Source organism: Halobacillus sp. ABR2_026 (assembly GCF_056158545.1).
Map to the genome: position 1 here is coordinate 1,238,066 of NZ_JBSWTM010000001.1, position 112,264 is coordinate 1,350,329.

127 protein-coding genes, 3 pseudogenes and 1 other annotated feature (2 of these 131 cut by a window edge) are annotated in these 112,264 nt (G+C 44.8%); of the genes and pseudogenes, 91 read left to right on the plus strand and 39 right to left on the minus strand.

The annotated features are described in order from the left end of the window. On the plus strand, positions 1-372 hold the 3' portion of the coding sequence (leuD, locus tag ACXADE_RS06310; RefSeq protein ID WP_474979632.1) for a 3-isopropylmalate dehydratase small subunit. The gene continues 234 nt to the left of window position 1, outside the view; the window shows 372 of its 606 coding nt (coding positions 235-606); its start codon lies off the left edge, out of view; the stop codon is at positions 370-372. A 14-nt stretch (positions 373-386) separates the two neighbouring features. Next, a complete protein-coding gene (gene ilvA / locus ACXADE_RS06315; RefSeq protein ID WP_474979633.1) occupies positions 387-1,346 on the plus strand; it encodes a threonine ammonia-lyase in 960 nt (319 codons plus the stop codon). Positions 1,347-1,536: 190 nt separating this feature from the next. On the opposite strand, the gene ACXADE_RS06320 is transcribed toward ilvA, so the two are convergent. Next, positions 1,537-2,346 (minus strand): alpha/beta fold hydrolase, encoded by an 810-nt coding sequence (locus ACXADE_RS06320; RefSeq protein WP_474979634.1) that lies wholly within the window; start codon positions 2,344-2,346, stop codon positions 1,537-1,539. A gap of 231 nt (positions 2,347-2,577) precedes the next feature. Here ACXADE_RS06320 and ACXADE_RS06325 point away from each other — a divergent pair, with 231 nt between their 5' ends. The 6 genes from ACXADE_RS06325 (at position 2,578) to ACXADE_RS06350 (ending at position 6,989) form a co-directional block, all read left to right on the plus strand. Further along, positions 2,578-3,744 carry an iron-containing alcohol dehydrogenase gene (locus ACXADE_RS06325; protein ID WP_474979635.1) on the plus strand — a complete coding sequence of 389 codons (1,167 nt, stop codon included), beginning with the start codon at positions 2,578-2,580 and terminating at the stop codon, positions 3,742-3,744. A 532-nt stretch (positions 3,745-4,276) separates the two neighbouring features. Then, a complete protein-coding gene (locus ACXADE_RS06330) occupies positions 4,277-5,275 on the plus strand; it encodes a D-alanyl-D-alanine carboxypeptidase family protein (protein ID WP_474979636.1) in 999 nt (332 codons plus the stop codon). Between the two features lie 129 nt (positions 5,276-5,404). Next, the gene (locus ACXADE_RS06335; protein WP_474979637.1) at positions 5,405-5,539 is read left to right on the plus strand and encodes a hypothetical protein; all 135 of its coding nucleotides are present in this window, start codon (positions 5,405-5,407) and stop codon (positions 5,537-5,539) included. Between the two features lie 148 nt (positions 5,540-5,687). Continuing rightward, positions 5,688-6,113, plus strand: coding sequence for a DUF1801 domain-containing protein (locus ACXADE_RS06340; RefSeq protein ID WP_474979638.1), 426 nt, complete (start codon positions 5,688-5,690; stop codon positions 6,111-6,113). Between the two features lie 4 nt (positions 6,114-6,117). Further along, on the plus strand, positions 6,118-6,561 hold the full coding sequence (locus ACXADE_RS06345) for a GNAT family N-acetyltransferase (RefSeq protein WP_474979639.1): 444 nt from the start codon (positions 6,118-6,120) through the stop codon (positions 6,559-6,561). Positions 6,562-6,602: 41 nt separating this feature from the next. After that, the gene (locus ACXADE_RS06350; protein WP_474979640.1) at positions 6,603-6,989 is read left to right on the plus strand and encodes a VOC family protein; all 387 of its coding nucleotides are present in this window, start codon (positions 6,603-6,605) and stop codon (positions 6,987-6,989) included. A 241-nt stretch (positions 6,990-7,230) separates the two neighbouring features. Here the strand turns inward: ACXADE_RS06350 and ACXADE_RS06355 are convergent, their stop codons facing one another. Next, positions 7,231-7,533: a hypothetical protein gene (locus ACXADE_RS06355; RefSeq protein ID WP_474979641.1), complete on the minus strand. Its 303-nt coding sequence runs from the start codon at positions 7,531-7,533 to the stop codon at positions 7,231-7,233. 702 nt (positions 7,534-8,235) lie between these two features. On the opposite strand from ACXADE_RS06355, the gene ACXADE_RS06360 reads away from it, so the two are divergent. The 4 genes from ACXADE_RS06360 to ACXADE_RS06375 all read left to right on the plus strand — a co-directional run bounded on the left by ACXADE_RS06360 (position 8,236) and on the right by ACXADE_RS06375 (position 11,085). Further along, positions 8,236-8,514 carry a YhdT family protein gene (locus ACXADE_RS06360; protein ID WP_474979642.1) on the plus strand — a complete coding sequence of 93 codons (279 nt, stop codon included), beginning with the start codon at positions 8,236-8,238 and terminating at the stop codon, positions 8,512-8,514. Continuing rightward, positions 8,511-9,980, plus strand: a complete 1,470-nt coding sequence (panF, locus tag ACXADE_RS06365; RefSeq protein ID WP_474979643.1) for a sodium/pantothenate symporter — start codon at positions 8,511-8,513, stop codon at positions 9,978-9,980. Before ACXADE_RS06360 ends, panF begins: the two co-directional genes overlap by 4 nt. 136 nt (positions 9,981-10,116) lie before the next feature. Then, a complete protein-coding gene (locus ACXADE_RS06370; protein WP_474979644.1) occupies positions 10,117-10,506 on the plus strand; it encodes a hypothetical protein in 390 nt (129 codons plus the stop codon). 12 nt (positions 10,507-10,518) lie between these two features. Further along, positions 10,519-11,085, plus strand: a complete 567-nt coding sequence (locus ACXADE_RS06375) for a histidine phosphatase family protein (protein ID WP_474979645.1) — start codon at positions 10,519-10,521, stop codon at positions 11,083-11,085. A gap of 242 nt (positions 11,086-11,327) precedes the next feature. On the opposite strand, the gene ACXADE_RS06380 is transcribed toward ACXADE_RS06375, so the two are convergent. The 4 genes and pseudogenes from ACXADE_RS06380 to ACXADE_RS06395 all read right to left on the minus strand — a co-directional run bounded on the left by ACXADE_RS06380 (position 11,328) and on the right by ACXADE_RS06395 (position 15,876). Then, complete coding sequence (locus tag ACXADE_RS06380; protein ID WP_474979646.1) at positions 11,328-12,797, minus strand: sodium:solute symporter family protein; 1,470 nt, start codon at positions 12,795-12,797, stop codon at positions 11,328-11,330. Next, entirely contained in the window at positions 12,798-13,019 is a 222-nt protein-coding gene (locus ACXADE_RS06385; RefSeq protein WP_474979647.1) for a DUF3311 domain-containing protein, read from the minus strand. Next, positions 13,016-14,625, minus strand: a pseudogene (locus ACXADE_RS06390) (amidohydrolase). Before ACXADE_RS06390 ends, ACXADE_RS06385 begins: the two are co-directional and overlap by 4 nt. A gap of 15 nt (positions 14,626-14,640) precedes the next feature. Then, a complete protein-coding gene (locus tag ACXADE_RS06395) occupies positions 14,641-15,876 on the minus strand; it encodes a M20 family metallo-hydrolase (protein WP_474979648.1) in 1,236 nt (411 codons plus the stop codon). Positions 15,877-16,105: 229 nt separating this feature from the next. On the opposite strand from ACXADE_RS06395, the gene ACXADE_RS06400 reads away from it, so the two are divergent. Next, the gene (locus ACXADE_RS06400; protein ID WP_474979649.1) at positions 16,106-17,080 is read left to right on the plus strand and encodes an aminoglycoside phosphotransferase family protein; all 975 of its coding nucleotides are present in this window, start codon (positions 16,106-16,108) and stop codon (positions 17,078-17,080) included. A 90-nt stretch (positions 17,081-17,170) separates the two neighbouring features. After that, positions 17,171-17,395, plus strand: a complete 225-nt coding sequence (locus tag ACXADE_RS06405) for a hypothetical protein (RefSeq protein WP_474979650.1) — start codon at positions 17,171-17,173, stop codon at positions 17,393-17,395. A 60-nt stretch (positions 17,396-17,455) separates the two neighbouring features. Here ACXADE_RS06405 and ACXADE_RS06410 read toward each other — a convergent pair whose 3' ends face one another. Then, positions 17,456-17,641, minus strand: coding sequence for a YjzC family protein (locus tag ACXADE_RS06410; RefSeq protein ID WP_146813902.1), 186 nt, complete (start codon positions 17,639-17,641; stop codon positions 17,456-17,458). Positions 17,642-17,932: 291 nt separating this feature from the next. On the opposite strand from ACXADE_RS06410, the gene ACXADE_RS06415 reads away from it, so the two are divergent. The 7 genes from ACXADE_RS06415 (at position 17,933) to ACXADE_RS06445 (ending at position 26,692) form a co-directional block, all read left to right on the plus strand. Further along, positions 17,933-18,559: an FMN-dependent NADH-azoreductase gene (locus tag ACXADE_RS06415; RefSeq protein WP_474979651.1), complete on the plus strand. Its 627-nt coding sequence runs from the start codon at positions 17,933-17,935 to the stop codon at positions 18,557-18,559. A gap of 172 nt (positions 18,560-18,731) precedes the next feature. Beyond that, positions 18,732-19,706 carry a cation diffusion facilitator family transporter gene (locus tag ACXADE_RS06420; protein ID WP_474979652.1) on the plus strand — a complete coding sequence of 325 codons (975 nt, stop codon included), beginning with the start codon at positions 18,732-18,734 and terminating at the stop codon, positions 19,704-19,706. 59 nt (positions 19,707-19,765) lie between these two features. Then, positions 19,766-21,076: a Glu/Leu/Phe/Val family dehydrogenase gene (locus ACXADE_RS06425; RefSeq protein WP_474979653.1), complete on the plus strand. Its 1,311-nt coding sequence runs from the start codon at positions 19,766-19,768 to the stop codon at positions 21,074-21,076. A gap of 223 nt (positions 21,077-21,299) precedes the next feature. Continuing rightward, positions 21,300-22,769 carry a PTS mannitol transporter subunit IIBC gene (locus tag ACXADE_RS06430; protein ID WP_474979654.1) on the plus strand — a complete coding sequence of 490 codons (1,470 nt, stop codon included), beginning with the start codon at positions 21,300-21,302 and terminating at the stop codon, positions 22,767-22,769. Positions 22,770-22,999: 230 nt separating this feature from the next. Further along, on the plus strand, positions 23,000-25,093 hold the full coding sequence (locus ACXADE_RS06435) for a BglG family transcription antiterminator (protein WP_474979655.1): 2,094 nt from the start codon (positions 23,000-23,002) through the stop codon (positions 25,091-25,093). Positions 25,094-25,107: 14 nt separating this feature from the next. Then, positions 25,108-25,545 carry a PTS mannitol transporter subunit IIA gene (locus tag ACXADE_RS06440; RefSeq protein WP_474979656.1) on the plus strand — a complete coding sequence of 146 codons (438 nt, stop codon included), beginning with the start codon at positions 25,108-25,110 and terminating at the stop codon, positions 25,543-25,545. A gap of 1 nt (position 25,546) precedes the next feature. Beyond that, entirely contained in the window at positions 25,547-26,692 is a 1,146-nt protein-coding gene (locus ACXADE_RS06445) for a mannitol-1-phosphate 5-dehydrogenase (protein WP_474979657.1), read from the plus strand. Positions 26,693-26,819: 127 nt separating this feature from the next. On the opposite strand, the gene ACXADE_RS06450 is transcribed toward ACXADE_RS06445, so the two are convergent. Beyond that, a complete protein-coding gene (locus ACXADE_RS06450) occupies positions 26,820-27,563 on the minus strand; it encodes an IucA/IucC family C-terminal-domain containing protein (RefSeq protein ID WP_474979658.1) in 744 nt (247 codons plus the stop codon). A 67-nt stretch (positions 27,564-27,630) separates the two neighbouring features. Beyond that, a complete protein-coding gene (locus tag ACXADE_RS06455; RefSeq protein ID WP_474979659.1) occupies positions 27,631-27,753 on the minus strand; it encodes a hypothetical protein in 123 nt (40 codons plus the stop codon). Between the two features lie 29 nt (positions 27,754-27,782). Here ACXADE_RS06455 and ACXADE_RS06460 point away from each other — a divergent pair, with 29 nt between their 5' ends. From ACXADE_RS06460 to ACXADE_RS06480, 5 genes are all read left to right on the plus strand, one after another. After that, positions 27,783-29,612 (plus strand): IucA/IucC family protein, encoded by a 1,830-nt coding sequence (locus ACXADE_RS06460; protein WP_474979660.1) that lies wholly within the window; start codon positions 27,783-27,785, stop codon positions 29,610-29,612. Then, the gene (locus ACXADE_RS06465; RefSeq protein WP_474979661.1) at positions 29,593-30,813 is read left to right on the plus strand and encodes an IucA/IucC family protein; all 1,221 of its coding nucleotides are present in this window, start codon (positions 29,593-29,595) and stop codon (positions 30,811-30,813) included. Before ACXADE_RS06460 ends, ACXADE_RS06465 begins: the two co-directional genes overlap by 20 nt. A gap of 2 nt (positions 30,814-30,815) precedes the next feature. Continuing rightward, complete coding sequence (locus tag ACXADE_RS06470) at positions 30,816-31,511, plus strand: IucA/IucC family C-terminal-domain containing protein (protein ID WP_474979662.1); 696 nt, start codon at positions 30,816-30,818, stop codon at positions 31,509-31,511. A 21-nt stretch (positions 31,512-31,532) separates the two neighbouring features. After that, positions 31,533-32,702, plus strand: coding sequence for a type III PLP-dependent enzyme (locus tag ACXADE_RS06475; RefSeq protein WP_474979663.1), 1,170 nt, complete (start codon positions 31,533-31,535; stop codon positions 32,700-32,702). A gap of 168 nt (positions 32,703-32,870) precedes the next feature. After that, on the plus strand, positions 32,871-33,515 hold the full coding sequence (locus tag ACXADE_RS06480) for a lysozyme family protein (protein ID WP_474979664.1): 645 nt from the start codon (positions 32,871-32,873) through the stop codon (positions 33,513-33,515). A 110-nt stretch (positions 33,516-33,625) separates the two neighbouring features. On the opposite strand, the gene ACXADE_RS06485 is transcribed toward ACXADE_RS06480, so the two are convergent. Next, positions 33,626-34,039 carry a DUF3021 domain-containing protein gene (locus tag ACXADE_RS06485; RefSeq protein WP_474979665.1) on the minus strand — a complete coding sequence of 138 codons (414 nt, stop codon included), beginning with the start codon at positions 34,037-34,039 and terminating at the stop codon, positions 33,626-33,628. Next, entirely contained in the window at positions 34,036-34,494 is a 459-nt protein-coding gene (locus ACXADE_RS06490; protein WP_474979666.1) for a LytTR family DNA-binding domain-containing protein, read from the minus strand. Before ACXADE_RS06490 ends, ACXADE_RS06485 begins: the two co-directional genes overlap by 4 nt. Before the next feature lie 324 nt (positions 34,495-34,818). On the opposite strand from ACXADE_RS06490, the gene ACXADE_RS06495 reads away from it, so the two are divergent. The 17 genes from ACXADE_RS06495 (at position 34,819) to ACXADE_RS06575 (ending at position 48,561) form a co-directional block, all read left to right on the plus strand. Further along, positions 34,819-38,226 carry a hypothetical protein gene (locus ACXADE_RS06495; protein ID WP_474979667.1) on the plus strand — a complete coding sequence of 1,136 codons (3,408 nt, stop codon included), beginning with the start codon at positions 34,819-34,821 and terminating at the stop codon, positions 38,224-38,226. A gap of 15 nt (positions 38,227-38,241) precedes the next feature. Next, positions 38,242-38,397, plus strand: coding sequence for a hypothetical protein (locus tag ACXADE_RS06500; RefSeq protein ID WP_474979668.1), 156 nt, complete (start codon positions 38,242-38,244; stop codon positions 38,395-38,397). A 75-nt stretch (positions 38,398-38,472) separates the two neighbouring features. Next, entirely contained in the window at positions 38,473-38,802 is a 330-nt protein-coding gene (locus ACXADE_RS06505) for an LSm family protein (RefSeq protein WP_474979669.1), read from the plus strand. A 105-nt stretch (positions 38,803-38,907) separates the two neighbouring features. Continuing rightward, positions 38,908-39,123: a hypothetical protein gene (locus ACXADE_RS06510; RefSeq protein WP_474979670.1), complete on the plus strand. Its 216-nt coding sequence runs from the start codon at positions 38,908-38,910 to the stop codon at positions 39,121-39,123. Then, on the plus strand, positions 39,116-39,460 hold the full coding sequence (locus ACXADE_RS06515; RefSeq protein ID WP_474979671.1) for a VOC family protein: 345 nt from the start codon (positions 39,116-39,118) through the stop codon (positions 39,458-39,460). Before ACXADE_RS06510 ends, ACXADE_RS06515 begins: the two co-directional genes overlap by 8 nt. Before the next feature lie 132 nt (positions 39,461-39,592). Next, on the plus strand, positions 39,593-39,781 hold the full coding sequence (locus tag ACXADE_RS06520) for a hypothetical protein (protein WP_474979672.1): 189 nt from the start codon (positions 39,593-39,595) through the stop codon (positions 39,779-39,781). Between the two features lie 141 nt (positions 39,782-39,922). Then, positions 39,923-40,276, plus strand: a complete 354-nt coding sequence (locus tag ACXADE_RS06525) for a hypothetical protein (protein WP_474979673.1) — start codon at positions 39,923-39,925, stop codon at positions 40,274-40,276. A 227-nt stretch (positions 40,277-40,503) separates the two neighbouring features. After that, positions 40,504-41,025, plus strand: a complete 522-nt coding sequence (locus ACXADE_RS06530; protein WP_474979674.1) for a GNAT family N-acetyltransferase — start codon at positions 40,504-40,506, stop codon at positions 41,023-41,025. A 122-nt stretch (positions 41,026-41,147) separates the two neighbouring features. Beyond that, positions 41,148-41,858, plus strand: a complete 711-nt coding sequence (locus ACXADE_RS06535) for a helix-turn-helix transcriptional regulator (protein ID WP_474979675.1) — start codon at positions 41,148-41,150, stop codon at positions 41,856-41,858. Between the two features lie 157 nt (positions 41,859-42,015). After that, positions 42,016-42,534 carry an NADPH-dependent FMN reductase gene (locus ACXADE_RS06540; protein ID WP_474979676.1) on the plus strand — a complete coding sequence of 173 codons (519 nt, stop codon included), beginning with the start codon at positions 42,016-42,018 and terminating at the stop codon, positions 42,532-42,534. 45 nt (positions 42,535-42,579) lie between these two features. After that, on the plus strand, positions 42,580-44,115 hold the full coding sequence (locus ACXADE_RS06545; protein ID WP_474979677.1) for a GAF domain-containing sensor histidine kinase: 1,536 nt from the start codon (positions 42,580-42,582) through the stop codon (positions 44,113-44,115). Beyond that, positions 44,090-44,752: a response regulator gene (locus ACXADE_RS06550; RefSeq protein ID WP_474979678.1), complete on the plus strand. Its 663-nt coding sequence runs from the start codon at positions 44,090-44,092 to the stop codon at positions 44,750-44,752. Before ACXADE_RS06545 ends, ACXADE_RS06550 begins: the two co-directional genes overlap by 26 nt. Before the next feature lie 606 nt (positions 44,753-45,358). Further along, a complete protein-coding gene (locus tag ACXADE_RS06555; RefSeq protein ID WP_474979679.1) occupies positions 45,359-45,649 on the plus strand; it encodes a hypothetical protein in 291 nt (96 codons plus the stop codon). A 15-nt stretch (positions 45,650-45,664) separates the two neighbouring features. Next, complete coding sequence (locus ACXADE_RS06560) at positions 45,665-45,862, plus strand: PspC domain-containing protein (protein ID WP_474979680.1); 198 nt, start codon at positions 45,665-45,667, stop codon at positions 45,860-45,862. Between the two features lie 34 nt (positions 45,863-45,896). Continuing rightward, a complete protein-coding gene (locus ACXADE_RS06565; protein ID WP_474979681.1) occupies positions 45,897-46,652 on the plus strand; it encodes an AAA family ATPase in 756 nt (251 codons plus the stop codon). Positions 46,653-46,960: 308 nt separating this feature from the next. Beyond that, positions 46,961-47,824 carry an ABC transporter ATP-binding protein gene (locus ACXADE_RS06570; RefSeq protein ID WP_474982205.1) on the plus strand — a complete coding sequence of 288 codons (864 nt, stop codon included), beginning with the start codon at positions 46,961-46,963 and terminating at the stop codon, positions 47,822-47,824. Then, positions 47,821-48,561: an ABC transporter permease gene (locus tag ACXADE_RS06575; protein WP_474979682.1), complete on the plus strand. Its 741-nt coding sequence runs from the start codon at positions 47,821-47,823 to the stop codon at positions 48,559-48,561. Before ACXADE_RS06570 ends, ACXADE_RS06575 begins: the two co-directional genes overlap by 4 nt. 129 nt (positions 48,562-48,690) lie before the next feature. Here the strand turns inward: ACXADE_RS06575 and ACXADE_RS06580 are convergent, their stop codons facing one another. Together ACXADE_RS06580 and ACXADE_RS06585 are read right to left on the minus strand one after the other, a co-directional pair. Continuing rightward, the gene (locus ACXADE_RS06580; protein WP_474979683.1) at positions 48,691-49,356 is read right to left on the minus strand and encodes a potassium channel family protein; all 666 of its coding nucleotides are present in this window, start codon (positions 49,354-49,356) and stop codon (positions 48,691-48,693) included. 16 nt (positions 49,357-49,372) lie between these two features. Next, positions 49,373-50,740 carry a TrkH family potassium uptake protein gene (locus ACXADE_RS06585; RefSeq protein ID WP_474979684.1) on the minus strand — a complete coding sequence of 456 codons (1,368 nt, stop codon included), beginning with the start codon at positions 50,738-50,740 and terminating at the stop codon, positions 49,373-49,375. 165 nt (positions 50,741-50,905) lie between these two features. Here ACXADE_RS06585 and ACXADE_RS06590 point away from each other — a divergent pair, with 165 nt between their 5' ends. The 5 genes from ACXADE_RS06590 to ACXADE_RS06610 are packed head-to-tail and all read left to right on the plus strand — an operon-like array spanning position 50,906 to position 53,230. After that, positions 50,906-51,478: a hypothetical protein gene (locus ACXADE_RS06590; protein ID WP_474979685.1), complete on the plus strand. Its 573-nt coding sequence runs from the start codon at positions 50,906-50,908 to the stop codon at positions 51,476-51,478. A gap of 3 nt (positions 51,479-51,481) precedes the next feature. Then, positions 51,482-52,072, plus strand: a complete 591-nt coding sequence (locus tag ACXADE_RS06595; RefSeq protein WP_474979686.1) for a hypothetical protein — start codon at positions 51,482-51,484, stop codon at positions 52,070-52,072. Between the two features lie 44 nt (positions 52,073-52,116). Beyond that, positions 52,117-52,542 (plus strand): VOC family protein, encoded by a 426-nt coding sequence (locus ACXADE_RS06600; RefSeq protein WP_474979687.1) that lies wholly within the window; start codon positions 52,117-52,119, stop codon positions 52,540-52,542. A gap of 50 nt (positions 52,543-52,592) precedes the next feature. After that, positions 52,593-52,757, plus strand: coding sequence for a hypothetical protein (locus ACXADE_RS06605; protein WP_474979688.1), 165 nt, complete (start codon positions 52,593-52,595; stop codon positions 52,755-52,757). Next, on the plus strand, positions 52,757-53,230 hold the full coding sequence (locus ACXADE_RS06610) for a hypothetical protein (RefSeq protein WP_474979689.1): 474 nt from the start codon (positions 52,757-52,759) through the stop codon (positions 53,228-53,230). The genes ACXADE_RS06605 and ACXADE_RS06610 overlap by 1 nt, the downstream gene beginning before the upstream one ends. Before the next feature lie 182 nt (positions 53,231-53,412). Here the strand turns inward: ACXADE_RS06610 and ACXADE_RS06615 are convergent, their stop codons facing one another. Beyond that, positions 53,413-54,825 carry a glycoside hydrolase family 18 protein gene (locus tag ACXADE_RS06615; protein ID WP_474979690.1) on the minus strand — a complete coding sequence of 471 codons (1,413 nt, stop codon included), beginning with the start codon at positions 54,823-54,825 and terminating at the stop codon, positions 53,413-53,415. A 102-nt stretch (positions 54,826-54,927) separates the two neighbouring features. Here ACXADE_RS06615 and ACXADE_RS06620 point away from each other — a divergent pair, with 102 nt between their 5' ends. Then, the gene (locus ACXADE_RS06620; RefSeq protein WP_474979691.1) at positions 54,928-55,431 is read left to right on the plus strand and encodes a GNAT family N-acetyltransferase; all 504 of its coding nucleotides are present in this window, start codon (positions 54,928-54,930) and stop codon (positions 55,429-55,431) included. Positions 55,432-55,477: 46 nt separating this feature from the next. Here the strand turns inward: ACXADE_RS06620 and ACXADE_RS06625 are convergent, their stop codons facing one another. Both ACXADE_RS06625 and ACXADE_RS06630 read right to left on the minus strand, forming a co-directional pair. Further along, complete coding sequence (locus tag ACXADE_RS06625; protein WP_474979692.1) at positions 55,478-56,302, minus strand: alpha/beta fold hydrolase; 825 nt, start codon at positions 56,300-56,302, stop codon at positions 55,478-55,480. A 99-nt stretch (positions 56,303-56,401) separates the two neighbouring features. Then, entirely contained in the window at positions 56,402-57,280 is an 879-nt protein-coding gene (locus ACXADE_RS06630; RefSeq protein WP_474979693.1) for an alpha/beta hydrolase, read from the minus strand. A gap of 176 nt (positions 57,281-57,456) precedes the next feature. Between ACXADE_RS06630 and ACXADE_RS06635 the strand changes: the two genes are divergently transcribed. The 4 genes from ACXADE_RS06635 to ACXADE_RS06650 all read left to right on the plus strand — a co-directional run bounded on the left by ACXADE_RS06635 (position 57,457) and on the right by ACXADE_RS06650 (position 61,003). Then, positions 57,457-58,530 (plus strand): glycosyltransferase family 2 protein, encoded by a 1,074-nt coding sequence (locus ACXADE_RS06635; RefSeq protein ID WP_474979694.1) that lies wholly within the window; start codon positions 57,457-57,459, stop codon positions 58,528-58,530. Continuing rightward, on the plus strand, positions 58,530-58,964 hold the full coding sequence (locus ACXADE_RS06640) for a glycosyl-4,4'-diaponeurosporenoate acyltransferase CrtO family protein (protein ID WP_474979695.1): 435 nt from the start codon (positions 58,530-58,532) through the stop codon (positions 58,962-58,964). Before ACXADE_RS06635 ends, ACXADE_RS06640 begins: the two co-directional genes overlap by 1 nt. A gap of 140 nt (positions 58,965-59,104) precedes the next feature. Beyond that, positions 59,105-59,971, plus strand: coding sequence for a DUF4097 family beta strand repeat-containing protein (locus tag ACXADE_RS06645; RefSeq protein WP_474979696.1), 867 nt, complete (start codon positions 59,105-59,107; stop codon positions 59,969-59,971). An 87-nt stretch (positions 59,972-60,058) separates the two neighbouring features. After that, positions 60,059-61,003: a DUF2268 domain-containing putative Zn-dependent protease gene (locus tag ACXADE_RS06650; protein ID WP_474979697.1), complete on the plus strand. Its 945-nt coding sequence runs from the start codon at positions 60,059-60,061 to the stop codon at positions 61,001-61,003. 15 nt (positions 61,004-61,018) lie between these two features. On the opposite strand, the gene ACXADE_RS06655 is transcribed toward ACXADE_RS06650, so the two are convergent. After that, a complete protein-coding gene (locus ACXADE_RS06655) occupies positions 61,019-61,450 on the minus strand; it encodes a PH domain-containing protein (RefSeq protein ID WP_474979698.1) in 432 nt (143 codons plus the stop codon). Positions 61,451-61,600: 150 nt separating this feature from the next. On the opposite strand from ACXADE_RS06655, the gene ACXADE_RS06660 reads away from it, so the two are divergent. The 4 genes from ACXADE_RS06660 (at position 61,601) to ACXADE_RS06675 (ending at position 65,644) form a co-directional block, all read left to right on the plus strand. Continuing rightward, positions 61,601-62,311, plus strand: a complete 711-nt coding sequence (locus ACXADE_RS06660) for a VOC family protein (protein ID WP_474979699.1) — start codon at positions 61,601-61,603, stop codon at positions 62,309-62,311. Continuing rightward, positions 62,304-62,564, plus strand: coding sequence for a hypothetical protein (locus ACXADE_RS06665; protein WP_474979700.1), 261 nt, complete (start codon positions 62,304-62,306; stop codon positions 62,562-62,564). Before ACXADE_RS06660 ends, ACXADE_RS06665 begins: the two co-directional genes overlap by 8 nt. A 1,002-nt stretch (positions 62,565-63,566) precedes the next feature. Then, a complete protein-coding gene (gene dnaN, locus ACXADE_RS06670) occupies positions 63,567-64,697 on the plus strand; it encodes a DNA polymerase III subunit beta (protein ID WP_474982206.1) in 1,131 nt (376 codons plus the stop codon). 80 nt (positions 64,698-64,777) lie between these two features. After that, positions 64,778-65,644, plus strand: coding sequence for an aminoglycoside 6-adenylyltransferase (locus tag ACXADE_RS06675; RefSeq protein ID WP_474979701.1), 867 nt, complete (start codon positions 64,778-64,780; stop codon positions 65,642-65,644). 63 nt (positions 65,645-65,707) lie between these two features. On the opposite strand, the gene ACXADE_RS06680 is transcribed toward ACXADE_RS06675, so the two are convergent. Then, complete coding sequence (locus ACXADE_RS06680; RefSeq protein ID WP_474979702.1) at positions 65,708-66,634, minus strand: oxidoreductase; 927 nt, start codon at positions 66,632-66,634, stop codon at positions 65,708-65,710. Positions 66,635-66,907: 273 nt separating this feature from the next. Between ACXADE_RS06680 and ACXADE_RS06685 the strand changes: the two genes are divergently transcribed. After that, positions 66,908-67,105, plus strand: coding sequence for a hypothetical protein (locus tag ACXADE_RS06685; protein WP_474979703.1), 198 nt, complete (start codon positions 66,908-66,910; stop codon positions 67,103-67,105). A 54-nt stretch (positions 67,106-67,159) separates the two neighbouring features. On the opposite strand, the gene ACXADE_RS06690 is transcribed toward ACXADE_RS06685, so the two are convergent. Next, positions 67,160-67,582 (minus strand): RDD family protein, encoded by a 423-nt coding sequence (locus ACXADE_RS06690; protein WP_474979704.1) that lies wholly within the window; start codon positions 67,580-67,582, stop codon positions 67,160-67,162. 129 nt (positions 67,583-67,711) lie between these two features. Between ACXADE_RS06690 and ACXADE_RS06695 the strand changes: the two genes are divergently transcribed. From ACXADE_RS06695 to ACXADE_RS06715, 5 genes and pseudogenes are all read left to right on the plus strand, one after another. Next, complete coding sequence (locus ACXADE_RS06695) at positions 67,712-67,939, plus strand: hypothetical protein (protein ID WP_474979705.1); 228 nt, start codon at positions 67,712-67,714, stop codon at positions 67,937-67,939. A gap of 105 nt (positions 67,940-68,044) precedes the next feature. Further along, positions 68,045-68,863 (plus strand): annotated as a pseudogene (locus tag ACXADE_RS06700) (alpha/beta fold hydrolase). A 205-nt stretch (positions 68,864-69,068) separates the two neighbouring features. Next, on the plus strand, positions 69,069-69,254 hold the full coding sequence (locus tag ACXADE_RS06705; protein WP_474979706.1) for a hypothetical protein: 186 nt from the start codon (positions 69,069-69,071) through the stop codon (positions 69,252-69,254). A 72-nt stretch (positions 69,255-69,326) separates the two neighbouring features. After that, positions 69,327-69,551, plus strand: a binding site (T-box leader). A gap of 44 nt (positions 69,552-69,595) precedes the next feature. Further along, positions 69,596-70,834, plus strand: a complete 1,239-nt coding sequence (gene tyrS / locus ACXADE_RS06710) for a tyrosine--tRNA ligase (RefSeq protein WP_474979707.1) — start codon at positions 69,596-69,598, stop codon at positions 70,832-70,834. After that, positions 70,835-71,482, plus strand: a complete 648-nt coding sequence (locus ACXADE_RS06715; protein WP_474979708.1) for a nucleotidyltransferase domain-containing protein — start codon at positions 70,835-70,837, stop codon at positions 71,480-71,482. Positions 71,483-71,526: 44 nt separating this feature from the next. Here ACXADE_RS06715 and ACXADE_RS06720 read toward each other — a convergent pair whose 3' ends face one another. From ACXADE_RS06720 to ACXADE_RS06730, 3 genes are all read right to left on the minus strand, one after another. Beyond that, positions 71,527-72,327 carry a cytochrome c oxidase assembly protein gene (locus ACXADE_RS06720; protein ID WP_474979709.1) on the minus strand — a complete coding sequence of 267 codons (801 nt, stop codon included), beginning with the start codon at positions 72,325-72,327 and terminating at the stop codon, positions 71,527-71,529. Beyond that, positions 72,320-72,790: a DUF2243 domain-containing protein gene (locus ACXADE_RS06725; RefSeq protein WP_474979710.1), complete on the minus strand. Its 471-nt coding sequence runs from the start codon at positions 72,788-72,790 to the stop codon at positions 72,320-72,322. Before ACXADE_RS06725 ends, ACXADE_RS06720 begins: the two co-directional genes overlap by 8 nt. Positions 72,791-72,881: 91 nt before the next feature. Next, the gene (locus ACXADE_RS06730) at positions 72,882-73,256 is read right to left on the minus strand and encodes a nuclear transport factor 2 family protein (RefSeq protein ID WP_474979711.1); all 375 of its coding nucleotides are present in this window, start codon (positions 73,254-73,256) and stop codon (positions 72,882-72,884) included. A gap of 73 nt (positions 73,257-73,329) precedes the next feature. Between ACXADE_RS06730 and ACXADE_RS06735 the strand changes: the two genes are divergently transcribed. Genes ACXADE_RS06735 through ACXADE_RS06750 form a run of 4 tightly spaced genes read left to right on the plus strand, consistent with a single transcriptional unit; the run spans position 73,330 to position 75,729 of the window. Then, entirely contained in the window at positions 73,330-74,121 is a 792-nt protein-coding gene (locus ACXADE_RS06735) for a class I SAM-dependent methyltransferase (RefSeq protein WP_474979712.1), read from the plus strand. Continuing rightward, positions 74,121-74,648, plus strand: coding sequence for a nucleoside/nucleotide kinase family protein (locus ACXADE_RS06740; RefSeq protein WP_474979713.1), 528 nt, complete (start codon positions 74,121-74,123; stop codon positions 74,646-74,648). The genes ACXADE_RS06735 and ACXADE_RS06740 overlap by 1 nt, the downstream gene beginning before the upstream one ends. A gap of 27 nt (positions 74,649-74,675) precedes the next feature. Then, a complete protein-coding gene (locus ACXADE_RS06745; protein ID WP_474979714.1) occupies positions 74,676-75,551 on the plus strand; it encodes an aminoglycoside 6-adenylyltransferase in 876 nt (291 codons plus the stop codon). Positions 75,552-75,591: 40 nt separating this feature from the next. Then, complete coding sequence (locus tag ACXADE_RS06750) at positions 75,592-75,729, plus strand: hypothetical protein (RefSeq protein WP_474979715.1); 138 nt, start codon at positions 75,592-75,594, stop codon at positions 75,727-75,729. Positions 75,730-75,770: 41 nt separating this feature from the next. Here the strand turns inward: ACXADE_RS06750 and ACXADE_RS06755 are convergent, their stop codons facing one another. Further along, positions 75,771-76,070, minus strand: a complete 300-nt coding sequence (locus ACXADE_RS06755) for a DMT family transporter (RefSeq protein WP_474979716.1) — start codon at positions 76,068-76,070, stop codon at positions 75,771-75,773. Between the two features lie 2 nt (positions 76,071-76,072). Then, positions 76,073-76,405 carry a DMT family transporter gene (locus tag ACXADE_RS06760; RefSeq protein ID WP_474979717.1) on the minus strand — a complete coding sequence of 111 codons (333 nt, stop codon included), beginning with the start codon at positions 76,403-76,405 and terminating at the stop codon, positions 76,073-76,075. A 129-nt stretch (positions 76,406-76,534) separates the two neighbouring features. Here ACXADE_RS06760 and ACXADE_RS06765 point away from each other — a divergent pair, with 129 nt between their 5' ends. The 3 genes from ACXADE_RS06765 (at position 76,535) to ACXADE_RS06775 (ending at position 79,024) form a co-directional block, all read left to right on the plus strand. After that, positions 76,535-77,377 (plus strand): LysR family transcriptional regulator, encoded by an 843-nt coding sequence (locus tag ACXADE_RS06765; RefSeq protein WP_474979718.1) that lies wholly within the window; start codon positions 76,535-76,537, stop codon positions 77,375-77,377. A 28-nt stretch (positions 77,378-77,405) separates the two neighbouring features. Further along, complete coding sequence (rbsK, locus tag ACXADE_RS06770; protein ID WP_474979719.1) at positions 77,406-78,296, plus strand: ribokinase; 891 nt, start codon at positions 77,406-77,408, stop codon at positions 78,294-78,296. A gap of 458 nt (positions 78,297-78,754) precedes the next feature. After that, positions 78,755-79,024: a DUF3243 family protein gene (locus ACXADE_RS06775; protein ID WP_474982207.1), complete on the plus strand. Its 270-nt coding sequence runs from the start codon at positions 78,755-78,757 to the stop codon at positions 79,022-79,024. Positions 79,025-79,068: 44 nt separating this feature from the next. Here the strand turns inward: ACXADE_RS06775 and ACXADE_RS06780 are convergent, their stop codons facing one another. Both ACXADE_RS06780 and ACXADE_RS06785 read right to left on the minus strand, forming a co-directional pair. Beyond that, positions 79,069-80,334, minus strand: a complete 1,266-nt coding sequence (locus ACXADE_RS06780) for a hypothetical protein (RefSeq protein ID WP_474979720.1) — start codon at positions 80,332-80,334, stop codon at positions 79,069-79,071. Positions 80,335-80,700: 366 nt separating this feature from the next. Beyond that, positions 80,701-80,934, minus strand: coding sequence for a hypothetical protein (locus ACXADE_RS06785; protein WP_474979721.1), 234 nt, complete (start codon positions 80,932-80,934; stop codon positions 80,701-80,703). Between the two features lie 151 nt (positions 80,935-81,085). Between ACXADE_RS06785 and ACXADE_RS06790 the strand changes: the two genes are divergently transcribed. Together ACXADE_RS06790 and ACXADE_RS06795 are read left to right on the plus strand one after the other, a co-directional pair. After that, on the plus strand, positions 81,086-81,982 hold the full coding sequence (locus tag ACXADE_RS06790) for a DUF4097 family beta strand repeat-containing protein (protein ID WP_474979722.1): 897 nt from the start codon (positions 81,086-81,088) through the stop codon (positions 81,980-81,982). 155 nt (positions 81,983-82,137) lie between these two features. Next, positions 82,138-83,259, plus strand: a complete 1,122-nt coding sequence (locus ACXADE_RS06795; protein ID WP_474979723.1) for a M14 family metallopeptidase — start codon at positions 82,138-82,140, stop codon at positions 83,257-83,259. Between the two features lie 285 nt (positions 83,260-83,544). On the opposite strand, the gene ACXADE_RS06800 is transcribed toward ACXADE_RS06795, so the two are convergent. Beyond that, positions 83,545-84,270: a PAS domain-containing protein gene (locus tag ACXADE_RS06800; protein WP_474979724.1), complete on the minus strand. Its 726-nt coding sequence runs from the start codon at positions 84,268-84,270 to the stop codon at positions 83,545-83,547. A 293-nt stretch (positions 84,271-84,563) separates the two neighbouring features. Between ACXADE_RS06800 and ACXADE_RS06805 the strand changes: the two genes are divergently transcribed. Both ACXADE_RS06805 and ACXADE_RS06810 read left to right on the plus strand, forming a co-directional pair. Then, positions 84,564-84,764, plus strand: a complete 201-nt coding sequence (locus ACXADE_RS06805) for a helix-turn-helix transcriptional regulator (protein ID WP_474979725.1) — start codon at positions 84,564-84,566, stop codon at positions 84,762-84,764. 4 nt (positions 84,765-84,768) lie between these two features. After that, positions 84,769-85,194 carry a hypothetical protein gene (locus ACXADE_RS06810; RefSeq protein ID WP_474979726.1) on the plus strand — a complete coding sequence of 142 codons (426 nt, stop codon included), beginning with the start codon at positions 84,769-84,771 and terminating at the stop codon, positions 85,192-85,194. Positions 85,195-85,370: 176 nt separating this feature from the next. Here the strand turns inward: ACXADE_RS06810 and ACXADE_RS06815 are convergent, their stop codons facing one another. Next, the gene (locus ACXADE_RS06815) at positions 85,371-85,526 is read right to left on the minus strand and encodes an aspartyl-phosphate phosphatase Spo0E family protein (RefSeq protein ID WP_474979727.1); all 156 of its coding nucleotides are present in this window, start codon (positions 85,524-85,526) and stop codon (positions 85,371-85,373) included. Between the two features lie 161 nt (positions 85,527-85,687). Further along, the gene (locus ACXADE_RS06820; protein ID WP_474979728.1) at positions 85,688-86,530 is read right to left on the minus strand and encodes an aldo/keto reductase; all 843 of its coding nucleotides are present in this window, start codon (positions 86,528-86,530) and stop codon (positions 85,688-85,690) included. A gap of 1,131 nt (positions 86,531-87,661) precedes the next feature. On the opposite strand from ACXADE_RS06820, the gene ACXADE_RS06825 reads away from it, so the two are divergent. The 10 genes and pseudogenes from ACXADE_RS06825 to ACXADE_RS06870 all read left to right on the plus strand — a co-directional run bounded on the left by ACXADE_RS06825 (position 87,662) and on the right by ACXADE_RS06870 (position 92,461). Then, positions 87,662-88,144, plus strand: coding sequence for a DUF2975 domain-containing protein (locus ACXADE_RS06825; protein WP_474979729.1), 483 nt, complete (start codon positions 87,662-87,664; stop codon positions 88,142-88,144). 10 nt (positions 88,145-88,154) lie between these two features. Next, positions 88,155-88,379, plus strand: a complete 225-nt coding sequence (locus ACXADE_RS06830; protein WP_474979730.1) for a helix-turn-helix domain-containing protein — start codon at positions 88,155-88,157, stop codon at positions 88,377-88,379. Positions 88,380-88,384: 5 nt separating this feature from the next. Further along, entirely contained in the window at positions 88,385-89,206 is an 822-nt protein-coding gene (locus ACXADE_RS06835) for a DUF817 domain-containing protein (protein ID WP_474979731.1), read from the plus strand. After that, positions 89,169-89,325 (plus strand): annotated as a pseudogene (locus ACXADE_RS06840) (IS1595 family transposase); the annotation flags it as partial. The gene ACXADE_RS06835 and the pseudogene ACXADE_RS06840, both read left to right, overlap by 38 nt. Before the next feature lie 13 nt (positions 89,326-89,338). Next, positions 89,339-89,542 carry a hypothetical protein gene (locus ACXADE_RS06845; RefSeq protein WP_474979732.1) on the plus strand — a complete coding sequence of 68 codons (204 nt, stop codon included), beginning with the start codon at positions 89,339-89,341 and terminating at the stop codon, positions 89,540-89,542. Between the two features lie 312 nt (positions 89,543-89,854). Continuing rightward, positions 89,855-90,889 carry an NAD(P)/FAD-dependent oxidoreductase gene (locus ACXADE_RS06850; protein WP_474979733.1) on the plus strand — a complete coding sequence of 345 codons (1,035 nt, stop codon included), beginning with the start codon at positions 89,855-89,857 and terminating at the stop codon, positions 90,887-90,889. A gap of 94 nt (positions 90,890-90,983) precedes the next feature. After that, positions 90,984-91,421 carry a cell wall hydrolase gene (locus ACXADE_RS06855; RefSeq protein ID WP_474979734.1) on the plus strand — a complete coding sequence of 146 codons (438 nt, stop codon included), beginning with the start codon at positions 90,984-90,986 and terminating at the stop codon, positions 91,419-91,421. Positions 91,422-91,542: 121 nt separating this feature from the next. After that, the gene (locus tag ACXADE_RS06860) at positions 91,543-91,719 is read left to right on the plus strand and encodes a hypothetical protein (protein ID WP_474979735.1); all 177 of its coding nucleotides are present in this window, start codon (positions 91,543-91,545) and stop codon (positions 91,717-91,719) included. A 22-nt stretch (positions 91,720-91,741) separates the two neighbouring features. After that, positions 91,742-91,921, plus strand: a complete 180-nt coding sequence (locus ACXADE_RS06865) for a hypothetical protein (RefSeq protein WP_474979736.1) — start codon at positions 91,742-91,744, stop codon at positions 91,919-91,921. Between the two features lie 87 nt (positions 91,922-92,008). Next, entirely contained in the window at positions 92,009-92,461 is a 453-nt protein-coding gene (locus tag ACXADE_RS06870; protein WP_474979737.1) for a GNAT family N-acetyltransferase, read from the plus strand. 1,051 nt (positions 92,462-93,512) lie between these two features. Here the strand turns inward: ACXADE_RS06870 and ACXADE_RS06875 are convergent. Together ACXADE_RS06875 and ACXADE_RS06880 are read right to left on the minus strand one after the other, a co-directional pair. Next, positions 93,513-95,297 carry a sulfatase family protein gene (locus tag ACXADE_RS06875; RefSeq protein WP_474979738.1) on the minus strand — a complete coding sequence of 595 codons (1,785 nt, stop codon included), beginning with the start codon at positions 95,295-95,297 and terminating at the stop codon, positions 93,513-93,515. A gap of 277 nt (positions 95,298-95,574) precedes the next feature. Further along, on the minus strand, positions 95,575-96,678 hold the full coding sequence (locus tag ACXADE_RS06880) for a diguanylate cyclase (RefSeq protein ID WP_474979739.1): 1,104 nt from the start codon (positions 96,676-96,678) through the stop codon (positions 95,575-95,577). A gap of 229 nt (positions 96,679-96,907) precedes the next feature. On the opposite strand from ACXADE_RS06880, the gene ACXADE_RS06885 reads away from it, so the two are divergent. Both ACXADE_RS06885 and ACXADE_RS06890 read left to right on the plus strand, forming a co-directional pair. Next, positions 96,908-97,105, plus strand: coding sequence for a transcription initiation factor TFIIIB (locus ACXADE_RS06885; RefSeq protein ID WP_474979740.1), 198 nt, complete (start codon positions 96,908-96,910; stop codon positions 97,103-97,105). 94 nt (positions 97,106-97,199) lie between these two features. Then, the gene (locus tag ACXADE_RS06890) at positions 97,200-98,294 is read left to right on the plus strand and encodes a mechanosensitive ion channel family protein (RefSeq protein WP_474979741.1); all 1,095 of its coding nucleotides are present in this window, start codon (positions 97,200-97,202) and stop codon (positions 98,292-98,294) included. Between the two features lie 235 nt (positions 98,295-98,529). Here the strand turns inward: ACXADE_RS06890 and ACXADE_RS06895 are convergent, their stop codons facing one another. After that, positions 98,530-99,132: a TetR/AcrR family transcriptional regulator gene (locus ACXADE_RS06895; RefSeq protein ID WP_474979742.1), complete on the minus strand. Its 603-nt coding sequence runs from the start codon at positions 99,130-99,132 to the stop codon at positions 98,530-98,532. Positions 99,133-99,299: 167 nt separating this feature from the next. On the opposite strand from ACXADE_RS06895, the gene ACXADE_RS06900 reads away from it, so the two are divergent. The 5 genes from ACXADE_RS06900 to fbp all read left to right on the plus strand — a co-directional run bounded on the left by ACXADE_RS06900 (position 99,300) and on the right by fbp (position 105,648). Then, a complete protein-coding gene (locus ACXADE_RS06900; RefSeq protein ID WP_474979743.1) occupies positions 99,300-100,298 on the plus strand; it encodes an NADPH:quinone oxidoreductase family protein in 999 nt (332 codons plus the stop codon). Between the two features lie 148 nt (positions 100,299-100,446). Continuing rightward, a complete protein-coding gene (locus tag ACXADE_RS06905) occupies positions 100,447-100,845 on the plus strand; it encodes a nuclear transport factor 2 family protein (RefSeq protein ID WP_474979744.1) in 399 nt (132 codons plus the stop codon). A gap of 15 nt (positions 100,846-100,860) precedes the next feature. Further along, a complete protein-coding gene (locus ACXADE_RS06910; protein ID WP_474979745.1) occupies positions 100,861-102,024 on the plus strand; it encodes a winged helix-turn-helix domain-containing protein in 1,164 nt (387 codons plus the stop codon). Positions 102,025-102,083: 59 nt separating this feature from the next. Next, positions 102,084-103,361, plus strand: coding sequence for an MFS transporter (locus ACXADE_RS06915; protein ID WP_474979746.1), 1,278 nt, complete (start codon positions 102,084-102,086; stop codon positions 103,359-103,361). 355 nt (positions 103,362-103,716) lie between these two features. Continuing rightward, positions 103,717-105,648: a fructose-1,6-bisphosphatase gene (fbp, locus tag ACXADE_RS06920; protein WP_474979747.1), complete on the plus strand. Its 1,932-nt coding sequence runs from the start codon at positions 103,717-103,719 to the stop codon at positions 105,646-105,648. 83 nt (positions 105,649-105,731) lie between these two features. On the opposite strand, the gene ACXADE_RS06925 is transcribed toward fbp, so the two are convergent. The 7 genes from ACXADE_RS06925 to brnQ all read right to left on the minus strand — a co-directional run. Then, complete coding sequence (locus tag ACXADE_RS06925) at positions 105,732-105,914, minus strand: YjcZ family sporulation protein (protein WP_474979748.1); 183 nt, start codon at positions 105,912-105,914, stop codon at positions 105,732-105,734. Positions 105,915-106,030: 116 nt separating this feature from the next. Beyond that, complete coding sequence (locus tag ACXADE_RS06930) at positions 106,031-106,867, minus strand: protein-glutamine gamma-glutamyltransferase (protein ID WP_474979749.1); 837 nt, start codon at positions 106,865-106,867, stop codon at positions 106,031-106,033. Positions 106,868-106,970: 103 nt separating this feature from the next. Then, positions 106,971-107,570, minus strand: coding sequence for a cupin domain-containing protein (locus tag ACXADE_RS06935; RefSeq protein WP_474979750.1), 600 nt, complete (start codon positions 107,568-107,570; stop codon positions 106,971-106,973). Between the two features lie 125 nt (positions 107,571-107,695). After that, positions 107,696-109,501, minus strand: a complete 1,806-nt coding sequence (locus ACXADE_RS06940) for an LTA synthase family protein (RefSeq protein WP_474979751.1) — start codon at positions 109,499-109,501, stop codon at positions 107,696-107,698. After that, a complete protein-coding gene (locus ACXADE_RS06945; protein ID WP_474979752.1) occupies positions 109,498-111,087 on the minus strand; it encodes an aminotransferase class V-fold PLP-dependent enzyme in 1,590 nt (529 codons plus the stop codon). Before ACXADE_RS06945 ends, ACXADE_RS06940 begins: the two co-directional genes overlap by 4 nt. Then, the gene (locus tag ACXADE_RS06950; protein ID WP_474979753.1) at positions 111,084-111,653 is read right to left on the minus strand and encodes a glycerol-3-phosphate acyltransferase; all 570 of its coding nucleotides are present in this window, start codon (positions 111,651-111,653) and stop codon (positions 111,084-111,086) included. The genes ACXADE_RS06945 and ACXADE_RS06950 overlap by 4 nt, the downstream gene beginning before the upstream one ends. Positions 111,654-111,936: 283 nt before the next feature. Further along, positions 111,937-112,264 carry the 3' end of a branched-chain amino acid transport system II carrier protein gene (gene brnQ, locus ACXADE_RS06955; protein WP_474979754.1) on the minus strand. The gene runs 1,055 nt beyond the window's last position, so only the last 328 of its 1,383 coding nucleotides appear in the window; the start codon falls outside the window, past its right edge — the gene reads right to left on this strand; its stop codon occupies positions 111,937-111,939.

Below are 112,264 nucleotides of genomic sequence, written 5' to 3' on the forward strand. Positions count from 1 at the left end.
TGCGGTTCCTCCAGGGAACACGCACCATGGGCGATCCAGGACTATGGATTCAAGGTGGTCATCGCCCCGAGTTTCGCCGACATTTTTTACAACAACTGCTTCAAAAATGGAATACTTCCAGTTCAGTTGCCGAAGCCTGTTGTTGACCAGCTTATGGAAAAGGCTGCGAATCAAACGTATGAATTGAAGGTCGATTTAGAAAAACAGACCATTGATGACGGAGATCTGGAAGTTGCTTTTGACATCCAGTCCTATCACAAGGAAATGCTGCTAAATGGCTGGGATGAAATTGCCGTCACTTTGACGTTTGAAGACAAAATCGACCAGTACGAAAAACAAAACAAAGGAGTGAAGACGTTGGGGATTTCTTAACGCTGGCTAAAGTAATGGATGCACAGGAACAATTGCAGGAGGTGGTGCACCGCACCCCCCTTCAAACATCAACGACCTTCAATGATCAGACCGGTCAGCACGTTTACTTGAAGATGGAGAATCAGCAGAAAACAGGTGCTTTCAAAGTTCGGGGAGCTTCTTACAAAGTTTCCTGCCTAACGGAAGAAGAAGCTTTTCGGGGCGTGCTTGCCGCTTCGGCAGGGAATCACGCTCAAGGAGTAGCACTCGCTGCAGCGAAGCGTGGCATCCAGGCACAAATCTTCATGCCGGAAGGGACACCGCGAGCAAAAGTGGAAGCAACGCAAGGGTATGGAGCGAAAGTTGTTCTTACCGGCGAGTCTTTCCAGGAAGCCTATCAAGCGGCTTTGCAAGAGCAGGAAAGGACGGGGGCCACTTTTCTTCACCCGTTCGATGATTATGATGTTATGGCAGGACAAGCGACGGTTGCAGTAGAAATGCTGCAGCAGCAACCTGATCTGAACCGATTGTTCGTGCCAATCGGAGGAGGCGGGCTGATTGCTGGAATCGCCTTTGCAGCGAAGCAGTTGAAACCAGACATCAAAGTCATCGGTGTCCAGTCGGCGAAAGCCCCTTCCACGTACAACGCTTTGTATAAAAAAGGACCTGAAAAACTGACCTCCGTATCAACGATTGCTGACGGAATTGCCGTGAAGGAAAGAGGCCGACTCACCTACACGTGCATCCAGAAATATGTGGATCAAGTGATAACGGTGGAGGAACATGAAATCGCTAAAGCCATGATGATGCTGCTCGAACGTGAAAAAACACTCGTTGAAGGCGCTGGGGGTACCGCCCTCGCTGGACTTCTCCGTACATGTGACACGTTTGAACAAGAACAGTGCGGCGTCGTCTTAAGTGGAGGCAACATGGATTTATCCCGCCTGCCACTGATTCAAAAGCTGGCCAACCCGAAGAAAGTAGTTATCGCATAAGATAAAAGTCAGGAAGAGTGTGATCTCGCTCTTTCTGGCTTTTTTATTATGGAACCCCATTGTTGACTGATTCGCAGGAATTGGGAATTTATGGGTGGTTTTCGTAGTTTTTATTCGCCAATTCAGCCTTTATATGAACATCATCCATCAAAAAAGGAGAACCAACCTGTAGCGGCGGTTCTCCTTTTCTTTATTTCAATAAGTCAAGAAGTGTTTGGTTGAACTTTTCTCTTTCATCATACACTAATCCGTGTCCACTGTTTTCAAAAGGTACGAGGGTGCTGTTAGGAATAGCATCATTTAAGGCCTCAGAAAAAGCATATTCACAAATTTCATCATGTTTACCATGCAGCAACAGCGTGGGAACCTCAATTTGTTTTACTTCTTCCCGCAGATCTTCATTCCTCAAAGATTCCGCACATGCAATGGTCGCGTGGGCAGACGCTTCCAGCCCGAGGGAGTGAAACCATTCTTTAAGAGGTGTAGAAACTTCAGTATGGTAAAAGCCTTCACCGAACTCTTTCAATGTTGCTGGGCGGTCATTTTGTAATCCTTCAATCAGCTCATCGACTTCACCTGGCTTCATGCCGTGCGCAAAGGTGTCTTTCTGAGTGAAGCTTGGAGCAGCAGGACCAGCCAATATCAATTGAGCCAATTCCTTATTGGCGAACTTTGAAGCATAGCGGAGTGCAATGGGACCTCCCATTGAAAAGCCTGCAAGATAGAAGTTTTCGAGTTGCAGGTACTCCACTACTGTCTTTACATCATGCGCAAGCGTATCATAATCATAACCGAATACCGGCTTGTCTGATTTTCCGAACCCGCGCAAGTCAATCCCGATGAAGCGATACCCGTTTTGGGGGAGTTCGTTCATTTGATATTCGAACATTTTGTGATTCAGCGGCCAGCCGTGTACAAAAACAATCGGCTGCCCATCCCCGATGTCCTGTACAAATAATTCTATGTGACGGTCGTGATCGACTTCAATAAAATGTGACATTTTCACAAAAACCCCTTTTCTTCAGATATGAGGAATATTCCCGCTCTCAATGATTTAAAACTGAACGAATTATGGTGGCAGCTGAGGTTTCTACAAGCAGATAGACAGACCCATGGGAAGGTGTAGCAGGCGGTATCAAAAATATTGATAGAGGCGATCATTCATTTCCGGCGCTGGTCCGTTAATTAGAATGATACAATGGAAAAGTTAAAAATAAGGTGAGGTGGAATGATGAATAACTTCTTACAACATAACCCTACGAAGCTTTACTTCGGGAAGGGACAAGTTGAGCAGATTGCCAATGAAATCACCATTGGATCGAAGGTGCTCGTCGTTTATGGCGGGGGAAGCATCAAACGTAATGGAGTTTACGATGATGTGATGCAGCAACTGGAACAATTGAAAGCCGCAGTTTATGAACTGTCTGGTGTAGATCCAAATCCAAGGCTTGTCACTGTCCGGAAGGGTGTGGAAATTTGTAAGCGAGAAGGGATCGAATTTCTTCTTGCGGTTGGAGGAGGAAGTGTCATTGATTGCACGAAGGCAATTGCAGCTGGAGCGGTAAGTGAAGCTGATGTATGGGATTTGATCACTCAGAAAACCCCGATTGAAGCAGCTCTTCCTCTGGGTACGGTATTGACGCTCGCAGCAACTGGGTCTGAGATGAATGCTGTATCTGTTATCACAAACTGGGAAACGAAGGACAAGTTAGGGTGGGGGTCTCCGCATGTTTATCCGGATTTTTCCATTCTCGATCCATCGTATACGTTCTCTGTTCCAAGGGATCAGACCGTTTATGGAATTGTCGATAGTATGTCTCATGCGTTGGAACATTACTTTCACCGTACTTCAAATACCCCGATGATTGATGGATTCATCGAATCTCTCTTGCGGACTGCAGTTAAGACCGGACCGAAGTTGGTGGCGGAACCGCAATCCTATGAACATAGGGAAACGATGATGTATTTAAGCACAACCGCTTTCAATGGGACGTTGATGAACGGCACAGATGGGGGAGATTGGGCCACTCATCGTATCGAACATGCCGTCTCAGCTGTTTATGACATTCCGCATGGGGGAGGTCTGGCTATTCTATTCCCGAATTGGCTGGAGCATGTGCTGGAGGATGACCCAATCCGGGTGAAGCAGCTTGCCGTCAACGTTTTCGGTATCGATCCTGAAGGCAAGGCGGATGTTGAAACCGCACGCGAAGGGGCCCAGGCGCTGCGCTGGTTCTGGGATTCAATTGGTGCGCCCAGCCGTTTACAGGATTATGATATCGGATCAGACTCATTTGATGATATCGTTGAAAAAACTTTCGTTAAACCAGGTGTCGGAACCTATAAAGAAATGAACCGGGAAACGGTCCTGGATATTCTTAACCGTTCCTTATCCTGATTGTAAAAAGGCCTCTACATGAGGCCTTTTTTTCGTGGGAATAAAGTTTGTTTTTTGGGATGGTCGTTTCAACACTCCGTTAACAGGGTGATAATGGATATGAAAAAACAGCCTGATGAGGGAAAATAAATCCTTTTATAAGCCGTAAAAATTGACCGACCAGGAAAATGTAATTCAGGAAGTGTTGTCTATTATCATTCTTGTAGTGGGAACAAACATCTGTTGGAAACTCTTCAGAATATATCCAAGTTGTTTACAGGGAGTTTACAATTCATTTAAAAAAACGTTGATTTTCAACAAATTGCGACAATTATGTATATACTGTTAGATGGCTCAACGGAGCGTATGAATAAAAACTATCATTGTATACAGGGAGTCGTCAAATTGAGAAAAACAATTTTAATTTTCACCGTAGTTTGGGCGGTGATTCAAATATTTCCTACGATAACACTGGCAGTTTCAAAACCGGATATGCCTTCAGTTCATAGCGAATCGGCCGTTGTTTATGAAGCGAAAACAGGTAAAGTTCTCTATGAGAAGAGATGCGGAGACAAGGATGTACCCCGCTAGTTTAACCAAAATTGCGACGGCCATCTATGCGATAGAAAATGGAAATCTGGAGGATATGGTGACGGTAAGTGAAAAAGCATATCAAACAGGCGGTTCCAGTGTTTTTCTTGAAGAAGGAGATCAAGCCACATTAAAACAGCTTATCCAAGGCCTTCTTTTGAATTCAGGCAATGACGCCGGCGTAGCGATTGCTGAGCACTTAAGTGGTTCGGTCGAACAATTTGCTATAGATTTGAATGAATATCTTGAAGCAGAAGTAGGTGTCCAACAAACAACATTCAAAAATCCTCATGGCTTGTTTGATTCTGAACACAAGACAACAGCGAAAGATTTAGCAGTCATTACGGGATATGCGCAGCAAAATGAGGCGTTCAATGAGATTTATGGGTTGGAAGTTCTGGATTGGGATGGAGAGAAGTGGGACGCGATTCTTTATACTCATCACCGGCTTATCAGAGAGGATCCTTATGAAGGTGTAACCGGTGGCAAGACAGGGTTCGTGCCCCAATCTGGATTTACGCTGGCTACAAGTGCCACACGGGACGGGATGGATTTGGTTGTGATCACTATGAAAAGTTCCACAAAAGACAGCTCTTATGAAGATACGAAAAAGCTGTTGGATTATGGCTTTGAAAATTATGAAACGTCGATGCTGGCACCTTTGGAGGAATTCCCGGAGTTGGAAGGAAACTACCAGGTGCCGGAGAGTATTCCTTATACCCACCTGAAAGACCACCAGGTAGAGACCGAAGTGAACGCTTCCGGAGAAATTTCCATCGGTTATCCTGATGGCGAAACTATTCATACGACCACATTGGAAAAAGTGAAAAAACAAGCAGCTCAACCACCATCCACTGAGAAAGATTCATCCAAAGATTGGCAGAATTACTGGCCGCTTCTCGTCTTTCCCCGCCATTTTTGGGTGACAGAAATTTATGAAGAAATCAGCAGCTCAAAATAAACCTCCACATCCGGAGGTTTATTTTTTTGGTATGGGATATAAAGTAGTTCAGGAAAGGTTTGATTTCAAAATATATAATAATACTTTCTATATGTTTTGGGCGATTTATTAAATTTAGAGGATGGTCTGTTGGAAACGTTCAATGAATTTTCTCGGTCTTTCAATAATTTGTTGAAGTTTACGAAAGATGGCCGGGCACAGGATCAAAATTTGCTCCAATTTGATGTCCAACGAATTATCGAAGACATGACAGCTGGAGAATAAGTGGCAGACCTGTTTTACGTGTCGTCAATTAATGAGAGGAGGGTTCCTGAAAGGTTCCCTTTTTTCTTTGGCATTTTTACAGGAATTGGCGGCCAGATAGTGGAACTAGTAAAGAAGAGTAGGGTTTGAAGAAGAAAGGGTGGAAGATATGGCATATGAACAGAAAACAACACCGAATGATCGCAGTGTGGTGGCATTTATTGAGGAGGTGGATCACCCGAAAAAACGAGAAGATGCGTACCGATTGCTGGATATTTTCAAAGAAACGACGGGATATGAAGCAAAAATGTGGGGGGCGTCCATCATCGGATTCGGCTCTTATCATTACAAGTACAAAACAGGTCATGAAGGGGATGCCCCGCTAGTAGGTTTTTCTCCTCGTAAAGCTAAAATCAGTTTATACTTCGCTACTGGAGATCCTGAACGGGAAGAGCTGTTAGAAAGGCTCGGGAAGCACAAAAGTGGGAAAGCGTGTGTCTATATAAATAAAGTGGATGATGTGAATGAAGATGTATTGAAAGAACTCATTGAGCAATCGGTCTCCTTTTTGCAAGAGACCTATCCAGAGAAGTGAGCGCATGTATCAATATTTTCATGGTCTGACGATTCGAGAAGGGACCTGTGGAGTACCTGCTGAACAAGTGAAAAGGCTGTTTCAGGAAGTGGGGTGGCATCGAGGTGGACCAGAATGGCAGGATGAGAAATTCTCCCTCATTATCGAGAATTCGACATGGGCCTTTACAGTATGGAAAGAAGAGAAGATGGTCGCGATGGTGCGTGTAGTTTCTGATCAAATTATGATGGCGACGATTATGGATTTAATCGTTTCAGAGCCCTACCGTAATAAGGGGATTGCTCATAAGCTGATTACTTTATGTATGGAAAAATTGCCTCATGGAGACTGGTTTGCTCACACGTCTCAAGATAACTTCAGATTCTATGAATCATGCGGATTCCAAGTGGAGGAGAATTGCTCTTTTTATGGGTTTAGAAAGGCTAGGGAAGAAGGGCATCGCCTGTGAACGAAGGTGGTTTATAATCGAATATATAAGGAGGAAACCAGATGTTATTTGAAGTGACGAACCAAATTCGAGTTCCGAATCTTGTGGAAGGGCAGTCCTGGTATGAGAAATTTCTTGGCAAAAAACCTGATTTCATTCCTCATGAAGGATTTGTAGAATGGGAAATTATCCCAGGTTGCTGGCTGCAACTTGCCGAAGGGAAGCCATCTGAAGGTAGTGGACCTTTCCGACTGGGAGTCACAGATATCGAACAAACAAAGAAAACCATGAGGGAAGAATTGAAGGTTGAAGATTTTGAGATTCATTCCCGGGAAGAGGTTCCAGTCAAATGGGGGACTTTTGAAGATCCTTGGGGAAATCAAGTCGGTTTTTATGAATACTTAGATAAAAAGGAAGAGGAAGAGCGACTAAACCTCCTCTATAAATAACAAGAAAGAGCGCCGTGTAGGTGCTCTTTTTCATATGAAAACAAGCGTAAGAAAACCCATACGCCAAGAGCGTATGGGTTGTTGTTATTTTTTACTGAAAAATTCAAGGAATGCATGATAAATCTCAGTCCCCTGATACGACAAAAGAGACAAAGCGGTTACGGAAAACATGCCAATCATAATCATTCTGAACCATAGCATAGGTAATTCCTCCTTTGATTGTTGGTTTTTAAGTTCAACATCAAAGGTTGTGGATCACATAGTTCGATTGATAGAAAACAGGGTTCAGGAAAAAGCGTTTACGGAACGCCGGGCCGGCCCCTGCGGTCACGTTCTGATATAAATGCAGGATGAATAAAAATCCCAAAATCGCTGCTACGATAAATGTTTGATCTGTATGGTCATCATTTGAGGGCGTCGTTTCCTGGATGGTGCTTCCCTGAGCTTTGCCATTGAAATAGCCGCTGTGACTGTCGTCCGTCGTGAACGGAAGGGAGAAACTTAGAAGCAGGATGACTATAATCAAGGCTGAGCGTCTTCTCATCTAGAACACTCCCTCTGTATCTATGAATATACCCATTTTACATCATGATGACCAAATCGCCAACAAAATTTTGTTCAGGGTATTGGAGAAGGTCCAAAATCTATATTTGGTGGGCATGGGTTCTGGGAAACCACTCGCTTTCCGTGGGAGTCCGTTGAGCCTTCTCGAGCATTCGCTCTCCGGGGTCTCACTTAGAACTCTATTCCCACAGGAGTCTCGCAGTTACCCAGAACCCATATACGCAAGCAAGATTTTCGAACCATCAATAAGGAGGAACGTATCCATTGTATATTCAATAAAACATACTAACTTAAACATAATAACCTGAGATTCCGAAAGACTAACTCCAGCAAAGGGGCGGAAGGAAACGGTGAGACTCCTGTGGGATGTGCGGGTCAGCTGAGACCCAACAGGGTTTTACCCGAGGAGGCTCAGCGCCCGCCCCACGGAAAGCGATTCTTTTCCTGGAGCCCCTGATGCTCATTTTACATGTCGGAATCAACCGACTAGTTCTTTCTTGTTTTAAGTCAGTGAAATTTGAATTGAACCTATACAATTTATGCTTAGGATGGGGGAGGGAGTACGGTTTTGTGAAAAAAGGGTGCAGACAGACGGGATGATTTTCGGTAAGCTTGGAAAGTGAAATCATCATGGAAGAAACGTGATAAAGATAAAGTTTGGTTCGGCAAGGGGGAATCTATAATGAGACAAGAGAAGCGGAAAGAAGATCCGCGATATAAAATTGCGAACAAAGAAGCCTTGATCGGTGTCTCTATCGTTATTGTGAACTTCATTCTCTGGTATGGGTTTGCGTATGGGCTCGGGTCAGGACCTGTGAAAGATTACACCTACATTTTCGGATTTCCAGCGTGGTTCTTCTATAGCTGTATCGTCGTAACTGTATTCATTTTTCTCCTCGTTATTTTAGCGGTGAAGTTCCTTTTCAAGGAAGTACCGCTCGATAAGGAGGATGGCCAATGAATTTGGGTGTCATCATACCGCTGTTATTATTTTTAGTCATTATTTTCTTCATAGGCTTTTACGCCTCGCAATACTTAAAGTCAAGTGCAGACTTTCTGCAGGAATACTTCTTAGGGAGCCGTCAGCTTGGAGGCTTTATTCTGGCGATGACAATGGTTGCAACATACGGGAGTGCTAGCAGCTTCATCGGCGGCCCGGGCGTTGCCTATTCGGTTGGTCTTGGCTGGGTGCTGCTTTCCATGACCCAATTAGCCACGGGGTATTTCGTGCTGTCCGTGCTTGGGAAAAAATTTGCCATTATGGCAAGGAAGATCCGTGCCGTAACGCTCGTCGACTTCTTGAAGGAACGTTACCAAAGCAAGTGGGTCGTCTTTCTTTCGGCCGGCAGTATCATCATCTTCCTGTTCTCCGCAATGGCCGCCCAATGGGTAGGCGGCGCGCGATTGATTGAGACATTTACAGGACTTTCCTATACGACCGCATTATTCATTTTTGCTGCATCCGTCCTCGTCTATGTCATCATCGGTGGATTCCGCGCGGTCGCAATCACGGACACGGTGCAGGGGACCATTATGTTTTTCGGAACGATGGTCATTCTTATCGGGACGATCATTGCCGGGGGAGGGATTGGGAATATCATGACGGATCTTGCCGCAGAAAATCCGGATTTAATCTCTCCATACGGGGCTGACCGCTCATTGACACCCGCTTATGTTTCCTCCTTTTGGATTCTCGTCGGTGTTGGTGTCGTGGGTCTGCCACAGGTAGCCGTCCGTGCAATGAGTTATAAAAGTTCCCGTGGGATGCACCGGGCACTGATTATCGGCACTGCGGTCGTTGGAGTGATTATGCTTGGTATGCATTTGACAGGTGTATTTGCACGCCCGGTCCTGCCTGGAATTGAGGTTGGTGATACTGTCATGCCGCGGATTGCGATGGAAGTACTGCCTTCATGGCTGGCAGGAATTGTTCTTGCAGCACCGATGGCTGCTATCATGTCAACGGTGGATTCTTTACTGCTGCTGGTCAGTTCAGCTGTGGTGAAGGACGTCTATTTGAACTATGTGAATCCAAACGCGGGTCATCAAAATGTCAAACGGCTCAGTATCTTCGTGACCGCTGTTATTGGATTGCTCGTATTTGCCATGGCGGTACAGCCCCCTGACCTTCTTATATGGCTGAATTTATTTGCTTTTGGAGGACTCGAAGCGGCTTTTATTTGGCCGGTGATTATGGGGTTGTATTGGAAAAATGGCAACGCAGGGGGGGGGATAGCATCCATTGTGACCGGAGTCGGGAGCTATATTCTTTTTCATAGCTTCAAACCTCAAGCATTCGGTATGCATACAGTCGTCCTGCCTGTCCTCTTAAGTCTGTTCGCTTATATCCTCTTCAGTTTGTTGACCCGGAAACGTTATGCGGCCATTCAGGAGCAAGTGTTTCGGAAGCTGTGGAGTGGATCATGATAAAGGGTTATGCCGATTCAAGTAATTCTTATTCATTTTTAACTTATGTTACGCTGGAAACAAACAGGGTATTGTTTCCATATTTGTAATTCATAGGTTGAATGGTGGTGTGTGTATGGTTTTTTGGAGGGGTTCAATGATTAAAAAAATCGGGACAAGAATTTTAACGGCCTTCGTTTCATCTATTCTCTTAGCTGTGTTGCTCAACGTGCTTACTAAAGAATTGGGAGATATTTCAGGTCTGGTATTTCTCTATTCTCTTCCAGCTTTCCTAGTAGTTGGGATTCCTGTCTCTTTTTTCATCGATAGGGTTATTCCTGAAAATCGCTGGGGTACAAGGGTTTCAGCTTATGTCGTTTCTGGTCTAATCGTATCCCTTGTTTCCCAGGTTGTTATCGGAATAAATCTTGAACACGGTTGGTTGATTTTGCTCTTGTTCAGTGGGTCCTCGTGTTTGTATATGATCGTGTTACATATCCTTACATTCATTATTGGAGAGCAGAATGTGAAGGCAGCGGATGGATAAAGGGGGAGAATTATGGAACTGATCTTTATAAGACATGGGCAGGGAGAACATACAGTAAAGCCTGATGGATTACAGATTCTTCACCCTTGTTTAACATCTATGGGAAAAAAACAAGCGGAGATGCTGCAAAGCGTGTGGCCATTGTCCAGTGAAGATGTGATTATTGTTAGTCCTACGTTGCGTACCTTACAAACCATGGACGTTTGGAGCGGGGACGTTGATTGTCAGAAGACGGCTTCTTCATCCATAGGTCCACGTATGTTTCCTCAAAATAACGGCGCGGAAACCCTTCCTTGTGATTTTACAATGAGTAAGCATCAAGTCATGGAGAAGTTTCCGGAAATAAAACTCCATGGGGACCGTTGGGGGGAGGAAGGCATCAACCGCATTTCTCACGAGGACTTCACTCTAATCGCCAATGAATGGGTGGAGTGGTGTAAACAACAAGGCAAGAAACGGTTGTTTATAGTTACCCATGACGGTACGATGACCGCGTATCGGCAGTGGCTGGAAAACCGGCCATACACTCGTAATGATTTTCCAGGGGATGCTGGTTGGATCAAGGTGGAAATCGGTTGAAGAAACCTTTCCCGTGGGTGCAGCATGCAGGTCTTTAAGAGCGGTTCTTCATCAGCTAAGCGGAAGCATAGTTTCCAATTGAAATGATCGCCCTTTTCTTAGTCATAGTTCTGGTGTTTATGGCTTTTAGAGGTTTATGGGTATGATCATAAAAAAGCTCAGAGTATTGGACTCTGAGCTTTTTTGTTGGGAATGTAACATTGATCCGTTAGCAGGACGATTAGATTCCAGATTCTCTTGATTTAAGAACCTACTTTTCTATATTCTTCTGCCATCGGCATTTCTTTTCCTTGAGTGAAGCCGCTGATTAGAACGACAAGTCCTACGTTGACAATCAATCCTAGAATACCTGGATTGATATCCAACGGGGTGGAATCAGCCATAAGTTGGAAGTAATAGTTGACAACGGTACCTGAAATCAAACCTGTTATGACTGCAGGGGCAGTAATTTTCCTTGAATAAAGGGCCCCGTAAACGCCGGGAGCAAATTGAACGATTGATCCGTAGGCGCCCAACAGAAGCGCGATTAACCCTTGCCCGCCGAATACCGTAATGAAATAGGCCAACCCACCAATGGCAAATACGCCTATACGCATCGTCAGTAGCGTTGCTTTTGACGATAGATCTTTTTTTACATTACGAATGAAACCGTCCGTGAATTCCAATGAAGCACTGTGAGTAATGGCATCAGCCGTACTCATGGCTGCAGCCAGAGCTCCAGCACCAACAAGTCCATATACCCAGCCAGGCAGTGTGAGGACTGTGGTTATCAGGTAAGGGAGAATTTCATCCGGGGACCCGATTTCGTTGGTTGAAATGACGTTGACCGCAGAAAAGCCGACAAATAAAAGGGGGATCAGGAAAAGGGCAAACACGGGATAGACAAGAACGGTTTTCTTAATGGTCCTTGCTTTTGTAGCATAGGATTTAGAAAATAAATGCGGCCACATCAGGAAGCCTATGGTTGATACGAGAATGGTCGTCGTATAAGCCATGGTCGACATGGTCGAACCTTCCGCTCCAATTTGCAGGAAACCCGGGTTGTCCTGTGTTAAATTACGGAACATATCAGGGACACTGTCATGAAGTTGGTTGACGATCGTCAGCCCTACTGTCCAGGAGATAACGATCATTAAGATCCCCTGAAAAACATCAGACCAGGCAGCTGCGCGCAGGCCACCGGTAGCGACATAGACAACAACGATTCCATAGGAAAGCAGTGCACCAAGCCAGAATGGAATTCGTCCTTCAGTCATAATGCTGAAAATATAAGCCATTCCTTTCATTTGGGTCGCCAAATATTGAATGGAAGCTAGTAATGCCACAACACCGATGATCATGGCGATCACACGACTGCTGTAACGGAGTTGAAGGAATCCTGCAACTGTATAGATGTTATGTTTCCTGCCAATAGCTCCGATTTTTGGTCCGATGATATACCATGGAAGAATGGCGAAGGCTGTGTATGTAATGATATACAAGGCAGGTGCCCCACGGGAGAAGGCCCAACCAGGTGCACCGAGGAAAGAGAAAGCGCTGAACACGGCACCGCCCATCAAGAACCACATAACGAAGAGACCGAGGTTTCCTTTCGCAGTCGTAAACTCTTCCAAAGAGCTCTTATCCTGGTTTCTGCCAGCTAATACACCGATGAATAATGCAATAATGAGGTACCCGATCATCATGATCATTGCAATCTGCCATTGGGACATTTAATGGACCTCCTTTTCGTCTTTGTCAGGATCGATTTTGTAAAGAAATAACATGAGCGTGAATGTTATGATGATCCAGAAAATCACCCAAAACACGGAAAAGGGCAAACCCATAATGAACGGTGTTTCCCTGTTGGCCATAGAGAATAAAGGGAAAACAAGTAGTAAAAATGGAACGAGTAAGGTCAGGCAATATATTTTAACGAACTTTTGTTTAGTCAATGAACACCCTCCTTATGATGTTGATAGACAACCTCTCCATCTAGAACGGTCATATCGATTTGGATGTCCTTCAGGTTAGATAGGGGACATCTCAATATGGAAGTATCTAGAATTACAAGATCAGCCAATTTTCCTTGTTCAATTGTTCCTTTTAAGTGAGAATCTCCACTTGCATAAGCCCCACCCCATGTATACGCTCTTACGGCTTCTTGGACAGAAATTGATTGATCAGCACCTACCACTTTTCCGAGCTTACTCCTCCTATTGACCGCAGCGTGTATACCGACCAGTGGATGGACAGTGGTAATAGGGCTGTCTGAACCAATAGCGAAGGCTATTTGATTCTCTGTATAAGCTTTCAATGGGAAAAAGTGATGAACTCTTTCTCCATAGTCTTTAAGGTATCCATCACCAAACTCATAGATGAAAGCAGGATTCGGGACCGGGATGGATTGAGTCGCTTTCATTCTTTGAATCAGGTCGGGGGGAGTGATTCCTGCATGTTCCAGTCTGGGGCTGTGCGCATGACGCCTCATTTGATTGAGCGCTCGCTCAATAGTGGTCAGCATCATATCTACTGCTTCATCCCCCATAGCATGTGCCGTGATCTGCCATCCATTTTCATAGGCCTTTAGAAGGTGATGGTCTAACTCTTTTTGTTTCAGGTAAAGAATTCCCGAGTCTTGTGGGTCGCTCGTGTAAGGAGCACGCGTTTTACATGTGGGTCCGCTGCTGCTCCCATCAATGAAAACTTTTGCAGGACCGATTTTAAACCATGGGTCTCCGAGACCTGTACAATTTCCACTGTCAATACCGGCTTTCACGACAGAAGGGGAATCATGGAGAGAACCATACATAACATAGAGCCGCTGTTTGATTATTCCTTCCTGAGAAGCGTTATACAAGTACTGGATGTGTTTGGTTCCATATCCCCCTGCATCGTGGACACTTGTGATTCCGGCTTTTATGAAGTCTTCAGAAGCAAGTTGAAGTCCATGACGTACTTCCGTTTCTGAATAATCGGCAAGCTGAAACATTTCCATATGAGCGGATTCCAGTAATAATCCGGTTAACTTATTCTTTTTTCTATCGTAGGAACCGCCGGGGCATTCGGGGTCCGGTAATCGATCCCTGCTATTTCCAAGGCTTTGCTGTTCACACAAGAAATATGTCCGCAGGTGCGAACCACAATAATTGGGTGAGAAGTGGACACTTTGTCCAAATCCCACTTTGTAAGGTGTCTTTTCTCCTGGATAGTATTTTGGTTGAATCCCCATCCACGCACCCATTCGCCGGCAGATGTTTCTTCTGCTCTCACACGGAGACTGTCCAGGATAGAATCGATGGTTTCCTCGTGCTTAAGGTTTACACCCAGCTTGTTCGTGCCATACAACTCGAGGTGGGCATGTGCATCATTGAAGCCCGGAAGTAAACTCCTACCCTTCAAATCAATAATTTCTGTTTGGTGGCTGCACAGTTCTTTTATTTTTTCAGTAGGACCGGCTTCTAGTATTTGGTTCCCTCTGATGGCGAGGGCTTCATGTACCGTACTTGACTCGTCAGCTGACAGAACCTCTCCGTGGATAAATGCTTTGGTCGCTTTCATTTGAATTCCCTCCGACTAAGTTTGAGCAATTCTCAACGCCGTTTGATAAAGAAGCTCGACGCCTTGCTGCATATCTTCCATTTCGGCATATTCCAACGGATTATGGCTGATTCCCTTTTCGCAACGGACAAAGATCATGCCATAATCACTGATATAAGACATGAACAAGGCATCGTGAAAAGGTCCGCTCATCAAGGTTGGTGAATCATATCCCAGCTTTTCGTCCTCCGTTTTCATAATGTCTTTGATCCATTCTGCGCAATAGCGTGGATCACTACGCGTATCTTCTGTGATGGAGTATTGGAGATTCAGTTGTTTACTCGTACGTTCAATGATTTCATACAACTTCTTTTCGAGAGTAGTACGGGCTTCCAAGTCGATGTCACGTAAATCGATGGTGAATTCGACTTTTTCAGGGATGATGTTGCGGGAGTTCGGAAACGTTTGGACACTTCCGACCGTACCGACAGTATTTGGTGTCCCTTCTTTGCGGACCAGTTCATTGAACTCTTTTGTGATGATCGAAGCACCAAGAAATGCGTCCTGTCGCAAATTCATTGGTACAGACCCTGCATGGCCGGCAAAACCTTCAAGTGTGACGGTCAACCAGATGGGGCCTGATATAGCCGAGACAATTCCTACAGGTTTATTTTTTGACTCGAGAACCGGTCCCTGCTCGATGTGAAGCTCGAGAAAGGCTTTGATGTCCCCAGGCTTATAAACAGGGCTTTGTGAAAGATCGGGTTCCACACCGAATTCTCTTAAAGCTTCCAGACGGGTCATGCCGTTTTTGTCTTTGCGATTGATTTCACCATCTTCGAGTTGACCGATGAGTCCACGTACACCAAAAACTCCTTTGTTAAAACGCGACCCTTCTTCATCAGCGAAACAAACCACTTCAATGGAACGCTCAGGAGTTATGCCTTCCTCCTTTAATGTATGTACGACTTCAATAGCACCCAGAGCTCCCAATGTTCCATCAAACCGTCCTCCATACGGCTGGGAGTCGATATGTGATCCTAACATAAGAATTGGTTTCGTTTGGTCCCGTCCATCCAGACGTCCGACTAAATTTCCGAAACCATCGATATGTGTGTTCAACCCGGCTTCTTCCATCCAAATACGAACGGTATCAACAGCCTCACGATCTTCTTTAGAATGGGCAAGCCTGCATACACCTGTTTCGCCGATTTTACCGATTTCGGCTAAGGTTTCGATGTGTTCCTGAAATCTTTCCTTCTTAATTTTCAAGTTGGATCTCCTCCTTATTTGGACTAACTATACCAAGTTCGAAATTATCTGACAATTGACAAAATGTAAAATGTTGTCGTGGTGAGGAGGTGTATGGGAGAGGACTATTGAACCGAATATGGAAAGATGTGGTGAATCATTTCCTATGAAGAGGGAAGGTTCATAAGTTCTTTTTATCAAGAATTCCCCTGTAATTGGAAATAGAGAAATCAGCAAGGAGGGATGCTATATGAGTGTTAGGAGTGATGAAATGGCGATTAAGGAATGGGTGATGGCTTCAGATTTTGAGGTGGTGAATGAGAAAATGGACATTCAGTACATTTGGAACCCGGGAGGATTTGTGAACCGGTCCTATCAGCTGGATGGTGGGGGAAAACAATTACACTTAAAATTTGCTAAAAAAGAACATATCCAAAGGCTTCAACAATGGTTTTCGGTCCACGAATACTTAACAGAACAATACGATGCTCCTAAATTGTTCAAGGTGATTGAAGAGGAAATTGTTCCTCATCATCCCTATGGCTTAGTATTTGAATATTTCGATGGGGAAAAATGGGACGGAATCTTCCGATTGGATGACCTTATAAAGAAAGTGAATCAATTACATCATGATTGTCACTTGCGAGAGTATATCCACGGGGCAGGGGGAAGTTGTGCAGAGGCTATAAGGAACACTTTTATTCGCAGGCTCCGGGAAGATTTGGTCATCATTGATGGAAGGCGGGAGGAGTTGACATTCGTAGAGAAAGAAAGGTTTCCCTGGTTTCATAGAGTTGTGGATCAACTAGAAAGAGAAATCATGGAATCTCCAAGCTTTCAAGAACCGGCGGAAGCTGTGGTACACAATGATTTAACAAGGCAGAACATCCTGATGAATAAACGGGAATTCTGTATCATAGATTGGGATGATCTGACGATTGGAGATGCAGCAGCAGACTTTGCTTCATTACTCTGGCCCCAGGCGTTTACTAGAGAATGGTCTTCCATCGAAGAGAAAATCCGTATGATTATCGGGGACGCCGTCGTCGAGCGGATGAAACTGTACTTTAAAGCGGTACTATTAGATGAAATGATTGATGTACTGGCCGATTATATAGAAGCTGAAGAGATGCCTGAAGTGAAGGGACGGACCCAATTACGGGCGAAAGACGTCCATCTACAAGCGATGAAAACTTATAGGATGAGATATGGAAGCTCTTTATAGAGAGGAAACTTAGGAAGGTAAAATGTCCGCATGTTTGTCTCTTTTTTTACATACCCTATAGTAATAGAGGATACAATAGGGAGTGACAATATGGGTTTCACATACGGGAAAGATGAGCTGATCGGTGACTTACAGCAAGTGTTTGCCAGACATAATGTTCAATCCATCCGGGTCAAAGAGGCCGGCACATTGTTTCGTGTGGAGACTGATGGTTCACTTACGATCGGCATTGGAGCCACCATCACGTCCTTCGAACAACATCCTGACGATAAGCAGGCACCGGTGTTTAAAGTGATCAACGGGAAGAAAAAATGAGAAAAGTCCTGGGCAGGGGGATGTCCAGGACTTTTCTATGTGTTGATAATGTTAAATGGGTTACGCTTTTTTCCAATACGCAGCTTCTTTACTGGAACGTAGAGGAGGGAACGTATCGCCATTGCTCAATTCGATATGTTTCTCATCTTCTGTTACGTCGTTGTTTTTACGACCATCTACTAAACCATCAAATTCGTAAGTACCTGCTTCTGGAGCCTGTTCACCTGTTTTGTAACGATCAGCCATTTAGAAATACATCCTTTCGAATTTGTTTTTGTTGTGCGCACATAAGCTATATATCCGTATCGTTCAAATTGAAAACCTGTTTTTGTAAAAATGTTACATTTGAACGATTTTAGTTTTTCGAAGGGGTGTCGTTTGACATTTCACAGCAAAGTTACTAACATATAAAACATTGATATAGTATGTATAGCAACATCTTGAATTAAGATGAATGAATGTCATCCATTTGGAGCCTGACATTTATTCATCTCTCGGTTGCTGTAACAACTAATGATAAATATGGAGGTTCACACGATGACAAAAGTACTTTTCGTTAAAGCAAATTCCAGACCAATGGAGCAGTCGGTGAGCGTCAAGCTTTACCATACGTTCCTGGATAACTATAAACAGGTGCATCCTGAACACGAGATTGAAGAGCTTGATCTCTTCGAAGAAAACCTGGACTATTATGATAATGATAAAATCAATGGGATGTTCAAATTGGCCAAAGGCATGGAGCTTACACAGGATGAGGTAGAGGCGACAAATACTGTTACCGCTTATCTCGATCAATTCCTTGCTGCAGATAAAGTCGTCTTTGCCTTCCCATTGTGGAATTTCACGATTCCAGCCGTTCTGCATACGTACTTCGACTACCTGGCGCAAGCGGGTCAAACGTTCCGCTATACGGAAGAAGGTCCTGTTGGATTGCTTCCAGATAAGAAAGTTGCCATCCTGAATGCCCGCGGTGGTGTGTATTCAGAAGGGCCTGCGAAATCAGCAGAAATGGCCGTGAATTACGTGGAAAATATTTTAGGCTTCTGGGGAGTAGAGGACATCACAACACTTGTTGTTGAAGGTCACAACCAATTTCCGGACCGTGCAGATCAAATCATCGAAAATGGACTGGAAGAAGCAGCTGCAACAGCCGCCAGCTTCTAATTCATCTTCAATAAATCAAGGCATCCCAAACGCTGGGATGCTTTTTTTGCTGGGAATTATTGTATGACCTGGTACGGAAAAATTTGTAAGACCAGGTCATACATTTTATGGAATGAGAAAGTGGTTTTTTGTGGAAGCTAAAAGAAGGTGTGGGGATGGAAAGGGGTCTTGGATGCGCGAGTTTTGGTCTTTACTAAATAAAGGAAATAAACCGGCGATGTGGGCAAGTATTATTAATGCAATCATAGCCGTGATCAAAGGGGTAGCCTATGTGATTACGGGAAATGTGGCCATGTTTGCCGAGATGATGCACAGTATCGGCGACATGGCGAATCAATTGTTTGTATTCATTGGTTCGGCATTGAGTAAAAAAGCGCCCACGGACAAGTTCCCGAATGGATTTGCCCGCCTAGTCAATCTCGTTCTGCTGGGAGCCGTCATCATAGTCGGGATCCTTGCCTATGAGACGATTAAAGAAGGCATTCATCATATCCTTCATCCGCCCGCAGGAAGCTCATGGCTGTGGCTGAATTTGACGGTACTTGGAATTGCTGCTGTTTTGGAATCGTTTGTATTGTACAAGGCGATGAAAGAAGTTGCTAAGGATCTAGGAGAGGAAAACCTAAAAGGATTCGAAGTGGTGAAGGTAAGTTTGGCCAATGTAGGCGGGGCAAAACCGGCAACTAAATTAGTATTCCTGGAAGATATGGTGGCAACTGCAGGTGCTTTGATTGCTATGGCTTCGATCTTAATCGCTGCTTACACTCCTTTTCACACAGCGGAAGGATATGCCTCTGTCATCATTGGATTAATGCTTTTCTATGTCGTCGGTCGAATATTTCTTGATAATGCTGCGGGTGTCCTTGGGGCTGCTGATGAAGCCATGGAAGCGAAAATCGGACAATTTGTATTTGAACACCCTGAAGTGAGTGATATCCGAAAGCTGATGGTTATGAAAGAAGGGGAAGAGCTGCACGTGGAACTGAAACTGGAATTTGCCTCTGCGATGACAATAGGGGAAGTTGACCCTGTCATCCATGAAATCGAGAAGAAGATTCTCCGTCAGCGTGGAGTGACAGAAGTCATCATTGAAGCGGATAAAGATGATTCTCAGTTATCATGGGATCCTGAACAAGATAATGTGTAGTTATGTGGGAAAAAATGTATGACCTGGTCAACAAGAATTTACCAGTATGAGGTGGGACTATGGGTAAAGATACGTTTAATAAAGTGGAATCTGATATTATGACGCATGGCCACAATCCTTATGAAATTGTGAAGGCGCTTCTTAAGGAGTCTGTGGATGCGCTGGGTCTTCATGAAAACATCTATCAGTTATTGAAGAAACCGATGCGGGTGTTAGAAGTTTCTATTCCTGTCCGCATGGACGATGGGCGGATTAAAAACTACACGGGTTACCGTTCTCAGCACATGGATATACTCGGACCGACAAAAGGTGGGATTCGCTTCCATCCAGATGTCAATCTGGACGAGGTAAAGGCCTTATCCATTTGGATGTCTTTGAAATCCGCTATCATAGACCTTCCATTAGGAGGAGGAAAAGGCGGCGTCATTGTGGATCCTGAACAATTGTCTGAGCGGGAGCTGGAACAGCTGAGTCGGAATTATATTAAGAAAGTCACCCCGATCATCGGTCCGCAAAAAGATATACCGGCCCCTGACGTGAATACAAGTCCAAAAGTTATGGGGTGGATGATGGATGAATTCGATCAGCTGCGCGGCTATAATATCCCTGGCATGCTGACAGGAAAGCCGGTCGTTCTGGGAGGTTCGCGTGGAAGGCTGGAGGCAACGGGGCGAGGGGTGGTTTTTACCATCCGTGAAGCTTGCAAGGAGCTTGGAATTGATTTGGAGGGCGCAACTGCAGCTATTCAAGGATTCGGGAATGTTGGAAGTATGACAGCGAAATTTCTCAACGATTTGGGTGTGAAAATAGTGGCTGTTACAGACGCCAAGGGCGGCGTGTATAAAGAAGGAGGATTGGACATTCCTGATTTATTGGCTTTTACTAATCAAGGAGAGAACTATGCTTCCTCTTATGAAAAAGCAGAACCTATAACCAATGAAGAGATGTTTCGTCTACCTGTCGATATCCTCGTTCCTGCAGCAGTTGAAAATCAGGTGACAGAAGAAACGGCCTCCAACATTCAGGCGAAGATCGTAGCGGAAGCCGCCAACGGACCGACTACTCCAGCCGGAGACCAGGTTCTTGAGGAAAAAGGGATTTTTGTCATTCCGGATATTCTATGTAACGCAGGAGGAGTGACCGTCTCCTATTTTGAATGGGTCCAGAACAATATGAATTATTATTGGAAAGTAGATGAAATCAATAAGCAACTCGAAGAAAAAATGTTAGGCGGGTTTCAAAAAGTCATCCGCATGAAAGAAGAAAAGGGTTGTCGCATGCGTGACGCGGCTTACATGGTTGGAATCAGCCATCTTGTTAAAGCCATGGATGCGCGTGGATGGATCGGAGAAGTGGAAGATGAAGGGTGACAAAAAGCTGTTGTTCAGCAAACGAACAGCAGCTTTTTTCTATGGTTTTAACTAGGAAAAGAGGATGGTGATTCATAGCGAAATTGAATCTTTAGACCCCCTTTTTAAGATTTGTCACAGCTGTTTTGACAAAGCTGTATTTAGATTGTCTTGAGAACAAGGTTGTAACCGCTTTATTATGAAAGTACAGAAAAACTGAAATAAGAGACGAGGAGGAACTCTCATGAGTGAGAAACAACAAACAGGTGTAAGAGCTCGTGTTCAGCGGTTCGGAAGCTTTTTGAGCGGAATGATCATGCCGAACATTGGCGCGTTTATTGCTTGGGGTATTATAACAGCTTTATTTATTCCTGATGGATACTTTCCAAATGAAGACTTAGCAGAAATGGTCGGTCCTATGATCACCTACCTGCTGCCATTACTGATTGGTTTTACTGGTGGACGTCTTGTCCACGGCCTGCGCGGTGGTGTCGTAGGTGCGACAGCAACCATGGGGGTTATCGTCGGTGCAGACATTCCGATGTTCCTTGGAGCGATGCTGATTGGTCCGCTTGGTGGCTTGGCTATCAAATGGGTGGATAAACTATTTGAAGGAAAAGTTAAATCCGGTTTTGAAATGCTTGTCAATAACTTCTCTGCTGGGATCATTGGTGCCATCCTGGCGATTCTCGGATATTACATCATCGGTCCAATCATGTCAGGACTGACTAATATTCTTGGTTCAGCGGTTGAAGCTTTGGTCAATGCGGGACTGCTTCCGCTTGTTAACATATTCATTGAACCTGCAAAAATCTTGTTCTTAAATAATGCCATCAACCACGGGATTCTAAGTCCGATCGCAGTAGATCAAACCCAGGATCTTGGAAAGTCAATTCTTTTCCTACTTGAAACAAACCCAGGTCCTGGTTTAGGAATTCTTCTAGCTTTCAGTATATTTGGGAGAGGAGTTTCCAGGCAGACAGCACCAGGAGCGGCTATTATCCACTTCCTAGGTGGTATTCATGAAATCTACTTCCCGTACATTCTGTCCAAGCCTGCCTTGATTCTAGCAGCCATTGCGGGTGGTGTGACAGGTACGACGACTTTTGTTGCTTTTGGTGTCGGTTTGACAGCTACCCCTTCTCCAGGAAGTATTGTAGCTCTTATGCCATTAACAGCTAGAGGTGACCATCTTGGTGTCATCGCTGGTGTCCTGCTTGCAACATTGGCGTCATTTATCGTCGCTTCGTTAATACTGAAATTCAGCAAGAATGATGAAGAAGAGGACTTGAACGAAGCTACTGCGAAGATGGAACAGATGAAAGGGAAGAAGAGCTCCGTATCTGGTCAATTGAATGCAGAAGATAATGACGAGTCTGTACAAGAAAGTGCAGAAGAACGAAACACGGATGTTGTTCCTTCCGTTGATCGCAGTGATGTAGAAAAAATCATCTTTGCGTGTGATGCGGGAATGGGATCCAGTGCCATGGGATCTTCTCTATTGAAGAACAAATTCAAGAAAGCAGGCATCGATATTGATGTAACCAACATGGCCATTAATGATCTGCCAAGTGATGTGGATATTGTTATTACGCACAAAGATTTGACGGAACGTGCGGTCCAGCGTGTACCGAACGCTCACCATATCTCTGTCGATAACTTCTTGAACAGTCCAAAGTATGATGAACTCGTGAACGAGTTAAAATCTGAATAAAACCAGTTGAAGACCTGATCACTCTGATCAGGTCTTCTTTTTGAGATCGTCATACTTCAAGAGTGTCTAAGGACATCCTTTCTGATGTTTTTAAATAGGTTATTAAATTTTGTCGCAACTTATGTGACGAAGATGACATTTCTAATGATTGAAAACCCTTTCGAACCATCCTATCATAGAAGTATAGAAACGGTATTTATTAAATCTTGTCCTTCAAGGAGGTGGATTTGATGTATGTTACAGGTCGGGAAAGAAAAATACTGGATCGTCTGCTTAGTCAGGAAGATCAAGTAACCGTCAAACAGCTTGCTGAAGAGCTTGGGATCAGCACAAGAACGGTCCATCGGGATTTAAAGGGGATTTCTGAATTATTATCAGACAAAGAGTTGACCCTTGAAAAAGAGGGTGGCGGGGTGTTGTTGATTACCGGGGCATTGGACCGGATGAAATCTCTCAGAATGGAATTAAGCCAGCAGGCCTCTGTTGACTATACACCGGAAGAGCGGCATGTTCTCATTTTATCCAAGCTTCTGGAAACACGGGAGCCGGTGAAGCTGGTGGCCATTGCGAATGATCTTGGTGTAACTGTGGCAACGATCAGTCATGACCTTGATAAAATCGAAGATCATCTCAAGGACTTTCATTTAAAGCTTGTAAGAAAAAGAGGGTATGGAGTAGAAGTCATCGGAGAGGAAGCGAAAATACGTGAAGCCATCAGTCATTTAATCATGGCTCATATGAATGAACTCGACTTTTTCTCTTTGTTAAGGCAGAACATTCAGGAAGGCTTTCAGACAGAGGGAGACTCCCTGTCAGGGCAGCTCCTTGATATTGTAAGTCATGAAACACTTGCCTTGATTGAGCATTATGTCGATGAGCTGCGCGAGGACTTATCGTACCCACTTGCTGACAGTGCCTATATTGCATTGGTCGTCCACCTCGCTTTAGCGATTGAACGAATGCAGCAAGGGGAAAAGATTCATATGGATGAATCTCAATTGGAGAAACTCCGGTCCACAAAAGAATTTTCTTTCGCCGAAGACTTGATCGCTCAGCTGGCAGATGCGTTTCACCTTTCCATCCCAGAAGCCGAAACCGGACATATCACCATGCATTTAATGGGTGCCAAAGCAAGATATAACCGGGATGCTTCGATCGAGGAATCGAACATGAGCATCGCATTTAAAACGAAGCAGTTGATTGCCAAAGTTTCCAAACGGGTCGGAACGAATTTCAATCATTATGATCGTCTGTTGAATGATCTGGTCGTCCATTTGAAACCAAGTGTATACAGGCTCGAACACAATATGGACATCGAAAATTCTTTCACAGATCAAATGGAAGAAGATTATCCAGTGCTTTTTGAACAGGTGGAGACATGCCTTCAGGAAGTTTTTCCAGGATTGCATTTCCCCCGCGAAGAGGTCGCTTTTATCGTCATGCACTTTGCTTCTGCTCTGTTGAATATGGAAGGTGTAGCAGGCATCCACGTGCTCGTCGTTTGTTCAAGCGGAATTGGTACTGCAAAGATGTTAGCAGCTAAACTGCAGAAAAAATTCAATGAGGTTGAAGAGGTAGAACACCATTCCTTGTTTGAATTGAAGGAAATGGATGTGTCCAACTACGACCTCATTGTATCGACGATTCCTCTTGGTGATGTAGAGGATTATGTGCAGGTAAGTCCAGTTTTACCTCGTAAGGATATTCACAAAATTGAGCATGCCATAAGACGTGTCCGTGTTACAAAGCAAATGCAGAAGCCTGTGAAAGAAAAGAAACCTGAAGAAAATCAGTCTTATGAAGCGGTGCTTATGAATTTGGAAGCCATTGAACGATATGTGCGTCATGTAACGGAGGTTATCCGTCATTTGCAAGTGAAACACATCGAAGCATCAGCTGTGGATGAGGCTCTCAAACAAGCGGTCCATCATTTAGAAGAAACAGGTTTGATCACGGATGTAGATGCCATCGTTGGACACTTGCTGGAAAGGGAACGAGTCGGTGGCCTGGGCATACCGGAGACGAGTCTTGCGCTCTATCATGCCCGCACCCCTTCCATTGCTCAGCCTTCGTTTACCATTCATCTCCTGAATCAACCGATTGAGATTCAGGGGATGGATGGAGAGTCAATGACCATCAAAACCATTTTACTCATGCTTGCACCTGAAGCCCCTAGCCAGGAGGGTCTTGAGACTTTAAGTTTCATCAGCTCTCTTATCGTGGAGGATGAAGAATGCATATCGATTTTGGAATCTGAAAATGAAGAGAAGATGCTGGATTATTTAGCCAGCCAGCTTTATAAATTTTTAAAATCTAAAAATTAAGGGAGTTTTTTACAATGACAACAAACATTTTGAAAAAAGAAAACATCGAATTGAACAAGAGCTTGGCAACGAAAGAAGAAGCCATTCGCTATGTAGGCGGTATTTTGAATGAACAAGGTTATGTAGATGCTTCTTATATTGAAGAAATGCTGAAGCGTGAAGAAATCACGTCTACATTCATGGGGAACTTCGTGGCTATTCCTCATGGTACAGAGGATGCGAAAAAAGCGGTAAATGAAACAGGGATTTCCGTGGTCACTGTGCCGGAGGGTGTTGACTTTGGAGATGGAAACATCGTGAAGCTGCTCATCGGTATTGCAGGGAAAGGAAACGAGCATTTGGAAATCCTTTCTCAAATCGCGATTGTATGTTCAGAAGAGGAGAATGTTGAGAAATTGATCGCTGCTGAAACGAAAGACGAAGTTATCCAGACGTTCAGCGAGGTGGAGTAAGATGAAAGCTGTTCATTTTGGAGCAGGAAATATAGGGCGAGGATTTATCGGAGCACTTCTTGATCAGTCCGGATTTCAGACGGTTTTTGTCGATGTGAATGAAGGTCTGATCGACCTTTTGAATGAACAAAAGCAGTATGCCGTAGAACTGGCAGGCGATGACTCCACCATTCAGGTCAAGAATGTAAGCGGATTGAACAGTATCAAGCAGCCGGAAAAAGTGGTGGAAGCGATTGCTGAGGCAGATTTGGTTACTACGGCGGTCGGCCCAAATATTCTTCCTATCATTTCTAAGCTATTAGCTGAAGGTTTGGAAATGCGTATGAAAGATAATGGTGGATCCTTGAATGTCATCGCTTGTGAGAATATGATCGGCGGTACGGAAGTGTTGAAGCAGCACGTAAAGGAGAATTTGAATGCAGATCTGCACCAGGAACTGGAAAACTCCATCGGATTTCCTAACGCAGCTGTAGATCGTATTGTTCCTGATCAGCATAATGACAATCCTTTGACAGTAAAGGTCGAACCTTACTATGAATGGGTAGTAGAAACTCCATCTATAAAAGGAGTTCGTCCTGAAGTAGAAGGAATCACTTACGTGGAGGATTTGACGCCGTATATTGAGCGGAAATTGTTTACCGTGAATACGGGCCATGCAGCTACAGCGTATCTTGGCAGTCTTTATGGTCATTCCACAATAAAGGAAGCGATGGATGACCCTAATGTAAAAGCTAAAGTTGAAGGTGCCTTAAGTGAGACGGGTGCTGTACTTATTGAGAAATATGGATTTGGAAATGAACAGCATCAGTCTTATATCAACCAGATTTTGAATCGTTTCCTTAACCCGGATTTGTCCGACGAAGTCACACGTGTCGGGCGTGCTCCTATCCGTAAGCTCGGACCGAAAGATCGCCTAGTTCGTCCAGCAAGCGAATATATTCAAATCGTAGGCGGAGAGCCGACACACCTTGTAGAGGTCATCGCTGCAGCGCTGCTCTACAAGAATGAGCAGGATGAAGAAGCCAAAGAGTTGCAGCAAAAGCTGCAAAGGTCAGGCATGAAAGAAACCTTCCGTCAAATAGCTGAATTAGATGAGAATGACAAGTTAGTCAGTCTCGTAGAGCAAACTTATAAAGAACTAAGATAAAGCCATCCCCGTGGGCCCACCCACGGGGATTTTTCCACCCTTTAAATTGGAAAAATATGTTGTACCAGGTCATACATATTCTTCCAACGATATGCACAAATAAAGCCTTGAATACGGGTTCAAGGCTTTATTTGATCCGGCTATCGCGTTCCTGATCGGAGATAAGCGGACAGGTAGGACAGCATTTGGATTTGTCAGCATTATGAAGCATGTATTTCATGCAGCAATGCTGTCGTACATAAGTTTCTTTGCCGTTGTCTGCCTGGTAGAAACGAAAATGGAAGTGAAGAGGGTTTTTTCGTTGTCCTTTGAACAACTCCTGGCTTGTGAACCAGTGAAAGACAGTGTCTACCCACTCCTCTTTGAAGTCTTTGGGTAAGGTATACTTCCGTTGATGGAGGTTATGGGAGACGATGGACCGCATGTGGGCCGCTTTACATTTGGAAACTGCGGCAACGGTCTGGAACAATGGATGTAAGTGCATGGTAAGGAATGTATGAATATATTCCTTTACCTTATCTTCAGGCAGGGATTCGATTTTGTGCACAGCCTTTTCATCAACCATATAATTCATCGCGTTTTTCTCTTTCAATTCCAGGCTGACATTTTCAGGGGCAGCGTCGATGACGACTCCATGCTTAATCATCGTTTCAAACAAACCCATCGTTAAGACGGAGTACATCTTTCCGAACAACAGCCCAGTGACGGCCTGATTTGGTGCGCCAAGCTGATTTTTTTGTATAGTTAAAAGTTCTCTCATCTTTTGTTTGTTATGGATCAGATCATCGACCTTGTAATGAGCACGGTCTTTGTGTTCAGAACCGATAAACAGGCGATGATCGTTCTGAATTTGTTCATAAACTCGTTTCATTTCGATGTCTCCCCATCAAAAGCGTTAGTATTGATGATAACTGTTATCAATTATAAAATAAAATCTATCATACAACAACATAGGCAGCATAATGCTCCGGGGTTTGAGCGTATGCTAAGGCTGTAGACTGACCCGTTGTGATTACACCAATTGGTTTAAGGGAATAGGCTAATTTACGATACAGATTCATACCTTTTACTCTATGGAGGTGAAGAAGTTTTGGAAGCTGAACAATGGATTCAAAAAAAGTTGCCTGCATATGCAGGTGATTTTCCGGAATATAAGAAAATGGCCGAAACAATCACATTGCATCAACTAATTCAAGCGGTTTATCGAGAGGGGATTGTGGAAGCCAAATGGCAGAACCACTCAAAGACATTGGTTCTGTTCGTAGAGGATGGGAAATTGCTCGTCCCTATATCCCATCATTACATATTGCATCACATAGACATAGATGGAGACATCATTCATGTCAATCAGGCAAAAACACGGACTAACGTCGATAGTCTCGAGAAATGTTTGCCACTTCTTTTCCCGGGAAATAATGCAGCGGGTTTTTTAAGAGAAGTATGGAACAGTGTAACGAATCTGGCGATGGCGCTGACAGTCGCAGCCTATAGAAAAGCCACGTTAAATGATACCGCCGCCGATGTTCTAGCCTATGCTTCAAAGCAAAAGAGTCCTCTTTCGTTTTTTGAACAATGGGTGATCCAAGGTCACAGCCTCCACCCCTGCAGCCGTACAAGATTAGGCTTAAGCACGGAAGATGTAACAGCCTATGCTCCTGAATGGGAAGGCCGCCCGAAGATTCTGCCCCTGCTCGTGCATAAAGAGAGGTATCATATGACATCAAGGGATGGGGAAAGTCCCAAATCTATTCTCTTCCACGAATACCCTTATATTAAGTCAGCGTACATCGAAGCATGCTTGAAGAATGACGTGGATGGTGAGGATTATGACATCATTCCCATACATCCGTGGCAGTGGGAACATACCATTGCAAAGTTTTATAAAACGGCGTTGAAAGAAAAATCACTGATTCCACTGACAGAAGCTGTCATCCCTTCCTCGGCCTTGATTTCTTTCCGAACCCTGGCCCCTGCTGACAGTCGAGCAAAATCTCATATTAAAACGGCCGTCAATGTTCAGATGACGAGTGCTGTCCGGACGGTAAGTGCGGCCTCGACAAAAAATGGTCCTGTTTTGTCCCGACTGTTTAAGAAAATCCTCCATCATGATGACAGCCTTAGGTCGTCTCTTGAGGTGATGGGGGAAAGGGCTGGCATTCATTATGTGCCGGTTCAGGAAGAAGAAAGGGTCTTTTTAGAGAAAAATGCTGCAGCGATCCTCAGGGAAAATCCCGAGCAAAGCCTGGATCGCGATGTGGTGGCTATTCCTGCTGCATCGCTGATTGCTCAGTCCCCTTTTTCTGAGAAATTGATCGTGGAGGAACTAGCGGAACGTTATCCTTCTCTGGAGGCATTCATCTATGATTATGCCAAAGCTGTTCTGCCAGGCGTTCTTACTTTGATGACAAAATACGGAATTAGTATGGAAGCTCACTTGCAGAACTGCGTCGTGCTTTTTAAGAAAGAAAAGCCTGAAAAAGTGATTCTACGTGATTACGGCGGGATCAGGGTGATGAAGGACCGGTTGAATCGCTTTGGTCAAAGTACCATTGATCCAAGCACCCATATACTCGCCAAAAGCCGGTCTGAGCTTGTTGATGTTTTTTCCCATGCTCTTTTCCACAATCACTTTGGGGAGATTATCGTAGCTTTGGCTAGAAGGACTACTGTAAATGAAGAAGTCCTATGGGAGCAGGTAGAGAAAGTGATTGAAGAGACGTATCAAGGGTTGAAAAAAGACCCTCTGATTCCGGCAGGATCCCTTCAAGATAAAGGGGAGATTTTGAGGAAGCCCACCAAAATGAAGGCGCTCGTGAAGATGCGATTGTCTGATCAATATATGGAAAACCTTTATGTCGAACTTCCTCGACCTTTTACTACGAGAAGTGAGGTGAACGAAGATGATTTTGCCAATGACTGACCTTGCAGACAAACCTCATCGGGATTTGCGTAAACAGGAAGATATGGCAAGGGAATATATAAAGAAGACCCATCTTGATTATGAAACAGAATTTAATTCCTTCGTTGGAGAAGGACGAAAAGGGATCTTATTGAAGCTTTCCCATTCCATATTGAGAGAGAATATTGATGACCTTTATACAAGAGCGTCTCATGTTAAAGGCTCGGATCTCTATTTGAAACGAAAAGTAAAGGGTGGACTTGAGAAAGACCGCACATATTTGTGGGTAAAGAAGGATGGTCACGAACTTCTTTTTCCACTTAAAGGTATGTCGGCATACCGACATGTTGAGGTGGATGTTCCCTTAAAGGTCGAAAATCGGCAAACGATACCTGTGGAGTCGGCAGGAGAACTTGTCTATCTCCTATTTCCCAAACAAGAGTACCCTTGTCGCGATCTATTTGTCGATGAGCTTAATAATGGAACGGTCAACCTTACCCTTGCTTTGACTTTTCATAAACCGTGGATAGAAAAGATAAGGGCAGAAGCTGGGATATACGACATAACCTCTTCCCTGGACTATGTATTGAAAAAAAGAAAAGGGGCGGCGTTGTACTTTGAACAGTTGGTTGTAGACGGCCATCACCTCCATCCAGGGGCAAAAACAAAGATAGGGCTGACGTATGAAGATACATACCGTTACTCTCCTGAATTTCATCAGACCTTTCCGCTTCGTCTGGCAGCCGTAGAAAATTCAGCGCTAATAAGTACAGGAGCTTCGTTTGGCTCTCTTTTTCCACAAGCATCGGAGGCAGGGAAGCGTGAGCTTGAGCAGCGTGGTTTTTCATCAAGTGCTTTTACGATCCTGCCTGTTCATCCATGGCAATATGACCACGCGATTCCTGATATTTATCATGATGAACTTGAGGAAGGGACCATCATTTTATTATCTTCCACACCAGTAAACGTACAGGCGACTTCTTCGTTTCGCACAGTCGCTCCACAGGATGATAGTGCTCCTGTTCTTAAGCTTGCCGTAAATAGCCAAATGACTTCGACTGTTCGGTCGATTTCTATGCAGACAGCAATGAATTCAACCGTTTTTTCGAACATGATCGAAGAAATCTTAAATCGAGAGCCTCATTTGAAATTCTTTCTTCCGTTGAACGAATGGGGGGAGCTGCGTTCCGTTCGGAAGATCAATGGAAGAGCAGGAATTTGACTATGCTGATCAGAGAACCCCTCACCTCCCATTTGAAGGAAGGTGAGGTGGCCGTTGCTGGGATGAGTTTGTACTCCCAATCCCCCATCAGCGGTATGACCATCCTTCATGAACTGGTTCAAAAATTCAAGACGACCCATGAGTTTACGCGTAGCGAGGCAGCGAAGAACTTCTTCATTGAATATATTGATAAAATCCTCCCGGGCTATCTCACATTAATGGTCAAGTATGGGGTCGCTCTGGAAGGACACTTGCAAAACAGTATTCCGGTATTTAAGGATGGACGATTGACCCGATTCTTCTTCCGCGACTGGGGTGGAGCACGTATCCATGCCGACCGCCTTAACAAGCAGGGGCTCTGTCCTGCATTTGCCACGGGTTCTGTAAGTGTGACGAATGACCTTTCGTCCATGCATAATAAACTGTATTACACTGTTTTTCAAAATCACCTCGGAGAAATCATCCGGCAGCTCGTCGAATACGGAGGAATTGATGAAGAAGTGCTTTGGGCAGATGTGAAAGATAAGGTGGACGAAACACTGAGACGTTTGTCCCGTGAGAAGGAGCTTGAAACGCCTGTGAAGGAGGATCGGAATTTTCTTTTTCAGAAGGTAGTCATGCACAAGTCTCTAACTAAAATGAGATTGTTGAACCGAAAAGGGGATGTGTACACAGAAGTACCTAACCCTTTAGCTTGAGGAAAGTGTGAGGATGCAGCTATGAATGTGGAACAACTGATCAAAAAGCAAAAAGAAAAGCAGGAGGGGCCGCTGTGTGCTTATATTTATAATCTTAAAGAACTTCGCCAGCACGTATCTTCCATGAAGGAGAGCCTCCCTTCCTTCTGCCGGCTTTTTTACGCGATGAAAGCAAACCCGGATTTGCGCATTTTAGGTACTCTTGCTCCTTTAGTTGACGGATTTGAAGTCGCATCTGGCGGTGAACTGGCAAAGTCAAAAGAAGCATCGGCGGTTTTTTTTGGTGCACCGGCGAAAAAGGATGAGGAATTAAGAATGGCCATTGAAAAGGGAGTGGAAGCTGTCAACGTCGAAAGCCTCCATGACTTGAATCGTATCCATTGGCTGTCCAAGGAAAAGAATACCGTGACACCGATTTTACTCCGCGTGAACTTACAAGGAGAGGTTCCGGAGAGTCATCATATGATGTCCGGTGTCCCCACTCAGTTTGGAATCGATGAACGCGAAGTGCCCGCATTGATCAACAAGGCGTTGGAAATGGATCATGTGAAGGTCCAGGGTTTTCACTTTCATGCGATGTCCAACAATTTGGATGCGGTCGCTCACCTTACATTCGTTACCATTTGTCTGGAAAAAACAAAACAGTGGCGAGACAGATTCAACTTATCCTTAGAGGTGGTTGATATCGGGGGCGGCATTGGTTTGAATTATTGGAATCCTGAAGCAGGGTTCGATTGGAAGCACTTCGCTGCCGGCCTTCATGACCTGGAGCACCAAATGGACGGGCTGACCCTTATCCTGGAAATCGGTCGGTACATGATCGGGGCAGCTGGTCGCTATGCAGCAGAAGTCATCGATGTGAAAACGACCCATGATCATCACTTTGCTCTCATACGGGGAGGGACCCATCATTTGAGACTACCTGCCGCCTGGAAAATGAGCCACCCTTTTTCCATTTGTCATGTGGATATGTGGGATTTTCCCTATGAACGGCCTGGGGTAAAGGACAAAGAGGTATCGATTGCCGGGGAACTCTGTACGCCGAATGATCTGCTTGTCAAAAATCAGCCCATAGAAAAAATTAGAGCTGGGGATATCGTCATCTTCCAGTATGCAGGGGCTTATGCATGGACGATCTCTCATCATGAATTTCTAAGCCATCCAAAACCTGCATTCATTTATATCGAGTGAAACCGTCACAGCTTGTGACGGTTTTTTTATTCGTTCGGTTCAAACAGTCTATTCAATGAACGCTCAAAGGCAATTATCTATGTGGTTTTTCCAATGCATATTCAGAGCCAATCTGATAGGAACATGATAAGCTTAAGAAAGAATAGCGTCGAATGAAGGGGGAGAAGGGTGAGAAAACAAAAAAAGAACTTTCGTTCATGGGGAGCGTACCTTCTCCCTTTATTTCTGCTCGGGCTCGTATTATTTGCCATGAAAAGTCAATGGGGAGGCGGTATGATGAGCAGTATGACAGACGAAGAAGAGGATTCTGATCTACCTCGACAGGTGCTGCAGTATGAAGAGGAAATCGAGACGTACGCTGAACAGGAAGGCATCAGGGAGTACAAAGATATTCTCCTGGCTTTGATGATGCAGGAATCCGGAGGGCGGGGGGATGATCCTATGCAAGCTTCGGAATCGTCCTGTGGATCGGTCGGCTGTATTGAAAAACCTGAGCAGTCGATCAAACAGGGGGTAGCCTATTTCGCAAAGACGTTGGAACGGTCCAATGGAGATGTGAAACTTGCTCTGCAGTCCTATAATTTTGGTGCGGGGTTCATTGACTATGTTATGGATAACGGGGGAGAGTATACGCAGGAACTGGCCATCGAATTTTCCTCCAATAAATATGAAGAGCTCCGTCATACAGGAAAATACAGCTGTATACGTGAAGAAGCAGAGCAGTATAATGCTTGTTATGGAGACATCTATTACGTGGATGCCGTCCTGCAGTATTATGAAGCGGATGGAGATTTGTTAGCATCCTCATCCTGAATCCAGTGCAAAGAAAGACTCAAACCAACAAAAGGTTTGAGTCTTTTATTATCTGGTCCTCGAAATGAATATTAAATTGGCCATATGAACACGAAACGTAAACTGAGCCTTTATCTTAAATGATTTAAATCTGCATTCATTTTTTTAGATTCAGAACGGAAGTAGAGGTAGAAACCGATCCAGATGATCCCATAGATCACAAGGAAGGATAAAAGGGAAAGCATGACAGTGATCGTTCGGAAAGCGATCCATCCAATGCCCAGGCTGATGATGAAATACAACACGGAAACGGTTAGGAAATGAAGCAGGGATTGCTGCCAAAGCTTTAAAGAGTGAATCTCAAAGTATAAAGGGGAGACTGTGAAAAACCAGCCACAGAATATACTGCCCAATGTGTTTCGGATAAAGCCTTCGGAAGAGAGAGTTTCCAGGCCTCCGAACCATACCACACAGTAAGTCATGACAACACCGAGAAAGGCCCCGAAAAAAATACCGATCAAGCTTCTGAATAGAAATTTTTTCATTTTTCTTTCCTCCTGTTCATATTTAATGTGTTTTTAATTTCCTTCACATAATGACGCGAAGCGTATTCTTTGCTTCCAGAGTGGAAGTGGACGACAAGTGTTCCATGAAAAGACGGTTCAAAATGGCTGATTTTGTACAAATTGGCGATGGCTGACTTGGAGATTCGAATGAACTGATCTTTTGGAAGGGTATCCAGCAGTTCATACAGCTTTTCCTTTAGTTTGTACTCCCCTTCATCGTGTGCAGCGTAGACGGTTTCGTTCTCCGTAAAGAAACATTCTACGTCTCCAGGCTTTAGGAGGTGCTGCCGTTCTTCGTCGTACCCTACGACCAAAGGCTGTTTTTCTTCTTCTAAAGCATCGAGGATTTTTCTAATGGATGGATCAACCTCTCTGCACTCAACGGTTACTTTTGTTTCTTCGAACTTGTCATTCATGTCTACAAATAGTTTCATATTCCCCTGTAACCTCCCGTCTGTGTTTCTAATGTCAGTATAGACGGGGAAGAAAATTCTGTCATCGTTTCTCCATTATGTGGTTGATAAAGGGAGGCGAGTGGCAGGAAACCGCTCGTCACCTGCACAGCGTCATCAACTGCCGTAGAGAGAGGAAAAGTATGGTAGGATGAATTTAGATATTTTTGTAAAATAAACGGAAAGGAACGCCCCCTTTAAAGAGCATTTCTGAGATTTGAATCCAGTTTTTGGTTTATGATAGTTGATAATTTATGCTCTTTTAGTGTAAAATTACACAAAGATAAACGATGGGGAGGGAACGAAATGGATGACCTATCCAACAGAGAAAAAAACGCCGTCTTTTTAGATCAATTGCATGAACTGAAAGATAAGGAGTACATAACAGAATCAGAGTACGCTAGATTGAGAAAAGCCCAGTGGGAGTACCTGACAGCTGATCAATCTGTACATAAAGTTGAGAAGCAGGGAGTAGAGAGAAAGGGGCAGAACCTTGAGAAGAAGTCAAAACCAAAACCTGCGCCTGTGAAGAAGAAAAAAGAGCGGTCACCAGAAGAAATCCGTGAACGCAACATTACGTGGACACTCATTCTGGGAGTTTCGATTCTGCTCATCACAGGTCTTATTGTCGCTACCAGTCAATGGGATCAAATGGGAGCGATTACGAAAGTGGTTTCTATCTCCGGTGTGTCTCTATTTTTCTTTGCCATGAGTTATGGAACAGGAAGAATGTTGAAAATTAAGCAGACTGCTTTTGCATTTTTGACGCTCGGGAGTCTGCTCATTCCGATTGTCATCGTTGCTATTGGCTATTTTGAACTTTTCGGCCCTTCTTTATCCCTGTACGGGGAAGGGAGATACCTGCTCGGATTAATGGGCACCGCTATCCCGCTGCCTTTGTACATAAGACATGCGTTCGCCCACAGGTCAAGACTCTATGTATGGATTGCTTTTCTGTTTTTATCTTTAGGCGTCGGTTTTCTTTTGGGGGCGCTTCCGTTATCCTTGGATGCCTTCTATCTGGGGTTGATGCTCTATAACGCGGGGGTGCTCGCAGTTTATATAAAAGTGAAAGCAAACCAGAGCGTCCAGCTGTTCATCCGGGAAGTCCCGTTGTTTGCTCAGTTGAATCTCATCCTATCGACTTTATTGATGCTGTTCTTCTATGAAAATGAGGTATTTTACAGTTTCAACCTTCTACTGACCGCCAGCGTTTATATGGCGATGGTTTTTGTTTATAAGACGAGAGAATACCAGTTTGTCTTCTCGGTTATGATCGCTTACGGCGTCTATCAACTTGTTGAGCACTCCCCGCTACACGCTGTGAATTCCATCGTGTATGCCCTGGTCGGACTGTTTTATATCGGGTTTGCCTACGCCTTCAAGAACCACTCGTTCATTGAAAAGGTCTTCCGCTTCACAAGCGGCATCGTCTCTTTTTTGGCGTTTCTTTATATCACGTATGAAAGTCTTTTACTCAAAGATCAGGCAAGCTCCTGGCTTTTACTTGCCGCATATTTCATCATCATGATCAATTATCTGGTGCTTGCAAACATCGCGAACTACACCGTGTTTGCTTATCTAACATCCGTCTTTTTCTTCATCTCCACTTATCAGTTGTGGGACTTGATCCAAACCGGTCCATGGTTTTTCTTTTTGTTTACCGCAGCATCCCTCCTCTTTTTATATGCAGGGATGTGGACGACACTCCCTTGGATGAGGAACGTGAAAGGAAGCAGCTTTTATACATCTGTCGTTGTGATGTGCGGTTGTTTGTATTACGCCCTTTATGATCTGCAATACGGCTATAGCGCTTTGATGTTGATTATGGTCAGTGTCCTCGCCTACTTTTTGAAAAAGAATGCCGCTTATCATAAGTTGCACAGGACAGCGGTGTGGGTTCTGCCGACAGGGCTAGCTGCTTCTTCCATCGTAGTTTATCAGTCTATGATGGAGTGGTTTCCCGCTTCCCGTGAGGACTACACCCTTTCCTTACATCTCGCTTTAACAGGGGGATGTTTATTAGCCCTGCATTATGGATGGAAGAAATGGAAAGAGAGCGAATGGGCGCTCTCAACGTTTTATACCGCTCAGGGAACTTATGGCTTAGCCATGCTATTACTACTGATAGATACACGGGTGGATCCTGTTCTGGTCCGTCCGCTCATTCTGCTCGCGGGCATCGGCATGATGTGTTTGCTCGTCCGGTTCACTAATAAAAGGATAGCCTGGAGTTTAGTGTCCATCGTTTCGCTTGCTTTTTATGTCTCCTTGCTCGAAACGTTCGGGATGGATTCATTCTCCCACGTGCTTCTTTACATGCTTTTCGCTCCTGTATGGTTGATCGCCATAGGACAATTTGGAAAAAAGAAAGGGTGGGGGTTACGGCCACACTTTTATTTGCTTGGCCATATTGTCCAGCCCATCATTGTGTTATTCGTTCTGCTGGATCAGCTTGGTCCGGAAAACATTCACCCTGTTTATCTGATTATCCCTCTTGGCGTCTACATTTACAGCACGTTGAACGCAGAAAAAGAGTCCGGAATAAAAACGATGCTCTATGCAGCGCTTATCAACGTTTATTTATTATTGGTGACGTTAGTGGAGGAATATGGCCTTTGGAAAGATTCCCCTTACGAATATGGCTTTCTAGCCAGCAGTCTGCTTTATGCCATGCTTTGGATCTTTTTGCCGTCGATCTGGAAAAAGCGAATAGAGTGGTATATCATTCCATTTTCACTTCTAGGCTTATTTGCATGGGTCCAGGACGTACCGTTACGTGGAGAAGGGGAATGGGTACTCGGAATCGGGTACACGGTATTCAATTTATTTTTTCTGCATCGCAGGCCGTGGTCACTTGTCCGTTTCATTCCATTGGTGTTAACGATCAGCCTATGGGAGAGGCTTTCTATCGTGTGGGGGGATTCGGAAATCATTCTATCCCTTGTACTCGTGAGTCTTGCCCTCCTGGGAGTCGGGAAAGTGCTGCATGGCTATCTTATAGGTCCGGGCGTACAGGCAGACGCTTACACGTGGTCCGCTCTTCTCTATATCGGTTATCTGAGTATATATGCAGGATGGGAAGAAAGTGTATGGATACGTATTCTGCCGTTGATCCTTCTCAGCATGTGGTTTTATCTTAGCGGAAGCAAGTGGCCGGACAAAGTCTTTCGTAACATTTGTTATACTGGAGCATCCGGATGCCTTTACGGAAGTTACTTGATGGTCATTGCCGCGTATAGTGAGAAGATCCCCGATCTGATGATGGCAGAACTTCAAGCCTTGCCTGCATTGCTTGTGCTTTTCTTCGTTGGAAAGTATATATGGGAAGATTCTCCTGTAATCGTAGGCTATGTTCACTTGGCTGTTCTTCTGCTGATTGCTGGTTATCTCGTTATAGACGCGATCCAAAGCCACACGGTATGGGATGCATGGATCATTGGCGGTTTATCGCTTCTATCCATGATAGCGGGGATGCAGCTGCGGATTAAATCTTACTTTCTCGTGGGCATGGGGGTCCTTGTCTTCAACATCCTCTATCAGACAAGACCTTACTGGGGGAACGTCCCTTGGTGGGTATATCTGTTGTTGGCAGGACTTGTGCTCATCGGAATAGCCAGTTATAACGAATGGCAGAAACAACGCTCAGAATCTGACAAATCTGCAGAGAAGAAAGTGAAACGGATCTGGGAGGCATTTAAAAAATGGAAATAGATAAGGAGTTTCAGAATGCATGCCGTGTTACGTACGTTAAAAAATGTGGTGCTTGATGTAATGGCTATGGTCAAAGGGTTCCTTTACGGGTTTGTCATGATCGGCCTGTTCATCGTTATGTTAGGCGTCGGGATTTATGGCGTTTTGTACTTGCGAAACGTTTTTCTATAACTGAATAGGTACGCTTTTCATTCACCAACCTGGGCGAATTGCATAAAATGTGAGGAGTCGAAGGAGGGGAATGTGGTGAACAACCCGACAGATCAGCAACACACTCAGGGGAATAGCAGCCAGCCTCAGGGGATTCATGAGTTTTGTAAGCAGAACCTTTATCAGATGGTACAGATTGAATTGGATGATGGTCAGACGCACACAGGACTTCTGCATAGCTTTGATCAGAATCAGATGAATTTGATCATGCCCAGTGGAAAGCAGGAAGGAAACCAGACAGGAAGCCAGGGAGACAGTCGTCTGTTTTTTCCATTTTTCGCCCCGTTCTGGCTGTTCGGTTTTCCATTCTGGAGAATCCGCAGGTGGTACCCGTATTATTATCCATACTATCCTTATTGGTGGTAAGCCCTCTTTGAAGTCACTGAAAATTCAGTGGCTTTTTTTGTTTTTACTAAATGAATGTATGGTACGATTATAAAAGGAATCATTTACCAGAAAAGGTGGGATCAAATGAAAGAAAATTTAACGTACGCTTGGATTGCTTCCTGGTTTGCCCTGGTGGGACAACTGGGCTTTTTCATCGTGGTTTCCAACATAACCGGGGACTGGCGGTATGTGATGTGGAGCTTTATGGTGAGCATGTGTGCGGGGGTCCCAGGAATGATTCAAACATGGAGGGCGCAGAAACGATCGGATCGTGTAAGGAGCGGTATTCAGCATGATTGAGAAAATCGATACGCTATGTCTTGGAGTGAGAGACGTAGAGGAAGCGGCTGTTTGGTATGAGGAGAAGCTGGAGTTCTGCCCTACGTTCATAGGAGAAGGATATTGTGTACTCTCACCAGGTGATCGCTCCATTCCTGTGACGTTGGAAGAAAAGGAAAGGGCTGTGCCAGCAATCGATAACTATCCCATCTTTTTCACGAGGAATATAGAGATTTCGCACGAGCAAATGATGGAGAAGAAGATTGAGGTGGGACCCATACAAAACGACGCGAATCAACATTTTTTCGATTTCTACGATTTGTTTGGTAATCGACTTCAGGTATGTAGTTATGACTGACTTGACAGGTTCTACCTTATGTCTGTTTACCACAATCGCACTCTTTTGGATTTTCTCATCTTTGGCTTTTTCCATGCGTATTTTTATCCTTCAATAGGGTGAGGGGAAATCTGTGTAGCGGAGGTCGATGGAATGAAATGGTTGTTTGCAGCGGCGGCTTTTGCTGCTCCTGTTTCTTTATGGATGGACCAGGCAGCGAGCGGGCTGATGTTATCAATGATTTTCATGCTTGCCGGAGCTTACTTCAGCAAACCGCGTGTTCAGAAAAGGACCGAGGATTCAAAAGACAATTTTCCTTTGAAAAAAGGCATCTTTTTCTAAGAATGACTGACTTTTGCCTAAACGGTTTCCGACCGCCTCCTGAAAGAAATGAGCATTTTGATAAGAGTCACTTTCTTCCTTAGAGGTGAGATGACTTCTCGACCAATTGAATTGGTGGCTTCTACTTAAAGGAGGAAGGATATGAAACGACTGTTTGCCTTAACCCTATTCATTTTCTCCTTGGCTGGATGCAGCGAGGATTTTTCCACCATTGATGGGATGGTTTTAGGGGTGGATGGAGATTCGTTGACCGTAGATTGTTCAGGGGAAGTGAATGAAAACGACCCATCACCTGAAGATATTGGTTATACATGTACTATTTTCATCCTTGAGGATACTTTGATCGTTGATGAGTCAGGAAGTCGACTGTTTTGGGATGACTTATCGATTAGAGATTCTGTCACCGTCCATTTGAAGGAGTCTTCAGTAATTACGACGGACAAGGATACAAGAGAACTTGAAGCCATAGAGGTCATCAGATATAAAGAAGAGTAATCAAGCACTCTGATAGTAACATCGAGGTCAGGATCATAAGAGACATAGGAACAGAGCTTCTGCGTGATTAGAAGTTCTGTTTTTTGTATGTGTTTACTAGGAAGATTTGCAAATTTAATATAAAGTTGAAGGTAGAGACTGTCACATATAGAAAGAACATTTCGAAAACTGTAATATGGGAAATAAGACGGAGAAAATGTTGGAGGAAGCGTAGGGAGGAAATAGCCATGGGTGTAACTTTCAAAAAACTCACACAACCAACGGAAGAAATCGCATCTGCTTACCATCGGTGGGAGAATGATGCCCAGCTTATACCTAAAGTGCGGCCGAACCCTGATCAAGAAGCACTGGAAAAAAGATATGACGTGACAACAGAGGGGTTGAGGCAGCGTTTGGGGGATCATGAAATCTATCTCATTTACATAGATGAAGAGCTGGTCGGTGAAATGAACTATATGATTAATCCCGGTCATCTCCACAGTAAAAAGGATGACACCGCCTGGATCGGGATTACGATTGGTGAGGCGTCCGGAAGGGGCAAAGGGATCGGATTTCAAGCTATGAGTTACTTGGAAGAGAGGATCAAAGAGCAGGGGATTAAGCGCGTGGAGCTGGGGGTTTTTGAGTTTAACGAAAAGGCTTATCAGCTGTATGAGAGACTGGGATATAAAGAGATTGCGAGAATTCCGGATTTCACTTATTGGAACGGAAGCAAGTGGGCGGATATACGAATGGAAAAGTTTTTATAAGTTTTAGTATTCAGGGATGGAAATAGAAAATAAAACGGAATGTGGATGGGCAGATCGATGAAAAACTCTTATAATAGAGACAGCGGTACTTATCTAGCTACGGAAAGAAAAGGAGGCCCGATATGCGACACGATATACAGCCGAACGAACGTGCTTTCTCAACAAAGGAAGTAGCGGAAGAAGTCGGGATCGCCACCACGACGGTCAGACGGTATGGACAGCTTTTGGAGCAGAACGGTTATGAATTTTTCAAAGACGGGGAGCGGCGGATCTTTGTAAGATCTGATGTCGAGGCGCTCATTCAAATCCGGGATACGGAAATGCCGAAAGAAGATAAAATCCATGAAATCGTGAAAGAGCAGAAAGAAATGCTTGCGGGATATGAGTCGCGAGATCTTGCACTTTCGGATACATATGAGGGGAATGAACTGACAGATTCCGACCAAATGAAAGAAATGTTCCGGTACTTAGCGAGTGAACTTGCGGCATCACGTGAGATGAATGTCCAATTGAAGAATGATATGGCCGAATTGAAAACGACTGTATCCAGATTGAAACAGGACCACCATGTCATCAGTTCCGGTGTTGGGAATTTTTCGCAAAAGACCCATACGAAAATGGATAAAATGATGCAGCAGCAGAAAGAACAATATGAAGAATTGCTGCAGCGGGAGCAGGAAAAGGCGGAGTACCTCCAGAAAGAAATCCAGGAAATGCGGGATGAACAGAAGAAAGAGTGGCGTTCCCAAACGGAGTTCAATGAACGCTTGGAACACTCTGTCAAACATTCGCGTGGTACGCTCGGTAAGATTATGGCTCTGTTCAAAAAGTAAGAGAGACGCTTGAATCCGAAAAGGTTCAAGTGTTTTTTGTATGCATGATGAGGCGAACGTACGTTTTCGGCCGAATGGTGTAGACATTTTTCCATCCATGCTCGGATTCAGAAATAAGCGTTTTCCCATAACCTTAATCGTAAGGAGGTTATATTGGATGAATATTGTGATTATTAGTGGGACACCTAGAAAGGATGGGCGTACGAAAATGGTTGCCCGTACGGTTGAACGAAAAATGGAAGGGACTTTGGTCGATCTGAGCCGGTTGGATCTTCCTTTATTCAATGGGGAAGATTCTCAAGGAAAACACCCTTCCGTGCAGTGGCTACGCAGGGTCGCTGCTGAGGCGGACGGTTTTGTCTGGATTTCTCCAGAGTATCATAACGGAATGAGCGGCGCCCTGAAGAATGCGTTGGAATTTTTGAACGGTTCCCATGTGAAGGGGAAGCCGACCCAACTGCTCGCAGTTTCCGGTGGAGGAAAAGGCGGCATCAATGCCCTGAATCAAATGCGTACAGTCGGCCGGGGACTCTATGCTTCTGTCGTGCCGGGTCAGATGATTTTTGATCCGGAGCATTTTGATGGTGATCAGTTGATCACACCGGTAATCGAAAAGCTTGATCTTTTGCTGGCAGAATACAATGCCGAACGTTTGGCAAGTGTTAAAAGTTCTTAAGATTTTCAGATAAACAGAAGTTAGAACGAGGAGGAGGTGCCGCAGATGAGTGGGTATGACCGTGCGGAAGAATTGAATATTATGAAAGTGATCGCTGAAACTCTAAACCAGTGCAACGATCTGCCGATGATGCTGCAGACTGTTTTGGAAAAACTTCTGGAACTGACTAAACTGAATGCCGGCTGGATTTTCCTCATGGATGGTCCTGATCACTATGAAATGGCCGCGCATTACGGCTTGCCTCCTGCTTTGTCCTGGGGAGAATATCAGCCGATGTGCAGCGGCGACTGTTATTGTTTGAGCCGCTTTCGTAATGGGAAACTGACCAGGCCGGTGAACATTATTGAATGCAAACGGTTGAATAAAGCGATTGAAGAATCGTGGGGGGATACGAATGGGATTACCCACCACGCTACAATTCCGCTTGGTGATGGGGAAGATTCATTTGGATTGTTGAATGTCGCTGCGCCAAGAAAAGAAAAATTTTCAGACGCTGAATTGACGCTGCTTCAATCGCTTGGCTTTCAAATCGGCACGGCGATACGGAGGACTCGCTTGTATCAGGCGGAGCGGAGACGAGCGGAGAACTTCGAAAATTTGAACCAGCTTTCTGGTGATCTATGGGCTGTGGAGACGTTGGTCGAATTAAAAGAAGTGCTGGAGTCAAAAGGGAAAAACATTTTCGGGTGGTCTGAGATTGAGTGTTACATAAAAGATGAAGAGTGCGGGAAGCCTTCCTTTTCACCCTCCGACCAGGTTATGATCACAGAAATTCAAGCCGTTCTTCCGATCATCCGGCAACAGGGGATTCTTGGATCCCTTCGGATCGTGCGAAAAGACGGAGATTTCTTTCAGCAGGGGGACGAAGAATTTTTGCACGCCCTTGGCCGACACTTGGGACTCGTTTATGAGAATATCGTCTTAAAAGAAAAGCGGCAGGAACTGCTTCTTCATGAAGAGAGGAAGCGCCTGGCCCGCGATCTTCATGATTCTGTGAATCAAAAACTTTTTTCCCTTTCGTTGACGGCTAAAGGCGCCAAAGGGATGGTTTCAAGTTATGACCCCTCCCTTGGGGGGCTGATGGATGAGATGCTCTCCATGGCCCGGGAGTCCTTGAAGGAGATGCGTTCTTTGATTTGGCAGCTTCGGCCTGTAGGGCTTGAGGAAGGCCTGCTTTCTGCTATGAAGAAATATGGAGACCACCTCGGGTTGTCTGTGCAATTTGATATGGAACGCCTGCCTGATTGGTCCAGAACGACGGAAGAAGCCTTATGGCGAATCAGTCAGGAAGCAATGAATAATGTAGCGAAACATGCAGGGACGAAAGAAGTCTCCATCCGTCTTTATGATCAAGAAAAAGGAGCTGGAATGACCGTTACCGATCAAGGGAGTGGATTCAATCCGGACCAAGTCGGCGGACATCAAACGATGGGGTTGATCAGTATGAAAGAACGTGTAGCATTGGTCGGTGGAGAATTATCAGTGGAAAGTTCGCCTGGTATAGGGACTGCAATCGATGTCTATATCCCATACAGAGGAGAAGGGAGGAAAGAGAATGAAGATCAGAGTGATGCTCGTTGATGATCATCTCGTAGTATTACGGGGGTTGAAGTTTTTTCTGAACACACAGTCGGACCTTGAAGTGATAGGGGAAGTTGAAAACGGGGAGAAGGCATTGGAAGCTTATAAGGAATGGAAGCCTGATGTCGTGTTAATGGACTTGATGATGCCGGTCATGGATGGGGTGGAAGCGACCAGGAAGCTCCGTGAATCCTATCCGGATGCGAAAGTGGTCGTCCTGACCAGTTACTCCGACCAGGATCATGTCATTCCTGCTCTTCAGGCAGGTGCTGTTGGGTACCAGTTGAAGGATGTTGACCCGGATGAGCTAGTCAAAACCATTCGAGCAGCCTCAAATGGGGAAAAACTGTTACACCCGAAAGCAACTAACCTTCTTCTGGAGCAAATGAGTGGCGGGAGTGAAAAGAAAGATCCAGACGTTCATTTCAAGCTGACGAACAGGGAAAAAGACGTCCTCCACCAAATTACGTTAGGAAAAAGCAATAAGGAAATTGCAAGCGAGCTTTACATAACTGAAAAAACGGTGAAAACCCACGTGAGTAACTTGTTGAGCAAGCTTCAGGTCCATGATCGTACGCAGGCGGCCATTTACGCAATGAAAGCGGGCATGTTCGGAGATCGCACAAGGGAGTATTGATGCAGCGGAAACCCTTATCTTTTAGTCTTTGTTAAGATTTAGTGTTGTTATTACTGCAAAAGAGGAACTTCCATTTTTATGGAAGTTCCTCTTTTTTATAGTTGGCTTATTCAACTAACACTTCCTTTTCTTGAAGACTCAGCTTCGAGATGTTCCAGGGGTTCATTGCCTGGTTGAGCGTTAGGGGCGGCTGGGAAGCCACTCGCTTTCCTGCGGGGATGGCGGCAAGCCTCCTCGGACTTCGTCCTGTGGGGTCTCGCCAGCCCATCCATTCCCGCGGGAGTCTCGCAGCCTCTATCCACTCAACAAAAGTCTCGAAACTGAGCTTTAAACAATCCTGCCATTTAGCGAAAGGCTCAGTTTTCATTGGTTACATCGTGAAAGAAGATCATCTAAAGGTTTCGACACTTGGAAATAAATTCTCTTTTACCATCCCATCATTCATTGTCCCTTCCATCTGTTGATGCAAATATCAACACTGAACTTTAACAGATCCATCTTTTAAACTAGAGGCTCTTTTATTTGAGGGAGGCACGGTTTTTATCGGGAAAAAATGAAACCGTCATGGGAGTTCTCTCGTAATTGAGAGAATGAGGAGGTTTTATGGTGCTTCAAAAAGTACATATGACAAACTTGATGCTCTTCGCCTTAGTAATTGTATGGAGCTTTTTCCTTTTCGTTGGCTTACATTTCGTTGAACAGGAAGATCCATATATAGGAGAGAATATCAGTATTCTTTTTGTCTATGTGATTTGGGCCGTCGGCTATTATATCCAGTTGAAGCAAGCATCATTTTTACGTGCTTTCATCGTCCTGTTATTTGTTTTGATCTTCCAGGTGGTGTATTTCTATAAACTTTATTATGTCGTATCATTTTTTGAATGGGTGTTTGAATAAAAAAGGAGGATGAATATGAAAAAGCTATATCGTTCTACGGAAAATTCTCAGCTATCGGGCGTGCTGGGAGGTCTGAGTGAGATTTATAATATTGACGCAAGTCTTTTAAGAATCATTGTCGCTGTTTCAGGTTTTTTTACAGGTGGGTTTACATGGCTCATTTATTTCGTAGCGGCAATCGTCATGCCAAGTGACCGTGAACTTATGAAATGAATAGTTGGGAGAAGTAAAAAGGAGAGGTGGTCGTGTGGCAAAATTAGAGAAGCATACGCAATATATTCGTTCCATTGACTTGAAGAGGGAGCGCATCCATTCTTTTCACCAATTTCCTTTAAACCTTGCAGTGATTCGGAACTTCAAAGAGCTCCACCTTCACCCTCATGTGACTTATATCATTGGAGAAAATGGAATGGGGAAATCGACATTGCTTGAGGGAATCGCCATTGCTCTTGGATTTAATCCGGAAGGCGGTACATTGAACTTCAATTTTTCCAGCTATGATTCTCATTCGGACCTGGATGAATATTTACGTCTCGTCAAAGGGATTCAAAGACCAAAAGATTCATTCTTTTTCCGAGCTGAAAGTTTTTACAATGTGGCCACCAACATTGAGGAGCTTGATCAGCAAAATGGAGGACCGAAAATCATCGATTCATTCGGCGGGAAGTCTCTGCATGAGCAGTCCCATGGCGAATCATTTTTTGCTGCCTTTACGGAACGCTTCCAAGGGGAGGGGCTGTATATTCTCGATGAACCAGAAGCAGCCCTATCTCCGCTCCGGCAGATGTCGATGTTGAGAAGGATTCATGACCTTATTGAAGCAGGTTCACAATTTATTATTTCCACGCATTCTCCGATTGTGATGGGGTATCCTGATGCAAGAATCATAGAATTGACTGAAGATGGAATGAAGGAAACTTCACTGGAAGAAACGAATCACTATACTATTATGAAACAGTTTTTCGATGATAAGGAACGTTTATTTCACCACTTATTCCAATAAGGAGGCATCCAATGGATGGGGTGTTGCTGTCCGGTGTGCCCTTAACCGTGCTTCCATTCTGGACAATTAAAAGTGTGAAGGAAGGTACTCAGGTTCAAAGAGTCCTTCATATCGGGTGCTTGGTGATCGGAATCGCTTTACTTTTTGTTTTTTTTATTCCGTCCACAACACTTTTCTCAAGGAGGTTTGATTTTTCTGAAACCTTTTCTTGGGAGTTGCGTACTTACAAGTAGAACAGTTTCTAGGGAGGAGCGGTCAAAATAGAACACGTCATTCAAGTCGAAAACCTTTGCAAGTCATTTGGGAGCATTCAGGCGGTTAAAGATTTATCGTTCACGGTAAGTAAAGGGGAGATCTTCGGGATTATCGGTCCGAATGGAGCAGGGAAGACAACGACCCTCGAAATTTTGGAAGGGATCCAACAGCCTACTACGGGACGGGTGGAGGTGCTGGGTCTTAACCCGGGAAAACAACTTCGTGAATTGAACCGGAGGATCGGGGTCCAGTTTCAAGCTACTTCCATTCAGAAGAAAATGAAGGTAAAGGAAGCGCTTGATTTATTTTCCACCTTTTATGAGGGTCCAACCCAAAAAGGGAAATTGATTGAAATGCTTGGCCTCCAGGAAAAGCTGAATGTTCATTTTGAAGACTTATCAGGGGGGTGGAAGCAGAGGGTCACCCTTGCATTGGCTACTTTGCATCAGCCGGAATTGTTGTTTTTAGATGAACCGAGTATGGGACTTGACCCCCATGCAAGGCGTGAAATGTGGGGGATGATCCGGACATTGAGGCATAGCGGGAGCACCATCGTCGTGACGACGCACTATATGGAGGAAGCAGAAAAACTTTGTGATCGTGTCGCAATGATTTACAGTGGGGAGTTAAAAGCGCTCAACCAACCTGATGCTCTTCTGGATGATGTGGCTACACATTACCTTCGATTTGAAAGCGCGCGGATCCCTTATGAATATCTTCTGACACTCGGTGATGTTGTTCGTGTTGAAAAAGAGGAAGAAACGTTCAAAGTGTTCACGGAGGATTTGCAAACGACCGCTTATCAAATTTTCACCTACTGTCATGAGGAAGGGATTGATATTAAGAACTTCAAATTCGACAGAGGATCTCTGGATGATTTGTTCGTCCAATACTTAGAAAAGGAGAAAACCGGATGAATAGTGTGATGAAATTGGCAAGCTTGGAAACGAAAATGTTCTTCCGGGACCGCCTTAGTGTGTTTTGGACATTTCTCTTTCCTGTTGTGATGATTTGGTTGTTTGGTTCGATGTTCAGTGGCGATGTGATGGGTCCTTTTTCTTTCGCTGACCTTTTCATTCCATCGTGGATTGGTGTCAACATTGTAACTACTTCGTTTTTCACCCTTGGGACCGTTCTTGCCAGTTATCGTGAAACGGGCGTACTGCGCAGATATCAATCTACACCTCTCCAACCATGGAAAATCCTCACAGCCCATACGGTTCAAGGCACGGTGATCTTCCTGATATCTGCTCTGCTTCTTATGGTCTTCGGTATGATCATGTACGACCTTCAATTGCCGGCTTATATCGGAAGTACTCTTTTGGCTTTATTTATCAGTATTCTAGCCTTTTTTCCCTTTGCATTATTCGTCACGTCTCTTGCAAAAAATACCCAATCAGCAGCAGCGATCAGCTCACTTTTTTTGAACTTGATGCTCTTTTTATCCGGGGCTACATTTCCACTTGAAATGATGCCGACGGTTCTCCAATATGTGTCGAAAGTACTGCCATTGTATTATGTCATCCAATTGCTGCGCGGGACTTGGAATGAATCACCCATTACCGAATTCGGGCTTGAAGTCGGGATTTTACTGGGGATCTCTGTCGTTTCTATTATTCTTGCGTCCCGATTCTTTAAATGGAGTGACAAATAATGCTTCATTGAATTTAGTTGGATTTTTTCCGTTTTCCTATTACTATGCTGGTTTGGTGTCAGGGTTTATATTACAGAAGGTTGTACTCCAACGGAAAAAGGCAGCAGCTGGTAACCAGCTGCTGCCTTTTTAATCTTCTACGACAAGGTTTTTCTCAAATCGGTTGACGTCTTTGTCTGCACCAATAACGATGAGGATGTCGCTTGCATTCACTTGCTCCGTAGCCATAGGGGAGACGAGGACTTCCTTTCCCCGTTTAATAGCTACGATATTGCATCCGTACTGGGCACGAATATCCAATTCAATTAACGTTTTACCGTTCATCTTACTACCTGCTTTCACTTCGACGACACTGTGATCATCAGATAGTTCGATATAATCGAGAATATTATCGGAGATGATGTGATGAGCAATCCTTTTTCCCATGTCTCTTTCAGGGTGGACGACTTGATCCGCTCCGATTTTATTTAATATTTTTTCATGATAATCGTTTTGTGCTTTTACCGTAATCATCCGAATTCCCATTTCCTTTAGGATCAAAGTTGTTAACATACTTGCTTGGATATTATCCCCGATAGCTACTATAACGTGATCGATGTTTGTAAAGCCTAATTCCTTCAGTACAAGTTCATCCGTGGAATCAGCCATAACTGCATGAGAAACAATGTCACGATATTCATTGACTTTGTGCTCATCCAAATCCAGTGCAAGAACTTCCATTCCTTCTCTGCTTAGTTCTCGGCAGATGCTTCCACCAAAACGGCCAAGACCAATTACGGCAAAGGTTTTTTTCATGGTTGGTGACCTCCTGTCAGCCGATAATCATCGGTTCTTTCGGGTAGTGATACTTTTCTTTATTGCTTTTCCCTCGAATGATGAATAGGAAAGCAAAGATTCCGATTCTCCCAATGAACATAAGTGCAATGATGATGACTTTTCCAACATGATGCAATTCAGGTGTAATCCCCATGGACAACCCAGTTGTTCCAAATGCAGAGCACGCTTCAAACAACAGCTGCATGAAGGAAAATTGTGGTTCGAAGTAATGAAGCAGGATAACGGCAATGCCTGTAATAGCAATCGCTGTATTCACAACGATGAATGACCGGAAAATGTCGTTTGGGTCGATTTCTCTTCTAAAGATGCGAACACGGCTTTTGCCCCTGGCATAAGTGATCACGCTTAATACAGTAATGGCGAAGGTCGTTGTGCGAATCCCTCCGCCCACACTGCTGGGTGAGGCTCCGATGAACATGAGGACACAAATGACGAGCAGTGTCGGTCCGCTGAACTCTGCCACATCCATAGTTGCAAGCCCCCCGTTCCTTGTAGTCACCGATTGGAAAAGGGAGAAAAAGAAGGCCTCATGCCAGGACTTACCTGCGAAAAAGTGATGTCGATCCAGAAGAAAAATGAGTATAGCTCCGACAATGACGAGGACGCCGAACGTAACGGATGTCAGTTTTGCGAATAAAGAGAAGTGATGCATATTCTTCTTTTCCCGGGTGATAAAGTCTTTGATTTCTATAAGCACTGGAAAGCCGATCGCTCCGAGCGTCAATAACAGCATGTGAATGAACTGGACAAAATAATCATGTTCAAACATGACGAGGGAGACACCTGTTATGTCGAATCCTGCATTTGTCGTCGCACTCACAGAAGCAAACATTCCTTGGACGATCGCTTCTCCCATAGTGGGGAAGTATTGAGTAAAGTAAATACTCAATATTATTGCTCCTACAAATTCAATCAATAGAATGATCAACAAAATCTGTTTGATCAAATTAACCATCCCGGCGAAAGTAGAGCGGTTTTGGTCGGTTTTAATCAGCTCACGGCTTTTTAGTCCGATTTTCTTTCCGAGCATCAACCATATAAACGTCCCCAACGTCATGACGCCAATTCCGCCGAACTGAAGGATGAACATCAATACGAAGTAACCACCTGTATTGAATGTATCTAATGTAGAAACGACCGTGAGTCCTGTAACACTTACCGCACTGACGGCTGTGAAAATGGCATCAATAAAGCTTAATCCCACTCCGTTTTTATGGAGGAAAGGAAGACTGATCAGTCCAGTAGAAACAATGACTGCAGTAATATAAAACAGTACAATCACCTGGAAAGGAGTAAGTCTGTCGAAATAATGGAAAAATTTTCTCTTTGCGTTCGTATACATGGGAAGGTCCTCCATCAGGTGAAAGGTTTATATATGGATTTTATATGGATAGTGACAGTTTGACAATAGCTATTAATCTACGAAATGAATGTGGCTATAATTTACAGAAAACCAATATAGTGGGAGAATAAAAAGAAGAATACATAGTTGACAGGAGTGGATCTTTTGGTACGGGGATGGTGGAAAGTACTATCACTTGGCATAGTTTTATTAGGGTTATTCCCTCATTATGCCTTATCGGCTGCGGACCCTTCTGAGGTGAAAGAGCGAAAAGAAGAAGCCCCTCTGCACCTGATTGGGCATGTCGAGCAAGACGTGCTGGTCAAAGATTTATCGACGGATGATCAGCCGGAACAGCGGAGGAAAATGGTAGTAATGGTTCAGGAGTATGAAAAAAAGCCTGACGCCGAATTTGAACCTGACACAGTGGAAGTTTTCTATCATTACACCCCTTCCTGGGTTGAAATGGCGGGTGGTAAGAAAATGGATATTTTTGAGGGGGATACGATTGAAATTTGGCTTAAGCGCGGGGAATATGGCTGGGAGCCTGTATTAGGCGGAGATACAGTTGAGCATTTAACCTATGTGGAGGACCGTGAAGAGCCAATCCCGGAACCACAGCCACTCAAGGACCTTGTGCAAGGGAACTTGTGGGAAATCGCTGTTGGTGGAGGAATATTCTTATTCGTAGGAGCCTATTTCCTCCGCCGTATCGGTCGTTCGAAAGGAGGCAGGTGATTAATGAAGAAACTATTCCTGCTAATAGGTGTTTTGCTTCTTGCAGGCTGTACAGAAGAAGGTGGAGAGCTCCCTCTCATAAAAGCCGATGCTGAATCCGATTATGATCAACACTATCAGGATCTGGGGATCGGACGTGTTTATAACTATGAATTTAGGCTGCCGGCTGCCGATAATCGCTCGGTGCATGTCTGGGTTGAAGGGTATCGGGACGGTGAAAAGATTTCAGAGGCAATGGTAGAACTCTCTTATGGAGGTAGTCCAGAGAAGGAAGAGGAAGGTGACCTTGGAATTGGATGGATACAAAGTGAAGACGGATCCCTTCTTCATTTGTATGCGCCTGGTATATCTGCAACTCCTAAAGACATCTCTTTACCCCTGCAGGAAGAAGGGATAGGGAATTGGGAGTATGCGATCCAGGAAGACTGGGAAGAGTTTTCTATTGGAAAAGAACTTTTGCTGGGTGCTTATCGCCATTCATCTAATGGCACGATGCAGGTCATTGATCTAAAGGAGGATGAACAAGTGAGGAAAATGATTGAAGAGGATACCACAGTTCTTTTAATGAAAATGATGGTTACAGATAGTTCTTAAGAAGGTCAATCGAGAGAGGAAGAAGGCGAAAGGAGGCTTTTGTTATGTTTCAAATTGGTAGTGTGTTTATTCCCGTAACGGATCTTGAAAAATCTAAGCAATGGTATGTGGATCACTTGGATGTACAGGAAATTGACGCATGGAAGGGTGGCGTCGGCTTTTTCTTTTCTGAAGGTTCTGTCCAGCTTGGGTTAATCGAAGTGACAGAATCTCAAACGACAGAATTCAAGATAGATAAGAAAGATAGAAATGCGTATTTCAATTTTGTTGTTTGCGATATTGAGGCTGCTCACCAAAGGTTAGCGGAAAGCGGTGTGAAGACGACGGAGATTCGTAATTTCGGAGATATGCGTGGCTTCGACTTTTTCGATCCTGATCAAAATGTCTTCAGTGTAGTAGATGAAGAGAAAGATTCTCCTTTTCATAAAGAGAATGTCAGGAAACAGCAGGTGAAACGTAAGGGAACCTAACTTTTGAAATGACATCATGGCAGGATTACAGACGGAAGGAAGATATATATATGGCTGTATGGTTAAGCATCGTTATTATTCTATCACTTTGGTCCATCACAAAAACGCTTGAGAAAATGACTGCTAAGGTTACAGAAAAGCAGGATCAACAGATGGAACACTTGAAAGAAATTCGGGAACTGCTCATAGAGAAGAAGGACCAGGGAGATACCTAATGAAAAAGACGATGGTTCGTTATTCATTTTTATTTGTGATGCCGTTTTTAATGGGGATACATATGTATCTTTCTCTCAGCGACCTCCCCGTACCTTTCGGGATTTCGTTAGAAGAGGAAGAAAAGACTATCTATAAACACGGGTGGAATGGAGCTGTCATAGAAAAGGTCCATCTGACGGAGTTGACGAAAGAGGATGAAGTCGAGTTCTTCTTAATGGATCACAATTTCAACCAAAGGTTTGCAAATGTGATCTTTACTATTCTTGTACTCGTTTATTATTTGGTATTGGAAGGGTTCTCTCGCCTATGGAATATCTCGTTGCAAGGATGGCTTAAAATTCCTGAGAAATGGGAGCCTGTGCTCTTCGGAGTGACCGCTGGTTTCATCTTCGTTACCGTCGTTCTTGCGGGAGTCCACTATACAGACCTTCTTCAAGAAAGCGAAGCCCTGCTGCAAAAATATCAAGAATAGAGGCGGGGAAAGAGGTGCCGTTCTTTCGTTCATGGAAGAATCAACGGGTAGGAAAGATTCATCCTGCGAATGTGACATTCATTTTACTTCATTATATTGGAAGGGCAGGTGATGAAAGGAGAGACCGGTGGCTTACCGTTTGAAAGTGTAACAAAAAAAGCCTCAGTAATGGAATAGAGGCTTTACCATTTTTTCACTTTGAACGTGCCCTGAAGGACCGGCCAATTTTGAGGAAAAGGGCTTCCCAGCACCCAATAGCTTCCACCGCGCAGTCCATACTCTGCAATCGTTTCATATTTCGCCTGGACACTTCTAGCATCCTCAAACCAGACTTCTTTTTGCTGGTTGTTTTCATCGGTATATTTGAAATATGGAGATTGGTATGTTTCGTCGTATTGGATGGGGACACCAAACCTGGCGGCCAGTTGAACCGCTTCTTGGGGGCTTACGGTCCGTGCGTATGTTCCTTGAACCCAGGGGATGTTCCATTCGCGTCCATAGAGCGGGATTCCCATCAGAATTTTATTACGAGGAATGACAGTGACGGCGTAATCGAGGACTTCCCTCACTTTGTTGATAGGGGCGATTGCCCACGGTCTTCCTCCAGACCATCCCCACTCATATGTCATCAGGACGACGAAATCCACGATTTCTCCATGGGCCTCATAATCGTGAGCTTCATATAAAAGCCCCTGTTGATCTCCTCTTACTTTCGGAGCCAGGGCGGTTGAGATACTGAAGCCTTCAGGACGTAAGCGTAGAGCTGCTTTTCTTAGAAAGGCATTATAATTTTCCTTATCCTCGGGGTATACGTATTCAAAATCAAAGTTCACACCTGTATATCCTTTCGAGCGCATCTGCACGAGAAGGTTGTTGATAAAAGTATCCTGAAGATCAGGATTTTTTAAAAAAGTGGAAGCAAGGTCGGAATCAAACCCCCCTTCGGTGAAATTAGTGACAACAAGAAGAGGAGATATTTTTTGAGAAGTGGCCGCTTGCAGAACGGCAGCATCTTCCAGGTCTGTCAAACCTCCATCAGCCTGAATCGTCCTCGTGAAAGGGGAGAGATAGGTGAAATGGGGACCAAGGACGGTCACTTCACGCGTTCCTTCTGCATTTGTTTTCGTCAGATAGGCGTTGATTTCCTTGACTGGTCGGAGCGGAGAAGGGATAGAAAGAGTCATACCGACAGTAATGACGGACGGATCCTGAATGTTGTTCGCTTCCGCAATCTCCGAAACAGAAACCCCCCCTTGTTTAGCAATGTTCCAGAGGGTATCACCTTGTTGAACTGTATACGTTCGGAAAGGGAGGATAAGCATCTGGCCGGGATATAGGAGGGATGCATGGGTGATGTTGTTTTTCTCAGCCAAATCACTGACCCGGACACCGAAGCGGTTCGCAATGTTCCAAAGGCTGTCCCCAGGCTGAACGACGTATTCTTTATCAGGTTCCGGGATGGTAAGGGCCTGACCGACGACAAGGACTCCCGGACTGGTGATCTGATTTAATAAAATGATCTGATTGATGTCCGCCCCGTAGCGCCGGGCGATTTTCCAAAGAGAGTCTCCATTTTCTACGGCATGGATGATCATTTCATCCCTCCTTGTATGCACTTTGTAGATCATATGCAGGATTTGGTTGTCCCTATGTATAAGCTCCCCGCACAGACTAGGATAGAAAGGTGGTGGAAGGGGATGGAGATTATGCTTGCAGGACCGCAGCATGTAGGAGGAATCGTATGGGTTTGTACAGAAGGAAACCGCACGACATATGCTGATTTATATTCCGCCTCCTACATTGAACAAATCATTCGACAATTTTACACGAAAGAAAGAATCTTTGAAGAGGTCATTCATAAGGGGAGAGAATGGGGCGGCTACATCGTTGCGTTCGAGCAGGAACAAGTTGTCGGTGCGTGTGGCGGAGGAATGATTGACGATGCTTCCTGTGAACTTTATGTCCTTTACATCGATCCGAATAGGAAAAAGGAGGGGATTGGTACCAAGCTTCTTGAATTCTTCCTGGAACAGCAGAAAAAGTTAGGAGCAGTGAACGTATGGGTGTCTGTTCAGGAAGGGAACCAGCAAGGCATTTCTTTTTATGAAGCTCGTGGGTTTGTATTTTCCCACAAGATGAAAGGGTATGGGAGTAGAGAAGCGGAAAAGTACACATCCTTGAGGTTTTCGAAAAAAATTTGAAGAAAAAGAGATTCAAAAAAACGCCGGACCATCATCCGGCGCCTTCTCAATGATTGGAATGTTTGACTTCTTCTTTCATATGTGTGAAGTCCACTTGACCTTCGGACCGTATGAAAGAAACGGCTAAATTGTTGAATGTATCTGGTTTATCCAGATTGACGACATGCCCGCTTCCCGATAACAGGAGGAATGATGTGTTCGGCATGTGGCGGGTGTCACGGATCACATCATCTCTAAACATGTGGTCGCCTTCACCGGTAATGTACAGTTTCGGTACGGATGAAGCATTGGCATTCACATGTTTGAATGTTCCGGGCACGGAATAAACGATGTTATACCAGCCAAGGAAATCATCTCTTTTCATCTGAGAGGCTTCATGGATGAAAGCATCTCTCGATTCTTTATGATTTTTCCTTGGCATAAGGATCCGTGCACATAAGGAGTACAAGTACAAATGGGGCGTAATATTTTTGAGCATCGTCCCCATCATGAGCAGCAATCGACCTAAAAGATTGATCCGAGTGATCGCTCCGCCTAATACGGCCGTCCGTACGCGGTGGGGAGCATGGGACAGAATGTGGTGGATCACTACGGAACCTAAAGAGATGCCGACAAAGTGTGCTTTCTCCACACCGGCATCATCCAAAACACTCAGAACTTCTTCTGTGACGGTATCAAATGAAAACTTGTCGTCGTAACTCGAAATCCGTGGAGAATCTTTATGACCAGGCAAATTCACGACGATCAAGTTGAATGATTTACGGAACGCTTTCAACTGAGGGAAGAAAATGTTGACGCTCCCTCCGATTCCATGGAGGAAAATGACGTATTCCTTGGAAGGGTCAGAGCCTAACACTTTATATTCTAACAATGGATCACCTGCTTTAATAAAACTATAAAACGACACTAACCGTCATTATAAGTCAAAAAGCAGGGCGTGGCAAAGGATAATTGGTTTCGCTTTCATCCTTCATTCGTGAATAGCTGTGCGAATCTCATCGGCAATGAGCTTCCAGGCGGATGTCGCCTTCTCCTGAGGTCCCTGATGAGTGAACGCGTGGTAGCAATCTTCGAAGATGTGGACCTCCACCTCGTTGCCTGCCTGTTCCAAAAGATTTGCATACGTTTTCCCTTCCATAGAAAATGCGTCATATTCCGGAATGATGAAAAGAGCTTTGGCCAGACCCGCTGGGTTTTCAGCTTTCACAGGTGAAGCAAGCGGATGCTCGCTCTGATATTGTTCCGGAACATAGCACCTATTTAAGAAGTGGGCGGCTTGAGGATATTTGGCCCGCCATTTGTCCGGCTCCGGTTTTTCTCCATGTGGGGTCACAAAGTCCAGCATTGGATAGGAAAGCACTTGAAGAAGCGGTTGATCTTGCGACCGTTCTTTCAAAAGGAGGCAGAGGGAAGCGGCCATGTTTCCTCCTGAACTTTGGCCACCGACCATCATTACATCAGCATCAAGTTGAAAATCTTCGGCATGGTGTTTGAGCCACATCCACAGCTGGTAACATTGCTCGACTGGTTGAGGGAAAGGGTATTCGGGAGCTTTTGCGTAATCGACATTGACGATGACACATCCGGTTGCATTGGCAAGGTACCGGCAGTAAGGGTCGTCCATTTTTTTCTCGTTCATTATGAAAGCCCCTCCGTGCATGTTCATGTACACAGGTAGCGGTTTTTCTCCGGATGATTTTGGATAATACAAGCTGATGTTCACAGGAGTTACTTTTGTATCCACGAGCATGTCCATTTTTTTGTATACAGGCTGGAAAGGGACCATCAGGTTTCTTTCTGCCTTATTGGGGAAAAGTCGCAATAATTGCGCCATCCATAATTTCATCATTGGAGAAACCCTCTTTTCTATTTGACTCTGTTTATCCTTCCCGTGGTTAAGGACGTCCCCAGCGTGTGATACCTGCTTGGGATAGAATCTTATTTTTAACCATTGTACCCGGTCTCTTCAGAGTATAATCCCAGGTTTCCGAGGTGAAAATGGATGTACATAAGGAGGTGGCCGAAATGTGGTTGACGATTCTCGCATGCTTATCGACTCTGTTTCTTTTTTTTCATAAATTATCGTTTCCTGAAGAAACCCGTAAGAATACATCGATGTACACAATCATCATTCCTGCTCGGAATGAAGCGGCCAATTTGAAGCGGTTGCTACCGACGCTCGTGTCAAATCGACAGGCTCACGAAATCATTGTCGTGGATGATGATTCAAATGATCAGACGAAGCGAACAGCGAAAAGTTTTGGTGTGAAAGTGGTGGAGAATCCTCCGCTCCCTGAAGGCTGGATGGGAAAGTCCTGGGCTTGTTACAACGGTGCGAAAGCGGCCAGCGGTGATGAACTCGTATTCCTGGATGCAGACACGTGGTTTGCAGGGGGAGGGGTGAAGCGGATGATGAACGCTCTTGGAACGGAAGAAGGCGTGGTAACCATCCATCCGTACCATCAAATGGGGTCTTTCGTTGAAAAGTTTTCTGCCGTCTTCCATCTTGTTGTTCTCGCTTCTTCAGGGATGACTTCCGTGTTTAGAATGGAGCAGGGATCTCAAGGCGGATTCGGACCTTGTCTTCTCGTTCGTTCCCATCATTATTGGGAGCTTGGCGGCCACGAAGCAATCAAAGGAGAGATTGTGGAGCACCTCGCCTTTGCCCGATCAGCCGCAGCTTATGGACTGCCGGTGAAAGCGTACAGTGGGCGTGGAATCTTGCATATGAGAATGTATGAGGGTCATCTCAAACCAATCATTCAAGGATGGGCAAAAAGCTTCTCAACGGGGGCTACTACGGCCTCCCCATTGTTGACGGCAGCGAATATCGTGTGGATTACAGCTGTTATATCTTATCTCGTCAACCTGCCATCCCTCGGCTGGTGGGGCATAGCGGGATATATTGGCATGGCTTTCCTTCTCTATAGACCGTTGAAGGAGGTCGGAAACTTCAATGGGTATGACACGGTTCTGTTTCCCCTGCATTTTGTCTTTTTCATAAGCGTATTTTTCTACTCCTTATGGAAAACATTCTTCGTGAAACAGACCACCTGGAAAGGACGCACCATTGTTGATAAGAATAGGAGTTCATCCTAATGACGGTTAATATCGTGGCCTGGCTGTGTATCCACCTTGGTGTAAGCAGTGTGGTAGCTTTATCTCCGCAGTCGTTCGTGAATGTTTTTTCGATCCTTTACCGTCCAAGAAAGTGGGAAGCTCGAAGTAGGGTATATGAGAAGACAGGTGTGAGGAAGTGGAAAAGCAGACTTCCTGAAGCAAGGAAATGGTTTCGAAGAGAAAAAAACACCGCTCATTTGAGAACCCCTTCCCAGTGGAAGAGGTTTGAAGAACAAACCAATCGATCTGAGCTTTCCCACTGGCTGCAGATGGCTGCCGCTCCTTTCTTCTTCCTGTTCAATCCTCCGTGGGCTGGAGTCGTCATGATCTGCTACGCCATCCTATTCAACCTTCCATTCATCATTTTGCAAAGGTACAATCGCATTCGTATTCACCGGATGAAAAGTAGGTGAAATGATCACGGATAACATTCTCTATGCCTCCCTGGTCCTTTGGACGGGGAGATTCTTTTCTGAAGTTGGAAGGTGAATGGAAGGATTTGTCGAAATCTGGTAGTGGATGATTATGGAATTAGAAAAGGAGGAAGTAAGACTTGGATATAGCCATCGTTATTCTTTTGGCCCTCTTGTTGCTTGTCGCTCTAAGGCGTGGTCTACATAGAGGAAGCATGTGTTCCATAGAGGAGAATGCCGTTTATACAGGACCCATCCATAACTTACAGGTGGATTCCCTCTCTGTGGACATAGAGGTGAAGAAATCAAAGGCGGAGAAGTGGGAAATCATGTTGTCAGGAAAAGTGTATGAAAAGGACCGGCACCATTTCAAGCTCGTTCATGAGAAGAATGGGGAGGCGCTCAGGATAGGTGTGAAAGAAGAGAAAACATGGTTTGGGGTCGGGATGCGTCAAGATATGAAAGTATCTATTCACGTACCAGAAGAATACATAAGTTCAATAATGGTGGACACCTCCTCTGCGGATATCGATCTATCCGGTTTAAAAATCAACCACACGAAACTGCGTGCACAATCAGGGGATGTCACATTGGAGAATACGGAACATATAAACCTGAAGATTCGGACCTCAAGTGGCGCTGTTCTCCTCAAAAACGTCCAAAGCGAGCGGACAGATATTCGCGCTAACAGTGGAGACATCACGGGTCACAGGATGAATTTTGGAACAGGATTCTTCAAAGCTACTTCAGGAACGATTCTTCTTCGATCTGAAAAAATGCAAGGTGATTTGAAAGCTGACACGTCAAGTGGAGATATAACCATTTATTATAAGGAACAGCCATCAGCCTGCACTTTGGAACTCCGTTCGAATTCCGGGGCAGTCCATAGTCAATGGTCAGGGCTTTTCTATGCTGTGAAATCCCGGCATGAATTGAAGGCCGTAAAAGATGGAGGGGGCTATGATGTGTCCGCAACGACCACTTCTGGTGACATGCTTGTGAAATGATCAGCAGACTTCAGAGCGGTCGGACCCAGCCGTTATTAGATATGAATGGTCACAATATGAAAAGGGAGGGGAAATAAGATTCGAAAAATGAAGACTGCTATCGTTCCTTGGCTTTGGATTTGGATGGTTTTTCTCTTGGGCTGCTCAGCAGAAGAGCCGGTCACGGGGGAACAGGAAAATCGGTTTTCTTACAAAGATCAGGAGTTTGAGATCATTACCTATGAACAAGAATACAGGAAGTATATGGAGGAAATGGAGACAGGGAATTTGACGGACTCTTTTCATGCCTATGTGCTTGAGCCGTTCCGCATCCAGGCATTTGGTGAAAATGAAGGTTATTCTCTTGTAAGTGCCGAGGACTGGCATTTCCTCCCTCCGGAGAATAGGGGTTCTTTGAAGAAGACGGTCGATTACTTGGATGAAAATGAAGCGGAGATCCTGAACACTATCCGTACAGCGATTGAAGAATCCGTTGACGAGCTTCCGGGTGAGGACAAGGATATTCATATTTTCCCTTCGAATCCAGACAATACAGACGGCATGAGCAGGGTGGATGATCTCTCAGGAGTGACATGGAACGATGAATTCATGTTGATTACGATCGGTCGTCGATTTTCAGAAACAGAATTGAAGCAGCTGGTCGCTCATGAATATCATCACATGGTTTACAACGAAAGTAATGAACCACGGTATACACTTCAGGAAAGTGCTGTAGTGGAGGGGAAAGCAGAGTATTTTGCGCATTTGTTATACCCCGAAAGTGAGAGTTCGTTTACTGAACCATTACGCGGCCGCTATCAAACGAAGACCGTAGATCTTTTTCTTGAGTATGCTGATTCTACGGACCCAAGCGTATTGGGTGATTTCTTTTACGGTCACCCTGGCCATGATATCCCCCCAAGATCTCTTTATAGGATTGGTTATCAAATCTTGGAGGGATTTATGGAAAAGCATCCTGACTTTTCTGTGGAAGAGTGGACAAATGTATCATCCGAAAGAGTTGTACAAGAAAGCGGGATAACCAGCGAATAGGGGCGCTACATTCGTTTATTTATGAAGCTCTATATCCGGGTTTTCATCGGATAGCATTTGAATAAACTGCTTCTCATTTTCCGGTGAAATCAATGTTGATTTGTAATTCTTATGCTGGACTTCGAGTTTTTTTATCGATAGTGCAGGGGCGGAGAGAGGACTTTTGATCCGCTGGACCCTGGTAATATCTTGGACGTTTATCTGTTTCCTAAACGGTCCGGACTGGATGTATAAAGACCCGTTTCGTATTTTATAACCGGTGCCGAACCAAATCCATAACAATACTAAGGTGGTCATACCACCAAGTACATATCCCAAAGGATCACGGTAAGAGATTATTTGAAAACCAAACGTTTGCCCCCCGATAAGATAAATGAAGACGATAAAAACGATCATGCCCCAAATGATAATCGTATAGAAAATATCTTTTTTTGATGGAAAATTCATGAATATCCCTTCCTTTCTATTAGAATATACGGTAAATGATGGGAATAAGTTTCGGAATTTCACCTCCTTCTGAAGTCGTAGAAAGAATCGTTCTGCTTCCTGAGGTCATTTGGGAACAATTACGATATTCTGAATATAGAGGAGAGGGAGGTGGATCGTTTGGAGATTGAGTCTGTTACCTTACAAACACGGGATTTGAATACGTTAAAAGAGTTTTATCTCAAACGCTTAGGTTTTAGTAAATTAGATATACATAACCATGACTTTTCCATTCGCGTAGGTGAAAGCGCCCTGAATTTTACAGAGGGAATTGGAAATCAAGCGCCTTTTTATCATCTGGCTTTCAATATCCCATCCAATCTTTTTGATGATGCGAAACGCTGGGTGAAGGACAAGGTGAACTTGAATATAGAAAATGGTCAGGAAGAAATAGAGTTTTCGAGTCTTAGAGGTAGGTCGTTCTACTTTTCCGATCCTGCTGGAAACATAGTGGAGTTCATTTCAAGGGAGAACGCCTCTGAGCGAGTAAAACCATTCCATGCAGAATTATGCCTCAATATCAGCGAAATAAGTTTAACCGTTGAAAATGTCCTACAGGCCGCTGAGGAATTGGAAAAACTTTCGTTAAAACCAAGGGAGAAGGGGGCTGTCGACAAGACAGCATTGAACTTTATTGGAGAAAGGGATCATCATTGCTTCCTTCTTCTCGTTAGTCCAGGCCGAAGGTGGATTTTCTCAGATCAATACTCAGAAATTTATCCAGTCGAAGTAAAGGTTCGGGGAGAAGGACGTATAAGCATTGATGGTGCCGGCCGTTTATCGGTCACTCCGTTGAAAAAAGGGAGGCGGGAAGATGAATGATATCGTAGCCATATGGTTGGATGAAAATCATGAATACGGGGTCATGGAGAGAGAAGATGATCGATTCGGGTCGTCCTTCCATCCCATCTGGACGAATACGAGTACACAGCAGATCATTATTATTAACAAATTATGGTATACAACCTATACAGGAGCCCGTCATTTTTTTCGGCTGCATACGAACGATTACAGAGTTTCCGGCCGTATGCAGAAGGTCGATAAGGGGCATGTAGGTTTCGAAGAATCTTCATGAAATTAGTAAAAGTGTTCAAGAAGGAGCTCTCTTCGGAGGGCTCTTCCTTTTTCGGTATAGAAGTAACCGTTTGAAGTCTACCGGTTCATCATTCATAAACATTCGCAGAACCTTTTTCTTCTGAATTATTGTAACAGGGAGGAGGAACGTATGTTCTTTTCGAATAGGTAATGAACGGAATATAAGAGAGGATGATTCGATGGAGTTTATTGTAAAAAAGGCTCTGTTAAAGTTTAGTATTGATATGACTGCAAAAAAGGGACTTCCATTTTAAGGAAGTCCCTTTTTATATTTAGCTTATTCAACGAAAGCTCCCGTTTGTGGAAGACTCAGTTTTGAGATGTTTGTGTGGGAGTTAGGGGCTGCGGGGGATGACTCGCTTTCCGCGGGAGCGCGGTGAGCCTCCTCAGGCTTACGCCTTGCGGGGTCTCACCCAGCACTCTTTTCCCGCAGGAGTCTCGCCATCCCCCTCCGCCCCTTGGCTAGATCAGGTTCTCGAAACCCCTTCATGAATCATCAGCTATTCTAGTTGGTGAGAGGATAAGGATCATATTCCCAAACCGAGGGGCTCGAACCTGGAAAGCTTGATACATAGCGTTTTATGCTTACAACAACCGGGGGAATGGAAGACTATCCAACGTTGACAAAGGGGTTCGTTTCTCGCATGATCGAATGGGGTGGTTGGGAAGCTGCGAGACTCCCGTGGGAGAAAGGAGATCGGCGAGATCCCGCAGGGCGATAAGCCCGAGGAAGCTCGGCACTCCCCCACAGGAAAGCGAGTAGCTTCCCAGCCACCCCTGGCACTCAACACAATAACGAACCCCGAACCCTCTCGAAATCAAGTCTTTAAGAATCCTGCCGTTTAGCTAAAGACTCCGTTTCGAAATTATAATCCAACAAGATTCAATGGTTGGATCATGAAAGTAGATCATCTAAAGGTTTCGACATTTGGAATAAATCCCCTTTTACCATCCTATCATTCATTGTCACTTCCATCCGTTGATGCCAATATCAACACTGAGCTTTAACAGAGCCATAAAAAAAGATGTCCTGGAACGTTCGATTGTAGAAGTTGCCTCTATTATCCATTCTAAAGCCATGCTCCCTGTCTTATCAGGAATGAAAATAGTTGCCGGACATGATGGCTTGGAGTTATTAGGGAGTGATGGCAACATGTATATCAGGAAAAAAGTGTTTCCGGGAGAAGGAGGGCTGCATTTGAGGAAAGCGGGGAGTTGTGTTCTCCAGGCGGGTCTTCTGAGGAACCTAATTAAAAAGTTACCAGGTCAGGTCCATATAAAAAGAGAAAACAGGAAGGTCATCGTCCGGTCGGATGCAGTGAATTCGACACTTTCCTGCATGTCTTCGGATGAATATCCGGAGTTTCCTGATCTCCCGGGTAACAAAGGTGTGGTAACGAACAGCGAAATTCTCGTCGACCTGATTCATACTACACGGTTTGCGTCAGCGAAAGAAGCGGACCGATCTATTTTGACGGGCCTTCATCTTATTTTTACAAAAGGTAATATGGAGGCATTAGCTACAGATACCCTCCGTCTGGCATCGCGAAAAAGGAGGGTGGAAACAGGTGTGGATGATTCCTGCACGGTACACGGAGCAGCGATGAACGAGTTGGTAAAGATATACAAAGCTAACCCGGAGAAAGTGAAAATGGTCGTCGCTGACAATTTTTTCATGATAACATCAATGCATCGATCATTTCTATGCCGGGTTATGGATGGATGCTTTCCAAACCTTAACGACCTTTGGCCGGAATCCTATCAATCTTCTTTCATTGTCGATAAAATGAAATGCCTGGCCAGTGTGGAAAGAGCAGGATTATTCGCCAAGAAGAAGAGGAATCAGCAGGTGAAACTTTCTTTCAAGGAAGTGATGACCGTTTCCTCCGAGTCTTCTCAAATGGGAAGCATAGAAGAAGAGTTATCCATAGAGGAGAGGGAAGGGGCATTTGTAGAAGAGGTCTTTATTGACAGCCGGTTCCTTTCACAGGCTTTACAGAGAACTCATGGACAGCAAATACGTATTTATTATCATGGCCCGATACGCCCACTGGTCATTCAAAGTATGGAAGAGAGCAGCCAGAATCATCTCATTTCACCTGTAAGGGCATAAAGAGGTCTACTGGATTTTAGATTTTCTCTGCTTCGGTTCTTTTAGGATCCAGGAAAATAACCAATTAAAAAGGAGAAGAAATGGATCATTCCTATGATATTTTAATTGAAAAAATTAGACAGTGGTCACTGCGTGAGGAAAGTATTATTGTAGCAATGGTTGTTGGTTCCAGAGCGCGCTCAACTTTACCTGCAGACCAATGGTCGGATCTTGATCTCGTTTTTTTCGTTGAAGATCCAGCCCGCTACATAGAAAGTGAAGAGTGGGTAGGAGATATCGGTTTCTATTGGATGAGTTTCGTGGAACATACAGCTGTTCATGGAGTCAAAGAAAGGAGGGTATTGTTCGAGGAAGCTAAGGATGTGGATTTTGCATTTCTTCCCATCCACAAGTGGAAAGAATACATGGAGATGCCGGAAGTACAGCAAGTACTTAGCAGGGGGTATAACATTTTGATAGATAAGGGGGGATACTCCAGGGAGCTCCCTTTTTTTCCAGCTTACGAAGACCTCTCGTCGTATCATCCCTCGGAAAGTGAATGGCGTTCGCTCGTCCATGATTTTTGGTACCACGTCGTGTGGGCGGCCAAGAAACTGTTGCGCCAGGAGTTATTCGTAGCAAGGTTGAGCATAGATGGCGGGCTGAAACACCAATTGCTTACAATGTCCGAATGGCATGCGAAAGCACTACATGATTCCGGGATTGATATATGGCATAAAGGAAGATTCTTCGAGCAATGGGCGGACCCTCGAATTTTAAAGGAACTTGAGAATTGTTTTGGTCGATACCATGAAACAGATCTATGGATCTCTCTCTTCAAAACCGCGGATTTATTTGATTGGGTAGCAGAGGAAACGGGCCGGAATCTCTATTATCCTTATCCTGAAAAGGGGACACTTTCTGCGAAAGATTGGTTGGAGCGGTGGAGGGATGGCAGAGGTTTATAGAAAAGCAACGCATGTAAAAAAAGCGGAAGGTGTCGAGGCTTCCGCTTTTTTGTTATGCATTTATCAAAAGGAGTAAGTAACACCTGTCATCTCTTCAGAAATTTTCCAAAGATGATCTGCATCCATGACATCATAGGCTTTAGTAATCGGTGACACGGCGACTGGGTTTCCTTTAAGTTCCCATTTTCCAGCAGGACCGAAATACTGTCCGCCATGGACGTCCGGGTCGGTCGCGGCCCTTAGACCTGGTAGAGCGCCTTCTTCTGCATTCTGGGTCATCGGCTGGAGCAAACGGCCAAGGATTTTGAAAAGGAATTTATCTTCGATGTATCTCATCAAATTGGTGCTGGCCATTCCAGGATGGGCAGCGGTTACCGTGATATCCAACCCGTGCTCATCGATTTTCCGCTGAAGCTCCTGTGTGAATAACAGATTGGCAAGTTTAGACTGTGCATAGGCTTTCATCGGCGTATATCCTTTTCCATCTTCGAACATAAGGTTGTCAAAATTCATCTTTCCAGATTTATGAGCATTGCTTGAAATATTGACGATTCTAGCATTAGGTGTGTTTTTCAATGAATCGAACAGATGGCCGGTCAACGCGAAATGACCGAAATGATTGATTCCGAGTTGTTGTTCAAAATCATCCTTCGTCTTCCCGTAGGGTGTGGTCATAACGCCGGCATTGTTCAGTAGAAGGTCGAGCCGCGCATACTTTTCCTGGAAGGCTTCTGCAAAAGTTTGGATCGACTGTAGATCACTTAAATCCAACGGCATGACATCAATATCAGCGTCCGGATTTTCTTTCTGAATGGATAAGTATGCCTCCTGCCCACGTTCCATGGATCGGGAAGCGAGAATGACGGTCGCTCCTCTTTTCGAGAGAGCTTTGACAGATTCGTAACCAAGCCCGCTGTTTCCACCCGTAACAATAACCGTGCGTCCTTTCAATGAAGGGATGTCTTCCTTTGTCCACGCTTGTTCTTTCATTCATATCACTCCTTATGACATTTATCGTAAATAATTTCACGCTATATGTAAAAAGAACCGCTTTCAGCTAAACCTGTAAAAATGATGAAACGAAAGAAGAGTTACGATCTTTGAAGAAAGTTAGGGAAGGTGAATATGTCATCTTTTTGCTCTGGAAAGAGGAAAAGAAGTGGACGTCGCCATTAGTGAGACGTATTTTTGAACGAAGAGATATCTTTTGAAATAATGAAGAGAAGAGATTCGAGAATGTAAACAGGGGAGGGACATGTACATATGCTTTCGAACATTCTTTGGGGATTGTTTTTACTTTTGTTCATAGCTTTCATGATATACATGGACAGACGTAAGTCGAAAAAATGGAAAGGCCAGCCACCGGTAAGGAAAACAGAGCAGGAGAAAGAAGTGGAAAGGGCCGTCGCCAAGGAAAAAGGATTCCGGGGCGGGCCGCCTTCGGGTGGTGGAGACATGTGAGGACCTCTTTCTCACAATATAAAAAGCCCTCTTAAACGAGGGCGATAGTGCTTGTTAGGATGCGGGTTTATCGTGCGTCACATAAGTGCCGGCAATTAGATCGTGGAGGGCGCGTTTGTCTTTACGGACTCCCACCATGATGGCGCTCACAAGTAAGGCAATTCCTAAGGTGAGGGAATAAATCATGCCTCCGACCAGCTCTCGTAAAATCATTGTACCTATATGTACATTTTTACTGGCATCCACACGGACGATGCGGTTGTCGGCTGCCCGTTTTCCAAGGGTATATCCAGACCACAACACTGGCAGTCCGATGATATAAGCGAGCCCGATCAAATCCACCCAGGTCCACTCTTCCAAATAAAAGGCACCGTAGAAAAGAGTGGAAAGTAAGCCTAACGTAACGGTAATGAGAATGCCGTCAATGACTCGTGAAAAGACACGGACCCATAGACCGGCAGGGTTTTCTATGTTCAAATAATATCCTCCTAAATAATGACATGTTTCCTACTGTAACATAGATCTTTTTAAGGAATCTATTCGTTTTCCTCTAGAAGTGAAACTTATGACACGGTCAATCGTATGGAAAGATAAGGAGGGATTCGTATGTGGGGATTACTCATTATTGTCGGACTATTCGCTTTGCCGCTTTTATTCGGTTTTCTAAGGGATGCTTACGGTGGAAATACGAATAAGTTCCACGGAGATGAATTGAATAAGCAACGCCGCTCTTCAGTTAGGAAACGTTATGATTCTGCGGACAATAAGAAAGAGGAAGTTCGTCGTCGTGCTGAAGGCCATTATGGTCAGAATGGGTTTAATGGTCCCAGCTGATGATCTGTTTAAGCCAGCGATCTCACGCTGGCTTTTTTATTGGTACTTGGAAGAAAAACATTAGCGTGACGAAATCAAAGGAAAAGGAGGAGAAAAGATGTTTGAATGGGGAATCGAAATAAGGAGACGATCGTATTTCTTCATGGGTTGGGAAGCAGTGGTAAGTCCTTTGTAGAGTTGGCTTCTCACATGCCTGGCTATCATATCCTATCCTTCCATTTGTCCGGACACGGAGGGAGCGAACCGAAAACAGAGGAAAAGGATTATTATCCATCTACAATGGTTTCAGAAATTCATGAGAAGATAAGCTAGGAAACATTCTTCCTGGCTGGTCATTCATGGGGAGCTCATCTCGCTCTTTATTATGCCTACATCTATCCAGAGAAGGTTAAAGGTGTGATTTTACTTGATGGTGGGTATTTACCACTGAATCGAGACAGTCTGGAAGATGAATTGGTTCAAATAGAAACCTTCCACAACAACTACCGGTTTGAGAGTGAAGATGATTTCTTCACTGCTGAAAAAGAAGAACTCGGGCGTTGGTCAGAACAAATCGAGGAAGCATCTCAAGCTCAAATTGAGAAGGTGGATGGTGAGGTGAGGCTGGCTGTATCTATTTTCACGGCACAAGCGGTCATTAAAGGGATGGTCGCAGAACCTGTTGCTTCTATTTTAGATAGGATTGATCGGCCTGTGATTTTATTACGAGCCACTTTGCCTGAATATTTGGAAGGGATAAGGAAGCCTTGTGTCGCAAGGATGAATGAAAGACTGCAAGATTTCACAAGTATCCCATTAGATAACACCAGTCATGATGTATATAGAGATGCTCCTTGGAAAGTGGCTTCTGTAATCGAAGATTGGGTGGAAGGCGTCAATTTTGAAGACAGAAATATACGAATGAATCAAGGAGGTACCTCATGACTACGGTAGGTTTATTAGGAATGACGCATAACCCCGTAATGCAGTAAATCTCCCATTTGCAGCCCATCCACAAGAGCAGAAGGTGCTGTCCATACTTTTTAAATAGACTTTCTTTACACGGGACAATGTGTTTCCGGGCATTTTTAATAATGATGGAAGCTGTGGTAAAGTGTAGGGAAATAATGTAAGTAGGGAGGACGTCCTCATGAGTCAGGGGATCACTATAATCATTTACATAATCATCACCGCTCTTACATCTACACTCCTTTTCTTGTTAGTGACGGCTATAGGGGATACAGGAGAACCAATCATTGTTTTTTTATTGTCTTTCATTTGTATACAATTATTGTTTCGTCAATTAGAAATTTTCTCTGAAAAAAGGAATCGCTGAAAGCTGGAGCTTAGAAATAAAAAAATGTTGACATCTTCTTCCTTTCCGCGTAACATAATCCTAACTTTAATACTCGAGGCAATGACAGAAATCCAGTAATGAAGAGATCCCTGTTGGCAGAGAGTCGACGGTTGCTGTGAGTCGATACACATCTCTTTGTGAATTACCTTCTGGAGCTTCTTTTACGAAAGCTTTTGTGAGTAGTGAAAGACGGTAAACCCGTTATCTTTTTGAGGGGAAGATGAGTGCATCATTTTCAACTTGGGTGGTAACGCGTGCAGAAGACACGTCCCATGATGGGGCGTGTCTTTTTTGTATTCAAAAAATAGGAGGGCTGTAGGGTGAAAACACAATTGAATGATGGACAGAAAAAAGAATTCGAAAAGCAATGGGAGGTTTTATCTTACGGGGTATCCTCCATTATTCCGGAAGCAGAATTCAAAGAGAAAATTGCCAAATCGATAAAGAATGGAAAACCTCTGAACGTGAAGCTGGGGCTTGATCCGACGGCACCTGATGTCCATCTGGGGCATACGGTTGTTCTCAATAAGCTGAGACAATTCCAGGAGTTCGGTCACACGATCCAGCTCATCATAGGTGATTTCACTGGGAAAATCGGTGATCCAACAGGGAAATCCATTGCTCGTACCGCCTTAACGGATGAAGAGGTAGAACACAATGCCAAGACATATTTTGAACAGTTCGGCAAAGTGATGGATATGGAAAAAGTAGAGCTGCACTATAATGCCCGCTGGTTGTCGAAGGTCACTTTTTCTGAAGTTTTGAAGCTTGCGAGTACTGTTACTGTGGCCCGCATGCTTGAACGTAATGACTTTCACAACCGTTACAAAGCAAATAGGCCGATTCATCTTCATGAATTCTTCTACCCTGTTATGCAGGGGTACGACTCGTATGCCCTTGAATCTGACATCGAACTTGGAGGGACAGATCAGGAGTTCAACGTTCTCTTCGGGCGTCAAATACAGGAGCATTTCGGGAAAGAAAAACAAGTAGTTCTGCTTATGCCTTTGATTGAAGGTCTCGATGGAGTCGAAAAAATGTCGAAGTCGAAAGACAATTATATTGGAGTCGATGAACGACCGGAGGAGATTTTCGGAAAAACGATGTCCATCCCTGATGAACTCATTCTCAAATATTTGGAACTTGTTTCCCCTTTATCCATATCTGAAGTGACAGTAACAGCCCGGCAATTGGAGAGCGGAGAACTTCATCCGCGTGACGCTAAAATCACACTTGCTTCCTCATTAGTGGAATTGCTTCATGGAAAAGAAGCAGCCCTATTGAGTCAAAAACATTTTGTGAATGTTTTTCAGAAAAACTCGCTCCCTGAGGATATGCCGGAAGTCGAATGGAACGAAGGGGAGATCCTTGTCGTTGACCTCCTCAAAGAAATTGGTTTGCTTCCATCCAAAAGTGAAGGGCGCAGGATGATTCAAAATGGCGGGGTGAGGATCAATCGGGAAAAAGTGACCGATCCTAATCAAATGATTTCAGGGGAGGACGGCACGATTGTCCAAGTCGGAAAAAGAAAGTTCGTCCGTTTGAGGAGATCATCCTGAATGGAAACGAAAAGGGGAATAGATGGAATGGAACGTGAACAATTTTTAGAAAAAGCGACGGCCCATTTGAGAGATCACTACAAGTGCCACACCGTCATCCTGTACGGTTCATACCTTTCCGGTGATTTTACCGAGGAGAGTGATGTCGATTTGATCGGGTTCACTGATCATTTGGAGACCCAAAATAAAGTAGAAACCTTCAATGGCAAACTGTTGGATGTCTGGGTTCACCGAACCGATGATATGCAGACAGCAGAAAATTTCCTGAAAGTTCACCAAGGGGCGGTGCTTCTCGATCAAAAAGAGGTCGCTGCTGATTGGCTGAGTGAAATTGATTCCATGTTTAATGAAGGGCCGAGAATCCTTGAACCTAGAGAAAAGCAATTTCTTAAAGATTGGTTGACTAAAATGAAAATCCGATCAAGAAAAGGGGACATGGAGGGAAGGTACCGGTTCCATTGGCTGGTGAAGGAAAGCCTTGAAATCTATTTCGAGATGATCGGCCGTTGGTATATGGGTCCGAAAAAATCGATGAACTGGCTGGAGGAGCATGACCCGGAAGCGCATCGGAAATACGATAAGCTACTCGAAGGTCCAGGAGACCGACGAAAGCTCGATGCCTGGATTGATCATTTGCAAAAACTTTAATAGAGAAAAAGGAACTTCCGTAAAATAGGAAGTTCCTCTTTTTTTCATATAGGCTGTTCCTCTCCTTCCCGCCATTTATTTGGATCTTTCGCTTTGAACCATTGCCAGCACAAAATGAAAATGAGGACAGCATCGATGATGTCGCCTCCATAATACATGAGCATGGATCCGGCTTCTGCTTGAGAACGATCGATGCCTTCTGGTGGGTTGCTGTACAGATATTTGGACAAGATGCCGTGACCGGCCAGAGCGAAGAGAAAGATGATTGATCGAAATAAATAACGGTAACGGTGGGCAACAGGGTCCATGTAAATCATGGATGAGGTAAAAAGATACCCGGCTGAAAATACATGCAGGTGGACAAGAACGTGCAGCCAGAACATGTGATGCATCATTTGATATAAATCCGTTGTGTAAAGCACCCACAAACCGCCGATGTTAAGTATAGACGCTGTGATAGGGTGACTGATGAATTTTACATAACGACTTCTTAAAAGCCTTGAGACTCTTTTGGCGTCAGGAACTGGAATACTTCTTAACAGTAACGTCATCGGTGCCGCAAGGACGAGCAGGAGCGGTGACAGCATTCCTAACAGAAGATGCCCGATCATATGGAAACGAAAGTCTGTGCGAGCTTCAATGGCTAACGGACCAATGAGAGCCGTCGCTGCACAAATAACCCCGGCAATCCAGAAGATCACACGTTTAACCGGCCACTTCTGCATGCGGGGAGATCGGTTGGATACAATTGATGCGATTATGTACAGGAAAATAGCAAGGAAGAAGGGGATCCCTTGAATCATATCGAGCACGATCCCTCCTTCGTTTGGAGGATGACTAGACATCAGAAAGTCCTCCATCTCTCCTGTTTCGTTTCATGAGGACCAAGCCTGCGCCGATCATGAGGACGGCTATGATATTCCATGTTAAATCGTAAGGAATAACATTTTCTACATAGCGGATCTGGTGGAGGCGCATCAGTTTGTGTTGGATAATGCCGTCATACAGTTGAAACGATCCTGCCCCAACAAGGACTCCGCCCCACCAATATTTCAAAGATAACTCAGCTCTTCTTTTTAGGTCAGCGAAAAGGAAAAGACCTCCGATCGTCGAAAACCAGCTGAAAGCATGGAAGAAACCATCCGATATGAGTCCGATGTCTGTCGTGGATTTATCATAAAAGTGATGCCACCTCAATAATTGGTGGAAAATCGTTTCATCAATAAATGCTGCAAGGCCGATTCCAAAGAGGAGACCCGACCATAAGTTTTTTCTGTTGAAACGGTCGTGCTGTGGTGTTACTTGCATGGAGAGAGACCTCCTTTTCAAAATTCTTCCTAATTTTTACCCCCTAACCTGAAAAGGTAAACGTGTCCTTTCCTCGACGGGAAAGCTTAGTTTAATTGTTCATTTTCTTATATTCATGGATTTGCAGCTGCGTAGGCGTTCCCTGGTGGAAAGACAATTGCCATCGGCCATCGATCCATTTCCATATGGAACTACGGAGCGTCTTTCGGTTTCTGGTTTTGTCTTCCACATAATAGGAGGCGAGCACCACATCTTCTGCCAGGTGTTCGATTTCATAGTGGTGAAGGGTCATGTCAGCAAGGACAACTCCTTCATCAAGGCAGATTTTCTTGTTATAGGGGAGGCCGGAACTTCCAATCTCCCAGAAATCATCGGCTAAAATACGATCAAGCTTTTCTCGCGATTCACGTGTGCTCGGGGAAAGGTGTTCGTTTTCTAATGCTTCCAGTTGTTGTTTGGTAGACATTCGAATTCTCCTTTTTGTGTTAAAATTTTCATTGGGAATATTATACTCTCATTCTATCAAAGGGGGGATGGTCATGGATTATGGAGATGAATTGTTTAAGGGAACGGCCTCTTATTACACAACATACCGGCCGACTTATCCTTCAAGCTTGATCCGGTTACTAGTAGACTGGTTTTCTTTGGACGGAACAAAGAGGATATTGGATATCGGATGTGGCCCAGGTCGATTGGCATTACGACTTACAGACTGGTGCCGTGATGTTATTGGTGTGGACCCAGATGAAGAGATGCTTGCTGAAGCGAAACGTCTGCAGCAGGAGATGAGGGTGACCGGTATAGAATGGTTTCAGGGGACGTTCGACCAATTCCACCGGGACCGAGAAGACATGTTCGATCTTGTGGTCTTCGCAAAATCCTTTCATTGGATGGACCGAAAAAAGACACTCGCCTTGATGTATGAGCGAATCCACAAAGGAGGGGGAATAGCAATTATAGATGAGCATGAACTCCACAAAGTCCCTGAACCGTGGCAGGTCCGGTTCAGCGAAGTCGTTGAAAAGTGGTATGGCAGAGATCGAAAAGCCGGACGGACAACTTATACTCATCCTTCTGAAAGCCATGAGGAAATCTTGCGACAGTCTCCCCTTCAATTGGAAACCGTACGATTACCGGCAGAAAACCACAGGTGGACGATCGATTCGATCATCGGCCATCATTATTCCACTTCATATGGCGCCCGGAGATTCTTAAAAGGGAAGGAACGTGGATTTGAAAATGAAGTACGAAAGGTGCTTACAGACTTCAACCCTGAAGGTATTTTTCATGAACGAAGGAATCTGTCAGTGAAAGTGGGGTGGAAGATTTGATGAAGAAACCGATGGTCATAAGTGTAGCCGCTGTTTCCGGTGGTGGGAAAACGACAATCGTAAAGGAGGTTCTAAGAAGAATGGACCACGCAGAAGGGCTGTTTTTTGATGATTATGATTTTGCAGAGGCTCCAAGGGATATCGTTCAATGGGCCAAGAACGGACCGAATTATAACCTTTGGAATGTAGACCCTATGATTTCAGACCTTCAATCCAACACGGAAGTATCGTTTATCATTCTTGATTATCCATTCTCTTATCGTCATAGGAAAATGGAAGCATGGATCGACTATTCCATTTACATTGATACGCCTCTTGATATCGCTATGGCTCGACGGGTTCTGCGAGATCAGTCGGATGGTTCCAAAGAGGTTATGAACCATTACCTGACAGGAGGCAGGGAAGCGTATAAGGTAATGATCGATACGATCAAACCGGATGCTGACCTGGTGTTGGACGGTACAAAGAGTGTTGGTCATCTCGCAGAAGAGATCATCGAACAGATTCATAAGAATACAAACGAATAACACGGTGCGCAAGGAGAGGAGATACATATGAGAACAGAGAAGGAAATGATGGATCTAATCTTGGATGTCGCTGAGAAGGATGAACGGATCCGGGCAGTGTATATGAATGGCTCACGGACAAACCCGACGCTTGAAAAAGATCTTTTTCAGGATTACGACATCGTTTATGTCGTGGCGGATATGGATGCTTATCTTGAAGACGAGATGTGGGTGGATGTGTTCGGGGAGAGGCTGATGATGCAGGAGCCGGATAAAAATGATGGGGAAGGTGAACGTGTTACCAGTGATTTTTATGGGTACCTGATGTTGTTTGCCGATGGGAACCGGATAGATCTGCACTTGGAAACGCTGACGCACATGGAAGACCATTATGGGGAGGATAAGCTCACTATTCCTTTATTGGATAAAGATGATTGTCTCCCTGCTATCCCGAACGCTACAGATGAAGATTATCACGTCAAAAAACCATCCGAACAAGAGTATCTCGCACGAGCCAATAATTTCTGGTGGTGTCAGCAGAATGTGGCCAAGAGTTTATGGAGGGATGAAGTTCCATACGCACAGTTTATGCTGGAATGTGTCATCCGCAGAGATCTTAATCAGATGGTTTCCTGGTGGATCGGCATCCAAACGGATTTTAAGCGGTCGACAGGAAAGGCCGGTAATTACTTTAAACCCCTCCTGCCGGAAAGCTATTGGAATATGTATGAGGCTACTTTTGCTGGTGGATATAGGGAAGATGTCTGGGAGGCGCTGTTCAAAGCTGGAGGATTGTTCCGCACTTTAGCATTAGAGGTGGCCGAAACATATTCGTATTCATATCCGGAAAAGGATGATGAAAATATGACGGCTTACCTCAAGAAGGTCCGTGGACTTCCAGCTGATGCTGAACGAATTTTTTAAATCATTAGGATTGGACATTCCTCAATAGGAAAGGGAGGAATTGAATAAGATCGGAAGTATTCATATAGGAGGGATGGTCGTCTATTTTATTATTACTGATGGTGGTCATTACCGGATTCGTTACGTTCTTATGGAAGCGGCTGGACCGCATCGAAGCAAAGCTGGATCAGCTCCTTGAAGAACGGGCGTAAGATCGGAGGGAAACGGATGCCCTCCGATTCAGTGAAGGATGACGACACCAAGAATGATCAGACTAATGGATAGGAATTTTCGGCGACTCGCTTTTTCTTGAAAGAGAAGAATACCTGAAATCGTAGTCGCTGCTATGGAGACCCCCGACCAAATGGCATAGGCGATACCGATTTCAATCGTTTGGACGCTCAGCGTAAGAAAATAGAGGCATCCACCGATGAAGATAAATGATGCGAGACTTGGAATCGTCCGCTGGAAGCCTGAAGAAAGTTTCACACAAAGATTACCGATCGTTGCAAGAATGAGCGAAACGATTAAATAACCCACAGTTATCCACTCCTTTGGTGAGTCGGCACTGTCAATCCCACAATCCCTGCAAGGATCATGGAAAGGCCGAAGAATTTAGATAGGGTGAAGGATTCGTGAAACAAGCCCATCCCCAGCGTGGTGATGAGCAGGGTACCTCCTCCTGACCATAAGGCATTGATCCACCCGATTTCGTTTTCTTTCGTGATGTAAATATACAGGCTAATCGCCAGCGCATAGCAAACAATGACGGTCAGTCCTGCACTCCATTCGGTGAAGCCCTGGGAGTATTTCATAAACGTCGCTCCGACAACTTCCAACAAAACAGAGAAAGCCAGCAATACATAGGTTTTCATCATTACGCCTCCTCGTTGATTTCCTACTTCTCAGGGTAAAAGGTGAAAGAAAGAAAAGGAACGATTTATTTGTCATGTCTTCATAACCTCAGGTTATAATGGAAGGAGAAGAACAGGAGGGAAGGGCTTATGTTACAGAAATTGAAGGCATTTATCGAAGTGGCGAGGCAAAGGAGCTATACGAAAGCGGCGGATTCGCTCTTCATTTCACAGCCGGCACTCAGCAAACAGATGAAAACCCTGGAGGTAGAATTAGGTTTTTCCCTGTTCAACCGCACAGCCCATGGTGTGGAGCTGACAGAAAAAGGGAGAGGCATGGCTGAGGAACTGGAACCACTGTTCGGCCGGATTCATCAAACGGTCATCCACTATCAATCCCACGAGGAGAAAATCCGGTTTGGGTCCACTCCATTTCTTACTTCCTATTACCTCCCCCAATTTTATGATGCGTTGAAGCGGGCGAATCTCCATGTGACTGTCGTCAGGGACGATAGTACAGACCTTCTCCCATTTTTGGACAGCGGAGACATTGACGCGGCAATCATCCAGGACCTACCAGAATATAAAAAGTATCCTTCAGCTAAGTTGTTTAGGGACTATTTTACAGCAGCTGTTCCTGTGTCATCGAAGCTTGCCGACCAACCAATCGTCACAATGAAGCAATGTTTGGAAGAACGGCAGATTATCCCGACTCGAGGGCCGCTTGCCGAAAAAATGCGGTCGATCATGAAGGAGTATGATTACAATGGAGATATCATTGAAAGTCAGTATCATGCCATGGCCGGCTTAGTATCGCTCGGAATGGGGATTGCCTATCTACCAAAAATGATGGTCAGTCAGATCGAGTACAGGGGCGTCCAATTTCTTCCGATTGATGAGAGTCCTTTGACACGTACGATGTACTTGTATTCTCGGAATAGGGAGAAATTAGAGTATATGAAGAGCTTGTTCATGACTTCGGGTAAACTGTAACAAGTAAAATGAGGAAAGGATGAGACACATGGGGCAACCAAAAATAGCGGTCATTGGCAGTTCTTCCATCGATTTTGTCGTTACTTCCAAAAAAAGACCGCAAAAAGGGGAAACAATACTCGGGGAAGCATTTGAGACGTTCCCGGGCGGTAAGGGTGCCAATCAGGCTGTGGCAGCTTCCCGTCTGGGAGCGGAAGTTTATATGATTGGATGTGTCGGAGAAGACGCATTTGGAGAAGAGATCATGCAAAACTTGAAAGCGAATGGTGTATGTACGGATTTTATGGAGGAAATAGAGGGAGAAAAAAGCGGGACAGCTCATATCATATTGGCGCAAGGGGATAACAGTATCATCGTCGTTAAAGGGGCGAATGACCGGCTGACGTCTGCGTACGTAAAAAAAGCCGCGCGTTTTCTTGAAACTTGTGACCTTGTCCTGATCCAACAGGAAGTGCCTGAGGAGACAGTAGCAGTAACTGCAGAGCTCTGTAGGAACATTGGTGTTCCTCTTCTCCTCAATCCCGCACCGGCTCGCACCGTTCCTGTTCAAGTTTTGGAACAGACGACGTACATAACACCAAATGAACATGAGGCAGCACTTATGTTCGGAACGGAAGAACTTTCCACCGTGTTAAAAAGATACCCTCGGAAATTGTTTGTTACAGAAGGGTCGGCAGGGGTCCGCTATTTTGATGGTCAGCAAGAGGTGATTGTACCTTCATTTCCTGTGGACCCTGTGGATACGACTGGCGCGGGCGATACGTTTAACGCAGCCTTTGGTACAGCCATTGCTGAAGGGAAATCAGTGGACCAAAGTCTTCTCTTTGCCAACCGGGCTGCTTCTCTCTCAGTCACTGGATTCGGCGCACAGGGCGGAATGCCATGGAGAGAAGAGGTGGAGAGAGGCATGAAGAATTGAGGGGGGAACGTTTAGTTCTTCTCTAAGCGGCCACCATTTAATTCCAATTGTATTATTCGTTCAATCTACTACCCTTTACTTTTGATTATTCCCTCTGAAAAAGTGAGATACGTGCAAGCACTCCACACCCAAGGGCGATATCAGCCAGACGACAAAAAAGTTGTCAGAAAAGGATCATCCGATTGTAAAACCCAGGGAGAGTGCATAACCGATACCCAGCCCTATGATTAGAGGATTACGTCTTTTTATTTCACCATCTCCATAAACTTTTTTCCTTTAATTTCCTTATTTTATTTGGTAAAACCTAAGTGTGGAAGGACGGGAGGTATGTCTCTATCGAATGGCAGGAAATTAGCCGATACGTATGTTTGAATATGGGTGAAAAAGGAAACTGCCTCCATACACCAATTAAAGGAGGAGTTACATTGGTACACGATCCTAAACAAGCAGCTAAACAAATGAATGAAGAAAAGAAGGAAGATATTCTCCAGCATTTTGACACGTTTAAAGATTACTTAGGAGATAAAGTACAAAAAGGTGAAAAGCTCGGCCTTGGGGAAGAAGGACTCTCCAAAGGGGCGAAGCGTGTAGCGGATTACCTTGCGGAACATGAAGAACCACGCAACCGTGAGGAAAAAGTTCTGAACGAGCTTTGGAATGTAGCGAACAAAGAAGAAAGAGAACATATGGCTCACGTATTAGTTAAACTGACTGATCAGACCAATTAAAAAAAAGCGCCCATAGTGGGCGCCTTTTTTATGGAACGAGGAGATCAGCCGGCTTCTTCTGCTTTCTGTTTCTCTATTGCGGCTTCCTCTTTCTCTTCTTTTGCTTCTTTTTTCTCTTGAATAGCTTCTTGTTTTTCTTCTTTGGCCTCTTTAATTTGTTCATACCGCTGCCTTTGTCTGTAACCATAAGTGGAGGAAAGGACCACTTCCTCATTTTCCAAGGCAGAGCCAAGCGCCCCGATAATTGTAGAAACACTTGTTACGGTCCATGCGATATAAAAGTATTGGATATATTCGACATCGCCTGCTAATTGGGATTCGAGCATCCCCATCGGAATGATAATGATAACAGCAAATGAGAAAATGAGGAACAATAAGCCGTAGTAAAGGGATACGGATATGAACAAGGTAAAGAACGTCACCATGTTGTAAAGTCTCCGTATGTGATCGGGCTGTTCGGTGTTTCGTTTTTCCCACAAATTGTGGGCAAGGATGATCCAGCCAATCATGGCAAAAATGGAGACAATGGTAAGCATGGCCATCCGCCAAATGCTGTAATTGTTACTGAGCGTCCATAATGTCGGAAAGACAAGGGCATAGGCACCTGTAGTGAACGCGATAACTATCAGTTTAAGAAAAGCGGGAAACATTGCCCAAGGCCGGTTTGCCCGGACCATACCGGTCAGCAATCGTAAGATCCCATTGATTCTGGAACGCACAGTAAACCGCACATCGATATTGGACTCTTCCTCCGACGGGGCTTCCCTTTGCGTTGGGGAAAGAAGGCCAAAGCCCCGTTTGCCCATGAGTTTCGTCGAACTTTTATTTTTCAACTCCGGGTATTTGTCGGTATTTTTGGATTGGAGTCTCTCTTCGGCTCTCTCACGATCGGCATCTGAGCTGCCGTAATACATTTCATTGACGAGCTGAAGGATGGATTCGCGGACCCGCTTGATCATGGGTGTGGAACCCATTCCCGGGAGACTGATTAAGGCGACTCCTTCTTCTTTGTACGCTTCAGCTAATAGTGTTTTCTTTTTGTAAAATAGTGGGAGGTCTGTAAGTGCAATCACCATGTCCCAATCATTATCTTTACGCTCATCGATGGTCGCCTGCATGACTTCACCGGAGTCATCTGTCGCTCCAGTCAGAGAGCGGACGGTGTAGTCAATTTCCCACTCTATAGCATCATCGACATAATATTGGAGAAGTTCGGGGAGTTCTTCTTCAAGGACCTCTCCTAATTTGTCTGGATACCCTGGTGCTGTAATTAACCCCAATGTTTTCTTTGCTGTCTCTTTTCCTGACAATGTTTTCACCTCTATGACAAATGTTTAAAGTTGTGTAACATTATATAGCCCAAATATTTCTAGATAAAACGCTTCTTGCCTATTTTTCTGGGCTTTTTCGATGAACATTCACAGGATTTATGTACAGACGTGTTTTTTTACACGATGAAGAAGCGATTTTATAGGGTTTCTTTAAGTGGAAGTGAAAGGTAATCGCGGGGCATTATATATCCTCCTTTTTCTGTACTTAGCAGGAGGGGCGTTATACGATCATAGCGTTTCTTGAAAAGATAAAGGAATTTCGTTTATTTGAGAATGATGACTTCCCACACGGGGGAGTTAATAGATAGAACTCATGGGTAGAGGGGTACAGGTGGAAAAGGGGGGCTAAGGGTTTTGATTCGTAACTAAAACGAACAATGGAGTGGTCTGATCTTTTTTTCGATTGTATTTGTAATAGGAGATAGAGATTCCACGCTCTGCTGCAATATTCTCCAATAAGCCGGCTTCATGGAACATCACGTCTGATAGTGTACCCTGAAAGATTTCTGACAGGATTTTGTAGTACATCCCGACGATATTGTTATTATTCAGCTGATTGTATGCGGTTTGAATGCTCATTCTTAACCTCCTTCACCTCACCTACTATAAATTTTAACCTTTTCTTTCTCATTCGTTAAGAGGAAGTGTGATGATTTACAATATTTTTACTCCTGAATGCAGAACTGGGCATCAACTTCATGTATTATGGTGGAAAAGGAGGAATTTGGAAATGGGGAAGATGATTGGGAGTGTTTTACTCGTCCTGTTCATTGCCGGATCGGCCGCTCTGATTTTTGGTCGGCTCCCGCTAGCTATGGGGGAAGAAGCAGCTGAAGTACATAAAGAAGATGTGTTTGATGGAGGGAAGATGAAGGAGCTGGAGATGGACACTTCAGCCTCTGATATTCTGGTTAAACGAGGAGAGGACGAGGAAGTTAAGGTCCAGCTTACCGGGTATGCGGCAAATATAGATGATTATGTGTATCGTGTCGATTTGTCTGAGGGAAGGCTTGGAATCAAATTGAATAAAAAAAGGTGGCTCGGGTTTTCCTTAGATTTCCTGGATCGCGGCTATATGGAAGTAAGCATTACATTACCAGAGCAGACTTTTGATTCTTTGAAACTCAACTCATCTTCAGCCTCTGTAGACCTGGAGCAGATCAACACTTCTACTCTATATGTTGATACGAGCTCGGGGGATGTGTTTATGAAAAACGTTCAAGTAAAGGAAGATATGAAAGTTCGGACTTCAAGCGGAGAAGTAGCTTTAAATCATGTACAGGGCCATGTAGCGAAGTTCCATACGAGCAGCGGGGGTGTTTCGGGAAGAGATGTTGGTTTCAACGATACTAAAGTAGAGACATCTTCCGGTGATGTCACTTTCCATGGAAGGATTCTTTCCGGTGATTTATCCGTCCATACATCAAGTGGCCACGTCAGGGTTTCTTTTGATGAGGAGCCGTCATCATTTGCGGTGGATTATGAGTCCAGTTCCGGGGAACCGATTATTGAGGTGAGTGGAATAGAGTACGAAAAGAGAGCAGATCATGAAGTCAAAGGGAAGAAAGGAAAAGGAACACCTCTTCTCCAGGTAGAGACGAGTTCCGGTGATTTTTCCATGGACTAGTCATTTCAATAAAGACCGCTGGGTTCTTTCGACTCAGCGGTCTTTTTATGGAAAGAACAGGTTTTGAGGTTTTCTATTAAAGGTAAAGGCTGAAGAGAGACACGAAGAACTTAGACGGATTAAAAGGAAAGATCCTTAGGAGGATGGTGCGGAACATGGATATCAACAACTATTTTCTTCATAATTACGAACAATCGAGAGAAGTGTTCAGAGGATTAATAAGCAAGGTACGGGAATTATGGCCGGAAGCTCAACTGCATCAGCAGACGATCGGAAGAGAGCAAGACAATACGATCGATGTCATATACGCAGAGGCAGCCTCATCCAATGGCCGCGTGGTCTTCCTCACCTCAGGTGAACATGGTATCGAAGGGTACGCAGGAGCGGCTACTCTACATATGTTCGTAGATCATTATCTTCAAGAAATCGATCCTCAGACAACAGGGATCTGCCTCGTTCACGCCATTAACCCGTGGGGAATGAGACATTACCGAAGAGTAACGGAGAACAACGTTGACCTCAATCGCAATTACTTTTTAGAAGAAACGGACATCCCGTGGGACCTTAATAAAAATTATGAAAAAGAGAGTCATATCTTTCTGCCGGAAAAGCCGGTGGGGGAGATTACAAAAGAAAAAACAGAGCTGTATGAGTCTTTAAGTAAAGGGATGATGAATGAAGGGTATAAAGGCATCAAGCAGGCGAAAGGGATGGGCCAGTTCCAATTCGACCAAGGAGTCTATTTCGGCGGATTTGAAGAAGAGCCGTCAGCTTCCTATATGAAAAAATGGCAGCGTCACCTTTTAGAGCGGTTCGATCGGGTCGTCCATATGGATTGGCACACAGCTCTTGGACCGACGAATGAAGTGACAATGGTCATATCCGAAAAAGACGGCCGGAAAGAAGAAGAGTTGAAAGAGTTTTACGGAATGGAGAATATTCAAGTGTTCTCGCCGGATGACGTAAAAGGGGATTCCACAAACTTCTTTTATGAATTACAGGAAGCTGAACATCAAGCGTCCTCTGTTTTTTCTGCGTTATTTGAATTCGGCACGTTCGGCACAAGCCGTGAAGCAGAACTTCGTGAATTTACGACGATCATCCTCGAAAACCAGTGGTACTGGAAAGGGACAGAACATGAGGAAAGTCGTGAATGGATCCAGGAAGAGCTGTTGAATATGTTTTATCCAAGGGAAGATGAGTGGAAGGAAGCGGTCTTGAGAGAAGCGTGTACAGCCATAGAGTCTGTGTTGACGGCTGAAGACATCCTAAGCTGAATATACGCAGGAAAAGTGAGGGAGGCCCTGGTTACAGAGGCTTCCCTTTACGTAGTCTTCGCTAAAAAGCGAGTAAAAAGACACCAGTTAGGACTAACAAAATGGAACCTGTAAGGAGAACGATTTTAATAGGCTTAGTGGCTTTGTGGAAAATTCTGAAAAACAGGCTAACCACCTCCTTTATAACAGGGAGCTTCCTTGTTAATTACAAACCACCCTGTTCTGGTATTTTATCTGTTTTATAATATTAATGTGTGAAGCTTTTGCTCTATAAGATAATTCCTTTCATTTGTAAAGGACTTTCAATGCAGCTTGCAGGTTGGTATAGAATTTCACATCGATCGGTGGCAGCTTAGAAGACACCCAGTTCTTTGCAAGAACGGGCTTCATGCCTGAGATTGTCGTAGTTATGCCCATCAGGGAGAGGGAACGAATGAGAGTGGCCAGCTTATCGAAGAATACGATATCTGCCGTGCTGATCGTAGAGCAATCAATGATTACATCATTCGCATTCATTTCGGCGACATTATGCAATCCTCGGTCCAGGATGTATTGAAATTCTATTTGGTCCAAAATCGGCTGCAGGGGGAGAAGGGCGATCCCTTTAGAAAGTGGAATGACATTCACTGCCATATCCTCCATCCACGTGCGCATCCGCTGTTCCTTTTTATAGAAATCGGTCACATCACAATACTCCACCATCGCCCCATAAACGTCTCCATTTTCTTTCAACAGGCGAGTACGTATGGAGACAAACATGTCGTGATTTCCCCATTTATATGGAATCGCATCATACTGGAATTCTTTGAAGGTTTGAATCGTCCGCTCTACGTGACGAACTTCTTCTGGTGCATGCGGAAAAAGTTCATAGACGTTTTTTCCCAGCGCTTCCTGTTCGTCGACTTGCAGCAGACGCGCCCCCTGTTCATTGATATGGGTGATGGTAAACGTTAAATCAATGACCAGCACACCTAAGGACAGTTGATTGAAAATATCCAGTTCTTGAGTCATTCTGCTCCCCCTTAGTACTCGTTCTTGCTTCCAACTATATACATTCGACTTTTTCCACTGATAATCCTTTTAGTATATTTATATAATGTAGGATTGTTCTTTGAAACTAGTGATCGTTATATCCTTAAAGTAGATAGATGTGAACGTTCTTAGAGAGTCCAGTTATGATCCTTAGATTATTTGTGAATATAAGGAATACTTATACCATTACATCTAAGTTCAAGTACACAAGGAATGTATATATTGCATTATGTTATTTATATGTTACATTGTAAGAAGAAGGAGCGGTACATATGGTAAATCAGGTAAAGAAATTCAGGGTTCTTTCTGAATTGACTCAGCAGCAATTGGCCAAAAAAACAGGGGTTACGCGACAGACCATCAGTTTGATTGAAAAAGGGAGGTATAATCCCAGTTTAAAGCTGTGCCTGGAAATTTGTTATGCGACGGACAAGACTCTAGATGAAGTGTTCTGGGTCGAGAGGAAGGGATGATTCTTTGGAAAAAATTAAGGATGAACGATTACAGTTAAGGAATTTGAAAAATATACGGATTGTATTTATTGTTCAAACACTTGGAATCCTGGGCATTCTCGGGTATGAGTGGGTGACGGAAGGATTCAGTGGAATGACAGGGAATCCGTTATGGTATGTATTTATGGTGTCCGTCATCGTTAATGCGTACCTTTCCATGGGAATCAGTGTCGATCATGAGGAGGAGAAAACAACACCAAAGAAAAGTCTTTATGTATCCATAGGGGTGGTTACCATTCTTACTTTTCTGCTCGGTTTGTTCGTTACGCTGACGGATGGTTACGGGTTTTGGGACGGTCTGCTCATAGGGGGAATTGTATTGGTCTGTTTCTTAGTCCCATTGATTTACATTTATTATCTTAGGAAAAAAAGGTTGAAGGAGGAAGAGTAGAGCGAATAATCTTTTCCGTAAGTTTCTATTCGCACAAACCACGTGAAACATGACTCTCGTTCGTCGAAAAAGCCCCAAATAATCATTGAGGAATTTCATTAATGTTTGAAGCTCCTCATTATTTGCTGGAAAGATTAACATAGCCAAATGAAAGTGAAGAGCCATAAGCTGGCTCTTCACTTTTTTGATAGGGAATCCAGATGATTCAGCAGATGGTCCAATTCCTGGGAGATCTTCACAAGTTCACTGTATTCAACAGAGTCCCAGTAAGCTTCATACATCTTTTCCCTGATTCGTTCGATTTTGTTCTCTAAGCAATGGACGGTCGGCATAGGGAACTCCCTCCCTTAATTCGTTCTATATGGAATATATTCACAACCATTCCCTTTTAGGTTTGCTCTGAAAACATTTTCCAAAGGGGTTTGAGATCACAGAAGTATGGTTTATTTGGAGGAGAGCAGCCGTCAGCGAATCCAAGTACACTTGATGGTTTTTAAAATTCCTGATAGGTCGCAGGGTCCTGATCGTTTATTCTGCCATCTGGTCTAGTCAGCTGGTTGATGATGTTCATTTCCTCTTCATTCAAAGAGAAATCGAAAATATCCAAGTTCTCTTTTTGATGTTTCGGTGAAGAGGATTTAGGGATGGCGACAGATTCGAGCTGCACATGCCAACGAAGGATGATCTGAGAAATCGTCTTCCCATAGTTGTCAGCGATGGGTTGCAATTCTTTATGGTCAAGCACATTCTGTACACGCGCTAAAGGGCTCCACGATTGGGTTTGGATGCTGTGTTCCTGATGGTAGGCCCTTTGTTCTTCCTGGTTGAAGAAAGGGTGGAGCTCAATCTGGTTCATACTCGGAAGAACTCCGGTCTCTTTCTCCAGTCGTTCGAGATGTTCAGGAAGGAAATTACAAACTCCGATGGAGCGGATCAGTCCCCATTTTTGCGCATCAATCAATGCCTGCCAGGCTTCAACATACTTATCTTCCTGCGGATTCGGCCAATGGATCAAATAGAGGTCATAATAGTCCAACTGTGCACGGAACAGGGATTCCTGGATGGCCGTTACAGCTTTTTCATAATCATGGTAGCGGCCGGGCAGTTTGGAAGTGATTTTCAACTCGTTTCTTGGAACCGTACTGCGGCGCACACCTTCACCCACTGTCGCTTCATTTTCATAATTATAGGCGGTGTCAATCAAACGATAGCCTGATTCGATCGCACTTTGTATAGCGGAAGCTCCCCGGTTCCCATTCAAACGATAGGTACCGAATCCCAGGGAGGGAAGGATGAGGCCATCATTCAGTTGAATTTCCGGAATAGATTGACTCATGAGTATATGCACTCCTTTTTATAATCTTCTCCAATGGATGAAAGGGCATGTTGTTGATTCTAAAGGAGGGGTGAATATATAGTATCTTACCTTTTGGATTTAGCTGTAAACAAATGACAGCGCCTACATTTGATTTTTCTGAAAAAGGTTTGGGTTTTATTTCTTTTTTTAAGGCTCTGTTAAAGTTTAATGTTGATATTCCTGCAAAAAATGAACTTCCAATTTTATGGAAGTTCATTTTTTTATAGTTGGCTTATTCAACTAAAGCTCCCTTTTCTTGAAGACTCAGCTTCGAGATGTTCCGGGGGTTCATTGCCTGGTTGAGCGTTAGGGGCGGCTGGGAAGCCACTCGCTTTCCTGCGGGGATGGCGGCAAGCCTCCTCGGACTTCGTCCTGTGGGGTCTCGCCAGCCAATCCATTCCCGCGGGAGTCTCGCAGCTTCCCAACCACCCCATTCGATCCTGCGAGAAACGAACCCTTTCAGCAAGAAGGACCACCTTCCACTATTACTACCTATAGTAAGAAAGTGCTCTCATAACTAGCGGATATGAGCTAAATCTATACGATGGAGATTAGTAATACAGCTCTCCATTCTTATTGTGAGCGCCTACTTCTGAAAGTGATTTCGAGACACTTATATGGCAAAGGGGCGGAGGGGAATGGCGAGACTCCTGCGGGAAAAAAGTGCAGGGTGAGACCCCGCAAGGCGTTAGCCTGAGGAGGCTCACCGCGCTCCCGCGGAAAGCGAGTCATTCCCCGCAGCCCTATCCACCACAAAGAAGTCTCGAAATCAAGTCTTCAACAATCCTGCTATTTAGCTAAAGACTCCGTTTCGGAATAATAATCCAACAAGATTCAATGGTTACATCGTGAAAGGAGATCATCTAAAGGTTTCGACACTTGGAATAAATCCCCTTTTACCATCCTATCATTCATTGTCCCTTCCATCCGTTGATGCAAATATCAACACTGAACTTTAACAGAGCCTTTTTTAAAGGGACAGGGAAGGTCGAGTATGTCAGGGGATAAGTGCTAATCAACAAAAATATATCTAAAAGTAACAATTATTTATTGATAAACGATAAATATAAAGGTAAGATAATGCTAAGAATTGAATGAGAGGTGTTTAATATGAAGCGTGGATCCACGTTGTTTTTGCGGGTGTCTGTCCTGTTGATCGGTCTACCGGTCCTGGCCCTGTGCATTTTTTTCGTACCTAGACTTGCAGACTATACAGGAGAATTACTTCCTCAAGTTCCAGTGATAGAAGCTTTTATGTATGTTTATTTGTATTTGACAGCTGTACCTTTTTACTGGGCTCTGGTGCAGGCCTTTAAACTGTTGAACTACATCGATCAAAACCGGGCGTTTTCCGACTTGTCTGTGAAAGCTTTGAAAGTCATTAAATTTTGTGCCATAGGCATCAGCGTGCTTTATCTGTTATTTCTACCACTCCTATACGTCATTGCAGAAGCAGACGATGCTCCTGGATTAATCGTCATCGGGATGGTCATCGCGTTTGCTTCTGCCGTCATTGCTGTTTTTGCAGCCCTTTTGCAAAGACTGTTGAAGGAAGCGATCATCATCAAAACAGAAAATGATCTAACGGTCTGAGGTGATAAATATGGCAATTATTATTCATATTGATGTGATGCTTGCGAAGCGGAAGATGAGTGTGACGGAGTTATCGGAGAAGGTAGGGATTACGATGGCAAATCTGTCGATTTTGAAAAATGGAAAAGCGAAAGCAGTTCGTTTTTCGACTTTAGAAGCGATTTGTCAAGCTTTGGACTGCCAGCCGGGTGATATATTGGAATATCAAGAAGACGAAAAAGGAGAGGAGGCTTGAACGGTATGGGGGCATGGAAACAACTTTTACATTTCGGCTGGCAGCAGGCGTTGTCCTGCTTGTTTCCTGTCGTGATCTTTGCATCTTTAGCGTTTACGGAATGGGTTCCGCTGCCTTTTTTACCAAGGTATGATTGGCTGCTCCTCATTTGTTTAGGAATGCAGTGGTGGATGGTTCGTTCGGGGCTGGAGACGCGGGATGAACTGAAAGTTATTTCTTTGTTTCACCTGATCGGTCTTGCCCTTGAACTCTTCAAAGTCCATATGGGCTCGTGGTCGTACCCGGAAGAAGGGTATTCAAAAATGTTCGGGGTTCCACTATACAGTGGTTTTATGTATGCAAGTGTAGCGAGTTATCTTTGTCAGGCTTGGAGAAGGTTGAAGGTTGAGCTGATCCGGTGGCCGTCTTCCGCAATTGTAATCCCTTTGGCAGCAGCCATCTATCTTAATTTTTTCACCCACCATTTCTGGATCGATATCCGCTGGTGGTTGTCAGCTCTCGTCATTCTCGTTTTTTGGTCCTCCTGGGTCCAGTATGAAGTGAATGGTAAGCCCTACCGGATGCCGCTTGCTCTTTCGTTTGTCCTCATTGGTTTTTTCATATGGGTGGCTGAGAATATTGCCACTTATTTTGGCGCATGGGAATATCCCAACCAACGAGAAGCCTGGAGCCTTGTTCACCTAGGGAAGGTAAGTTCATGGCTCCTTCTCGTTATCGTCAGTTTCCTCATTGTCGCTTCGCTGAAGCGGGTGAAGAAGGAGACTGAAGGAAGGCGGATGCCGGCCGGGCTACCACCGGAGGCTGAACGCGCGGATACAGCGTTTTAAAGGTGTAGCAACCAAGGATATCAATAACTATCTGACCTGGTTTCAGGTAGTCAGAATGCATCCATCATCAATGGAATGAAGTGACTATGAATGTCGGGACTGGAAAAAGGAATTTATGAGAGGAGTGACTTGATGGGATTTAATTATTTATTCTTACTTGTTATCGGAATTGTACTCATCGTAATTGGAGCACTTAAGAAAGATGTTCCTCGTTCAGTTAAAATAGTAATTTTTCTATTTGTAATTGGGATGGGGTGTATAGTACTGTCGTTATCATTATTATTGCTACCCGGTAGCTCTGACGTTATTGCTCAACTTTTAGGATGGGACGAATAAGTTTCAAATTAAATCAGAGCCTTTGGAATCAATGGTAGTCCGCCTCCATCGAGATGACGGGAAGGACGGAGAGGCAGACGTCCAGAATAACCCGAATCTACAGGGGGATCATGCCGATTCGGTCTAAGAGGGTGAAGTTTTATTCTCGCTATGATGCTGCTGGCGGTGAAGTGCCTGCTCCATAAAAAATCCTTCCTACCGTTCCCCGGCTTTCATAAGCTGGGGAACTTTTTTATTTATCTCCTATACTTGAAAATGATTCTCATTTTCATTATGATGAAAATATCATAGATGAATAAGGGAGCGGTACATATGCACGATGTGACGATCATAGGTGGAGGTCCTGCGGGTCTTTTTTCTGCCTTCTACAGTGGCCTGAGGAAAATGAAGACGAAAATCATTGAAAGTCATCCTTTTTTAGGAGGAAAAGTTCATGTGTATCCTGAAAAAATGGTGTGGGATGTAGGGGGAGTCCCGCCACTCCCAGGTCAGAAGCTTATTGAACAGCTGATCGAGCAGGGCACGACTTTCGATCCCGATCTCGTCTTGGGAGAAAAGGTAACTGGAATTGAAAAAGCGGACGACGGCTTCCTTGTCTGGACGAGTTCCGGTCAGAAGCATTGGTCGAAGACAGTCATCCTTGCGGTTGGCGGTGGAATTATTGAGCCCAAAAAGCTTGAAGTAAACGGAGTGGAGAAATTTGAACTGAGCAATCTCCACTATACGGTCCCTTCTTTCAGCCGGTTCACAGACAAACGGGTGTTGATATCCGGAGGAAGTCACTCGGCCATTGATTGGGCAAATGAACTGGGTTCTATAGCTGAGCGTGTCCATTTGGTGTACAGGAAAGAAGAACTGAAAGGTCATGAAGCAAGTATTGATATGCTCGTCGAGCAAGGGGTACACCTGCATGAACAGTCAGCCATTAAGGCTTTGAATGCAGAAAATCAGAGGGACAGGATAGAACAGGTCATCCTTGAAAACCATGAGAAAGGCTTGGAGGAAATCATAGTCGATGAAGTGATTATCAGTCACGGATTTAATCGTGACTCTTCCCTTCTCGACGGAAGCCCGGTCCAGTTAGAGCGCGTGGACGATTTTTTCGTGAAAGGAACATCCTTAAGTGCCTCCTCCGTACCCGGCATATACGCGGCTGGGGATATCCTGAATTATGAAGGAAAACTTCATTTGATCGCTGGAGCTTTTCAGGATGCTGCCAATGCCGTGAATCAGGCGAAGCAGTTCATCCAGCCGGATGCCAGTGCGCGGGCGATGGTGTCTTCTCATAATGAACGACTTGATGAATATAACAAAAAGCTGAAACAAAAACGAATGGCTGCTCTTTAGCGAAATCGGAAGAATTGCCTTTAAGATTGGAACGTTTTCCTGAAACGTGACATCAACCTGTGCTTTTTTCATACAATATCTTGGGGTGAGGAAAATGCCAAGAGTGAAATATACAGATTCAGACGTTGCTTTGATGGCGCGGATGATGCGTGCGGAAGCCGTGGGTGAAGGAAAACAGGGAATGTTGTATGTCGGGAATGTCATTGTCAACCGGGCAGCTGCCAGCTGTTTGGATTTCACTGATGTAAGGACTATTCCACAAGTCATTTATCAAGTCCAAGGTGGGAATTATTCTTTCGAAGCTGTACAAAAAGGAAACCTTTTTTATAACCGGGCGAGGTCGACTGAGAAGAGACTGGCAGAAAAAAATCTGAAGTTTTGGAGGCAGCATCCTGCGAAATATGCGTTATGGTACTTCAACCCCTACGCAGACTGTCCGCCTACCTGGTACGGCCAGCAATTGACAGGACGGTTCAAAAACCATTGTTATTATGAACCTGTGGCGGGCACGTGTGCCAGTGTATACAGATGAACCTGTTCGTATAGAAAGAAGAAGCGCAACCTTATCTTGGGGTTGCGCTTTCCTTATGACGCTTGTAACTTATGAAGCGGTTTGGAATAATGAGGAGGATGACAATCGCTGGAGGTTTTTCATGTCGGAAGATGGTGAGAAAGAAATCATAGAAGAATTGAAAAAGGTTAACCAGAAACTGGATAAGCTTCAGTCATCCAGAGGGGTCTCTACTCCTGTCCTGTATGGACTTGCCATTGTCCTTTTCCTTTTGGCCGCCCCGTTGATGATTGATCTTTTTGTATCAATTGTGAATTAAACAGGGAAGAGGAGGCGTACATTTGAATCGGAAATTAGCAGTCTTGTTGTTCATAGGAGTTATTCTAGGGGTTTTAGTTGGAACAGCGGTTACCAACCGGGGAATAGATGGGATCCAGTGGGGGCCTACGATTATGGGAGGCGTGTTTGGATATGCCCTGGTTGTTTTTGTCGTTAGGAAAAGAAACCGGAAGAAGACATAGACATCCGATCTGTCTTATCGATGAGACAGATGAATTTTGTGTAAGAAAGAACAAATGAACGGCCATGTGCCGGGAGGTGAAGGAAGGATGGAAGTTGAGTTCAGACCGATCAGTCTGGAAGATGTAAAGACCATAAACAACTGGAATTATGAAGGGTTTGCAGAAGAAGTAGCCATGAACGCTTACTTAAAGTCTTATGAGCAATCTGGAGAACTTTTAGGACCTGGAGGCTGTCATGGGTATGGCGCATATTCCGAAGGTGAGCTTGTCGGATTATTTGAATACACGGTCGCCGCAGGCACGATGGAAATAGGACTGGCTCTAAGGCCTGATCTGATCGGAAAGGGTATGGGAGAGGATTTCGTTAGGCAGGGCCTGGAATTCGGTCTTCATACTTACGATGAGGATATGGAAATGATCCGCTTACAAGTGGACGCGGAAAACATACCGGCCATCCGCATTTATGAAAACATCGGTTTCCTGAAAATGAATCAGGAGGGACAGGATTTAACGATGCAGCTCCTCCTTGGAGACTTTTGATTACCCCTATATGTACAGAGAAAGGATGAACGCTTTCGAGCGTTCATCCTTTTTTTTATATTGGGCTTATTCTACTAAATCTCCCTTTTCTTGAAGACTCAGTTTCGAAATGTTTGTAAGATTCTAGGGGGGCCGGGAAAAGGTTCGCTTTCCATGGGGCGGGCGGTGAGCCTCCTCAGGCTCCGCCTTCCGGGGTCTCACCTGTCCCACACGTCCCATAGGAGTCTCACCGTTTCCCTCCGCCCCCTTAACCTTATAAGTGTCTCGAAGCCATTTTAAAAAGGGTGAGCTTGAATGGTCGAGGTTCGAACATCTGTATGGATTCGTAAGTTTCCCATTCTTCTCCCCCAGGCGGGCAGATCGTGCGTAGTATCAAGCGTTTGCTAAACGTTCATGGGGTAGAGATGATATCATTCCCTTCTCTTACCCATACAAGCTGATTTTTCAAGTAGTGGTTTCGAGACACTTATATGGCAAAGGGGCGGAGGGGAATGGCGAGACTCCTACCTTAAGTGTGCAGGCGCCTCGTTCAGCGGCGTATGGACTGGACTGAGCTGGAGGAGATAAAGGAAACACGAAGAACGAAGGGATTCGATGTTGACTTATCGTACAGAAGCGAGGGAAGTCTCACTTGCCGCTAGGCGCAGAAACCGGATATCTACGAGGAAAAAAGTGCAGGGTGAGACCCCGCAAGGCGTTAGCCTGAGGAGGCTCACCGCGCTCCCGCGGAAAGCGAGCTATTCCCCATAGCCCCCCATCCACTCAACAAAAGTCTCGAAATCAAGTCTTCAACAATCCTGTCATTTAGCTAAAAATTCAGTTCCAAAATAATAATCCAACAAGATTCAATGGTTGGATGGTGAAAGTTTTTACCATCCTATCATTCATTGTCACTTCCATCCGTTGATGCAAAGATCAACACGGAACTTTAACAGAGCCTTTTAGTTAAATAACGACCTTCGCTGTCAGTGGTCCTTTCCTTTAACAAATCAAATGGTGTGAAATTTCTCCCATTTATCTAAAGCCAGGGGGGAGCGGAACATTTTTAGGACTAATCTTCATCACAATCACAGGAGGGCATACCAGGTACCTCTCCGCTGGAAGGCTCCAGCCGCTTTTGATTGCACTGCTGCTCTAAGGTATCCAGCAGCAATGCTTCGACAAGTCTGGATTCAGGTGTGGCGTATTCAGCGTCTGCAAGATTTTTTTCTTCCAGAGGGTCTTCTGTTAAATTATAAAGCTCGTATTGGGAAGGGACGGGCTCCGTTTTCGTCCTCGTGACACAGCACGAACATTGGACCGAGTCACATACATCCATCAGCTTCCCTTGCTCCGTGACCGTATCACTGCAACCTGGATCGCTCCAAAATTGCGGGTTATCGAAATAGCGGGCAAATTTCCAGGTCTCTTCCTTTCGATCTTTACCTGTCTTCATTCGTGTGATGACAGCCTCGATATGATTAGGCTGGACGACGGAGGTATAGGGAATACCCAGGGCTGATGTTTGGTTTAATCCTTTGGTGATATCGTCATCGCTCATGAAGTAGAGCGGTTCATCGGAGCGGAAGAAAGTTTTCTTTCCTTTTAATAGCGGGGTTAAGTCCCTGCCGACAAGCGGCTGGACTTCGGTGTGTGACTCCCGGAGCTTTTCCTGCACTCTTTCGGGGTCGATGTCGGTGAGCCCTAGCATCGTTGGAAGCAGGTCCACATGACTCGTAAGCTGATCGGTTTCCTCAGGTTGTGAGAAAAGTTTCGGGCTATGGATGATAAGAGGAACATGAATGGATTCTTCGTACATGTTATACCATTTCTGATGCAGGCCGCCGTGTGCACCGAGAAGTTCACCGTGATCAGAAGTGAAGATGACAATGGTATCATCATGGAAAAGGGACGCTTGTAGGGCACGCAGCACTTTGAGCATGTCGTTGTCCGCTTGTTTTTGGAGACTGTAGTAAAGCTTTCGGTAGAATGGTTGATCAAGGATTGGCTGCAAAGCTTGAGGGTAGGTGATTCGATAACTTTCCTGAGCATCCGGTTTGGTATCGAGTGATTCATTCTGGGTCGGAGCCGGTGGAATGTCCGGAAGGGTAGGGTCTATGGTGAATTTGAACGTTGGCGAGAGAGCAGCGAGCACCCCATACAGGGCAATGTCGTGCGGGTTGACGAATGAGCACATGATGAACCATGGAGAGCTTTCTTCATTCGCCTGCTTCTCCAGCGACCGGATCAAATCGACCGTTTCTGAAGCATATACTTCATCACGTCCACTAGTCCCGATGGCAGCTGAAGATCCAGAATTTCTCGGGTTCGATCCATGGGGTTCAGGACCGATCCAGCCAGAAAAACCGTAACTCCCGAGCCGGTCCGCGTCACGGTAGAGCTCTTCCTTTTCTGGAACGGGTACGCCCGTATTAGGGTCGTAGCTTGGAACAGCATTTTTTGTTCCAGGAACAAGGATATCTTCATCGGAAGCATGCCATTTGCCTTTCCAATAGGTGCGGTATCCTGCTTCACGGAAATAGCTTCCTATGGTAGGGACGCTGTTTGGATCCAGCCAGAAAACATCAGGGTCAAAGGCCCCTTTAGCGACCCCTGTCGTCTGGGTCACCCCGTGGAGGGAAGGGTACTGCCCTGTATAGAGTGTTGTTCGGCTCGGAGAACAGGCGGTACTTCCGGCATAATGACTTTTGAACTCCATTCCGTTTTTCCGTAAGACGTTCTGGGCGGTCAAATTTTCTTTTCGCCATTTTTCCAATTCTGTTGACTCGTAGGCGGATGGATATCGCTGCTGATCGACCATCAAAAAAAGAATATTCGGCCGTTTCTTGTTTTTCATCGCCTGCATCCTCTCCTCTTAAATGCCTAACCACTACCTATGTATATGTACACCCCCGCGTTTTATTTGAACCTTGGAGAGAGCCGCATCCTACACCGTTAAATTTTGTATTCTCTATTCCTTCCAGATGTAGGGGATGACGCGCTTTCCGGGAAGATCGTAATTATCCTGACGCACACCTTCCAGGGTCTCACGATCTCTCTTCATTCTACAGGAGCCCCCATGGAAGATGACTGGTATAGGAGGAGGGAACAGAAAAAAAGCGTAACTGTGGGAGTTACGCCTGGGTACTGGCTAAAGCCTTTTTGGTGGCTATACAAACCTTATTGCGGCCTGAATGTTTTGCTTCATATAAGGCTTCGTCCGCTTCGTGAATCAACAATTTCGGCTTCGTAGTCGTTTCGTTGTAACAAGCGAGGCCGATAGAAACAGTGACTTGGATGATTTCTCCTGTTGTCAGAAGGAAAGGGTGTTCTTCCACCTTCTCGCGGATCCGCTCACTGATTTCAGTGGCACGCTGGGTTGAACAGTCCAATAGGATGACGGTGAACTCCTCGCCACCGTTCCGGCTGACAATATCGAACGACCGGACGGTGTTCTTTAAAATTTTGCTCAGCTCAATCAACACTTGATCCCCTTCTTTGTGACCGTAGGTGTCATTGACCCTCTTGAAATGGTCGATATCTATGTAAAGGAGTGATAGTTTTTCCTGTTTTTGTACGGCCTGTGCAGAGATTTCGTTGAAAGTCTGGTCGAATTTGCGGACATTGTTCAAGCCGGTCAGCCCGTCTGTCGCTGCTTCTGCTTTATATTTGTTCAGCAGGTTCTGACTCCTGCGTACGAATTCTACGACATAGAAGGAGACGAATCCGGCGGTGTAGGACAACACCCAAAAAGAAGGGATGAGAATCGTCAACGTGCTCACATTTTCCAATAGGTAAAAGATTAATATTGTGAAAATCATATTCGATGATGTCAGAGTCATAAAAATTTTCATCCGCTTCGAAATCTGCATCCGTGTAATGACAACCGTCAATACTGTGATCGCCACAATCATCAGAAGGGCCAGAATGGAAGACGTATTAAAACCGATGATAAAACGTCCCGTGATGACCAGAAACATCGCAGCAACAGCAGGAACAGCTCCGCCGTAGTATGCGACTAGAATGACCGGGATGTGCCGTAAATCAACGATGGTCGTATCAAAACGCATGCTGTACTGCATGAGAACATTGCTCAACACCCCGCTGAGAAGTCCCGACAATATTTTGTCTTTAAACGCAGAAGAACGGCTCAAGGGCGTGGCACTCGTCGATTGGGTATAGACGAAGAGGGAAGCGATTAATAGGGCTAAGTTGGAAACGAGTTCTTTAATAATCATGTATACCACCTGTTTCGTAAAATTTCCTCACCCACTGGAAAGTGAACGATTCAAATTCTTCCATTCCTTTCCTTAATCTGTGAGAATGGCGTGATGGAAGTAGTCTTTTGTTGGGATTGTCTGTGTAGTATTATATACTTTTCTCATAGAGGAAGAAAATAGTAAGCTATGAAATTGGTGTTATTCATTCGTAATGAGAATGAGTGCGATCTGTTAAGGAGGGGTTATCGTGAATCATGTGGAAGAATGTCCTAAATGTGGAAGCAGGGAGCTTGGAAAAGGGAAACAAGAGGGATATGCGGTCATGTCACCGGTCAACAAAGCGTTGTCTTTAGGGTCGGCTATGGAATTTTTGCTTTGCACCGACTGCGGGTATATTATTGAGAGCTATGTTAAAAAACCGCAGAAATTCAAAGGGACGATGTAAGAGGAGGGGGTCTTTTCTGACTCCTTTATAGGTGAAAGTATATTTCCAATTTTTACGTTGAAAAGAATGTCAGACTTATATGGAGTGAACGTTTATGCCGGTCGATTTTAGCATGTGGCCCTGGCGGGATCTGTGGATCATCCTCTGCTTTTTGTTCATACTCATCCTCGTTCGCTGGTCTGCGAACCTATTGATTCAACGCTTTTCCGGAGATAAAGGAAATCTTCAAAAAGCAGCTCTATCACTGATCAATTGGGGCGTATTCAATGGTCTGTTGTTATTTGTCATTTTCTACTTCTCGAATTCCGGTTGGCTATTGTATCCGCTGTTCACGATCGGTCAGGTGGATATCACCTTGTTTCTCATCATCATAGCTGTGCTCATCATCACATTCGCTTACCGGCTGTCTAAAATATTGAATGAGCATCTTCTGCCGTTCTTCTTTCAACGGCATCATTTGGACAAGGGCATTCAGTTCACGATGGAGCGGGTGGTCCATTATATCATTATGGTCGTTGCGGTCTTAGTCAGTCTGACAACCGTAGGCATCGACCTGAGCGCACTTACTGTATTCGCCGGAGTTCTTGGAGTGGGGATCGGGTTCGGAATGCAGAATATCGCTTCCAACTTCATTTCAGGATTAATCCTTCTTTTTGAACGGCCGATCAAAGTCGGTGATCGTGTACTTATTGATGATGTCATCGGTGATGTGGAGAAAATCAGCATGAGAGCGACTGTAGTACGGACGCTTGAAAATGAACATATCATCATTCCGAACTCGTACTTCCTGGAGGAGAAAGTGGTGAACCGGTCTTATGCGGATCCAAGGCTGCGATTGACAATTCCAATCGGTGTCGCTTACGGGTCGAACGTGAAAGAAGTGAAGCGTATCCTGCTTCATGTGGCTCAGATTGCCAAGGAAGCGAATCACTGTGTGCTGGAGTCTCCGAAGCCATTTGTGAATTTTAAAGGTTTTGGAGATTCGTCCCTCGATTTTGAGCTGTTTTTATGGATTTCCGACCCGAAGGAAGTGATTCGTATGAAAAGCGAGCTTAATTTTTCAATTTACGAACAATTGAATGAAAACGGAATCGAAATTCCATTCCCCCAGAGGGACCTTCACATCAAATCAGCACCTGCTTCGTTTATGCAACGAGAGGTCGAGAATAGTCCTCAGGAAGACGAATGAGTATCATAAAAGCACTACGCCCCGGTGGCTTTGTACGATTTAAGCACTGTTAAAGTTGGGGGTAGTGAACGACCCCTTCTGGAAAAGGATAGAGGGAGTTTCCGCTTTTTAGAGGTTGTTGGAGGGGAACACAAACATCATGATATGGAACATTTCCTTTGTTGAATAAGTCGGATATGGAAAGAGGAACTTCCACAAGGTTGGAAGTTCCTCTTTTTTGATGGGAATATCAAGTCTAAGCATGGTCAGAGCCATGATTTAAAATTTGCAGGATCGATGTGTGACAAGCCTGCCGATAATAGTCGTGCAGCTCGTCATCGTCCCTCATCAACCACTGGATCAAGCTGCCATCGATCATACACCGGATACTTACGGCCGCCTTTTCGACGTCCTGGACGGAGAAGGCGCCTTCTTCCTGTCCCTGCTGGATGATTTGTCTTCCAATCGACCAACAGTTTTCATAAAACCTCTGATTGATTTCCTTGTATGTGGTCTGATTTTTCGTTTGGGCTAAAAAGTCCAGGTAGACGCGGTAGAAATTTTTGTTTTCTTCCGGGCTGATGAACACCCGCTGGATATAAGCGTCGAGCTTCTCTAGAGCGGTTTCCTTTTCTTCAATGGATGCGGCTTCTTTTTCGTAAATCTTCGTCGTAATCCATTCGAACAATTGAGTAAACACATCCGATTTATTTTTGAAATAATAATTGGTGACGCCTTTGCTTACTTCCGCATAGTCGGCGATGTCCTGCAGGGTTACAGATTCATATCCTTTTTCAGTGGCTGCCTTGAAGGCAGCTTTCAAAATTTGTTTCCGTCGTTGTTCTGCTTTATTTGCCATTTACCTTACAACCTCCATTACATGCTCTCTTCCATTATACAAGAATGAAGAGAACGTGACGAATATTTTATACTGACTGGTCAAAATAAATTGACCAGTCAGTATAAAATGATTTATGATAGTTTCATAACCAAATGGAAGAGCCATAGGAAAGGGGAAATCTATCGATGACAAAAGAATTCAAAGCACTTGTTGTGAACAAGACAGAAGAAGATTTTTCAGTAAATGTAGAGTCGTTGACTTTGAATGATCTGCCTGAAGGGGACGTGACGATCAAGGTCCACTATTCAAGCGTCAACTATAAGGATGGACTGGCGAGCATTCCGAACGGAAAGATTGTTCAATCCTATCCGTTTGTCCCGGGAATCGATCTTGCAGGAACCGTTGTTTCCTCTGAAGATACGCGTTATCAGGAAGGGGATGAGGTCATTGTCACAAGCTATGAGCTTGGAGTTTCTCACTATGGGGGCTACAGTGAATTTGCTAGAGTACCGGGAGAATGGGTCGTGCCTCTCCCAGATGGTATGACGCTTAAGGAAGCGATGGCGTTTGGTACGGCAGGTTTCACGGCTGCTCTGAGCGTTCACCAATTGGAAGAGAGCGGAGTGACCCCGGATGACGGAACAATTCTAGTTACAGGAGCTACCGGCGGAGTCGGAAGTATGGCTGTTTCCATGCTTGCAGGCAAAGGCTATCATGTGACGGCGAGCACAGGGAAAGAATCAGAGCACGAGTATTTGAAGAGCCTCGGAGCTAGTGAAATCATCTCCCGTGAAGAAGTGACTCCGGAAAAAATCCGTCCGATCGGCAAGCAGAAATGGGCGGGTGTCGTCGATCCTGTCGGTGGCAAGACACTCGCTTCTGTACTAAGTAACACGAAATATGGCGGGGCCGTTGCAGTCAGCGGACTGACGGCAGGCGTCGAAGTGCCGACCACCGTGTTCCCGTTTATTCTGCGCGGGGTCCGTCTCCTTGGAGTTGATTCTGTTTATTGCCCGAAAGATTTAAGAGAAACATTGTGGAACCGGATGGCGGCAGACCTGAAGCCGGATCGTCTGGGTGAAATTGAAAAGGAAGTTAATCTGAAAGAACTTCCTCAGACGTTATCCGATATTTTACAAGGAAAAGTAAGAGGCAGAACCGTCGTTCACATGATTTCTGAGTGAACCAACGATCTGGCCTGAATATAGGAAAGCACAGCCTCGAATGGCTGTGCTTTTTTGATGTTCTTGTTAATTTCATATACTTTTGAAATAATTGACTTATCCAGCAAATTTTCAAAATTCAGGAATCTAAGTGGGAGGGTGTTTGTACATGACAGAAGATCAAAAGAAGGCGGAGGAAATATCCAACAAAGATCAGGCGGTGGGTTTCTTGAAGCAGGTGGCGGAAGGGCTAGTGAAAGAAGCTTATCAAACCTACGTAAGCGGTGATCTCATCCATCACAATCTCTACTTTCAAGGAGATGCGGTTTCGCTTCGGACGGCCATGGAAGAGGATGCTGCAGCGAACCCTCACAAACAGCTGGAAGTCAAACGTGTCGTCGAAGAGGAGGACATCGTTGTCGTTCACTCTCATATTCAGCAACAGGCTGAGGAAAGTGGTGTGACCGTTGTTCATATGATGCGTTTCGAGAACGGACAGATCGTAGAATTATGGGATATCGGCCAGCCGATTCCAGAGGACTCCCCCAATGAATACGGCCCTTTTTAAAGGGAGGGTAGAACGATGAGCCGTATGGAATGGATCGATCATGAATTCATAGTGAAATATGAGTCGATGGCGGTGGAACTGCTTCCGAAAGAATATGAGCTGCTGAAATATCTATGGGAACGTCCCTTTCAAGTGTTTTCCCGGGACGGATTGCTGGATGCCGTATGGTCTATGGAACATCCGACAGACCGGACGGTAGATGACCATATCTACCGTCTGAGAAAAAAGCTGAAGCCGCTCTCCTCCGTGATGAGTATTGGAACAGTACGTGGGAAGGGATACCTGCTGAAAGTGGAGGAGGATGTATATGACAGTCCCCTGATTCAAGATCAGGAGGTAGCTTCCAGTGCCCAGGTGCTTTTTCACAAATACCATCTTTACGGTCAGGGGAAGGCTTTGAAAGTGTTAGAAGAGAACCAGGATATCTTTGGTATTGATTTCGATTATGACCATCTCTGTTACCTTCGCTTCATGAAAGGGGACTTTCACTGGTTTTTGGAAGAAACGAACGTTCCTTTTTGGCAGAGCTGCTATTATCTGATACATATTTATTCCCATATTCAGCCGGATAAGGAAAAAACGCTCGACTATTTTACGAAAGCACTGAATGTTGAAGAGCTGCCAACTTTTCATCACGAAGAAATAAGACTGTTGAACCAGTGGAGTCTTCTCATCTTTACGAACAGGCTGGAGGAAGCAGAAGCCGGACTCTCGGAGTCGAAGCGGGAAATTGAAGCCAGAGGGTTGAAGACGTTATACCCTTTCACCCTGCTTACAGAACTGTACCTCGTATTCCTCCAAGGGCCGAAGGGAGCTATTGATGAAAAGATGCAGGAAGTGAAGGCGGCCCTTGAAAAATTCCCGTACTCCAGGGAGCAGGCAACGTTTGAAATCATGCAGGGGGTCCAGTGCCTGCTGAAAAAAGAAGACCAAGGAGCGGACAGCCATTTTAAACAGGGGTTCAAGCTTTTCAAGGACGCCCATTACATGCCGGGGTTATTGATCAGTTTGAATGTGATTCTATTTTTCATCCAAAACGTTCGACCCGAGAGTGAGCTTGCGACTGTTTACGGTCGGATGTGGAAAGAGTATTCCGAGAAGTACCGATTCTCTGAACTTCGGAAGAGTATCGAAGCAAAGCTCGATTTCCATTTGAAAAGAAAAAAGAACAGCCTCTGATATTCTTCTGATATTTCTCCATTATCCTTTTCTGTATAGAAGACAGGGAGGGATTCATAGTGGAACAACAACCGACACTTTGGAGAAATAAAAACTTTATTACGTACTTTTCGGCTAATGCTTTATCTAATTTTGGGAACTGGCTCGACTTTGTCGCTGTCCTTGTGTTATTCCGATATTCCTGGGAGGCGGATCCTTTGTTGATTGGTCTCATACCAGTCATGTATGCCATTCCCAGCATTATCCTTGGGCAGTTCGCGGGGGTTTTCGCCGATCGTAAAGATAAGAGGAAAATTCTCATTTATTCTGATTGGGTGCGTGGCGGTCTTACTTTCCTGCTCGTTTTCATGCCAAATCCGATCCTCGCCCTTGTGGTGATCTTTTTCAGGAACACCGCAGGGGCCATCAGTATCCCTGCCCAGCAGGGGCTGCTCCGCAGAGTTGTTGATGAAGGTAACCTTATGAAGGCGGTCACCGTGAACGGCAGCTTATTTCAACTCGTCAAAGTCGTTGGACCGTTGATTGGAGGTTCATTGACGGCAGCCTTTTCCCCTGCCATTTCTATAGGGATCAACAGTGCATCGTTCTTCTTATCCGGGATGATCCTCTTGTTTATCCGTCTGGAACCGCAAGAAGAACCAGAAACCAAAGAAACGGGTGAACAGGAAGTGGGTTTCCTGACTTCATGGAAAGAAGGATGGGGCTATGTGCTAAGGAGCAGGATTCTGACCGCCAGTCTGTTGTTCGGCGTGGTCACGACGCTTACCATCCAAATGATCGATGCTCAATTCGTCACATTGTTCAGTGAAGTGTTTCCGGAAAGGGAAGAGCTGACCGGCTGGGTCATATCGGCCATTGGAATCGGGTCGCTCCTTATCGTTTTGCTTCTCAGTAAGAAAGATGATATCCGGCAATACGGCTGGTTCTTCGGGTCAGGAAGTCTCCTTATCGGAATTATGACCGGTGGCTTCGGGTACATGAATTCAACCACGTTCCTCTTTACGATCATTGCTCTTGGTTTAATTGGAGGCATTGGAAACGGTCTTGTATTTGCGGCGGTCAATTACCTTATTCAAAAAGAACCGCCGAAAGAAGCAATTGGGAGAGTGTCAGGGATCGTTGATTCTCTGCTCAGCCTATTATTTATCATCGGGCCTCTTTTAGGTGGGGTTCTGATTCAGCACCTTGGTGTTTTAACGACCTTTTCCATGATCGGCTATGTATTGATCGCGGTCGGAAGCCTTGGGATCATCTTTCAGAAGTTTATTTGGAAACGGGAAAGCTCTGGTATGGATGAAGAAGAAACAGGACAGATTCAAATCAACTCCAACGCTTGAAAAAGGGGCTATAAACACTAGGAGGCAGGGGCCATCGAGTTCCCTGTCTTTTCTGTGGTCAAAGTAGTGGTTGTTCCTTTCTGGGGGTTTGTTTACATTTTGTGTGAATATTTCCATCGAAATCACCTTCCCTCGTAGCCCCATTTGTGCAGACAAATATCAAACACAAATATTAACAGCCCCATTTTATCAAAGACTGTTGTTTTAGAAAGAATCCTCTGAAATAATTAAAGGGAAGGTAGAGCTTCGGACCAGAACAGTGGCACCGCGGGAAAGTTGAAGCGGTCTGCTGCACTGGATGGATCGAGCTTTCAAGAAGATGCAATAGGTAAATTTTGAAAGGGGATACATAACCTTGAATACAAAATACTTAGACTTGCTCGCACAAAAATACGACAGTGAAGAAAAGGTCGTCACAGAAATCATCAACCTGAAAGCGATTCTGAACCTGCCAAAGGGGACTGAACACTTTGTCAGTGACCTCCACGGAGAATATCAGGCATTTCAACATGTTCTGCGTAACGGTTCCGGGAGGGTCAAGGAGAAGATCCGTGACCTTTTCGAGGGCGTTCTGACAGAAAAGGAACTGAATGAATTTGCTACGCTCGTGTACTATCCAGAGGAAAAGATCAAACGCATCAAAAACGGGTTCGCCGATAATGAAGAGCTCGAGAGCTGGTATACGCATACCATCGACCGGATGATCAAGCTCATTTCATATGCTTCCTCGAAGTATACACGGTCGAAACTGCGTAAAGCGCTGCCTTCGCAGTTTGTTTACATTACAGAAGAACTTTTATATAAAACAGATGATATCACCAACAAAGAAACGTACTATAAGAAAATCGTTCAGCAGATCATATCCCTTGGTCAGGCGGATAAGCTGATCACAGGCCTTGCCTATGCGACGCAGAAACTGGTCGTGGACCACCTGCATGTCGTGGGGGATATTTATGACCGGGGCCCGGAACCAGATAAGATTATGGAGACGTTGATCCATTATCCATCGGTGGATGTCCAATGGGGAAACCATGATGTCCTTTGGATCGGTGCCTTTTCGGGATCGAAGGTCTGTCTTGCCAATATCATCCGGATCTGTGCCCGCTATGATAATTTGGAAATCATTGAAGATGCTTACGGCATCAATTTGAGACCGCTTCTCAATCTTGCGGAAAAATATTACGAGGACCATCCGGCGTTCCGTCCTAAGATCCATACAGACCATCAACCATCTGAACATGAACGTTCTCAAATCACAAAAATTCACCAGGCCATCGCTATGATCCAATTCAAGCTGGAAAGTTCGATCATTAAGAGGCGCCCTTACTTCAACATGTCCGATCGGCTGCTGCTTGAGAAAGTGGACTATGATCGAAATGAAATTACGATTCACGGGAAGACCTACCCGCTGGAAGATCCTTGCTTTGCAACGATTGATCCGGAAGATCCGAACCGTCTCCTTGAAGAAGAAGAGCAGGTGATCGAGAAGCTGTTGTTCTCTATCCAGCATTCCGAAAAGCTCGCGAGGCACATGAAGTTTTTGATGAAAAAAGGAAGTTTGTATTTGAAATACAATGGCAACCTGCTCATTCATGGGTGTATCCCGGTTGATGAGGAAGGGAACATGGAGACGATGCAGATTGAGAATCACGAATATGCCGGTCGTGAGCTGCTCGATATTTTCGAACATTATCTCAGGGATTCGTTCGCAAACCCTGCAAAGACCGACGATCTTGCGACAGATATGGTCTGGTATTTATGGACCGGTGAATATTCTTCGCTCTTTGGGAAACGAGAAATGACGACATTCGAACGGTACTTTATCAATGATAAGGAAACGCACAAAGAGAGAAAGAATCCTTATTACCATTTGCGGGAAAACGAAGAGACCTGCCGGAAGATTCTCGCAGAATTCGATTTGAATCCGGACCAGGGGCATATTATCAATGGTCATACACCCGTCAAAGAGATTGAAGGGGAAAACCCGATTAAGGCTGGCGGGAAAATGGTCGTGATTGACGGTGGATTCTCCAAAGCATACCAATCCAAAACGGGAATTGCCGGATATACCCTTCTTTACAATTCTTATGGCATGCAGCTTGTCGCGCACAAGCACTTCAATTCAAAAGAAGAGGTTCTGAATGACGGAACCGATGTCCTGTCAGTGAAACGGTTGGTCGATAAAGAACTGGAGCGTAAAAAAGTTCTCGAGACCAACGTGGGGGAAGAACTGCTTCAGGAAATTTATATTTTGAACAGTCTTATGGAATACCGTTATATGAAATGATGGGAAAAGATAAAAACGATCGCTCGTGAGGAGCGATCGTTTTTTTTATCCCGCGTACCCGGGAAGCGGTTATGATTGATGATTTACCACTTGATGCAGGAGCCGACGATGATCAATAAGATGAACAGGACGACGATCAATACGAAGTTGTTCCGGCGCGGTGGGCAGTGGTACATAGGAGCGACCGGTTTGTGAGGCATATTTGCACCCATATACGGCGCATTGACATTGGCACCCATCGTGTACGGAGCATTAGCGTTTTCCATGTGAAAACATCCCTTTCCTTTTGTGTATTCGTCACTATATTGTACTCGCCTAAGGCAAAGTTGAGCCCGTCAACCTTAAAAATGGGTGCATGTCACGGATACGTAAAAGCGGGAAATCAGAAGTTCGGTTTATAGGCAAGCTCATATAAGTAATGACGGAAGGAGACAGATGTTTTATTATGGTGGACGATAAATGGCGTCGTTTTATGGACCAGTCGCCCAGCAGAGAACCGTGCCAAAGGCTGGAATGTCGGCCGGGTGATCAAACTCGTCAAATACGCCGACTGCTCACCGTCCGTTTTCCTCTTGGAATTCAACCCTTCAATCATTTGATCCTCTGTCCGTATACTGAAGCCGTGTCCGAAAAAAGAATCATCTCCCATGGCTATTGCATTAACGCCTCTGAACCAGGGAGTGGTGGGTTCTACATCCGGATTATTGAAGTAAACGACGTCTCCGGGAATGTAGTGATTGATGAATTTAGAGGCCAAACCGAGATCATCATCCGTATGCCAGCTGTATAAATATAGTCTTGGGAATAAGTCATTAAAAGAAGCCTCTCCCATGGTCATGAGAAGACCATTGTAGAAGTTGATGACACAGGCAGTGGCACATTCGTACTTATAAAATCGACTGTTATTGAAAATGTCGCGGATCGCAGCGCCCGGCTTCGCATGGCGTTTCAAGAGGAAACCTCCCGCGGCTGTCAGCTGCCAGTACTCCGGGTTGCACTGGGCGTTTTTGAACGTAGCGAAAGAAGCCTCCCCGCCATCCATTTCTTTTGCACTGGCGATGATGTTCTTTCTGGATTTCACTTCAAAGAAAAGCTCCCGCTCAGAAGCGAAGGTGTAAATAACACTCGTTTTCTTCAGGGCTTCCAGGATCTTTCTATCCGTCCCGTCCTTCTCCCAGGAATCGTTGTCCTGCCAAGGCATTCCAGAGATTTGAATCATGCCGTTCCTCCTTTGGAACATCTGTCCTTGTACCTATCGTATTCTGAGTGAAGGGGGAAGATTCACAGATGGCGTTGATCGTCTTATGGAGTTTAAAGAGATACTATGTGTAAGGATTGTACCAGCGGTAGGGAGTATAAGGACCATATGAGTGTGATTGCGTCTGCTGGGCGTTGTAGGTGTTGGGAGGGCCGATATAGGTGCTGGGCTGGACGGGTTTGGTAACGGTTTTCCATAGTTGTTCATCCATGTTATACGTGTGGGCCATGACCTCTGGAGGCGTGAAGGCCAAAAGATCAGAACCTAGGATGACTTCTGGTGTCTGGGCATCAAAAATCGCGAGAAGATGCGTATGGTCCTCGGTTGCGACTTCATAATGCCACCACCCTTTCGGAACATTTACGACCTGACCGGGGGTGATCGGGAAGTGAAGAAACTGCTTCGTAAACGGATTGAAGATCGACACGGTCGCGGCTCCGGAGATACCGTATACAAGTTCAGCAGCATTCTGGTGATAATGGGGTTCCACGGCATTCCCTTTACTCAAGTAGATATCAAGGAGTGAACTTCCTTTCAAGGTATTCAATTGTTGTTTGCCCAGTACATTGATTAGATTTTGGTTGTCTTTAATAAAGAGAGGACTTTGATTGACGTCAAAAAAATATTCTGTTTGAGGGGACGAATAATCGATAGGATCAGACACAGGATCAGCCACCTTTTTCTCATTGTTAAAGATAGGGTATGAGTGAGGGGAGGTTTGGTGATTCACGAGAGGACCCGCGAGAGGAGAAGTAGAATAAGGAGCCATGGGTGATGGCTCCTTGTTGTTTATTCCTTTTTATATCGGAGCCAATCGCCTTTGATGACTTGGTCGGAGAGGTGGAGTTCTTCTCTCGCCTTTTGTTTTCCTTCAGTGCATGACTCGCTCGGGAGTGGTTCTTCGCTGTCTGTGTCGTAACAAATGCCTTTGATATACATCGTAGATTCAGAGATATAGTTGCCGTTACGAAACGTGACGAATGCATCGTGGCTATTTTCGGCCAACAGATTCTCACTGAAGCTCATATAATCAGAGGTGGACTTACCGAGCAGGTGGAGAACGGTGGAGCGGATGTCGATCTGCCCGGCGATTTCATCGAATTCTCTCCCCTTGATTCCAGGGATGTGGATCAACACTGGGACCTGCTGGTTTTTCACATGCGAGATGGATGTCGCGGGTTGGTCGAGCAGTTCGAACAAACCGTCTTCATACTCGGTTGATATTCCATAATGATCCCCGAAGAACACGAACATCGTATTTTCATACAGGCCCTGGGTTTTCAAGTCATTGATGAAACCTGCCACAGAACCATCTAAATAATGGACGGTAGATAGATAGCGATTGACGACAGGTTCAGAGGTCGTCTCCGTTCTGAAAGACTGATCTTCCTCATCGAGCAGGAAGGGGAAATGGTTCGTCAGCGTAATGAACTTCGCCATATAAGGCTGGTCCAACTTCTGGATCTTTGCTATGGACTGTTGGAAGAAATGATGATCCTTCAGTCCGTAATTGATGGAACTCTCTTCTGTTACATGATAGTCACGTTCTGAGAAGAAGCGGTCATAGCCTAACGTTTCATACATTTCTGTCCGGTTCCAAAAGGAGCGTTCGTTGCCGTGAAAGACGGCAGAATAATAATTTTCAAGAATCGCAGGAAGGCCGAGAAAATCATTGTCCGGCCGGCGGACAAACACGGAACCGCCATCCAGTGGGTAGAGCCCTGTGTCTATCATAAATTCAGCGTCCGAGCTCTTTCCCTGCGCCGTCTGTTCATATACGTTCGAAAAGTAGAAGCTTTCTTGTTTGATGCGGTTAAGAAATGGTGTCACTTCCTGTCTGTCCACCTTCAAATCGAGGACAAAATCCTGGACAGATTCCAAGCTGATGAACACGACGTTCATTCCTTCTGCCTTTCCGAACCATGGGGTCGTCTCTTTCTCCTGACTTTGGACGTACCCTTGCATGGAAGCTGCATCCTGAGGGTCGGAAATCCATTTGAAGAGTGGGGATTGAACGGAATAGATGACATCGAACACTTGGTATGTAAATAAACTCATCGTTTCTACGAATTGTGTACGGTTGTAGTTTTCATCCAGCACATAAGGTTTGTAGAGAATCGCGGCTGATGAGACGGATAAAACAAGGAGACCGGCTGTCCCGAGATGCTTTTTCCTCTTGCTGGTCGGTAGTGTGATCGAACCTTGTTTGAACAGAAGCCATCCGATCCATCCTAGATCGATGAACAACAGGAGATCCCACGGAGAAAAAAGCTCCCACGTGCTCTGACTTAATCCGCCTACATTTCCAATTTGAAGCAAAATCGTCAACGTTATGAAATCTTCATAAAACCGGTAATAGAGAAGATGCGCATACATCCAAAAAGTTGTAAGAAACAATAGACTAAACAAGGTCCATTTCTGTGCTCGCTCGGGTGTGAACAGGGGCATACTGAATAAAAGCACAAGCGGACCGGCGAGGCTCCCGAGCATCAGGAGGTGGCCGGATATATCCACTGGGAAAAGCCGAAACCCTATATACATAAGAAGGGCAAATTTGACCCAGTAAAAAACGATCATTTTTTTATAGGTGTTCATGAGAAGACCCGTTTTCTCTCTGTTGCTTTCAAGCGATTCAAAGCTTCAAACAACCGGGTAAGGTCTACATCAGTTATAGCCCCCATCAACGCGATTTGGATCCAGTTGCGTTCCTGCAGGTATCTGCTCTCATAATTCACGAGTATGCCCTGTTTTTTCAACCAGTCGCCGTAAGCGACCGAAGAACGGGAAGAGGGGAGGGGAATGGTTACGACTCCGTCTGAATAGCCTTCATTCCCGAGTACCTCCCAACCTTGATGGTTCAGTTCAGCTCTCAGCCTCTTCATTTGATCAGCTTTCACTGGCTCTTCTTTTTCGAGGGCTGTTTTTAATGATACCAAGTAATTGGAAGAATGCGTGAACGGCACGCTTTTCTTCGCTGCATACAGGCCTAAATCCAAGTACCTTGGTATGGCGGCATTTGGAAATGGACGTTCTTCATGAAAGACGATGGCAAGACCGGGATAGGCGCTGAGCCCTTTGCCGCTGACACTTGAAGCTAAATAAACGCCGGTAAGGTCAACATTGTCCACACCGAGCGAACTGCACGCGTCAAGACACAAGTGGACGTCGTAGTCTTTACAAACCTTTTTCAAAGCTTCTAAATCATACAGATAACCCGTGGATGTTTCACAATGGACCGACCATAGCCACTGGGTATTTGGGTTTTCCTGTAACTTCTGGCGGATTTCATCGAGATCTATCGGCGTGTTCCATTCTTTTTTCAGCGTTTGAAAAGAAAGGCCGGCCCGCTTGGCGTGATCGATCAACCGCTCTCCGAATTCCCCATTGGATAGCAAGAGCCCTTTCCCTTGAAGCTGTTTGATTTGCTGGGCAACGACATCGTTAGCAAGCGTACCTGTCCCGACAAGGATGGAGACATTCGATGCCCGGGTTATTTCGAGCAAGTAGGCCTGGACATCTGCCATCAACTCCAAAAAGAAAGGAGACCGGTGGGAGACGGTCGGCTGGAAAACACTTTGAGCCACTTCCTTTTCCATCGGGACCGGGCCTGTTAAAAAAGAAATCGGTTCATAGCGGGCAAGGATCCGGTGGTACGCATCCGTCGCTTTGACGAAGTTCTTTTTGGTAAGCTTCATCGGCTGATAGGGAGCCGTCTCTGTGCCGACCCGGCGTGCAAATGGTTCGAAACCAAGCTTGCGGTACAATGGACGTTCGCGTTCGGTACCAGAGATGACGGCCATATCATATCCCTGCTCCAGGCAGTAGCGGGCGAGCTGATCGATCATACCGAAAAACGTCGTCCGTTTACGATAAGCTTTCTTGACAGACAGAAGACGGATTTCACAAGGGTGGCTGGCTTTTTCCATATAGGAATCCAAATCAGGCAGTTTTTGATCCAGGGAAAAAGGTCGATCGCCACGGACGGCAATCATCCCGATAACTTCTTCGGCTTTTTTGGCAATGATATATGTATTTTCTTTATGGAAGCGATCAGTCAGCCGACGGGCTTCATTTTTCTCATGCTGAGGAATTTCCTCAACGAATGTTTCATAATTCAATTGGTGGATTTGTTCATATTCTTTTTCTGTTGAAGCTACTTTAAAGCGTACGTGTTCGTTCATCGTTGTTCCTCCTCATTCATCCTGCTGGGATGGACGGAAAACCGGTGAGCGAGAACCACCAGCCCATATCCCACGAAAAGTCCAAAGCCTAAAAAAGCGTGTCCACGCATCCATGCGGAGAGTACGGGAAGGACCATAGCAGCCATCATCATTTTTGAGAACCGGAAGGGGAGATACTTAAAAACGAGAGCGGTTCCCCCGAAAATCAACAGGCCGGGCCATTCGAGGACAAGCGCGCAGGCGAGATAGACGACCACGCCTTTTCCACCCTTACCCTTCAGCCAAATGGACCAAATATGCCCCCCCACTAAAGATACAATCATGGCTGCGATCCATAAGTCAGATAGACTCATATAAAGAGCAAGAAGCATTGGGAGGATCGTCTTCACTGCATCCACAGTCACGGTCCAGACGAAGGCGCTCTTCCCGCCGGTTCTTCCTGCATTTCTTGCTCCGCCCGTGCCACTTCCAAGTTGTGTAATATCTTCTTTTTGCTTATATTTTGTGATCACATAAGCCCCGTTAATCCCGCCGATCAAGTAGCCGGCAGCGATCCAGTACCACATTCCCTCACTCCTAAAGACTTCCATTTACCCTACGTTTCAAAACATCCCATCGTTTCATAAGGATGGGATTTTATATAAAGTGTACCAGAATCATATTTTACAATTATTTCAAAACTAAGCGCTGATAGCAATATTTGTACACTTTCCTGAGGTGTACTGACAGGGGAACCGCAGTGTGCTGGGAAAATTATAGCAGCCTATTATTCTACGATCATTTATGAGCATTTTTTATAGAGCGCAAAAAAAAGACCAAACCCTGAGGTCTGGTCTTTTTTATCATCCCTTAGTGGGAGATAGATTCTGTTTCTGGAGGAAGGACGGAAGCTTCCTCTTTCCGATCAGACTTCCAAAGGTACCCGATTACGCCCCCGGTTAGGGCTGGCAACATCCAGCCAAGTCCGATTTCATATAAAGGCAGGTAGGATGCATAAAAATGGCTGACCGCATCCAACCATGAGTTTGCAGCTCCTGGTATGGTTCCCAGCAATGCGTTATACCCATCAATCGTACTTACGAAAAAGGTGAAGGCCATAGAAACGGCATAAACGGTCCGCTTATGCTGGAACCATTTTGAACCGAGGCCCAAAAGAATGAGGACGATCGCCATGGGA

Bases quoted from the DNA above. Each gene is read 5' to 3' on its own strand.
- ilvA (WP_474979633.1), top strand. From the start codon at position 387: ATGGATGCACAGGAACAATTGCAGGAGGTGGTGCACCGCACCCCCCTT.
- ACXADE_RS06320 (WP_474979634.1), bottom strand. From the start codon at position 2,346: ATGTCACATTTTATTGAAGTCGATCACGACCGTCACATAGAATTATTT.
- ACXADE_RS06325 (WP_474979635.1), top strand. From the start codon at position 2,578: ATGAATAACTTCTTACAACATAACCCTACGAAGCTTTACTTCGGGAAG.
- ACXADE_RS06330 (WP_474979636.1), top strand. From the start codon at position 4,277: ATGAGAAGAGATGCGGAGACAAGGATGTACCCCGCTAGTTTAACCAAA.
- ACXADE_RS06340 (WP_474979638.1), top strand. From the start codon at position 5,688: ATGGCATATGAACAGAAAACAACACCGAATGATCGCAGTGTGGTGGCA.
- ACXADE_RS06345 (WP_474979639.1), top strand. From the start codon at position 6,118: ATGTATCAATATTTTCATGGTCTGACGATTCGAGAAGGGACCTGTGGA.
- ACXADE_RS06350 (WP_474979640.1), top strand. From the start codon at position 6,603: ATGTTATTTGAAGTGACGAACCAAATTCGAGTTCCGAATCTTGTGGAA.
- ACXADE_RS06355 (WP_474979641.1), bottom strand. From the start codon at position 7,533: ATGAGAAGACGCTCAGCCTTGATTATAGTCATCCTGCTTCTAAGTTTC.
- ACXADE_RS06360 (WP_474979642.1), top strand. From the start codon at position 8,236: ATGAGACAAGAGAAGCGGAAAGAAGATCCGCGATATAAAATTGCGAAC.
- panF (WP_474979643.1), top strand. From the start codon at position 8,511: ATGAATTTGGGTGTCATCATACCGCTGTTATTATTTTTAGTCATTATT.
- ACXADE_RS06370 (WP_474979644.1), top strand. From the start codon at position 10,117: ATGATTAAAAAAATCGGGACAAGAATTTTAACGGCCTTCGTTTCATCT.
- ACXADE_RS06375 (WP_474979645.1), top strand. From the start codon at position 10,519: ATGGAACTGATCTTTATAAGACATGGGCAGGGAGAACATACAGTAAAG.
- ACXADE_RS06380 (WP_474979646.1), bottom strand. From the start codon at position 12,797: ATGTCCCAATGGCAGATTGCAATGATCATGATGATCGGGTACCTCATT.
- ACXADE_RS06400 (WP_474979649.1), top strand. From the start codon at position 16,106: ATGAGTGTTAGGAGTGATGAAATGGCGATTAAGGAATGGGTGATGGCT.
- ACXADE_RS06405 (WP_474979650.1), top strand. From the start codon at position 17,171: ATGGGTTTCACATACGGGAAAGATGAGCTGATCGGTGACTTACAGCAA.
- ACXADE_RS06410 (WP_146813902.1), bottom strand. From the start codon at position 17,641: ATGGCTGATCGTTACAAAACAGGTGAACAGGCTCCAGAAGCAGGTACT.
- ACXADE_RS06415 (WP_474979651.1), top strand. From the start codon at position 17,933: ATGACAAAAGTACTTTTCGTTAAAGCAAATTCCAGACCAATGGAGCAG.
- ACXADE_RS06420 (WP_474979652.1), top strand. From the start codon at position 18,732: ATGCGCGAGTTTTGGTCTTTACTAAATAAAGGAAATAAACCGGCGATG.
- ACXADE_RS06425 (WP_474979653.1), top strand. From the start codon at position 19,766: ATGGGTAAAGATACGTTTAATAAAGTGGAATCTGATATTATGACGCAT.
- ACXADE_RS06430 (WP_474979654.1), top strand. From the start codon at position 21,300: ATGAGTGAGAAACAACAAACAGGTGTAAGAGCTCGTGTTCAGCGGTTC.
- ACXADE_RS06435 (WP_474979655.1), top strand. From the start codon at position 23,000: ATGTATGTTACAGGTCGGGAAAGAAAAATACTGGATCGTCTGCTTAGT.
- ACXADE_RS06440 (WP_474979656.1), top strand. From the start codon at position 25,108: ATGACAACAAACATTTTGAAAAAAGAAAACATCGAATTGAACAAGAGC.
- ACXADE_RS06445 (WP_474979657.1), top strand. From the start codon at position 25,547: ATGAAAGCTGTTCATTTTGGAGCAGGAAATATAGGGCGAGGATTTATC.
- ACXADE_RS06450 (WP_474979658.1), bottom strand. From the start codon at position 27,563: ATGAAACGAGTTTATGAACAAATTCAGAACGATCATCGCCTGTTTATC.
- ACXADE_RS06455 (WP_474979659.1), bottom strand. From the start codon at position 27,753: ATGAATCTGTATCGTAAATTAGCCTATTCCCTTAAACCAATTGGTGTA.
- ACXADE_RS06465 (WP_474979661.1), top strand. From the start codon at position 29,593: ATGATTTTGCCAATGACTGACCTTGCAGACAAACCTCATCGGGATTTG.
- ACXADE_RS06470 (WP_474979662.1), top strand. From the start codon at position 30,816: ATGCTGATCAGAGAACCCCTCACCTCCCATTTGAAGGAAGGTGAGGTG.
- ACXADE_RS06475 (WP_474979663.1), top strand. From the start codon at position 31,533: ATGAATGTGGAACAACTGATCAAAAAGCAAAAAGAAAAGCAGGAGGGG.
- ACXADE_RS06485 (WP_474979665.1), bottom strand. From the start codon at position 34,039: ATGAAAAAATTTCTATTCAGAAGCTTGATCGGTATTTTTTTCGGGGCC.
- ACXADE_RS06490 (WP_474979666.1), bottom strand. From the start codon at position 34,494: ATGAAACTATTTGTAGACATGAATGACAAGTTCGAAGAAACAAAAGTA.
- ACXADE_RS06495 (WP_474979667.1), top strand. From the start codon at position 34,819: ATGGATGACCTATCCAACAGAGAAAAAAACGCCGTCTTTTTAGATCAA.
- ACXADE_RS06500 (WP_474979668.1), top strand. From the start codon at position 38,242: ATGCATGCCGTGTTACGTACGTTAAAAAATGTGGTGCTTGATGTAATG.
- ACXADE_RS06510 (WP_474979670.1), top strand. From the start codon at position 38,908: ATGAAAGAAAATTTAACGTACGCTTGGATTGCTTCCTGGTTTGCCCTG.
- ACXADE_RS06515 (WP_474979671.1), top strand. From the start codon at position 39,116: ATGATTGAGAAAATCGATACGCTATGTCTTGGAGTGAGAGACGTAGAG.
- ACXADE_RS06520 (WP_474979672.1), top strand. From the start codon at position 39,593: ATGAAATGGTTGTTTGCAGCGGCGGCTTTTGCTGCTCCTGTTTCTTTA.
- ACXADE_RS06525 (WP_474979673.1), top strand. From the start codon at position 39,923: ATGAAACGACTGTTTGCCTTAACCCTATTCATTTTCTCCTTGGCTGGA.
- ACXADE_RS06530 (WP_474979674.1), top strand. From the start codon at position 40,504: ATGGGTGTAACTTTCAAAAAACTCACACAACCAACGGAAGAAATCGCA.
- ACXADE_RS06535 (WP_474979675.1), top strand. From the start codon at position 41,148: ATGCGACACGATATACAGCCGAACGAACGTGCTTTCTCAACAAAGGAA.
- ACXADE_RS06540 (WP_474979676.1), top strand. From the start codon at position 42,016: ATGAATATTGTGATTATTAGTGGGACACCTAGAAAGGATGGGCGTACG.
- ACXADE_RS06545 (WP_474979677.1), top strand. From the start codon at position 42,580: ATGAGTGGGTATGACCGTGCGGAAGAATTGAATATTATGAAAGTGATC.
- ACXADE_RS06550 (WP_474979678.1), top strand. From the start codon at position 44,090: ATGAAGATCAGAGTGATGCTCGTTGATGATCATCTCGTAGTATTACGG.
- ACXADE_RS06560 (WP_474979680.1), top strand. From the start codon at position 45,665: ATGAAAAAGCTATATCGTTCTACGGAAAATTCTCAGCTATCGGGCGTG.
- ACXADE_RS06575 (WP_474979682.1), top strand. From the start codon at position 47,821: ATGAATAGTGTGATGAAATTGGCAAGCTTGGAAACGAAAATGTTCTTC.
- ACXADE_RS06580 (WP_474979683.1), bottom strand. From the start codon at position 49,356: ATGAAAAAAACCTTTGCCGTAATTGGTCTTGGCCGTTTTGGTGGAAGC.
- ACXADE_RS06585 (WP_474979684.1), bottom strand. From the start codon at position 50,740: ATGTATACGAACGCAAAGAGAAAATTTTTCCATTATTTCGACAGACTT.
- ACXADE_RS06595 (WP_474979686.1), top strand. From the start codon at position 51,482: ATGAAGAAACTATTCCTGCTAATAGGTGTTTTGCTTCTTGCAGGCTGT.
- ACXADE_RS06600 (WP_474979687.1), top strand. From the start codon at position 52,117: ATGTTTCAAATTGGTAGTGTGTTTATTCCCGTAACGGATCTTGAAAAA.
- ACXADE_RS06605 (WP_474979688.1), top strand. From the start codon at position 52,593: ATGGCTGTATGGTTAAGCATCGTTATTATTCTATCACTTTGGTCCATC.
- ACXADE_RS06610 (WP_474979689.1), top strand. From the start codon at position 52,757: ATGAAAAAGACGATGGTTCGTTATTCATTTTTATTTGTGATGCCGTTT.
- ACXADE_RS06615 (WP_474979690.1), bottom strand. From the start codon at position 54,825: ATGATCATCCATGCCGTAGAAAATGGAGACTCTCTTTGGAAAATCGCC.
- ACXADE_RS06620 (WP_474979691.1), top strand. From the start codon at position 54,928: ATGGAGATTATGCTTGCAGGACCGCAGCATGTAGGAGGAATCGTATGG.
- ACXADE_RS06630 (WP_474979693.1), bottom strand. From the start codon at position 57,280: ATGATGAAATTATGGATGGCGCAATTATTGCGACTTTTCCCCAATAAG.
- ACXADE_RS06635 (WP_474979694.1), top strand. From the start codon at position 57,457: ATGTGGTTGACGATTCTCGCATGCTTATCGACTCTGTTTCTTTTTTTT.
- ACXADE_RS06640 (WP_474979695.1), top strand. From the start codon at position 58,530: ATGACGGTTAATATCGTGGCCTGGCTGTGTATCCACCTTGGTGTAAGC.
- ACXADE_RS06650 (WP_474979697.1), top strand. From the start codon at position 60,059: ATGAAGACTGCTATCGTTCCTTGGCTTTGGATTTGGATGGTTTTTCTC.
- ACXADE_RS06655 (WP_474979698.1), bottom strand. From the start codon at position 61,450: ATGAATTTTCCATCAAAAAAAGATATTTTCTATACGATTATCATTTGG.
- ACXADE_RS06665 (WP_474979700.1), top strand. From the start codon at position 62,304: ATGAATGATATCGTAGCCATATGGTTGGATGAAAATCATGAATACGGG.
- dnaN (WP_474982206.1), top strand. From the start codon at position 63,567: ATGCCAATATCAACACTGAGCTTTAACAGAGCCATAAAAAAAGATGTC.
- ACXADE_RS06675 (WP_474979701.1), top strand. From the start codon at position 64,778: ATGGATCATTCCTATGATATTTTAATTGAAAAAATTAGACAGTGGTCA.
- ACXADE_RS06680 (WP_474979702.1), bottom strand. From the start codon at position 66,634: ATGAAAGAACAAGCGTGGACAAAGGAAGACATCCCTTCATTGAAAGGA.
- ACXADE_RS06685 (WP_474979703.1), top strand. From the start codon at position 66,908: ATGCTTTCGAACATTCTTTGGGGATTGTTTTTACTTTTGTTCATAGCT.
- ACXADE_RS06695 (WP_474979705.1), top strand. From the start codon at position 67,712: ATGTGGGGATTACTCATTATTGTCGGACTATTCGCTTTGCCGCTTTTA.
- ACXADE_RS06705 (WP_474979706.1), top strand. From the start codon at position 69,069: ATGAGTCAGGGGATCACTATAATCATTTACATAATCATCACCGCTCTT.
- ACXADE_RS06715 (WP_474979708.1), top strand. From the start codon at position 70,835: ATGGAAACGAAAAGGGGAATAGATGGAATGGAACGTGAACAATTTTTA.
- ACXADE_RS06720 (WP_474979709.1), bottom strand. From the start codon at position 72,327: ATGTCTAGTCATCCTCCAAACGAAGGAGGGATCGTGCTCGATATGATT.
- ACXADE_RS06725 (WP_474979710.1), bottom strand. From the start codon at position 72,790: ATGCAAGTAACACCACAGCACGACCGTTTCAACAGAAAAAACTTATGG.
- ACXADE_RS06730 (WP_474979711.1), bottom strand. From the start codon at position 73,256: ATGTCTACCAAACAACAACTGGAAGCATTAGAAAACGAACACCTTTCC.
- ACXADE_RS06735 (WP_474979712.1), top strand. From the start codon at position 73,330: ATGGATTATGGAGATGAATTGTTTAAGGGAACGGCCTCTTATTACACA.
- ACXADE_RS06740 (WP_474979713.1), top strand. From the start codon at position 74,121: ATGAAGAAACCGATGGTCATAAGTGTAGCCGCTGTTTCCGGTGGTGGG.
- ACXADE_RS06745 (WP_474979714.1), top strand. From the start codon at position 74,676: ATGAGAACAGAGAAGGAAATGATGGATCTAATCTTGGATGTCGCTGAG.
- ACXADE_RS06760 (WP_474979717.1), bottom strand. From the start codon at position 76,405: ATGAAAACCTATGTATTGCTGGCTTTCTCTGTTTTGTTGGAAGTTGTC.
- ACXADE_RS06765 (WP_474979718.1), top strand. From the start codon at position 76,535: ATGTTACAGAAATTGAAGGCATTTATCGAAGTGGCGAGGCAAAGGAGC.
- rbsK (WP_474979719.1), top strand. From the start codon at position 77,406: ATGGGGCAACCAAAAATAGCGGTCATTGGCAGTTCTTCCATCGATTTT.
- ACXADE_RS06775 (WP_474982207.1), top strand. From the start codon at position 78,755: ATGAATGAAGAAAAGAAGGAAGATATTCTCCAGCATTTTGACACGTTT.
- ACXADE_RS06785 (WP_474979721.1), bottom strand. From the start codon at position 80,934: ATGAGCATTCAAACCGCATACAATCAGCTGAATAATAACAATATCGTC.
- ACXADE_RS06790 (WP_474979722.1), top strand. From the start codon at position 81,086: ATGGGGAAGATGATTGGGAGTGTTTTACTCGTCCTGTTCATTGCCGGA.
- ACXADE_RS06795 (WP_474979723.1), top strand. From the start codon at position 82,138: ATGGATATCAACAACTATTTTCTTCATAATTACGAACAATCGAGAGAA.
- ACXADE_RS06800 (WP_474979724.1), bottom strand. From the start codon at position 84,270: ATGACTCAAGAACTGGATATTTTCAATCAACTGTCCTTAGGTGTGCTG.
- ACXADE_RS06805 (WP_474979725.1), top strand. From the start codon at position 84,564: ATGGTAAATCAGGTAAAGAAATTCAGGGTTCTTTCTGAATTGACTCAG.
- ACXADE_RS06815 (WP_474979727.1), bottom strand. From the start codon at position 85,526: ATGCCGACCGTCCATTGCTTAGAGAACAAAATCGAACGAATCAGGGAA.
- ACXADE_RS06820 (WP_474979728.1), bottom strand. From the start codon at position 86,530: ATGAGTCAATCTATTCCGGAAATTCAACTGAATGATGGCCTCATCCTT.
- ACXADE_RS06825 (WP_474979729.1), top strand. From the start codon at position 87,662: ATGAAGCGTGGATCCACGTTGTTTTTGCGGGTGTCTGTCCTGTTGATC.
- ACXADE_RS06830 (WP_474979730.1), top strand. From the start codon at position 88,155: ATGGCAATTATTATTCATATTGATGTGATGCTTGCGAAGCGGAAGATG.
- ACXADE_RS06835 (WP_474979731.1), top strand. From the start codon at position 88,385: ATGGGGGCATGGAAACAACTTTTACATTTCGGCTGGCAGCAGGCGTTG.
- ACXADE_RS06845 (WP_474979732.1), top strand. From the start codon at position 89,339: ATGGGATTTAATTATTTATTCTTACTTGTTATCGGAATTGTACTCATC.
- ACXADE_RS06850 (WP_474979733.1), top strand. From the start codon at position 89,855: ATGCACGATGTGACGATCATAGGTGGAGGTCCTGCGGGTCTTTTTTCT.
- ACXADE_RS06855 (WP_474979734.1), top strand. From the start codon at position 90,984: ATGCCAAGAGTGAAATATACAGATTCAGACGTTGCTTTGATGGCGCGG.
- ACXADE_RS06860 (WP_474979735.1), top strand. From the start codon at position 91,543: ATGTCGGAAGATGGTGAGAAAGAAATCATAGAAGAATTGAAAAAGGTT.
- ACXADE_RS06870 (WP_474979737.1), top strand. From the start codon at position 92,009: ATGGAAGTTGAGTTCAGACCGATCAGTCTGGAAGATGTAAAGACCATA.
- ACXADE_RS06875 (WP_474979738.1), bottom strand. From the start codon at position 95,297: ATGAAAAACAAGAAACGGCCGAATATTCTTTTTTTGATGGTCGATCAG.
- ACXADE_RS06880 (WP_474979739.1), bottom strand. From the start codon at position 96,678: ATGATTATTAAAGAACTCGTTTCCAACTTAGCCCTATTAATCGCTTCC.
- ACXADE_RS06890 (WP_474979741.1), top strand. From the start codon at position 97,200: ATGCCGGTCGATTTTAGCATGTGGCCCTGGCGGGATCTGTGGATCATC.
- ACXADE_RS06895 (WP_474979742.1), bottom strand. From the start codon at position 99,132: ATGGCAAATAAAGCAGAACAACGACGGAAACAAATTTTGAAAGCTGCC.
- ACXADE_RS06900 (WP_474979743.1), top strand. From the start codon at position 99,300: ATGACAAAAGAATTCAAAGCACTTGTTGTGAACAAGACAGAAGAAGAT.
- ACXADE_RS06905 (WP_474979744.1), top strand. From the start codon at position 100,447: ATGACAGAAGATCAAAAGAAGGCGGAGGAAATATCCAACAAAGATCAG.
- ACXADE_RS06910 (WP_474979745.1), top strand. From the start codon at position 100,861: ATGAGCCGTATGGAATGGATCGATCATGAATTCATAGTGAAATATGAG.
- ACXADE_RS06925 (WP_474979748.1), bottom strand. From the start codon at position 105,914: ATGGAAAACGCTAATGCTCCGTACACGATGGGTGCCAATGTCAATGCG.
- ACXADE_RS06930 (WP_474979749.1), bottom strand. From the start codon at position 106,867: ATGATTCAAATCTCTGGAATGCCTTGGCAGGACAACGATTCCTGGGAG.
- ACXADE_RS06940 (WP_474979751.1), bottom strand. From the start codon at position 109,501: ATGAACACCTATAAAAAAATGATCGTTTTTTACTGGGTCAAATTTGCC.
- ACXADE_RS06945 (WP_474979752.1), bottom strand. From the start codon at position 111,087: ATGAACGAACACGTACGCTTTAAAGTAGCTTCAACAGAAAAAGAATAT.
- ACXADE_RS06950 (WP_474979753.1), bottom strand. From the start codon at position 111,653: ATGTGGTACTGGATCGCTGCCGGCTACTTGATCGGCGGGATTAACGGG.